Source organism: Pseudomonas sp. NPDC089422 (genome assembly GCF_044749405.1).
In the GTDB taxonomy this organism is placed as follows: domain Bacteria; phylum Pseudomonadota; class Gammaproteobacteria; order Pseudomonadales; family Pseudomonadaceae; genus Aquipseudomonas.
In genome coordinates this window covers 109634-224976 of record NZ_JBIVHW010000007.1, presented here as the reverse complement: position 1 = coordinate 224976, position 115343 = coordinate 109634, and the positions used below count along the sequence as shown (strand labels likewise).

Below are 115343 nucleotides of genomic sequence, written 5' to 3'. Positions count from 1 at the left end.
CATTCTGTGGGAAAGCAGAGCCGCCGATCACGAACACGTTGGGTACGTCCCAGCATTGCAGGTACTTGTTGACCACGCTGTCACGCGGGTTGTCACCCATGATCGCGCCACCGGTGTTGTGGGTACTCTGGAACGGCACAATGTTGTACGGCCCTTTCGCCGGCTTGGCCACGATCTGCCGTGCACCCATCGCGCGCGCCACGTCAGCGGCCTTGTCGGTGACGAAGGCGGACATTTTCAAGTCGTTCTCCGGGAAATCGAAGGTCAGCTGCATCATTGGGCGGCCGTGACGATCCTTGTAGGTAGGATCAATGCCCAGGTAGTTCGAGCGGGTCGGGTAGGAACTGCCCTGGGTGCGGACCACCGTAGTGCTCAGGTAGTGCTGCTTGGTCGCAGCCTTCCAGCCCTTGCCCCAGCGTGGCGTGCCCGGTGGTGTCATGCGGTTGCTGATCGGCCAGCCGCTGGTGACGTTGGACATGATGCAGGCACCGCCGAAGAAGCCCAGCCCCGAATGGTCGAAGTTGTCACCGTTGTACTCATCACAGGCCTGACCCACGCCACCACCGGCGATGAAGGGGTTGAAGTTCTTGTCGTCGAAGAACGCCTGCACGCTGGAGTTGGTCTGGTAGGCGTAGTTCTTGCCGATCAGACCGGTCTCGCTGACGGGGTCGTACGGCTTGCCAATGCCGGATGCGAACAGCAGACGTACGTTCGGTACCGAAAACGCCGTGAGGATCACCAGATCCGCAGGCTGCTCGTATTGCTGACCACTGGCATCGACATAGATCACGCCGACAGCGCGCTTGCCAGACGCATCCAGCTTGACCTGCAGCACTTCCGATTGCACCTGGGCCGTGAAGTTACGCCGACGCATCAGCGCCGGGATGATGTTGGTCTGCGGCGTCGACTTGGAGTAGTTGGCACAACCGCAGCGCGAGCAGTAACCACAATAGGTGCACGGCGCCATCGTGACGCCGTAGGGGTTGGTATAGACCTTGGAGGCATTACCGCTGGGCGTAGGGAAAGGCCGCAGCCCCATCTTCGCAGTGGCCTCGGCGAACAGCGTTGGCGCATAGGTCATGGGCATCGGCGGCAACGGGAATTCGCTGGAGCGATTGCCTTCGAACGGGTTGCCGCCCGGCTGGTACTGGCCGTTGAGCATGCCGGCCTTGCCACCGATACCGGCCATTTTCTCGAACTTGTCATAGAACGGTTCGAGTTCATCGTAAGTCACGCCCCAGTCACGAACCAGCAGGTCCTTGGGGATTGCCTTGGCACCATAACGTTCGGTCAGGTGCGAGCGCAGGACGAAGTCGGTTGGGTTGTAGCGCCAGGTCAGGCCGCTCCAGTGGGCGCCCGAGCCGCCCAGGCCGGTACCCAGCAGAAACGAACCGTACTCGCGCATCGGCAGCGCTGTCTGGCCGTAGGCATTGCGGAAGGTGTAGGTGTCCTCCGCGGCCGTGATCATCAATTCTTGCTGGATCACGTAGCGCAGTTCGTCCTGCACGTAGCCGGGGTTGAAATCGGTGCCGGTATCGCGCCATGGTCCGCGCTCGAACGCGACCACGTCCAGCCCTGCCTCGGCCATTTCGATCGCCATGATCGAACCGCACCAGCCCAGGCCGACAATCGCCACATCTTTCTTGGGTAACTTGATCATCTGACTCTTACACCTTCCAGTCTGGACGACCGGCAATACTCACGGGAGGGTTCGGATAGGTCTGTCCGTGCTTGTCGATCCAGTCCAGGTAGTCGTAGCGCGAGCCTGGGTAGCCGATCATTTTCCAGCTCACCATGTCGCGGTTACCGCCGTAAATCGGATCGGCGAAGAAGCCTTCCATCGTGCGCGACAGCAGCACTTCGAAGAATGCGCTGCCCTGAACGGCGTCGGGCAGCTCCACATGGCCGTTCTCCAACCCTCTCAGCAGCGCTTCGCGGTCGTGCGCGGCCAGTTGAGCGAACGGTTGGCCAAAGGCAGCCTTGCAGTGCTTGTCCAGTGCAGCCAGGCCCGCGCGCATCTGCTCGGCGGGTGTCAGCGGCGACTGCGGGCCTTGGGTAGGCAGCCCTTTGGCGAAAGGGCCTTGCAGGTACATGCGCGCCCCCTGCCCTTGCGGCCCGGACATCTGACGATCGATGTAAATGGCGCAACCGGCGTCTTTACCGCTCAGGCTCAATTCATCAGCAGGAATCAGCGTTTCTACGATGGCTTCCACCGCCAGCCGCTCCTGGTCGTTGAAGAACGTCCAGTTATGCGGGTTGATGTCGGCAGGCGGGTCAGCCGCGCCAGGTGTCCAGGGCAACGCTTGGCCACCGACGATGGTGGCAGCGTTGCTGAAGGACGAGCTCACCGCGATGAGCGTTCCGGCGCCCAGTAACTGGCGACGAGTGATCCCATTGGGTGTTTCTTTCATACAGGCCTCTCAGGACAATCACGAGCGGCCGGCATGTTAATGGATTTTGTAACATCAAAATACAAAATTTAAATTAATATTGCTCAGATCTGACCGGCAGCAGCGGGCTTGCCTCGGTTGATTCGACACCTGCGCAAAGCGTTTACCCTTGTAAAACAAGGGCGCCAGCATCACGGCGCATTTTCCAGCTATCCCATAAAGCTACCGCCGCAAGTACAGACACGCACACAAATGCAAACTGAAAATCCTGCACACTCGGAATCCCCGCGCTGCCGTGAGTGAGCATTGCCGCGCGCAGCAGCAACGCACCAATCGCGATTCCCAGCCCCATACTCAACTGAAACGCCATGCTGAACAGCGTGGATGCGTCCCGCATGTCGGCCGCAGGAATTTCGCAAAAGCCAACGTTGTTGTAGGCAGTGAACTGCAGCGAACGCGAGAGCCCTCCCATGAACAGCAGCAAGAGAACCAGGTGTTGGCTGCTTGATCTGTCAAGCAGCGCGCAGCCACCGATACACAGCACGCCCAACCAACCGTTGATCAGCAATACGCGCCGAAACCCCCAGCGCTTGAGTATCCCGGTGGTAAACACTTTCATCACCAGGTTGCCAGCAAACACAGCGATCATCAGGCTCCCTGCCGCGATAGCGGAGAAGCCGAACGCCAGTTGGAACATCAGCGGCAACAGGAACGGCAGTGTGCTGATACAGACCCTGAACAGCGAACCGCTGACGAATGTAAGGCGAAAGGTGGGAACACCCAGCACTGCAAGCTTCACCAGTGGCTCCGGTACCAGGCGCAGGTGACGCACGCCAATTGCGCCAAGCAACACTGCCGACAACAGCACAAGCGCTGCGACCCAACCCTGGGTACTCGCATGGCCCAGCATTTCGAAGGCTGATAGCAGCAGCACACAACTACCCGATACCCAAACGAAACCCAACCAGTCGAATGCGCCCCGGCTCCCTGCCCGATGATCATCGAGCAAACGGCTTGCGATGATCAGTGCGACAATGCCGACAGGCACATTCAGATAGAAAATCCAGGGCCAGGAAGCGTGCGTTACCAACAAAGCGCCCACCGGCGGCCCAAGCACGGGCGCCACCAGCCCAGGCACGGTAATGTAGCCAAGCGTTCTGACCAGGTCCTTCTTGTCGGTCGCCCTGAGCACCGCCAGCCGCCCCACGGGCACCATCAATGCCCCGCTTACGCCTTGCAGCACCCGTGCGGCTACGAACATCTCGAGACTTTGACTCAGACCACACAGCAGGGAAGACAAAGAAAACGCGGCAATAGCGACGGTGAAGGTGGTACGGGCGCCGAAGCGATCTGCTGCCCATCCGCTGAGGGGTATGAACGCAGCCATCGCCAGTAGATAGCAGCTCATGCCAATGCCGAGGTCGACCGGCTTGACGCCAAAGCTGCGCGCCATTTCCGGCAGCGCTGTGACAATCACAGTGGCATCGAGGTTTTCCATGAAGAACGTCGCCGCTACCAAAAAAGCAATTTGAGTTGATCGGTTCATGTCGCGTTGTCATTCCTGCCTGTGAATCAAGGTCACAGCTTAACCACCACAAATTGGAATAGAAAATTCATTAATGTAGGGTTAGGCATCTATTTCCGTGATGACTTACGCCATGAACCTGAAAGCCCTCAAATATGCAGTTGAAGTTGCCCATACGGGCAGCTTCACCCGCGCCGCTCAATGCCTGCATGTCGCGCAATCCGCGCTGAGCATGGCAATCGCACGCCTCGAACAGGAGCTCGGGGTTACCCTCTTCGAACGCAATGCCAGAGGCGTAACCGTCACGGCCGAGGGGGAGCGCTTTCTGCGGCGGGTGAACTTGACGCTGCAAGAGCTTGCCTGCGCCCGGCAAGAGTTAGGCGCGCTCAATCAATTGGCATCGGGTGAGGTGCGGCTCGGTTTTGCTCCCATGTTCGGGATGGGGCGCCTTCCGTCCTGGCTCGAACAGTTCCACCAGCGTTACCCAGGTGTACGCTTCAAGGCACTGGAAGGGGGCGGCCAGGAAGTGGGCTTGCGGCTGGAATCACGAGAAATCGACATAGCACTGATGAATGCCCGCAGGGTGAAACCCCACTGGCGCTCTGCGCTGGTCGACGCCGATGAACTGATCATCGGCGTATCGCCGACACATCCTCTGGCGCGGCATGACACCCTGTCGCCAGAATGCCTGCACGAACAGTCCATGGTACTACTCGACGGCCGCTTCGCTCAGCGCGTGATGCTGGATGAATACTGCAAGCTCCATGGCATTGCATTCCACACCGTGCTGGAAAGCAACGATGCACCACTGGTACTGCAAGCCGCTCAACGAGGGTTGGGCGCTACAACGATATTCCGCTCCAACATGCAGGCGAGTAGCGGCCTGACAGGCATTCCATTCGAGCCCCCTCAGCACTTGCAGTTCAGCCTTTGCTGGCGGGCCGACGAGCACCTTTCCTTGGCAAATCGGCGCTTCATCGAATTCGTCACGGGCACAATCCTGCCAGCCGATGCTCGCCATTGACCGGCTGAAAAATCATGCAGGCCTGGCGGCCTGAATGAGCTTCTGGGTTCAGGCTGCACTCCAGGGGAACAACCCAAACGCCATGCTCACCAGCATGATCACCATGCACAGGGCAAACGCCCACTTGAGCGTGTATTTCTGGTGGTCGCTGAACTCCACGCCAGCCAGGCCGCAGAGCAGATAAGTCGAAGCCACCAGCGGGCTGAGCAGGTGGATCGGCTGGCCGACCAGCGAAGCCCGGCCGATTTCGGCGTGGGTAATGCCGTACACCTCGGCCGCCTTGGCCAGTACCGGCAGCACACCATAATAGAAGGCATCGTTGGACATGAAGAACGTCCCCGGAATACTGGCCAGTGCAGTGATCGGCGCCATGTATGGGCCCCACTCCGCCGGCAGCATGTTGAGGAAGCTCTTGGACATCGCATCCACCATGCCGGTACCGGACAGAATGCCGGCGAGAATCCCTGCCGCCAGGAAGATCGCGATCTGGTTGAGCGCGGTCGGCGCATGCGCGGAGATACGCCGACGCTGGTCCTGAATGTGCGGGTAATTGATCACCAGCGCGCATGCGAAGGCGACCATGAACAGGATTGCCAGTGGCAACAATTCCATTACCAGGCCAGCCATCAGAGCGACGGTCAGCGCAGCGTTCAGCCAGAACAGCTTTGGTCTGCGCAGTTCGGCATCTTCATCAGACAGTGAAGGCGAACCAACATCATCCTCATCGAATGTAGCGCTAGTCGAGCCAAGCGGTTGCGTCAGCTTGCCGAGCCGCTGGCGCTCGCGGGTACCGATGAACCAGGCCAGCAGCAGTACGCCGAGAAAACTGATGATCAGCGTCGGAATCAGCGGCAGAAACAGATCGGCAGTGTCTACCTGCAGCGAAGCGGCGGCACGCGCCAGCGGCCCGCCCCACGGAAGCAGGTTGGTGACACTGGCCGCAAGGATCACCACGCAGGTCAACGCCAGCGGATCCAGGCGCATGCGCTTGAACAACGGCAACATGGCCGTGACCGTGATCATGTAGGTGGTCGAACCGTCACCGTCGAGCGACACCAGGCCTGCCAGCAATGCGGCGAACACCACGGCCTTCATCGGATCGCCACCGATCAACTGGATGAATTTCTTGATGATGGGATCGAACAGGCCGGTATCGAACATCAGGCCGAAGTAGAGAATGGCGAACATCACCATGATGGCTGTTGGCGCGACCTTGCGCAGGCCTTCGATCATCATGTCGCCCATGTCCGGGCCAAAGCCCCCGATCAGCGCGAAAAGGATCGGCACCGTGGTCATGGCCACCAGAGGTGACAGGCGCTTGGTCATGATCAGGGCCATGAAGGTCACGATCATGCCATATCCGAGGAACGACAGCATTTGTACCACCTTGACTTGAAATACAATTATTATTGTGTGTCTACGCCGTGAATGTCGCGCCTGGGTCGACGGTGAAAAACGCCGGCGGTGCCTGAACCGCCTTCAGCGCGACCAGGCATGCCAGGCAGATTCACCCTGCGCACCCCCGGTCGAACTTGAAAAATACCAACGTGCACCTGAGCATCTACAAGCGCAAATGAGCCTGCCTAAGCATCAAGTAGTCGCTTCATCTTGAGCACCGCGCTGTCTGGCGTCGTCAGAATTGGAGTGTCTGTAAGCTCAGCGCAGCCGCTGGCCGCAGAGGTCATCGAGAACTGGGCGAAACAGATGACATCGGCATCGGCAAGCGGCGAGATCATCTCGCCAATCAGTCGGTCATGCTTGGCATGATCCCCTTGATGGAGGGCTTCGATGGCAGCCGGGCTGACGGCATGCTGCAACTGGACTTGCTTGCCCTGAGCACTGGCAGCCGCCATCAACTCCTCTGTCATCGAATCGATTGCCGGAGGGAAGGTTGCCAGCAACACTACCCGCTCACCATGCTCCAATGCTTCTTCGAGCATCGCTTCGTTGGGTTTCAGAACGGGTATATCCATGCCCTTCTTGCAGGCATCGATCGCCTCGCCGAATGCCGAACATGTAAACAGGATGCCATCAGCCCCTGCTCCGCGCGCATACCGCGCTAGTTCAAGGAACCGATGCTTGAGCGGCTCGGTGACGGAGCCTGCGCTGCGCAGATCACGCGAGAGGGAATCTTCCAGCAAGTTGCACAGTTCGGCTTCTGGCCACAGCCGCGCAAAGGCATCGTTGATCGGCGCGACCGCCACGGGGGTGGCATGTATCAGAAAAACACGTTTCGCCGCCATCATGCTGCCCCCTCGTCGAACGGCGCATCGAGCACCAGTACACCATCCTCGTCGGCAAACAATTGATCGCCTTCAGCAATCACCTGGCCGGCAATGGTCACACTCAGACCTAGCTGGCCTTCATTGCGCTTGGTCGACTTTGCGGGGGTCACGCCCAGCGCCTTGATTGCAATCGGCAAGGTACGCAATACAGCCTTGTCACGTACGTAACCATAGACCAGCACACCCGCCCAGCCGTGGCGCAACAGATCTTCAGCGATATGATCGCCGAACAGGGCGCAACGGTCACTGCCCCCGCCATCGATCACCAGCACCTTGCCCGCGCCGGGGGTGGTACTCAACTCCTTGATACGCGAGTTGTCCTCGAAGCATTTCACGGTAACAGCGCGGCCTTGAAAGCCTGCCTGCCCCCCCAGATCCTGGAAAATCGGCAACAGCACCTTTGCCCTGGCGCCGAATTCGTCGCACAGATCAGTCGTCTTGATACTCACCGCATTCACTCCGTTAGTCGTAGACAAAACAAATGTTGCATAAATTGGTTTTACATGCAATAAAATGCAAAGCGCCCGGATCACCAGCGAGAGCTGCTACCGGAGACAGCATCGGTCGGACGACAGTCGATCGCTCCGATGATTGTACTTCGTCGCTTTAACGTACACCCTGTGGCGCTGACGACGAGCCGCTTCATCTACGAACAAAAATGCTTAGGAGAGTGTGATGCGTATTCTGGTTCTTCCCTGCGATGGTATCGGTCCTGAAATTGTCGAGTCCTCGATGTCGGCACTGCAGGCCGTCAACAAGAAATTCGACCTGGGCCTGAGCTTCGATTATGACGACGTCGGCTTCGTCAGCCTGGAAAAGTACGGCACCACCCTGCGTGACGAGGTGCTGGAAAAGGCCAAGACCTACGACGGCATCATCCTGGGCACGCAATCCCATGCTGATTACCCGGCACCGGAAAAAGGCGGCCGTAACGTCTCGGCTGGTTTCCGCATTGGCCTTGACCTGTATGCCAACGTTCGCCCGGCGCGCACCCGCCCGTTCATTGAATCGAACATGAAACCAGGCAAGAGCATGGACCTGGTGATCATGCGCGAAGCAACCGAAGGTTTCTATCCGGACCGCAACATGTCTCGCGGCTGGGGCGAAGTGATGCCTTCCCCGGACATGGCGCTGTCGACCCGCAAGATTACCCGCCACTGCAGCGAGCGTATCGCCCGCCGCGCCTTCGAACTGGCCATGAAGCGCAACCGCAAGGTCACCGCCATCCACAAGGCCAACAGTTTCCACATGACCGACGGCCTGTTCCTGGAGTGCGTACGCAACGTTGCCAAGGACTTCCCGGAAGTCAAACTCGACGACCTGCTGGTTGACGCCTCCACCGCCCACCTGGTGCGCAGCCCGGAGCGCTTCGACGTACTGGTCGCCACCAACTTCTACGGCGACATCATCAGCGACCTGGCCAGCGAGCTGTCCGGCAGCCTCGGCCTGGCCGGTTCCACCATGCACAGCGATATCCACTGCTGCGCACAAGCCCAACACGGTTCGGCCCCGGACATCGCCGGCCAGGACAAGGCGAACCCGGTTTCGATGATCCTGTCGGTCGCGATGCTGCTGCAGTGGATGGGTGAGCAGCATGCCAAGCCTGCACTGGGCGAAGCTGGCAAGGCCATGGAGCAAGCGGTCGACGCCGTGCTGGAAGATCCGGCCAAGCGCACCGCCGACCTGGGTGGCAAGCTGGGTTGCCGCGCCTTTGGCGAGGCCGTCGCCGCCGTCATCGCTGGCTGATCGACACACCAGCCCTGAAGCAGAAGCTTGCCCGCGCTGTCGTCAGCTTGCCCGCCACCTGCGGGTCGAGATTGACGCCATCGCGGGCAAGCCCGCTCCCAACAGGAGCGCCATCCCCGTCTGACTGGAGTACCCGGCCGTGAACCAACCTCTACTCGGCTGCATCGCCGACGACTTCACCGGTGGCACCGACCTTGCCAGCATGCTGGTCCGTGGCGGCATGCGCACCCTGCAGGTAATCGGCGTGCCTGAAGGCCCGATCGACGCAGATGTCGACGCCGTGGTCATCGCCCTCAAATCCCGTACCCTTCCCGCTACTGAAGCGGTGGAGGAATCGCTGGCTGCGCTCGCCTGGCTCAAACAAGCCGGTTGCCGCCAGTTCTTCTTCAAATACTGCTCCACGTTCGATTCCACCGCCCAAGGCAACATCGGCCCCGTCGCCGACGCCCTGCTCGAGGCCCTGGACACCCCATTCGCCCTGGCCTGCCCTGCCTTCCCCGAGAACCAGCGCACGCTGTTCAACGGCTACCTGTTCGTCGGCGATGTACTGCTCAGCGAATCGGGCATGCGCAACCACCCGTTGACGCCCATGACTGACGCCAACCTGGTGCGCGTGCTGCAGCAGCAGACTTCACGCAAGGTCGGCCTGGTGCCTCACTCCATCGTCAACCAGGGCACCGGCGCTGTGCGCCAGGCATTCTCCAATGTTCAGACAGAAGGCTGCGGCTACGCCATCGTCGATGCCACCAGCAACCTGGACCTCAAAGTGATCGGCGAAGCGGCGGCTGACCATGTGTTGATCACCGGCGGTTCGGGCGTGGCCATTGGCCTGCCGGACAACTTCAAGCGCGCCGGGCTCCTGCCGGATGCCTCATCCGCCGCCGATCTGCCGCCTGTCGACGGTCTCTCGGCTGTACTGTCCGGCAGTTGCTCGGTGGCCACCAATGGCCAGGTTGAACACTGGCAGCAGAGTGGTCGCCCAAGCTTTGCCTTCGACCCGCTGCGCCTGGCTGACGGCCATGACCAGGTCAGCGAAGCACTGGAGTGGGCGCGCCCGCTGCTGCAGCAAGGGCCGGTGCTGATTTACGCCAGCGCCAGGCCCGAAGCAGTCAAAGCCGTGCAGGCACGCCTGGGCGTCGCTGCCGCTGGCGAGATTGTGGAACACGCGCTTGCGCAAACTGCCTTGGGCTTGCAGGATCTGGGCGTCAACACCTTTGTTGTGGCGGGTGGCGAAACATCCGGCGCCGTGGTGAAAGCGCTGGGCGTTGAAGCGCTGCGCATAGGCGCATCGATCGATCCGGGTGTGCCATGGACCCTGGGCCTGGGCCAACGCCCAGTGGCACTGGCGCTGAAATCCGGCAACTTCGGTACCCGTGACTTCTTCAGCAAAGCGTTGGAGATAGCGCCATGAACGAGAACAAGGAACGGGAACAAATCGTTCTGCTGGGCAAGTCCATGTATGACCGTGGCCTGACTCATGGAGGCACCGGCAACATCAGCGTGCGCCTGGACGATGGCTGGTTGCTCACACCTACCGGTTCTTCCTTGGGCCGACTGGATCCGGCACGCCTGACCAAACTTGACTGGGACGGCCGGCACATCAGCGGCGACAAGCCCTCCAAAGAGCTCATGCTGCACTTGGCGATGTATCAGGAGCGCCCCACCAGCGGCGCCGTGGTGCATCTGCACTCCACACACTCGGTGGCCGTTTCGGTACTCGATGGCTTGGACCCCGATGATCTGTTGCCCGCCATCACGGCCTACTACGCCATGCGCGTCGGCAAGTTGCCGCTGGTGCCGTACTACGCCCCGGGCGATCCGGCCCTGGCCGAAGCGGTGCGGTCATTCTCCAGCAAACACCACGCCATGCTCCTTGCACATCATGGCCCGGTGGTGGCCGGCAGCGACCTGAACGCGGCTGTCGATGCCACCGAAGAACTCGAGGCAACGGCGCAACTGTTCCTGCTGATTTTCCAGCACAAGTTCAAGACGCTGACCCCCGAGCAAATCGCCGAACTGCGACGCCTTTATCCACTGAAGTGAAGAGCCCATGCTTGCAAGCCTGAAAACCTGGTGGGCCACCCCCCTGGTAGGCATCGTCGGCGCACTGCTTGCCAGTGCAGCGCACTGGCCACTGCCCTGGATCATCGGCTCGATGCTGGCGGTGATCTTCGTGCGCTGCGGCGGGTGGCTGATCGCCGAAATACCCAATGGACGAAAATCAGGCCAGTGGATGATCGCTACGTCCATCGGCCTGCATTTCACCCAGCCGGTATTGCAGGAGATTGTCAGTCACTTCCCCATGATGCTCGCCGCAGCGTTCCTGACCTTGGTGCTGGCACTAATCGGTATCGCAGTGATGCGCCGGCAGGGTATGGACTTGACCACTGCCTATTTCGCCTTTATGCCGGCCAACTTCGCCGAGATGATCCAGCTGGGTATGCGCTATCGCGCCGACGTCAGCCAGATCGCCGCCGCGCACAGCATTCGCTTGGTGTTGATCGTGCTCAGCGTGCCGCCGGCGATGTTCCTGCTGATGCACATGAGCCCTGGCACCGTGGAGCCGCGGCCGCCAGCCGAGTGGCAGTGGCTCGGGCCAATGCTCGCAGGCGGCGCACTGGTGGCGCTGCTGTGGAAGCGCCTGGGCCTGCCCAACCCCTGGATGTTCGGCCCCATGGCCCTGTGTGCAGCCGTGACGGCAGCGTTCGACCTGCGCACAGCCCTGCCGGTTGAGCTCAGCCAATATGGCCAGCTGATGATCGGTTGCGCCCTGGGCAGCTTCTTCGACCGCGGCTTCTTCCGCCGCTCGCCGCTGTACCTGGTCAAAGTGGTGGTATTCACCCTATCGATGATCGCCAGCACCTTTCTGTTCGCCTGGGGGTTTGGCTGGTTGACCAGCATGCCAGTGTTGTCGCTGGCACTGGGCATGATGCCTGGCAGCAGCACCGAGATGTACCTGACCGCCGAAGCCTTGCACCTTGGGGCGGGCATGGTAACGGCGATGCAGATCATGCGCCTGGTAGTCGTGATGCTGTGCGCCGAGCCTGTCCTCAAGTTCTGGCTGGCGCGCCAGAACGCGAGGATTGCTCCCGAGCAGCCAGAGGATGCTGACTGAGCCGCGCTAGAGCGCAGGCACTTCGCTTTCGAGCTGTTGGGCTGGCGACTGCCCTGCCCGACGCAGCTCGAGGATGGGCGATTTGCGCGCGAACGAACCACTGAGGTGACGCTTCATCAGGTGCGCAGCCTCCAGGTTATTCCCCTCTTCCACCAGTTCGATCATCCGCAAGTGCTCGGCGCACTGGGTATACAAGCGCTTGCGGTCGATCATGGAGCGGTACTCGAGCAGCCGCCGCATATTGTTCAACTGCTTGAGAATCATGTGATACAGCGGATTGCCAGACAGCTTGATCAAGTCCTCATGGAAACGAATGCCAGACTTGAGCAGGACATCGGCTGGCAGCGTGTCGATGCCACCCGAAAGCAGGTCTTTCTGCTCCTTCTTCAACCGTCGCAGCACTTCCAGGTCGTAGTGAAAATCGCTTTCCAGCAGGGCCGCCGGCTCGATCAGCGAACGGACCTTGTAGATCTGCTGCAGCGTCTCGGGGGTTTTCGCCACATCCAGAAACCGCCAGCCGTAGCCGGGCTTGGGCTCCGCCCAGCCGACCTTGGCCGCACGGTTCAGGATGTCGATGACCTGGAACTTGGTCAGATCGTATCGTTCGCGCAGGTACTTTTCGGTGACCTCAGCGGGTATCGCGTCGTTCAGCCAATCTTCGGAAAGCTTGTAGTACTCCGGCGGTTCTTCGTTGGCCGTGATCTCGTCCAGTGCTTCGCCGGCACCTTCCGGAATGCCGATCACGAAGAAACCGCGATTCGGAAACTGCTCCAGCACGCCCTGTTCAGCCAGCACGGTCAGCGCCTCACGGGCTGGAGAGCGCGAGACATGAAAGTCATCGGCGACTTTCTGCGCGCTCAAATGGGAGCCGGTACTGATATCGCCAAGCTGGATCTTGTGCCTGATGTCGAAAACGATACGCTGGACGAGGGTGCTGGATGCCATAGCAATGAACCAAAAGTGAAGAAGCCTGGATAAGCGGCGACCAATTCATTGATTATCGGCGCCAACAAGTGCAAGTATACGCGAAGTTGCCAGCGCTTCGTCAGGTCCGCGTCAGTGGGCAATCATGCGAAATTGTCGCACCAGATCACTGAGTTCAAGGGCAAGACGTGCAAGCGACTGGCTTGCCGCGCAAGTCTGCAAAGCACCTGCAGATGTCTGCACGGACAATTCCTGAATCGCCAACAGGTTGCGGTCGGTACTTCTGGCCACCTCCGTCTGCTCGGCTGCCGCACTGCTGATAACCTGGTTTCGCTCGTTGATTCGCTCGCTGCTCGAGAGCAACGTCTGCAGCGCCATGCTTGCAGCTTCGGCCAAAGCCAAGGTCTCCTGCGTACGGCTTGTGCTCGCGTGCATCGTGTGCACCGCAATGCTGGTTTCCTGTTGCATGGCAGTGATCATGGACTCGATCTCGCGCGTCGATTGCGCCGTGCGATGAGCCAGGCCGCGAACTTCGTCGGCAACCACCGCGAACCCACGCCCTGCCTCGCCTGCCCGTGCGGCCTCGATGGCAGCATTGAGAGCCAGCAAGTTGGTTTGCTCGGCGATGGTGCGAATCACATCCAGCACCCGACCAATACCCTGCGCCGCCTCACTCAAGCCCTGCACCTGATCGGCACTGGCCAGCACTTCGCGTATCAATTCATTGAGCGACAGCAACGCATCGTCCATCTTATGCTTGCCCGCGAGCGCAGTCTCCCGCGCATCGCGGGTAAGCTGCGAGGCCTGCGCCGCATTGTGCGCCACCTCTTCGGTGGCACTGGTCATCTGGGTCACCGCCGTAGCCGCCTGCTCGATTTCAGCGTGCTGCAACTGGTTGTCCCGGCGGCCCTCTTCGGTAACTGCGGTCAACTCTTCGGCGGCCGCAGCCAATTGGGTGGAGGATCCGTCAATTTGCCGCAGCGTCTGCTGCAGGCTCGATTGCATGTGCTGCAGTGCTTGCATCAGCCGGGTCGCCTCGTCATTGCCGGTTGGCACAATGGCCTGCGTCAAATCGGACCTGGCGATCCTCTCGGCGACCTGAAGCGCGTACCTGAGGGGCGTGGTGATGCTCCTGGTGAGCAACCAGGCAATCAATATGGTGCATACGCAAACCAGCAGCAGCACCAGGAGAACCCCTTTCACCGCGCGGGCATAGGCGGCCTCGGACCTCAGACTGGCCTGTCGGGCACCGGCGTCCGCCTGTTCGATCAGGGCATCGAACTCGCGTGTCATTTCGTCATAGGCATCACGCACGGACATCAGATAGGCACGCGCTCCGGCCTTGTCTCCGGTACGGGACACCGCCAGCAGGGCATCATGGTGTTTGGCATACACCTCGAGGCTATGAACGAATGCCCGCATCCCCTGCCGTTCCTGATCGGTCTGCAACAACTGCGCATAACGCTGCATCTGCTCCCGAACCTGCTGTAAACGGCCCGCCGTACGCTCTTCGTAAGTCTGCATCTGCTCAGGGCTGACCGACAAAATGTGTTGCATGGATCCCATTCGGTATCGATTGAGGGCCGCATTGGCAGTGCCCAAGGCCCGCACACGCTGTAGCCAATTGTCCTTGATATCGAGCGCTTCGGCCTGAACTTCATGGATCTGCTGGAGTGCAAAAGCGCCCAGCAAGGCGCTCAGGAGTGCCAGGCAGGCAAATCCGAGGGCAGCCCGTGGCCCTACTGCAATCATTCTGACATTCATCAAACTTTGTAATCCTTGATTCGCGGCGGGATTGAACTGCGGCAGCTTGAGCCGATACCAGGCCTGCGCGCAGCCCTGGTATCGATCGACTCCCCATCAGATGAGTCAGAGCAGCTCGAGCGGGTATTCCACGATTACCCGAACTTCATCCACGTCCCCTTCAGCCTGGGCTTCGTTGGCCCGGTGCGTGGTATGCCGCAGGCGCAGCGAGAGGTCCTTGGCCGCGCCGGACTGCACGACATAGCGCAGGTCGAGGTTACGTTCCCAATGTTTGCCATCCTCACCTTGCAGCCCCGCGTACCCCCCGAGAGGATCGGCTTTGCTGCCATCGATGTGATCACCCCTGAGGTAGCGGGCAGAAAACTTCAAACCTGGTACACCGTAACCTGCGAAATCCAGGTCGTAACGTACCTGCCAGGAGCGCTCGTTGGCGCCGTTGAAGTCAGAGTAGTTGACCGAGTTCGAGAGAAAGATCGAATCACCCCCGACGAAGTCGAACGGGGTGTCGCCGTCGACCTGCTGGTGGGCAAGTGTCAGCTTGTGGGCGCCGAAGGTGTAACCCAGTGCAAGGCTGTAAGTGGTGTTGTCGATCTCCCCCTGCAGAGCTTTGCCCGTGTCACGGGTTCGATACAGGTTCGCATCTAAGTCCAGTGCCTGGGTATCGGTCATTGACAGCACATAATTCAGGTTGCCGTAATACTGATGCCAGGTCTCCTCGAAATCTGACGCGTACAAGCTGGCGCTGAGCTGCTTGCTGAGTGCGTAGGTCCCACCGACGAAATCGATGGATCGTCCTATGCGTCCCTCACCATAGTTGAGATAAAGATCGCCGTCCTGATTGCTCGAGTTACGTAGCTTGTAGGCAGTGAAATGGCCGGCCTGCAAGTCAAGGTCTTCGATCTCCTTGCTCTGCAGCAAAAAGCCTGTCGCCGTCTCGGGCAACAAGCGGGAATCGCCGGTTGCGAAAACGGGGACTTCAGTACGCATGTTGCCATAGCGCAATTCGGTATTGGACACACGCACCTTCACAGCAGCGCCAGCACTGGAATAGTCGTCCTCTGGCCGATCATCGCTGTCTACCGGCAGCAGGCCTGCGCCTGAGCGTCCCCGCCCACTATCCAGCTTGAGCCCCAGCAACCCGAAGGCATCCACGCCGAAGCCCACAGTGCCCTGAGTGAACCCCGACTCGTAGAACGCCATGATGCCGTGCGCCCACTCCTCCCGATAACTCTGGTCCCCGGGAGCTGCGTCACGGAAGTCGCGATTGAAGTAGAAGTTGCGGTTGAGCAAACGAAGGCCGCTGCCCTCGATGAAACCCTCTGATTCTGACTGCTCCGAAGCCTGCGTCATGGCGCAGGCGAGCGAGACGGCAAGCGCGGTGAAACCTTGGGTTACTGGATGCATCTTCAAATTTTCCTGGTTTAGAAATTGGTGCCCATGCCTGCCATTGCCGGGCTTTTTTGTTGTGGATCTAAACAAGCCATGCGCCACGCGGACGCAACCTCGACACGGGGAAGGCGCTGGCAGGCAGTGCCAGAAAGGACCGCTCGCCCGTGCGACGAGCCCCAAAAATAACATTGCATTTATAAGTGTCAATATGCCAATCTTTCTTCGGCAGACAAACCACCTTCCATGGCTGCCCTGGCAGTCACTCAATGCCGCTTTATTTCGTAATAAAGCTGTGAATGCTGAGTTTTTTGCTCGGCTGGAGCGGTCCGCCATGCGATTGTTATGATTGCCTTTTTACACATACAAGTACGCTTTAAAGGAATCTGAGCCATGCAGCGAAGAACAAAAATAGTTGCCACCCTTGGACCTGCCACCGAGTCGCCAGAAGCGATCGAGGGCCTGATCAAAGCCGGAGTGGATGTCGTCCGCCTCAATTTCTCGCATGGTTCGGCTGACGAGCATCTGGCCAGGGCGGAGCGGGTACGCGAGATGGCGCGCAAGCATGGCCGCTTCGTGGCGATCCTGGCTGACCTGCAAGGCCCGAAGATCCGTATCGCCCGCTTCGCCGAAGGCAAGGTGTGGGTGCAAAAGGGCCAGCGCTTCATCCTCGACGCGAAAATGGACAAGCACGCCGGCACCGCCGAAGCGGTCGGTATCGACTACGAAGCCCTGATCAACGACAGCAACGCGGGTGATATCCTGCTGCTCGACGACGGGCGAATCGAATTGCAGGTGCTGGAAGCCCACGCCCATCACCTGGTCTGCGAGGTGCTGATTGGCGGCGCACTGTCCAACAACAAGGGCATCAACCGCAAAGGCGGTGGTCTTTCAGCCTCGGCCCTGACAGACAAGGATCGCGAAGACATTCGCACCGCAGCCATGATGCAAGTGGATTATCTGGCCGTGTCGTTCCCTCGCGATGCTGCGGACATGCACCTTGCCCGCCGGCTCATGCAGGAAGCCGGGGGTGAAGCGGGCCTGATCGCCAAGATTGAACGCGCGGAAACTGTCGCTGATCGTCAGGTACTCGATGCCATCATCGAAGCCTCGGAAGGCGTGATGGTGGCCCGGGGCGACCTCGGTGTGGAAATTGGTGATGCCGAACTGGTGGCGGTGCAAAAGCTGATCATCGACCGCGCGCGCTCGCTCAATCGAGTCGTGATTACCGCGACCCAGATGATGGAAACGATGATCACGCAATCCATGCCCACCCGCGCGGAAGTGTTCGATGTGGCGAACGCCGTGCTCGACGGCACCGACGCCGTGATGCTGTCTGCCGAGACTGCTGCCGGCGCTTACCCGGTGCAGACGGTTGAAGCGATGGTGCGCATCATTGCCGGCGCCGAACGCCACCCTCAGGCCCAGCGCTCCAAGCACCGTATGGACGAAGTGTTCCAGCGCATCGACGAGACCATCGCGCTGTCAGCGATGTACGCCGCCAACCACCTGAACGGCGTCAAGGCCATCATCAGCCTGACTGAAAGCGGCGACACCCCGCGCCTGATGTCGCGTATCCGTTCTCACCTGCCGATCTACGCCTGCTCCGACAATCCGCGCACGCAGACCCGCGTTGCCTTGTTCCGAGGCGTGCAGACCCTGCCATTGCGCACCGAACACCTGTCGTTCGAGCAAGTGCATCAGCGAGCTGTCGAGGCTCTGGTTGAAAAAGGTGTGGTCAACGCCGGTGACCACGTGCTGATTACACAGGGCGATCACGCCCACGCTCAAGGCGGTACCAACACCTTGCGCGTGTTGCGCGTAGGCGACGAAATCTGCTGAGCACGAGGATGTTGCGCACATGACCCAGTCGATACAAGACGCTGAACAGGTTCACCCGGCCGAAGAAACATGGCCGCGTGACTTCGATATCCGCCAGCAATACGCAGAGCAGCAGGAACTGCTCACTACAGCCAGCGCACAAGAGACCGCCACCGTGACAGATAACGACGCCAGCATCGCCCAAATCATCGCCCGCGAAATCCTGGATTCGCGTGGCAACCCCACGGTGGAAGCGCAGGTGACGCTCGCTGGTGGCCAACGAGGCGTAGCAAGCGTGCCGTCAGGTGCGTCGACCGGCAGCCGAGAAGCGCTTGAACTGCGTGATGGTGGCAAGCGTTATCACGGCAAAGGCGTACTGAACGCCGTCGGGCACATCAACCTGACAATCGCTGACCAGCTGCACGGCATGAATGCCAGCAATCAGCGCGCTATCGACCAAGCGCTGATTGATTTGGACGGTACAGAGAACAAAGGCAAGCTTGGGGCCAATGCCATTCTGGCGGTTTCCCTGGCCACTGCCAAAGCTGCGGCTCAGTTCAACGGCCAGGAACTGTACGAGTACTTCGCCGCGTTACATGGCACTCCCGGCCAGTTCAGCATGCCAGTGCCCATGATGAACATCATCAACGGTGGCGAACACGCCGACAATAATGTCGACATTCAGGAGTTCATGATTCAGCCGATTGGTGCTACGAGCTTCCGCGAAGCACTGCGCATGGGCGCCGAAGTGTTCCATACCCTGAAGAAAGTCCTGTCCGAGCGCGGCCTGAATACCGCAGTGGGAGACGAGGGTGGTTTCGCACCATCGCTCGACTCCAACGAGCAAGCCTTGGTGGTGATCCGGGAGGCCATTGAGCGAGCTGGCTATCAAGTGGGCGTCGATATCAGCATGGCGATGGATTGTGCGGCCTCCGAGTTCTTCGAAGACGGTGAGTACGTACTGGCCGGGGAGAACAAACGCTTCTCCAGCGCCGGCTTCACCAAGTACCTGAGCCAGTTGCGCGACCGGTACCCGATTCTGTCGATTGAAGACGGCATGGATGAAAGCGACTGGCAGGGCTGGGCACTGCTGACCCAGGCGCTGGGCGAGCGCACGCAATTGGTCGGTGATGACCTGTTCGTCACCAATCCGTCGATCCTGCGCGAGGGTATCGCCCAGGGCGTCGGCAACGCCATCCTGATCAAGTACAACCAGATCGGCACGCTCAGCGAAACCCTCGATGCCATTCGCCTCGCCCAACAGGCCGGCTACAACGCGGTGATTTCTCACCGTTCTGGTGAAACCGAAGACACCACCATCGCCGACCTTGCGGTGGGCACCCGGGCCGGGCAGATCAAGACTGGCTCACTGTGCCGTTCCGACCGTGTAGGCAAATACAACCGGCTGCTACGCATCGAAGAAGCCCTGACAGGCGAGGCGCCCTACTGCGCCGCAGCACTGCTCGCAGACCGTGGCTGACGCAGGAGATCGCAGATGAACGAAAAACTTGTAATCGCCAACTGGAAAATGCACGGCACTCGCACCGCGAACGCCCAGTTGATCAGTGGACTCTTGCCCGCACTGCAGGGGCTCGAGGGCGTGCAAATTGCCATTTGCCCACCGCTGCCTTACCTGGCCCAGGTTTCCGACCTGCTGGGCGAAACCCCAGTTGCCCTTGGAGCACAGAATCTCAGTGAGCGTACCGAGGGTGCCTTTACTGGAGAGGTCAGCGGAGAAATGCTCGCAGACCTGGGTTGCAACTACGCACTGGTTGGCCACTCCGAGCGCCGCAGCCTGTATGGCGAAACCGATGCGCTGGTCGCCATGAAGTTCGAAGCGGCGCTGCGCGCGAACCTGGTCCCGGTGCTGTGCCTGGGCGAAACCATCCACCAGCGCCGTGCTGGCAACACCAACGCCGTGATCGGCGCACAGCTGCGCACCGTCCTGCACCAGGTCGGTATCGCACAATTGGCGCGGGGCGTTATCGCCTACGAGCCGGTGTGGGCAATCGGCACGGGCGAAACCGCAACGCCAGCCCAGGCGCAAGCGGTCCATCGCTACATCCGTCAACTGCTGGCCGAGCACGATCCCGTGGCTGCTGCTGACATCCCCCTGCTCTATGGCGGCAGCGTAAAGGCCGACAACGCCGCGCAGCTGTTCGAGCAAGCCGATATCGACGGCGGACTGATCGGTGGCGCTTCGTTGGATCCTGCAGCTTTCGGCGCGATTTGCAAAGCTGCCCAAGCCTGACATCCCCCGCGCAAAGTGCGCCTCAGACAAGAAACATAAAAAGGTAGAAGCATGAATACGATTTCCCCTCTCGGTACCCTCTTCCCCATCACCGAGCAAGTACCCGAAGCTTATCGACTTGGCGAGCCGATCGAACAGCGCGAGTACCTGGTGGATGGCCATCTGCGTCATTGGGGCGGCTCCATGGTAACCGTACGCAGCCCGGTCTACTTGGCGGACAGTGGCGAAGATCGCCAGGTGATATTGGGCAGCGCGCCTTTGCTGGACGCCAACACCGCACTGGTCGCGCTGGATGCTGCGGTCAAGGCCTACGACAACGGCCAGGGCACATGGCCGACCATGCGCGTGGCCGAGCGCATCCAGCATGTCGAAACCTTCCTCGCCAGCATGCGCAAACAGCGCGAGGCAGTGGTCAAGCTGCTGATGTGGGAAATCGGCAAGAACCTCAAGGACTCCGAAAAAGAGTTCGACCGTACCTGCGACTACATCGTAGACACCATCAACGCCCTGAAGGATCTCGACCGCCGCTCCAGCCGCTTTGAACTGGAGCAAGGCACCCTGGGCCAGATTCGCCGCGTGCCGCTGGGCGTCACCCTGTGCATGGGCCCGTACAATTACCCACTGAACGAAACGTTCACCACGCTGATCCCAGCATTGATCATGGGCAACACCGTGGTCTTCAAACCGGCCAAGTTCGGTGTGCTGCTGATCCGCCCGCTGCTCGAGGCGTTCCGCGACAGCTTCCCGGCCGGCGTGATTAATGTGATCTACGGCAGCGGCCGGGAAACGGTCAGCGCCCTGATGGCCAGCGGCAAGATCGACGTCTTCGCCTTCATCGGCACCCACAAGGCTGCTAGCGACCTTAAAAAGCTGCACCCCCGCCCGCACCGCTTGCGCGCCGCCCTGGGGCTGGATGCGAAGAACCCTGGCATCGTGCTGCCTCAGGTCGACCTGGACAATGCCGTGGAAGAAGCAGTCACCGGCGCACTGTCGTTCAACGGTCAACGCTGCACGGCGCTGAAGATCCTGTTCGTACACGAGGACGTAGTTGACGCCTTCCTCGAAAAATTCAATCAGAAGGTTGCCGCCCTCAAGCCGGGCATGCCCTGGGAGCCAGGCGTTGCGCTGACACCGCTGCCCGAGCCGGGCAAGACCGACTATCTGGCAACGCTGGTAGCCGATGCCGAAACCAAGGGGGCCAAGGTCGTCAATGCCGGCGGCGGCGACATTCGCGGTTCGTTCTTCTACCCGGCGGTGCTGTACCCGGTCAGCGCCGACATGCGCGTCTACCACGAAGAACAGTTCGGCCCTATCGTCCCGGTAGTCCCGTACCGTGACCTGGATAAAGTCATCGACTACGTGCTCGACTCGGACTACGGCCAGCAGTTGAGCATCTTCGGCAACGACAGCGCTGAAGTCGGGCGCCTGGTGGATGCCTTCGCCAACCAGGTCGGCCGAATCAACATCAACGCCCAATGCCAGCGCGGCCCGGACAGCTACCCCTTCAACGGTCGCAAGAACAGTGCAGAAGGTACCCTGTCGGTGCATGACGCCTTGCGGGTCTTCTCCATCCGCACACTGGTCGCCACCAAGTTCCAGGATGCCAACAAGGAGCTGATCAGCAAGATTATCGGCAACCGCGAGTCGACCTTCCTCACCACCGACTACATCTTCTGAGGGCCTGGCGATGAGCACCCGTGCACTGATCATCCTTGATGGCATCGGCTTGCGCGAAGCGCGCGAGTCCAATGCCCTGGCCGCCGCCTGCACACCTAATCTGGATGCGCTTCTGGCGCACTACCCCAACAGCCAGATCGCCACCAGCGGTCTGGCCGTGGGGCTGCCCGAAGGCCAGATGGGCAATTCCGAAGTCGGGCACATGAACCTGGGTGCGGGCCGCGTGGTGTATCAGAGCCTGACCCGCATCGACCAGGCCATTGCCAGTGGCGAGTTCGCGGGCAATGCGGCCCTGCTGGAACTGGTGAAGCAGGCCCGGCAGCGCGGTGGCGCCGTACACCTGATGGGGCTGCTGTCGCCAGGCGGTGTGCACAGCCACATCGACCAGATTCTGGCCACCTGCAAAATCCTGGTAGGACTTGGGGTCGAGCAGTTCTTCGTGCATGCGCACCTCGACGGACGAGACACACCCCCCAAGTGCGCAGCTGAATCCATCCAGGCGCTGGAAGGGGTGCTGGCCGAACTGGGGCATGGCCGTATTGCCACTGTGGTAGGCCGCTACTTCGCGCTGGATCGGGACAACCGCTGGCCGAGGGTGGAAAAAGCCTACCGTGCCATGGTGCAGGGCCAAGCCGATTTTCATGCGGAGTCGGCGAGCGCCGCATTGGCCCAGGCCTATGCGCGGGACGAGAGCGACGAATTCGTCAGTGCGACCATCATCGGTGAGCCGGCGGCGGTTCAGCCTGAGGATGCCCTGCTGTTCATGAATTTCCGCCCAGACCGTGCTCGCCAGCTGAGCCAGGCACTGATCGCGCCCGATTTCAAAGGCTTCGAGCGCCCCAGGGTAATGCCGGCAACACAGTTGCTGACCCTCACACGATACGCCGAAGACTTGCCCTGCCCTTGCGCATTCGCACCGCAAGAAATCGCCAACAGCCTGGGTGAGTATCTGGCCAGCCTCGGCAAACGCCAACTGCGCATCGCCGAAACCGAGAAATATGCCCACGTGACATTTTTCTTCAACGGCGGGCAGGAACAGCCGTTCCTTGGCGAAGAACGGATCCTGATCCCCTCGCCTGCGGTCGCCTCGTATGACCTGCAGCCGCAGATGAGTGCCCCCGAGCTGACCGAGCGACTGGTCGATGCCATCGAAAGCCAGCGTTTCGACCTGGTGGTCTGCAATTACGCCAACGGCGACATGGTCGGTCATACCGGTTCATTCGACGCCGCCGTCAGAGCCGTTGAAGCGCTGGATGACTGCCTGGCTCAGGTGGTGGAGGCCATTCTCAAGGTCAACGGACAGTGCTTGATCACCGCCGACCACGGCAATGTCGAGCAGATGATGGACCCTTATTCAGGTCAGGCCCACACCTCGCACACGTTGAACCCGGTACCGCTGATCCTGGTGGGCCGGGACACCCGCAACACACGTCTGACGAATGGGCGGCTATGCGACATTGCCCCTACCCTCTTGCAGATGATGGCCCTCCCGAAACCCGAACAGATGGAGGGTCGATCACTGCTCACTGACTGATCGGTCGACAGGGACCATCAGGTCATCGTTGAACGGGCAGTGGTTTGGTCACCCTGCCATGCCATCGATGACGTGCTCCACGGTGACGCTACTGCGCATCTTTGAGGCGGTACCCAAGCGGGTCCGCCTCCTTTTTTATCCTTCCGCCCGCAGCGCCGGGCTTCTACATTGACAGGTACACGATATGGAATGGCTTACCAGCCCAGAGATCTGGGTTGCCTTCTTTACACTGACAGCCCTCGAGATCGTTCTGGGCATCGACAACATCATCATGATTGCAATTCTGGTCGGGCGCATGCCGCCACATATGCGTGCGCGCACCCGCTTCTTCGGCCTGGCGCTGGCGATGGTGACCCGCATCATGCTGCTGCTTTCGATCACCTGGATCATGGGACTGACCCGCGATCTGTTCCAGGTGTTCGGTCAGGGCATCTCCGGGCGCGACCTGATTCTGTTCTTTGGCGGGCTGTTCCTGCTGTACAAGAGCAGCACGGAAATGTTCCAGAGCCTGGAAGGCGAAGAGGAGCAAGCCAGCGAAACCGCCGGGATTGGCCGAGGCTTCATCGCCACGATCATACAGATCGCGATCATCGATATCGTGTTTTCGCTGGACTCGGTCATCACCGCAGTGGGCATGGTGTCGAACGTACCTGTCATGGTGGCAGCGATCATCGTCGCGGTGATGGTGATGATGATGGCCGCAGGTGGCATCAGTGCGTTCATCGAGCGCCATCCAAGCCTCAAGATGCTGGCGCTGGCTTTCCTTGTTGTCGTCGGTACCGTGCTGATCGCCGAAGCGTTCGACGTTCATGTTCCCAAGGGATATGTGTACTTCGCCATGGCCTTCTCGCTGGCCGTGGAGGCGCTGAATATCCGTATGCGCACTCGCCGTGAAAAAAACACGGCCGAAAGCGATTGTGATCAGTTGGCCCAGTCCGACTGAGTTCGTCATCCGGCAAAAAAAAGGGCTGCACTGCAGCCCTTTTTTTGCGCTTGAGATTTGGCGAGGTCTGGCAGGAGCAACTGTCTTGCTCAAAACTTGAAGAGCTGCGCGATCCCTGTGGGAGCGGGCGAGCCCGCGAACACCGGCAAAGCCGGTGCCAGCCACCGAGTCGCCTGCTTCGCGGGCATGCCCGCTCTCATAGAGCTGCACATCTCTTAATGATTTAGCAGGGGCCCTGTGGGAGCGGTGCGCCCGGCATCAGTTCTCTGCGCGACAGCGCAGCCCAATGGGCTGGGCAATCTCCCACAGAGTATGCGGACGGCTTGCGAGCTCGGTGTTCTGCGCGACAGCGCAGCTCAAAAGGCTGGGCGTTTTCGAACGTGCCAGGATTATCGACGGCAAAAAAAATCAGCGCATCGAATGCGCTGATTGATAGAGGCGGGTCTAAACGGGCTTGATGAGGCGCCGTTCCCATCTGTTGGTTCTCAGCCAGCGCTCCATGGGAACAAACCGAAAGCCATGGCCACGAACATGATCACCATGCACAGGGCAAATGCCCATTTGAGCGTGTATTTCTGGTGGTCGCTGAACTCCACGCCAGCCAGACCGCAGAGCAGGTAAGTCGAGGCTACCAGCGGGCTGAGCAGGTGGATCGGCTGACCGACCAGCGAGGCCCGGCCGATTTCGGCGTGGGTAATGCCGTACACCTCGGCCGCCTTGGCCAGTACCGGCAGCACACCGTAATAGAAAGCATCGTTGGACATGAAGAACGTCCCCGGGATACTGGCCAGTGCAGTGATCGGCGCCATGTATGGGCCCCACTCCGCCGGCAGCATATTGAGGAAGCTCTTGGACATCGCATCCACCATGCCGGTACCGGACAGAATGCCGGCGAGAATCCCTGCCGCCAGGAAAATCGCGATCTGGTTGAGCGCGGTCGGTGCATGCGCGGAGATGCGACGACGCTGGTCTTGCATCTGCGGGTAGTTGATCACCAACGCGATAGAGAACGCCACCATGAACAGTATCGCCAATGGCAGGATTTCCATGACCAAGCCGGCCATCAAAGCAATGGTCAGCGCCGCGTTGAGCCAGAACAGCTTGGGGCGGCGCAGTTCGGCGTTTTCCTCGGACAGCGACGGCGTTGCTTCGTTGTCGGCATCGTCGAACACGGTCGCGGCCGCGCCCAGCGATTGCGGCAAACGTCCCAGCCGCTGACGCTCACGGGTACCGATGAACCACGCCAGCAGCAGTACGCCCAGGAAGCTGATGATCAGTGTCGGGATCAGCGGCAGGAACAATTCGGAGGTTTCGACCTGTAGCGAAGCGGCGGCACGCGCCAGCGGCCCGCCCCACGGAAGCAGGTTGGTTACACTGGCCGCAAGAATCACCACGCAGGTCAGCGCCAGCGGATCCAGGCGCATGCGCTTGAACAACGGCAACATGGCCGTAACCGTGATCATGTAGGTGGTCGAACCGTCACCGTCGAGCGACACCAGGCCCGCCAGCAATGCGGCGAACACCACGGCCTTCATTGGATCGCCACCGATCAACTGGATGAATTTCTTGATGATGGGATCGAACAGGCCGGTATCGAACATCAGGCCGAAGTAGAGAATGGCGAACATCACCATGATGGCCGTTGGCGCGACCTTGCGCAGGCCTTCGATCATCATGTCGCCCATGTCCGGGCCGAAGCCCGCGATCAGCGCGAAAAGGATCGGCACCGTGGTCATGGCCACCAGAGGTGACAGGCGCTTGGTCATGATCAGGGCCATGAAGGTCACGATCATGCCGTATCCAAGAAGTGACAGCATTTGTACCACCTTGACTTGAAATACAATTATTGTTGTGGGTCAGCGCCGTAAAGGGCGCATCAAGGTTCTGAGTGACGGGGCGTCAGCTCATGTGCAACCCGCCATTGAGCGAGAAGTCCGCACCGTTGGCATAGCCTGACTCGTCGGATGCCAGCCAGCCGCAGATGGCAGCGATTTCTTCAGGGGTGCCGAGCCGACGGGCAGGAATGTCGTGGATAAGACGATCCATCATCGCGGTGCTGGTGATGGACTTCAGCTTCGGTGTGGAGATGAAGCCTGGAGAAACCGTATTCACCGTCACCCCGCGCGAACCCACTTCACGCGCCAGCGCCCGGGTAAAGCCACGGATCGCGGACTTGGCGGTCGAATAGTTGACCTGGCCAACCTGACCCAGCTGGGCATTGACCGACGAGATATTGATTACCCGCCCCCAGCCGCGCGACACCATGTCATCGATGACCTGTTTGGTCACGTTGAACAGCGAGTTGAGGTTGGTGTCGATCACCGTCGCCCAGTCGCTCGGCTGCATGTCGCGGAACACCACATTGCAAGCCGTACCGGCATTGTTAACCAGCACATCGATCGGGCCGATATCCTGCTTGATACGGTCGAAGGTGGACTTGCAGGACTCCCAGTCTGCGACATTGCCCTCCGAGGCGATGAAGTCGAAAGCTTTACGCTGCTGTTCGAGCAGCCATTGCGTTTTGTGGGGGGAGTCTGGGCCACACCCGACGACGACCTTGAAACCATCCCGGTGCAGCCGCTGGCAGATCGCGGTGCCCAGGCCACCCATACCGGCAGTGACATAAGCGATTCGTTTGGACATAGACGTTTACTCCTTTTGTATTTTTGTAGGGAGCAGCAACAGCCAATGGGCAAATGCGCCCAATATTGTACCAACAACCAACGCAGTACAATCCACGCTGATCGCTCCAATCGCAAGCGCTGCTCGCGATCCTGACGCCGTGTTGAACGATGGCAGCACTCACTTTGGACCTGCATTTTTGTAAATGCAAGTGCAATGCTGTCATTCAAATGTATCTTCGCGCTCCGCTGACGGATGGCACCCATGCTTCGTAGGCACCGATGCGATATAGTGATGCAGGCTTTGATGGACAAAATTTCTGCCGGATACCCTGCATTGACGACCCTGACCTCCCCTATCCGCAAGGATCTTGCCAGCCAATTGGCGCCCAGGATTCTCGACATGGCACGAGCCCGCTCGATGCGCTCGGGAGACCCCCTGCGTGAAGAGGCATTTGCCAAAGAGCTGGGAGTGTCCCGGTCCCCTATTCGCCGTGGCTTCGCACTGCTGGAGGAATTGGGGCTGGCGGTCAAGGAACCTAACCGTGGGTTTTTTCTGACATGTGATGCGCGTAGTGTCGACACGGGCAAACTGCCCCTGGAAGTGGACACCTTCGAAGACTTCTACCTACGGGTGGTGGATGATGTACTGGCTGGAGATATCGGCGCATCCTTCTTCGAAGCCGAACTCATGCGCAAATACGCAGTGCCGCGCGGCCAGGTCATCAAGGTGCTCAACCGCCTGGCTCGTGAAGGCATGATCGAACGCAACCCCGGTCAAGGTTGGAGCACCAATGCTTTCCTGCATGACACGGACGCTCACATTCAAAGCTACCGCTTTCGCATGGCGGTAGAGCCGGCGGCCTTGCTCGAGCCTGGCTATCAAGTGGACCAGGTCGCTTTCGCCAAGGCTCGCAAGATCCAGGAATCGTTGCTCGCCGGCGAGATTTTCACGCTGTCCCGTTCTCAGTTGTTCCAGATCGGCGCGCAGCTGCATGAACTGATCGTGCGCTGCTCGGGTAACCCGTTTTTCCTGGAATCCATCCGCCGACAAAACCAACTGCGCCGCTTCATGGCGTACAAGGCGAACGTCGACAGACCGCGACTTATCCAGCAATGCCGCGAGCACATTGAACTCCTCGACCTAATCGAATCCGGCCAACGTGAAGCGGCGGCCGATTACCTGCGCCGACACCTTGACCATGTAAGCCGCTTGAAGGCTGCGCATGAGGCCAGAATCGCTGAGCAGAGCGCTGAATCGGGTTGAGCCCGTTCAGTGCGCGGTAATTTGCATGCGAAAGCGTTTGCACATATCCACCCCAATATTCAATCATTGACCCCGAATGATTGGGATACGGGAGAATTTTGATGCACAAATGGATTGGCAACAGCCTGACCTGGATCGTACCGCTAGCGCTGTCACTGGGTTCAAGCATGGCACATGCCCAGCGTTTCGAAATCAGTTCAACGTCTTACAAGGACGGTGACATCATCAGTAAGCGGCAGGCCGGCACCAGTGTCGAGTGCGGGTCTGGCAACGCCCTCACGCCTCAGGTGACCTGGCACAATGCGCCGGCCGACACAGCCTCCATCGCAATTTTGATGCACGACCCCGATGGTCAGAAAGGGCTGGGTGTTTCTCACTGGGTCGCCTACAACATCGACGCCCGGCGCGGGTCCATCGGTGAAGGTGATGGCCAGCGCAGCCTGCCCGGCATCACTGTCGGCAAGAACGTCAGCGGGGAGCAGGCTTACCGTGGGCTGTGCCCGCCTGCCAGCGATCACCCGCACCACTACACACTAACCGTGATCGCTACAACCCTTGCGCCCGGCGACCTCCCACCCGGCTTGAGCCGGGCAGAATTGCTGGCAAGGCTCCAGGGCAAGGCTTTGGCGGGGCAATCCATCATCGGCCGTTATGGACAATAACGCCCATTCCAGCGTATTAGCGGCATCATCAATTATTTGGAGAAGCAAGTATGAAAGGTTACTGGATCATCTTCGGCTCAGCCGTCGTCGATGCCGATGCACAACAGGAATATGCCCGTCTTTGGGGACCTATCAGCGAAAAATATAACGCCAAGGTAAAGGTTCTCGGGCCTGATCAAGTGGTAGAAACGACTTTGAGCAGCCGCGTACTCGCCGTAGAGTTTCCTAGCCTGGCACTGGCCAAAGCCTGCTACGATGATCCCGCTTACACTGAAGCCAAGACCTACGCTCTGCGCGCAGCTACCCGTGAAATGATCATCATCGAGGGTGACCTGGCCTAGTCCGCCCCCACGTGCCGGTTGCCAGTGGGCGACCTGCTGTTGCAGTAGTGGGCAGGGACTCTACTACGTCCACCGCCGTGCGAGTTCCGCAGCCCACCATCGCATGAAGTAGGTCGGCGCAGTCCGCTTACTGCACAACGCTCAAGTTTGCAGCAGTGAGAGACGTTTCATCCACTGAATATCCTTTGTCGAATGCCGCCGATGCAGGCGCTTATCTAACAGTAGCCTCGCTTTCTCGGTCTCCCCTTGGTGCACCAGGCTCAGAAACAATGTGTCCTCTACAATTTCTCGCTGAGCACCACTCCCACCGAGACGGACCACTTCACCAGCGAACCTTTCCAGCAGTTCCGCGCAGACGCTGTAGTCCCCAATAGCGAATGCCTGCATTGCACGGCACAACGCCGGCGCCACTGGGCCTGCTGGCAGACTTTCATGCTGGACCAAGCTCTCAAGCTTGTGAATGCGCTGGTCCAACGCAGCACTATTTTCTGTCGCCGCAGCGATCATGGACATATGGAGATCGGCGAATGGAAATCCTGGCTGCTGAAAGTAATTTGAAGCGTAGTCGGCAGCTTCCTGCCAGCGCCCTGAGGGCACTTCATGACCGTATGCCTGGAGTCTCCACAGAAAGGAAGCGCTATCACTGACAATGTTCACAGGGGTGCCCGCGGACACGTTGGGGGCTACATGACGGTCATACCAGCCAATAGCCAACTCCGAATCACCCTCCTCCAGCGCTGAAAGCGCACCGTGCCATGCGATATGACCATGCAGAATGGCGCTTTGATCGTAGCTTGGCAGCCAAGCAGAGATAAACGTCAGAGCCTCGCTACTTGCTCCACTCTCATGCAACACGTGGGCGAAGGCATGCGCAGCGTTGGCGTTTTCACGACGGTGTTCCAAGGCCTGCTCTGTCAACGCCCTGCCGTAATGCACATTGCCATTTTCTGCGTGGGACCAGCCTCGGTAGGTTAGAAACCACCAGTCTGAATCAGCGAAATGCCGGGCATGACGTTCACAGTAATCGACCCGCGCCTGGTCATGATCAGCCATCCCAGAAAAAGCAAACAGCCCAAATGCTCCGAGCGGCAAGCCAAATATCAAGATGTCCCGAGGCCAGGATGAAATGTGCTCAACGACTGCGGCAAGGGCCTTGGGGCCCGCGCTATTGATCGCCAAAAAAAGCGCATTGACATGACTTCGTTCGCGCGCGGTGCCGTGGCGTTCAACCAGTAACTTTGCATGGGCGATTGTAGTTTTAGCTTCGGACATCTGCGCCGCGATTGCATATTGGCGGGCCAGGGCGGCATGGGCCAATGCAAAGTCAGGGTCGAACTCTGTGGCCTGACGGAGGGCATCCGCAGCTCCCGGCCAGAGAGAAAGTAACAGATCCACTCCAGACCGGTAGGCAACAACAGCGGCGACGGACGTTGTTGAAAGCTCAAGACCACGACTATCGCTCGAAAACACAGATGCTCCATAAACAGGCTAGACAGGTTGAGGTAATCGGTGCCGCAGCAATGCGGGATGAGAGAAACCGACAGCGGCCATGCACAACCATCATAAAAAAATTTCACCGTGCGCATGCTGCAATCGGCTCATGCTCACATGAACTTCATGCATGTAACCTGGGGCATGAACGGATTAAGGGAGAATTTCTGCAGAGCCCTAGGCAGATCAGCCGGCGGCATGAGAGGGTTAAGTCATGACTAAGTCGCGGCCTGCCATGCCGGACGGTCCGGTCATCGGTAGCCGTGGACTGATTCCCTACAACGAGCCCAGAGCTCGAGAGGGCGATGGATGTCGAACTCTCACGATTTTCCGCTCATATGTTTAACCGAGCCAATTCCCCCAATAACGACCAATAGGGCGCCAACGATCAGAAAACTATCTAACGTTTCATTGAACCAGACCACCCCGATTAGAGACGCAAAAACTAAAAGGGCGTAGTTGAATGGTTGCAGGACGACCGCAGCTGTATATTTGAGAGCTTGCAGTAGCAGCAACTGCGCCGCCACGCCGGTAAAACTGAGAATGAGCATTAGACCCCATTCATGAGTTGATGGTGAGACCCACTGCGGCAGGCCCGTCACCGTCGACGCGACAGCGCCCCAAAATCCCATGTAAAGCATGTTTGTGCCAAAGGAATCGGCCTGACTGATCTTACGGGTTAGGACATTGAATACAGCAAACATGAAAGCTGCAAGCAATGGGATCAGCGATTCCAAACTGAAAACGCCAATGCCAGGCTGAAGAATGATCAGCGTACCCGTGAAGCCTACCAATGCTGCTAACGCCTGACGCAAGCTCACCTGTTCATGCAGCGTTAGACCCGCCAGCACCATGGTCAACAGTGGGAAAACCGCATAGATTGCGTGAGTTTCTGCCAATCCCAAGTAATGCAGTGCCAGACCGAACACCGCGATTTCGAATACACCTAATAGCGCTCGGGCTATTTGTAGTAGCGGATGGGCACTTTTCGCCGCCCGCGTAACCCCGCCTTGCATCGCTAAGAAGGCGACCGAGAAAGCCAGGAAAAACCAGTATCGGACCATCACGAGCTGGGCGATGGGAAGGTCCTTGACCAATGTTTTGGTTATTCCGTCCTGCGCTGCGAAGATAAACATCGATAATAGACACAGACCAATCCCAATATGGGTAGTCTTGGCTTTGCCGGCCATATTCGATTTCTCCAGCACTTTTGGTGTCAAAATATTCTCTCCGGAATTCAAAACCGTGGAATCAGCGGAGCTACCGTATTGGGCGGCTCAAGACATCTGATAAGTGTTTAGGGACCGCGTGCAGGGAGGCCGTAGGCAATCCTTTACGAGCGCTGGTTGAGGGGAGAATCACGCAGCTGTCATCATAGGGAGACGGGAAGTAAGGGTCGAGATATCCCGATCACCTAGGTGATTGTCTTCGCTACCGACAAGCCACCCATGACACGAGGGCGCTGATCCATGGCAGACGAGCATTCTCTTTGCGCTGACTACCTGCTTCACCATCTGCCAGTGGCCGTCATAATTGCCAAAAACCGGACCATCATCCAATGCAACGCACGCGCCCTTGAAATGTTCAGGGCGAGTGATCATCAGCTCATCGGCAGTTGTTTTTCTCTTCTCTACCCGGAACAGAAAGACTTTGTAGATGCTGCACAACAGTTCGGGCCGCTGCTGTCACGCCATGAAAACTTCCATGCTGACCGCCTTATGCGACGGGTCGATGGAACCCATTTCTGGGTAACCATCAGGGGCTACGGATTCAATCAGCACAGCCCTTACGAACTGGCCGCCTGGGTGTTTACCGATCTGCCACTCGACGAGCCTGACACCCAGAAATCCAGTATCAGTTTAACCGCCCGTGAGCGAGAGGTTGCTGCCTTGCTGGTGGATGGACTGACCAGCAAGGAAGCGGCCAAACGATTAGGTATTAGCCATCGAACCGTAGACATACACCGCTGCAGCCTGCTGAAAAAATACGGCGTGAATTCGACGGCAGAGTTATTGAAACGAGTCGTGTGCTAATCGTTTGAGCCAAACTCGGGATTCCAGCAAATGTAACCATTGCCCATTCGCTGAGGTTTGCAGGCAAGTCATGCGTCAAAAGGCATCCATGCCACGAGTTACTCATTTACTCAGAAAGTATAAGAAACACCGGCCTGCACCGTGCGAGGCGCCCCTGGGTACACGTAGGTGTTGAACGCCCCTTCGTCATACCCCTTGTTGAACACGTTCTTCACGTCCAGATTCAACCGCACGTGCTCGTTGAGCTTGTAGAAGCTCAGCAGGTCGACCACGCTGTAGCGCTCCATGGTGTAGGTACTGGCCGCCGTCTGCCCGGCGCGGTCATCCACATACTTCACGCCAACCCCCAGTCCCAGGCCCTTGGCCAGCCCATCTTGGAACTCATAGGTGTTGAGCAGGCTGAAGCTGTTGCGCGGGATGTTCGCCAGGCGGGTGCCGGTGGGGATGCTGTTGTCCTTGGTCACCTCGGCGTCGACGTAGGCGTAGCCGCCGATCATCCGCCATTCCGGGGTCAGGTTGCCGGCGACGTTGATATCCAGGCCGCGGCTGCGCACTTCCCCGGCCGCGACGCTGTAGGTACCGCTCGGGTCGTTCGGGTCGCGGGTCAGCACGTTTTCCTTGACGATGTGGTAGATCGCCGCGTCCACGCTCAGCTGACGGTCCAGCGCTTCCCATTTCACCCCCAGCTCGTACGACTTGCCCTTTTCCGGGTCGAAGCCAGTGCCTTGCAGGCTCGCGCCGCTGTTGGGCTTGAACGAGCGCGCAGTGTTGGCGTAGACGGCAACGGTGTCGGTCAGGTCGTAGATCAGGCCGAAGCGTGGGGTGACGCCGTTTTCGCCTTTGTTGAAGTCACCGGCATTGTTCAGCTTGTTGTCGTAGTCATGCTCGTAGCGCTCGAAACGCACCCCGGCGAGGGCTTTCAGGCGCTCGGTCAGGGCCACCTGGTCCTGGATGAATGCCGCCCAGGTCTTGAGGTTTTCTTTGTCGTGGGTGGTAGTGCGGGTCAGGGCAGGACGCGGCTGGCCTAGCACCGGGTCGAAGATGTCGATCGGGTAGGCGCCGGCACCTGCGGCCGAACGCTGGATGATCGAGTTGTAGTCGTAGTCTTCGTACTCGATGCCGGTCAGCAAGGTGTGGGCGAAACCGCCGGTGTCGAAGTGGCCGGTGAGGTTGAGCTGGTAGTCGCGGTCGGTCCACTCCAGCTTGCGGTAGTTGAAGTTGCGGCCCAGGGTGCGACCGTCGGCCTGCAGGCCGTTGGCTTCCACGGCGTTCCCCTTGAGCGAGCCGTCCAGCCATTGCATGCCGCCGCCCAGGGTCCAGTTGTCGTTGAGCAGGTGCTCGAAGCGCAGCTGGGCCATGTTGTTATCGTTGTGCAGCAGGTTATCGCTGCCCTTTTCCCAGATGTTGGTGTCGCGCGAGGCCGTACCGATCTGGCCGGGCAGGCGGGTCAGGCCGCGATCCAGCGGGTGGTTGTTGCGCATGAAGTCACCTTCGAAGATGACCTTGGTGGCATCGTTGACCTGCCAGCTGATCACCGGCGCAACGTCATAGCGCTCGCTTTCGACATCGTCGCGAAAGCTCTCACCACCTTCGCCCAGCACATTCAGGCGATAAGCCAGCGAGCCATCGGCGTTCAGCGGCCCGGTGGCGTCCAGCGTCGCGCGGTGCATGCCCTGGTCGTCGAACTGGCTGCCGAGGGTCACCTTGGGCTCGGCCAGCGGCTGCTTGCTGACCACGTTGAAGGTGCCACCCGGGTCGCCACGGCCATACAGGCTGGTGGCCGGGCCGCGGATCACTTCCAGGCGCTCGACGGTGTTGGCATCGGGGGCATTGGGGTAGCCGCGGTTGATCGGGAAGCCGTTGCGGTAGAACTCGCCGGTGGTGAAGCCGCGCACGGTGAAGGTGGTCAGGCCCTGGCCGCCGAAGTTGTTGGCGCGGCCGACGCCACCGGCATAGTCCAGGCCGTCCTGCAGGCGGGTGGCGCCGGTATCGGTAAGCACATCCTTGGGTACCACGCTGACCGACTGCGGGGTTTCATGCAGGGCGGTGTCAGTGCGCGTGGCGGTGGCCGAGCGACTGGCCTTATAGCCCTGAACCGGACCATCGGCGCGCTCGTCATCAGGGGTATCGGCATTGATGTTCACCGCATCGAGCTCGATGCCGGAAGGCGCGGCAGCAGGAGCCTGCGCCGCCATCGCAGGTATTGACGTAGCGTGAAGCAGGCACAGCGAAACGATCGTGCGACGCATCGATGAGAAATCCCGAAATTAAACGAAAGTAGTAGAGGAATGGGCAAGCGCGCGCATGCTATATGCAACTAATTCGCATTGACAATTACTTTTCGTCGCACTTCAGCCGTGCCGGAGAGGCGTTAGATTTTCCGTCCTGCACGTTATATTTATGGCTTGCCACGAATGACATAGTCGCGCCAAAACAACCCCAAGAAGACGCGCATGTACAGAAACACTTCTACTCCCGCAGACGACAATGGTTGCGGCTGGTTTCACCTGAGCCCGGCCCGCAGCGTACGTCCCTCTCATCATGGCCGCACCGAGGCGCGCTGGGTGGTGTTGGGCGCGGGATTCACCGGTCTTGCCGCTGCCAGGCAATTGGCACTGCGTTACCCTGACGATCACGTTGTCCTGGTGGAAGGCCAACAAGTCGGGTTCGGCGCCTCTGGGCGCAATTCGGGCTTCGCCATTGACCTTCCCCACGATATCGGTGCTGCCGACTACATCGGCCATCTACCCACCGCGCGGATGAACCTGAAGCTCAACCTGCACGCTCAAGCCATTATCAAACAGTTGGTCGCCGAGCACGGCATCGACTGCCAGCTGCGCCCGGATGGCAAATACCAGGCAGCGGTGGAACCCAAGGGATTGGCTGTACTGGAAGCCTACCGAAGCGGCCTGGACAAGCTTGGGCAACCCTACGAGATGTTCGAAGGACATGATGTTCAAGATCATCTGGGCACCGCTTTCTACCGCAAGGCGCTCTATACCCCCGGGACTCTGCTGCTGCAACCCGCCGCCTTGGCCAAGGGGCTGGCCGAAAGCCTGCCGAAGAACGTCACGCTGTTTGAAAACACGGTCGTCACCCACCTTGAGCAAGGACAGCGCACCGTCCTCAAGCACGCAGGTGGCGAGATTGTTGCCGAGCAGCTGTTACTGACCAACAACGCGTTTGCCAGTCATTTCGGCTTCCTCACCGGCCGACTGCTGCCGATCTTCACCTACGCCAGCATGACCCGCCCGTTGACCGAGCAAGAGCAGGCTCGCCTTGGGGGCAAAGAAACCTGGGGGATCATTCCGGCCGACCCATTCGGGAGTACCTTGCGCCGCACGCCTGATCAGCGTCTTCTGGTGCGTAACAGCTTCAGCTTCAACGCCGATGGCCGCGCCCATCAGCGCTACCTGGACCGGGCACAGCGCCAGCACCGCGCCTCGTTCGAACGCCGATTCCCAATGCTATCCGGAATGCCTTTCGAGTACACCTGGGGAGGCTCCATGTGCTTGTCGCGCAACCACCTGTCCCACTTCGGTAGCCTGGCACCGAACATTCATGCCGCACTGTGCTGCAACGGCCTGGGGATCACCCGGGGTACCGCAACGGGGACTTTGCTTGCCGATTGGCTGGCGGGTGACCGGAACGAACTGATCGACTTCCTGCTGGGTTCCGAAGGACCCAACCGCAATCCGCCCGAGCCGTTTTTGAGCCTGGGCATAAACATGAACCTTTGGTGGGGGCAAATGCGCGCTGGCCAAGAAAGCTAGTCTCCCTGACACTCAGCAAGGCAGGTCCAGTCGGCACTGCCTTGCCGCTGTCACCAGAAAATCAGCTTACGACACCACTAGCCGCTTGCAGGCAGCATGCGCAGCCTCGTACTCCGCCTTGAGCAATCGTTTCATCAGCTTGCCAGTAGGTTCTCTAGGCAACTCGCTGCGAAAATCGAACTGCTGGGGACATTTGATACCGCCCAGCGCTTCGCGCACGAACAAGCGAAGCTCGTCCCGGAACTGCTCGTCGGCCACCGTCCCTGATTTGGGCTGCACCACGGCGACCACACGCTCGCCCATTTCATCATCGGGCGCCCCAAAGACCGCCACATCATCGACCTGCGGGTGCGTGACCAGGTGATTTTCGATCTCCTGAGGGTAGATGTTCACACCACCGGAGATGATCATGAAGCTCTTGCGATCGGTCAGGTAGAGGTAGCCATCCTCATCCAGCCATCCGATGTCATTGAGAGTGGCCCACCCCTTGCTGTTGTAGGCCTGGCGTGTCTTCTCCGGGTCATTGTGATACTCGAACTTCGGACCGTGGGCGAAATACACATCCCCTTGCTGACCCGCGGGCACTTCCTCCCCATCGTCCCCTACGATTTTCACTACTCCCAATACCGCCCGCCCAACTGAACCAGGTTTGGCCAGCCATTCGGCCGAGTCCAAGGCAGTGATGCCGCACGTCTCGGTGCCCGAATAGTATTCGTAGATGACTGGCCCCCACCAATCGATCATGGCGTGCTTGACCGGGACCGGGCACGGGGCTGCCGCGTGAATCACTGCTTGCAACGAGCGGTGGTCGTACTTGTGCCGAGCCTGCTCATCAAGCTTGAGCATACGGACGAAATGAGTCGGCACGAACGTGGCGTGGGTGATCCTGAACCTTTCAATCAATGCCAACGACTGCTCTGCGTCGAAGCGATCCATCACTACCACCGTTCCGCCGAAGCGGTGGATGACCATTGCCCATCTGAGTGGTGCCGCGTGATACAGGGGCGATGTAGACAAGTAAGTGCTCGCAGGCCCCATGCCGTAGAGGCTCTCGCCCAGTTGCATCAACGGCGTCACCGCCTCGATAGGCCCTTCGGGAAGCTGCGGCTTGACGCCTTTGGGGCGCCCCGTCATACCCGACGAATACAGCATGTCCGAACCCGCATTCGGTTCGGCCACCAGGTTGGCAGGGAACCCTTCACACGCTTGTACAAAGCTCACCTGGCCAGGGGCGTAACCAAAGATATGCGGCGCATCCGAGCCGATTTTCTCCGCCGCTTGCGCGGCGACGTGCGAATAGGGCTTGCCAGCAATAAGCACCTTGGCTTGCGAATTGCCCAGGACGTAGGCAAGGTCATCAACCGATGTCTTGGTGGAAATCGCTGTCAGGTATAAGCCTGTACGTTGAGTCGCCCAAGCCGCAATGAAAATCTCGAAGTCATTTCCCAGCACCACAGCAACGGTGTCGCCGCGCTTCAAACCAAGGCTTCTGAGCAAGTGAGCGCCCTGATTGGCAAGGCCCTCAAGCTCACCATATGTCATGACTTCATTGGTCGACGCCAGGATGCAGGCAGCTTTTTCAGGATGCTCACTGGCGTGAATAAACGGGTGCATGGCTTGTCCTCTTTTTGTCTTTGTTGGCTAGCACATCACGGGGTAATCAGTGCCCAACCCATTGGGGCGAGCGTTTTTCGGCGAACGCTTTGGGACCTTCGATTGCGTCCTCAGACCTGAGCATCGCCTGCACTTCTGGGTAGTCCCATTGTTCATGTAGCGCCTGCGACAGTGGGACTTCCAGCCCACGCATGACGGCCGCTTTGGTGGCACGGACCGACAGCGGGCTGCACGCCAGGATATCGGCTGCCCATCGACGAGCGGCTATCATGACGTCGCCATCAACCACCTCGTTCACGAACCCCAGTGCGGCCCCTTCCACCGCCGAAACCCGGCGCCCCGTCAGCAGCATGCCCATGCTGCGCTTCAAACCGATCAAGCCGGGCAGCCGCTGCATTCCTCCGGCCAGCGCCGCCAGACCAACCTTGGCTTCGGGCAGCGCAAAGGCAGCGTTGTGCGAGGCGATAATGATGTCGCATGCCAGTGCCAGTTCGAACCCTCCCCCCATAGCTACACCATTAACGGCGGCAATGACGGGTTTGTGCAGGTCAAAACGGGAAGTCAGGCCACCGAATCCGCAGGGCGGCGTTCCAAGATTTGCATCCGAGGCCTGTTGCTTCAAATCATGCCCGGCACAGAATGCTTTGCTGCCGCTACCGGTGACGATTGCCACCCACTGCTCCGCGTCACCTGCAAAATCGTCGAATGCCTGTTGCAGTTCTTCGTGAGCTGCATAATTCAAGGCATTGTGCGCTTCAGGACGCTGGAGCGTGATAATCGTCAAACGTCCCTCGTGTTTTACTTCAATGAACCGATAGTCCATTACACGTGCTCCTGAAAGGGGTTGAGCATGCCAGCCAGCCGCTCGTGGATGATTGCCTGGGCGTCGTGGACCATGCGCTCCAACAATTCCTGACAACTTGGGATGTCGCGGATAAGACCCTGAATCTGCCCAGCCCAGATCAGGCCAGCATCCAGGTTTCCCGTTTCCAGCGCCTCCCGGCCGCGCGCGCCCGAGACATAACTGCGAATATCTTCGAAGGTGGCGCCTGGCTCGTTTGAAAGGGTCACCACAGTGTTCGACACACTGTTTCTGGCAACGCGGCCAGTATTATGGAAACTACGGAAAATGAGGTTGGTGGCACGCTCATCGTTATCTACCAGGAATGCCTTGATCGTATCGTGGATGGGCGCTTCCTTGGTGGCACAAAATCGTGTGCCCATGTTCACCCCTTCCGCGCCTAACGCCATGGCCGCAGCCAGCCCCCGACCATCACCGATGCCGCCGCTGGCGATGATGGGAATATTGACTTGATCAGCCGTGGCGGGAATCAGCACAAGTCCAGGAATGTCGTCTTCACCTGGATGACCTGCACATTCGAAACCGTCGATGGAAATGATATCCACGCCCATCCGCTGTGCAGAGACAGCGTGTCGCACAGCGGTGCACTTATGGATGACGGTGAGGCCATGGGCCTTGAACGCCTCAACATGCTCCTGGGGCTTGTTCCCTGCCGTCTCAACGATCTGTACACCCGAATCGATGATTGCCGCCCGGTACTCTGCGTAAGGCGGAGGATTGACTGACGGCAAAATCGTCAAGTTGACGGCAAATGGCTTGTCAGTCATCGAACGGCAACGGTCGATCTCACGGCGAAGATCGTCTGGAGTCGGCTGAGTGAGTGCCGTAATTGTCCCGAGCCCTCCGGCATTTGAGACTGCACTGGCCAGCTCAGCTCGGCCAACCCACATCATCCCGCCTTGAACAATCGGATGTCGGATGCCCAGCAATTTAGTGACTCGGTTACTGAAAGCCATCACAGCACCTCCAGAATCGTCACATTACTTACACCACCACCTTCGCACATTGTCTGTAAGCCGTAGCGCAGGCCGCGGGCTTTCAGTGCATAGATGAGGGTCGTCATCAGCTTGGTGCCCGATGCGCCCAAAGGATGCCCCAAGGCAATCGCTCCGCCATTGACGTTGAGTCGTTCAGGATCAGCCTCGATGGCATCCAGCCACGCAAGCGGAACAGGGGCGAATGCTTCATTGACTTCGTAAAGGTCAATATCGGCAATGTTCATCCCTGCTTTTTTCAAAGCCTTGCGCGTTGTGAAAATCGGCTCCTCAAGCATGATCACGGGGTCACCTGCGGTCACCGTCATATCAACGATACGGGCAAGTGGCGTAAGTCCGTACTGTTTGAGAGCCCGCTCACTGACTACCAAAACCCCTGAAGCCCCATCACACACCTGGCTGGCATTCGCCGCAGTGACAATGCCACCTTCCTGCAATGGGTTCACCGAGGCTATCGCCTCTAGCGAGGCATCGAATCGAATACCTTCATCCACAACATGAAGACCTCCAGGAGTGGCCAGACCAAGAATTTCATCGGAGAAGGCGCCGGAATTCGTAGCTTGGGCAGCGCGGTCATGGCTCTTTAGAGCAAAACGATCCAGCGTCAGGCGGTCGTAGCCATACTTGGCTGCAAGCATTTCAGCGCCTGCAAACTGACTGAAGGTCTCAACCTTGAATCGGTCTTTGATGCGCTGGCTGAAGGGGCCGATGCCAATGCCTTCTTTCTCGTGGAAAGACATGTTCGAGAACATCGGTACGCGACTCATGCTCTCCACGCCGGCAGCAATCACCACATCCTGAACTCCGGACATAACCGCTTGGGCCGCAAACTGCACTGCCTGTTGGGAGCTACCGCATTGACGATCAATCGTGACTGCCGGCACGGTCTGAGGAAGCTTCGAGGCCAGCACTACGTTCCTGGCAAAAGCGAAAGCCTGCTCACCCGCCTGGGTAACACACCCAACGATCACGTCGTCAATCACAGCTGGGTCAATCCCGCAGCGATCCACGAGAGCATTCAGAACCTCACCACCCAGGTCAGCGGGATGCCAACCCGACAGCTTTCCTTTGCGACGGCCACCTGCTGTACGGACTGCTGCAACGATATATGCATCACCCATGACGCTGCTCCTTATTGTTCTTTGTGTTGCGCTGCCCTACGAAGGCAGCGACTTTGTCCCGAACATATGGCTGCACGGAAATCGCCGAAATGCTTCGTGCCTCGCTTTCCAGTTGGCTCTCAAGCTGGGAGCCGTAACTATGGAGGAGGAGCTGCTTCACATGCCCTAAGGCGGGCACGTTCATCTCGGCGAGTGTCCGAGCAACTGAATGCCCTTCCACTTCAAGTTGGCCATCCTCTACCACCCTGGTAATCAGACCGAGCTCTACGGCCTGACCTGCGCTCATCCGCTTGTTGAGCAAGATGATTTCCTGAGCTCGCCGCATGCCCAGAAGGCGAGGAAGAATCCACGTAAGGCCGCCATCAGGGCTGAGGCCTATCGCGCCGTAGGCTGGAGTGAAAGAGCTCGACTGCTGGGCTATGACAATGTCACCCATCAGCGACAGACTCATGCCTGCCCCGGCGGCGGCCCCATTTACCAAGGCAACGATGGGTTTGTTCATTCTCATGAACCGAGAGATAGCCAAATGGAGCGTGCCGGCCAACTCACTCAGAAACCCCGAAATCTCGTCTCCAGCTGTCACGAAAGACGCCAGGTCGCCCCCGGCACAAAAAAGCTTGCCGCTGCCCGTCATGACCACGACACGAATGGCCTCATCCTGATCACAGGCGATAGCAGCTTTGAGGAGAGCTTTGGCCATCGGCAAATCAATGGCATTGCCTTGCTCAGGACGATTCAATACGACCGTCGCGATGCCGTCCCGAACGCTCAACAACACGGACTCACTCATCGGCAATCCTCCATCGCCCTGCGTGCAAGCTCAGCGAGTACGGGAAAACTGCGAGCCCGTTCCTGAGCATGAATGGAGGCTGCAGTGCCTCGAATCACTCGACCTTTGATTCCATGAAAGATCGCGGCCATCCGGAAGAAGTTGAACGCAATATAAAACTCCCACGAGGGAATAGATGCCCGCCCAGTCCGCTCGCAGTAGTCGGCAACGTATCGCTCTTGAGAGGGAATGTTCAGGCGATCCAGGTCGACGCCCGCCAAACCGGCAACGATGTCAGGAGGCATCTGATACATCATTGCGTGATTGGCGAAATCGGCGAGGGGGTGGCCCAGCGTTGAAAGCTCCCAATCCAGCACGGCCACTACCTTCGGCTCGACTGGATGGAAAATCATGTTGTCACAACGAAAGTCGCCGTGAACGATGGTCGTTTCGTCGCCAGCGGGAATATGGTCAGGTAACCAACGCACCAACACATCCATGTTGGGGTCGCGACCTGCTGCCTCATCCTCGAGGTATTGTCGACTCCACCGGCTGATCTGACGGGCAAAGTAGTTCCCTGAACGACCGTAACTTTCCAGGCCGACCGACTTCGGATCGATTCGATGAAGAGAGGCAATTGTGCTGTTCATGGCATCGAAGTACGCAGGCCTGTCGTGCTCAGCCACGTCGGGAAATCTCGCATCCCAGAAAATCCGTCCCTCTACCCGCTCCATTACGTAAAAAGGAGTGCCCAGCACAGCCTCATCAAGGCAGAGACCGTGAATATGAGGCACGCTGAACCCAACCTTCCCAAGCGCCTGCTGAACGTGTGCTTCCCGCTCAACCGAGTGCGCCCCTTTCAGAATTTGCCCAGAGGGCTTTCTGCGCAGGACGTAGCTCGCGCCAGGCGTGGTGATCTGGTAGGTGGGAATGGACTGTCCGCCCCTGAACTGCAGGACGGTCATGGGCCCTTTAAAACCCTGGACGTTCGCCTCCATCCATTGACGCATGGCGCGTTCGTCGACCTCCATATCTGCACGGACTTCAGATGTACCCGCATTAGCTTTCTGTTCGAGCGCATTCATGCTTTAGCCCTCGTCCAGTTGCGCTTGATCGTTTTGGCAATTGACCATTTGTGAACCTCGGTCGGGCCGTCGTAAACACGGAACGCCCTGATCTCCCGGAACACCTGCTCAACGATGGAGTCTTCCGTCAGGCCACTGCCACCCATGACCTGAACACACCGGTCGGCCACCTTCATAAGCGTTTCACTGACCGAGACCTTGGCCATCGAGCTTTCAGTGCCACCCGGCGCGCCGGTGTCCAGGACACCCGCGCACCAGTCGATCATCAGTTCAACCTGCTGCAGGTCGATCAGGTTTTCGGCCAGGCTGAAGCCAACGCCTTCGTGATCAATCAGCAACTTGCCGAATGCCATCCTCCGATTTGCATAATCGGTGGCGATTTCGTTAGCCCTGATGCATGCACCAAACCACCGCATGCAGTGGGACAAGCGTGCCGGAGCAAGACGCACCTGCGCGTAACTGAAGCCCTCACCAGCATTACCCAGCATTTGGTTGTTGGGTACTCGCAAATTGTCCAAGGTGACAACAGCGTGACCACCTGGCATCGAGCTATCGATAGTACGAGGGATACGCTCGATTTTGATGGAGGGGTCAGGCAAGTCCACGAGGAACATACACGCCCCCTCCTGCGCCTTGGCCATCACGATGCCAATCTGCGCACCCTCAGCACCCGTGATGAAGGCCTTACGGCCATTGATCACCCAACTATCACCGTCTCGGTGGCAGGAAGTCTGCATCATGGATGGATCAGACCCCGCACCACCCTCCTCAGCTGGCTCAGTCATAAAGAAGGCAGATCGAGCTTCGCCTGACACCAGCGGCGCCAGAAAACGATCCTTGATGTAGTCGCTTCCGACCTTGCCCAGCAGATACATGTTTCCCTCATCCGGGGCACACGTATTACATGCAAGCGGACCGAGCGGTGAGAGCCCAGTTTGCGTGAGCACAATGGCCGTACCGCGCTGACTCAGATGGCTACCATCTGCGAGGATGTGAGGCGTGAGCACCCCAGCTTGGCGTGCTTTTTCCCGCAGTTCTTTGACCAGGGTATCTGTTGGGCAGCCATGAGAATCGCGGCGACTGTCTTTTTCGTATGGGGCCACGATATCGCGAACGAATCGCTCAACCTTCTGAGCAATGGACTTGGCTAAATCGAGATCATCATTTGTCATCGCGCTGCCATCCGGATTGCGCCATCCAGCCGAATCACCTCGCCATTGAGCATTGGGTTTTCAACGATGGATTGGACGAGCTGAGCGAACTCATCAGGTTGACCGAGCCGGCTAGGGAATGGCACTTGTTGACCGAGGGATTGCTGAGCCTCTTCCGGAAGGGATGCCAGCAATGGCGTGAGGAAGATGCCTGGTGCAATGGTCATGACCCGAATGCCGTACCGCGCAAATTCTCTGGCGAGAGGCAAAGTCATTCCCACGATTCCGGCCTTGGATGCTGCATACGCCGGCTGGCCAATTTGGCCATCAAATGCGGCCACGCTTGCGGTGTTGATGATGACGCCCCGCTCTTCACCGCTCTGCTCCGCGGCATGCAAGCGAGCCGCGAACTTGGAAAGCACGTTGAAGCTGCCGTTGAGATTGATGTTGATGATCCTGGCAAAGTCTGCCAGTGGTAAAGCCTTACCGTCACGGCTGATGGCCTTGGCAGGTGGGCCAATGCCAGCGCAGTTCACCAGGATTCGCGCTTTGCCATGAACGCCTTCTGCCGTCTCGAGTGCATGCTCGATGGCCTGCTCGTCAGTGACGTCAGCCTTGAGAAATAGCCCGCCGATTTTCTTTGCCAGGGCTTCGCCAAGCTCCTGGTTCAAATCAATGACGGCGACCTTGGCTCCAGCCGCTGCCAAACGGCTGGCCACTGCGCCCCCCAGACCAGAAGCACCACCGGTTACGACTGCTGCTACGTCGTGGATCTTCATCGAGCAAATCCTCTGTTTATTTTTGTAGCGGATTAGGCATTCAGGTGACCCTCGGCACGCCATTTCAAACCAGCCGGTAGACCACCTACTCACGAGTAGGCTAGAATCGAATTCATGAACGTGTCAAGCGTTACCAGGGGCCTGTTTCTGCTTTGGACGCTTGGTACATGACGTAAGATGCCTATTGATGGCAGCGCTACGCTGATTCGAAAGGACAACATAAGTGACTGAAACCTCACCCTTCCAAACCCCGGCCCAGAAGCAGACCGAGCGGGAAGCAAAACGCCAAGCGGTTCTGCGCGCTGCCGTTCGAATCTTCAACGAGCGAGGCTTCCACGCCACGTTGCTCGAGGATGTCGCGATTAGCCTGGGGATCTCCAAGCCAACGATTTATCACTATCTGGGTAACAAGGAGCAGGTACTGCTCCAATGTGTGATCCACGGACTGGAGCAATTGATTCAAGCTGCGGATGCCGCCAGGCAGGAGCCAGGGCGAGGTATTGATCGACTGCGCAGTTACCTGCGGCGGTATGCAGAGATCAACATGGATGATTTTGGCCGGTGCGTGATCCGCACAGGTGACGAGGCGCTTTCTGAAGAGGGTCGAAAACAGTTCCGCGGCCTCAAGGGTGAAATCGACCATGCAATGCGCACGCTCATCGATGATGCAATCAAGGATGGCTCCATCGCCCCCTGCGACTCAAAACTTTTGGCATTTACGCTGGCAGGTGCCCTTAACTGGCCGGCCAGGTGGTTTTCGCCAGAAGGCAAACAAACACGCGAAGAAGTCGCTCAGCAGATGGTTGATCTGTTGACCGTAGGTTTTGCTCCGCGCTGAAGCGCTGGAGCTTGAGTTGTCAAAGCAGTTCGGGAGGTCGTGAGACATGCGTGTATTCAGCAATCCGAATCCTCGAAATCAACGGCCTCTGCCTGCCAATGCCATGGTGATCCGTGATGATCTCATCTCGAAAATCAAAGACACGGATGGGGCACTCACGCTTCTGAGTGCTCCCCCAGGCTTCGGAAAAACCACGGTCATGGCCCAGGCCTTCCATGCGCTGGAAGAAGACGGGGTCAGCTGTGCTTGGCTCTGCGCCAACGCCACTGACAACGACCTGCCGAAATTTTTTAATTGCCTCGAAAAAATCGCTGTGGTTTTAGGAATCGCCAAACCTGGAAGCGATGCCATCACCTCGTTGACAGATGTGTCGCGTCCGTATGCCCTGTTCATCGACGAGCTGGAAAACATCCATGAGCGCTCTGTCCTTTCGCTAATACACGAGATCATCAGTCACCTCCCATCTTGCGGACGGGTCGTTATCTCGACGAGGAGCAATCCCGCCTTGGGTTTATCTAGCCTGAGAGTCGCCGGGAAGGTGACGGAGATTGATGCTTCGGCTCTACGCTTCAACCTTCATGAAGCCAGTGAGCTCTTCTCTGCTCCGTTGGCGTCTGGGCAATTACAAAGCGAGGATGTATACCACCTCCACAAGAGGACTGAAGGATGGGCCGCTGCCCTCTGGCTCGCTTCGATAGCACTGAAACAGGCCAAATCGCCCGCGGAATTCATCTCTCAGTTTTCCGGGTCGACAGGCACTTTCGCTGAATATTTGGCTGAGGTGGTGCTAGGCGACCAGCCGATTCATATGCGGCGTTTTCTTCAACGCATCAGCATCCTCAAGCAGTTCAATACGTCTCTGTGCCAAGAACTCAACCCCGATACAGAAGCGGAGCAGTTGCTGAGCGATCTACTCAGTCAGAGTCTGATCATCCCAATTGAATCCAGGCATGGAACGTGGCGTTTACACGGCCTTTTTGCGGACTACCTCAGCAATCTTTTGATCGGCGAGTCCCCCGACCTCTACGCAGAGCTCCACCTCGCAGCATCTCGATGGTTTGATAACAACGACCAACCTGCCCAGGCCATCGACCACGCCGTTAAAAGCAAGAAGTACAGCTACGCCATTGAATTGCTAAGTAAGCATATTGAATCGCTGCTCCAGCAAGGTCGCATGCGACTTTTGAGCCGGTGGTTTACGTCAATACCGAGCGATCTGATTGCAGCTCAGCCACCCCTTTTCATCATGTCCCTCTGGGCCGTTGCTCTGACGGAGGGTGCTCACCAGGCCTTGAAGAAGCTCGACCAGATTGACTGGCGAAACAACGCCGATACCCATGTCAGGAATCACGGCGCAGCGCTTTACCCCACTCTGTTGGGAATGATGGATCGATGCGAGGAAGCGGTTCAGGTGGGAATGGATTCGCTGGAAAACATGGATGCTGGCCATGAATTCGCAAGCGCTACCCTGCTCAATGCCATTGCTCACCAGATCTTGATCATAGGGCAACCGCGTGACGCTCAGAGAATGATCGACGCTGCCAGGCGCCTGCACGGCGGCGAGAGCCTGTTCAACCGTATGTACTCTGAGACCACAGAAGGGCTGATCGATATGTTGCACGGGCGTCTTCGCCACGCCGCTGCTCGCTTCCGTCTTGCAGTAGATGTCACCCATGCGGTCGACAAGAAACACAGTCATGGCAATGCCTGGGCAGGTGTCCTATATGCCGCGACGACTTACGAATCGAATGACTTGCAGCAGACAAGTCAGCTGATCAATGTCTATCTGCCATTGGCCCGCGAGGTGGGCATTCCTGATCATCTGATCCTGATCTACCTCCTGAAGTGTCGACTCGCGTTCATAGAGAGCGATATCGACACCGCACTTGAAGCGGTGACGGAGCTGGAATACCTGGGTCACAGTCGACGCCTCCCCAGGGCAGTGGCCGCGGCTCAACTCGAACGTGGCAAGATTTTACTCATGCAAGGCAGCGCTGAGGCTTCCTACGACGAACTGAGCCGCGCGGAGGACCCCGAGATATGGGGACGCGAGTGTAAACAGCTCCTGCTAGCACATGACATCCATTACCTGCGCCTGGCCAAGCTGAGGTGGGAAATTCACTTCGGTAATCCAATGACAGCCCTTCACCAAATCGATGGTGATTTGCGAGAAGCACGCTCATCGGGCCGACTTCACCGGGCACTGGTGCTGCAGCTGTTGCGAGCAATGGCGCTGCAACGTTGCGACAACGTCCCGGGCTGTCTTAAAGAGTTGGAGGAAGCGCTGACCTTTGCGGCCGGAGAGGGCTACGTTCGTACTGTTCTTGATGAAGGGCCAGCGCTTGGTTACATAGTGGCAAGGTTCCAGCAGTCCTACGACGCCAGGGAGCTGAAGTCTCCGCTTTTCGCAGATTACTTGAAGAAAATCACTTCCGGTTTTGGCTCGCTCGTACACACCTACTGCTGGAAGAGTGCCTCCTCATCCCAAGGAGCCGATGGCCTGACAAGGAAAGAGATCGAAGTGCTTATGCTGCTTACTGAAGGCTGCTCAAATGTCGATCTCGCGGACAGGCTTCATGTGTCCAATAGCACTGTGCGCACCCATCTTCGAAACATCAATTCCAAGCTGGGTACCAAAAGTCGCACGCAGGCCCTGGCCGCAGCCCGTCGCCTCAGCCTGCTTGATTGACGATTGGGTAGAAAATCGTCTTTTGAGACGATTTGCCCAGCCGACCCTCTCCGTAAACTGAATTCAGACGCTTTCGATTTCCTGGCCAAGTGGCCAGGGGATGCGTCTATGCCGACACCGTTCCATGGCGATGCTCGCCCCTCGATGGGCAGGCCGTATGTAATTTCTCACAAAAATAATTAAAGGGATTACGCAATGAACGAACAAAGCACCACCCTTCCCTATGCAGCGAGCCGAGCATATCCGGGCCGCTGGTACGCAGTGGTTTGCCTCATGGCGTTCTACGCCATTTCGATGGTTGACCGATTTATCCTTTCTGCCGTTGCCCAACCGGTCACTCAAAGCCTTCAGCTCAGCAATACGCAGATGGGCCTGCTTCTGGGTGCCGGCTTTGCAATTCTCTATTCCATCGCAGGGGTTCCCGTCGCCTACCTCATCGACCGAGGTAATCGCAGCCGGATTATTCTTGTCGGCGTGTTCATCTGGTCACTCATGACTGCTGCCTCAGCCTTCACCGTCGACTTCACCACGCTGATCATCTGCAGAGCCGGCGTGGCCATCGGCGAAGCGGTTCTGACCCCTGCCGCAATGTCGCTCATAGGTGACATGTTCCAACGCAAGGAGCGAGCGCTGCCTACGAGCTTCTATATGGCCACCGGCAACATCATGGCCACTGGAGCCTTCCTGATTGGTGGGGCGGTTTACCAATTTGCCGGAGGGCAGCAGTTGATGCCAGAGATGGAGCCATGGCGCTTCACACTTTTCGCCGTTAGCCTACCTGGTTTCCTGATGGTGCTGCTTTTCGCTCTGACTGTTCGTGAACCTGCACGGGTTCAAGGTGAATCCAGCAATCAGGCTACCCACAGCGACTTGATGCCGTTCCTGAGCATCAACCGGGGAATGTTCATCCCGTTCCTCATCGCCACAGGTTTCATTTCGTCGCTGACGCTGGGGATTATTTCCTGGGGCCCAACACTTCTGGTACGGCTTCACGAGCTTACCGCGTCACATGCCAGCTACGTTTTCGGATCTGTTGGACTTCCTGCGTCCGTTTTTGGAACCATGACGCTGCCATGGATCGCCAGCAAATTGCAGAAAGGGGGCCGCCCAGACGGCATCATCTTGATCCTCTTCGTTGCCGTCACGCTTCCCGTACTTGCCGTCATTGCCGGACTTTTGAGCGGCATTTATTGGCTGCTGGTGGCTTCGTTCGCGGTTTGCATGATGTTCCTGCCCAGCATCTCGGTGCTGACCTGCCTGGCCATGCAAATGATCAGCCCTTCCCGCCTGAGGGCCAGAACGGTGGCTGTGAATCTCCTGGTTATCAACTTGTTCGGATATACCGTGGGCCCATTCCTAAGTGGCCTTCTCGCAGACAAGGTCTTCAGCGGTCCTACAGCAATTGCATACGCATTGGCAACGATGGCAGCTTTCATTGGCCCCTTCGCATTGATTGGCTTCGCTCTGTCACGAATGAAATTCGGACAGATGATGACCAATCAAAAGGACTAAGGCACTAGCAGAACCTAGCCAGCACTCCAAACAAAAATAATAGTGGAGTTACACATGCTTACCCGCTCTTGCACACTGCTTCTGCTATCCATTCCATTTTCCCTGACTGCTGAAGCTAATAGCACATTCTTTACCGATAGCTCTGCAAGCGTTCTTCTGCACAACTACTACTTTGATCGTGATTATAAAGACAGCGAGAACCCCGCCCTCAAGCGCGAATTGCGCGAATGGGCACAGGGTGTGACGCTTGACTTCAAGTCGGGCTATACCGAGGGGCCGATTGGTTTCGGCCTCGACCTGCACAGTATGACTGGGATCAAGCTCGACTCGTCGCCGCACCGAGCTGGCACCCAGCTTCTTCCGCTTGATTCGAAGGGCCGGGCTGAGGACAGCTATAGCTCGTTTGGAGGCATTGCAAAGCTGCGCTACGAGCAAACCAAGTTGAACGCTGGACGAATGGTAATTTATAACCCAGTGGCCTACTCAAGCCCTGGCCGTCTTCTGCCTCAAACCTTCCAGGGCGTGACGCTCCAGTCAGAGGACCTGCAAGACTGGACGTTCATGGGGGGGTACCTGGATCGGATCAAATTCCGTGACTCAAGCAACTACGAAAACATCCGGGTGACCGCACAGAACGGACGTTTCATTGATGCCGATTCCAGTGCTTTTACCTACGCTGGTGTGAAGTACAAGGTCTCACCGACCTTCACCGCGAGCTATTACCACGCGACGCTGAACGACATTTATCGCCAGGACTATCTGTGGCTTGTACACGACCTTCCACTGGGCCCGGGCAGCCTGAAAACCGATTTCCGCTGGGTAAAATCGGGTGAGGATGGGGCAGCCAACGGCGGGAAAGTCGACAACGACAACTACGGCGTTGTGTTCCGCTACTCGCTTGGCGGAAATACCTTCAGTACCGGTTACATGGCGCTCTTTGGGGACACTGCTCAGCCCTACATGGGACGGAGCGAGCCATCGCCTACGGTGGAAGGTGCAATCGCTACCGACTTCCTCAATGCCAAGGAAAAAACCTGGCAGGTTCGCTGGGACTACAACTTCGCCGCCTCCGGCATACCCGGTCTAACCGCGATGGTCTGGCACATGCGGGGCGACAACATTGAGCTCCCTGAGCGCATGGGGGGCAGCAATCGTTACGAACGAGAAAGCCAGGCCCAAGTGGCTTATGTTATCCAGTCCGGCCCCCTGCAAGGCCTGGGCTTCAAACTTCGCCATGCCTGGTACAGAAACAACTTCACGCAAGCGGCAACATTCCGGGACAACAACGACCTCAGGTTCAACGTCCTCTATACCTGGAAACTTTGGTAAACCCATTCGACTCAAGGAGTTCTCATGAAGCGCGCAAGCTTTGAAACCGAGCATGAAATGTTCCGGGATAACTACCGGGCATTCCTTCAAAAAGAGGTGATGCCGCAGAAGGCCCAGTGGAGAAAAGACGGCATCGTCCCCCGTGAAATGTTTCAGAAAATGGGCGATCTCGGGTTTCTCCTGCCCTGGGCAGATGAGGAATATGGCGGACTAGGCATTTGGGATTTCCGCTACCAGCAAATCATGATTGAAGAAGACAACCGCTTCGGGGAGGTGGGCTTTTATCACACCCTCCACAGCCGCCTCGTTGCCCCTTACATCAAGCATTTCGGGAGTGAAGATCAGCAGGCACGTTATCTGCCTAAATGCATCAGCGGTGTGATGATCCTCGCCATCGCCATGACAGAACCCGACGCAGGCAGCGATCTGGCTGGAATGAAAACCCGCGCTGTTGAGTATCAAGATCATTGGGTTCTCAACGGAGCCAAGACGTATATCTCCAACGGAGTCAATGCAGACGTCGTCCTGGTGGCGGCCAAAACCAACCCAGAAAACCCGCGGCAGATTGGCCTGTTCCTGGTTGAGCGGGGTATGCAGGGGTTTGAGCGAGGCCGTCAGCTCGAGAAAATGGGGCTGCACGCTCAAGATACCGCCGAGCTCTTTTTCAACGACGTCAGGGTACCCAAAGCAAACCTGCTGGGTGATGCCACACAAGGCCTGACCTACCTGAAGACCTCACTCGTCGAGGAGCGATTGATATCGGCTGTGGGATCACTGGCAAATGCTTTTGCCGGATTCGATCTCACGCGTGACTACGTGCTCGAGCGTAAAGCGTTCGGGAAGAAAGTCGCGGACTTCCAAAATACCCGCTTCGTCCTGGCCGACCTGGCCGCTGATCTCGAGGTCGCCCAAGTCTATGTCGATCATTGCGTAACCCTTCACAACGCAGGTGAGCTGAGCGTGCCCTCGGCAGCCAAGGCGAAACTCTTCACCAGCGAACTGGAGTCCCGGGTAATGGATGCGGGTGTCCAACTGCATGGCGGTGCCGGCTACATGCAAGAGTACGAGATCTGTCAGCGATTCCAGGATGCAAGGGTCTCCCGGATATTCGCCGGCAGCTCCGAGATCATGAAAGAAATCATTGCTCGCTCAGTGCTGAGCTAACCGATATCGAGAAACGGAGGATTTATGGGCCCACTCCAGGGAATCAAAGTGGTTGAGATGTCGGGTATTGGGCCGGCTCCATTCTGCGCAATGGTGCTTGCAGATCTTGGAGCGGAGGTCATCCGTATTGTGAGACCGCGCACGCCAGTTGATCCTCGCGATGTCCTCAGCCGGAACCGCCCCACGGTGGAGCTGGACATCTCTGATTCAGAGGGCAAAACCGCAGTGCTTGACCTGGTCAAACATGCAGACATTCTGATCGAAGGGTTTCGTCCAGGGGTGATGGAGAAGAACGGCCTTGGGCCTGAGGATTGCCACGCCGTGAATCCTCGCCTCATCTATGGCCGGATGACCGGCTGGGGGCAATTTGGGCCATTGGCTCACACTGCTGGCCATGACATCAATTACATTGCGATAACAGGTGCACTCAACAGCATCGGGCGCCCAAATGAAACCCCTCCTCCTCCAATCAATTTCGTTGGCGACTTCGGCGGTGGTGGAATGCTGCTGCTGGTGGGGCTTCTTGCAGCAATCCATGAGGTGAAAGTCTCTGGCCAGGGCCAAGTGATCGATGCCGCAATGAGCGACGGAACCACCCTGCTTGCCGCCTTCATTCACGGCCTACGGGCCCAGGGCCATTGGAATTCTCAGCGGGGAACCAACCTGCTGGATGGCGCTGCCCCGTTTTATGATACCTATCGGTGTTCCGATGGACGCTTCATTGCCATCGGCGCCATTGAACCCAAGTTTTACCAAGAGTTACGTGTTCGTTGCGGACTTGATGGCTCTCTTTTTGACGACCAGATGAACGTCGACTGCTGGCAGTCTCAGAAACAAGCACTTGCAGGTCTGATCGCCACCCATACACGCGAACACTGGATAGGCCTGCTTGAAGGAACGGATGCCTGCTTCGCTCCAGTTCTGGATTGGGATGAAGCGCCTGAGCATCCGCACAACAAGGCCCGGGAAACCTTCCTGACCCTGGATGGCACGCTCCACCCAGCTCCTGCACCGCGGTTTTCCAGAACCGCAGCAGCAATCCCACGCTCTGCGTATAAGGGCACACTCGACGAAATCATGCAGCGCTGGAACCGGCAGTAACCCCAAAAAAGAATCCCCGCGTTAGCGGGGATTTTCTTCATGCGACAGCAGCTTCAACTAACATCCGCCACCTTGATGACAGTCTTGCCAACCCCTTTCCCAGTCAAAGCGTACTCCAGGGCCTGCGTGTATTCGGTGAATGCAAAGGCCTTCCCAACAGGTGGCGCAAGGCGGCCTTCACCTACCCAGCGCAATAGCTCCTGGAGATGTTCTTTTCCTTTGTCAGCTTCGAAAATCTCGAACTGGCGAACGTCAACACCGACCAGAGATGCGCCCTTGAGCAATGGAAGATTTGCTTTCAGAGCGGGAATGGGGCCGCCCGCAAATCCGACGACCAAGTGCCTCCCTCCCCAGGTCAGCGACCGGAATGCTGGCTCGAACAAAGGCCCGCACACGGGATCGAAGACAACATTCGGGCCCTTCTGGCTACACAGTTCTTTTACTTGGTCGCGGAAGTTTTCAGCAGCGGAATCGATTACGTGATCAGCCCCAACACGCTGCGCGTATGCGCGTTTTTCAGGAGTAGAGGCTACGGCAATCACTTTGGCGCCGAGGCATTTACCGACCTGGATGGCAGCCGAGCCGACACCGCCCGCGGCGCCAATCACAAGCAGCGTTTCCCCTGGCTGGAGATTCCCCCGATCCCGCAGGGCGTGCATCACGGTCACAAAGTTGATTTTGAATCCTGCAGCTTGGTCGTACCCCATGACATCTGGAATGGCCGTAACCTTTTCTGCGGACGCGACCACCAACTCAGCGAATCCACCATGAACCTGGGTGATTACACGAGTCCCGACCTCGATGTCTGTCACCCCTGCCCCTACGGCTTCTACCTTGCCGCTGATTTCCTGGCCTGGCACGTGCGGCAGTGGAGGCTTCACCTGGTAGCGCCCCAGAGATTCCAGTGCATCCACATAACCGATGCCGCAGTTCGCGACGCGAATGAGCACCTCACCGGCGCCTGGCTGGGGGTTCGGCACGTCGACCATCTTGTAATTCGAAATCGCATCCAAATCATGAGTTTCAACGCGTTTCATAACGACTCCAATCGAATGGCAAGAGGGATAGGGCTTTAGATGTTGAAGCCTCTGAACTCGGCAATTTCATCGAGTGAGGCGCGCTCAGTGCGCAGTGTGTTGATCGGGTGTGCTGTATCGGGGTACCCAAGTGCTATACCGCAGAACACCATGAGTTCTTCGGGTAGTTCGAGATGACGCTCGACGGTTTGATGAACGAGTGTCCAGCACGCTTGGGCGCAGGTAGCAAGCCCCCGTTCGCGCGCGAGCAGCATTAACGTTTGCAGGAACATCCCTAGGTCCGCCCACTGGCCGGACCCCATACTTTTGTCGACGGCCAGAATGATGCCGACAGGGGCGTCAAAAAATCTGAAGTTACGGGCGAATTGCCTGCCTCGACCTTCCCGGTCGCCACGAGTCACCCCCAGCGTGGCATAGAGGTCCTCCGCACACTGTGCGCGACGGGCTTGGTATTCAGCGGTGAGATTTTCTGGATAAATCGGGTAACCCATGCCCTCCCCACGTGGGCTTCGACGAAGGGTGTCCGCGACTTCGTCTTTGAGGAGCTGGAGTGCATGCCCAGTAAGCGCTACGACTTTCCAAGGTTGCAGATTCCCGCTTGAAGGAGAGTAGCGGGCGACGTCAATCAGTTCGCGAAGCAGATCGAAATCCACGGGCCGCGGTTCGAAGGCTCGTGTGGAGTGTCTATGTAGTACAGCTTCCGTCACAGCATGCATAGCTTCACCGTTGTCCTGGAGGGTTACAGTGATGCTATCTTTGCAATTTACGGATTAGAATAACCATCTATAGATATCACTTATGCGGAAACTCGATGAAAATATCGTCATTTTCAGAGGTAGAAGCCTTCCTAACCGTTGCTGAGCTGATGAGTTTCGGCCAAGCAGCTCGAGAGCTGGGAATAGCCCAGTCAACTGTCAGCCGCAGGATCACCAATTTAGAAGCTCGGCTTGGGCATCAGCTGGTCTTGAGAACCACCCGTAAAGTGGCACTGACCGATGCGGGACAATCCTACGCAGCGGATCTGCGCGAGGTTGTAACTAGGCTTGAAGCCGCCGACTCGAAATTGCAGAGCGGACTACTCAGCGCCGAGGGGCTGCTGCGGGTTACCATGCCAACTGCATTTGGACGCGCATACGTTCTTCCTAGGCTTGCCCGGCTCTCCAAGTACTATCCACGCCTGCGGTTTGAAGTGGACCTCTCCGATCGCTACGTTGATCTGCTTGATGGGGAATTCGACGTGGCGATTCGCCTCGCCTCACCAGCTCAATCAGGGGTGAGATATGTAAAGTTAATGAGCTTCAAGCCTGTTCTGTGTGCATCACCGTCCTACCTGGCGCAACATGATTGTGTGAGCGAACTGGCCGGACTGACCAAACACGTGTGGCTGGCTCAGCGTGTCTACGCGCCTGCCCTGAACTTCCAAGTCTCATGGCAAGGTACCCGGACAAATCTGGAAATCAAACCTCGCATAAGCGTCAGCGATGCCACATCGTTGCGCACTCTGACGCTGAATGGAGCAGGCTTGGCAGTATTGCCATGCTATCTAGTCGAGAAACAACTACAGCGTGGAGACCTCGTCGAGGTACTTCCTGGGTTAGAGTTCGATGAGTTCGAAGTATTCGTGGCGTTCCTGAGACATCGAGAGCAGTCGACTAAGGTGAAGGTGTTGCTGGACGCGTTGCGCGCTTGACCTGCATAGCGCTCGGCCGCCCTGAAGGATTAGGAACGCATGGCACAGAAAGCTCTTGCGCGGCTTTCTGGGACCTTGTTCTTTCACTACGATACCGTGGCCGCTGAACCCTCCTCTTAGCCGGAATTGCTCATGAAGTTCACCATAAGCGACATCATCAACAACAGTTCATTGAGAACTCGCTTACTCACTGGCACAGAGGGCCTCGCTCTAACGGTACGCTGGGCACATGTATGCGAACTGGCGGACCCAACGGAGTGGCTAGGTGAAGGCGATCTTCTTATGACGACAGGCATAGGAATTCCAGCTGAACCAGGCGCCCAGAGTGAGTACCTGGAACGGCTGATCCACGCAAAAGTTTCAGGCTTGATGATCGGCGAAAACATGCAAGCGCCGGCGGACCTGAGCGCATTGTGCGAAGCCGCGAGCGATCGCGGTTTTCCTGTTTTGATGACGCATTACTCCATCCCCTTTTCGGCGGTAACTCGAGCTATCGTCGATGCGGACAGGCAGCAAGAATTCGAACGCCAGAATGCAGTCAGCAGGGTCTATGAAAGCGCCCGCATGGGATTGAGAGGCATTGGTGTCGCGTCACTCCTGGAGCGGTTGGGTAAAGACGTGCGCTCCAGCTTGTATCTATTCGACACGCAGCAATTGGCCCCTTGGCAGGGAAATCTGCAAACCCTTCCGGAAACCTGGAGACAGGCAACCCTCAGCCGCAGACAAGAGCTCCGTGGCGCTCAACCGGCCGTTCTGCGTTGCATACGCGCAGACACCAATGATGAAGCCATGGTCATGGCTTTGCCCACGCAACCCTCTTGCTCGATTTTGGCTACGAGTGGCGATTTGCTCGACTATGGCCTCCTTCATCATGTCGCAGCAGTCATTGGGATTGAACTCGAACGCCTTCAAGCGGAGCAGGAGCGCCAGTTACGGCTTGGTTCTGAACTTCTCGACGACCTGCTTCAACAGCGCATTGCCGAGCGTGCCGGGAAGGAGCGCTTGCAAGAAATCCTTGGAACAGTGGAGCATGCGGTGCTGGCTCTGGCCCGGCCAGCCAATGAGCTTCCTACAGGCTGGCAACATCAGCTCCTTAGGCAACGACAAGACTTCTTGCTACGTAGCCAAGGGGATGAATTGATTTTCCTCCTGGTTTCGAGCGATGCGGCAGAGGTGATCCAGAAGTCACTGGGCTGTCCACTGGGTTTGAGCAATGCTCTTGGGCATCCCGGGAGGATCATCGAAACTTTACGTGAAGCACGCCTAGCACTCGCGCATGCAAGTGTTCAGCGCCCCTTGGTCCACTACGGCAGTTCCCACACGACAGCACCTTGGCTTCCAGATAGCCTGGATGAGGCTCAACGCTTGCACCGTGACGTTCTCGGTTCGCTGCTCGATTACGATCTGCAGCAGAGCACGCAATTCAACCAAACCCTAAGGACGTTCCTTGAGCACAACCGCTCTTGGCAAAAAACTGCACAGCAGCTGAACGTACACAAGCAGACTCTTGTTTACAGAATACGTCGAATCGAAGAGATCACTGGCCGCTCTTTGGACAGCACCGAGGATGTCGCGGTACTGTGGATTGCACTCAGGTCTGGTGATATCGCTGGTGCGGGTGAATGATTGACAATTAACGCTTAGCGGGTGAAAACCTGGACTTCCCTCTCAACGGCAGGACGCTCAGCGAGGGAGAGGGAATGCCCAATAAAGGAAAACTTAGTCGATAATCAGATAGCTGATGCCTATGATTGACACTATCTGCTCAACCCTTGTCTTCGAGACCAGCAGGGGCGAAACGTGACAGGAAGCGGTCAACGCCAGATACTACCTTTCCTCCGAGTTCAGCCCTTTCCTTGCGAAGGACAGCATTGCGCACCATCGACCCGCCCAAGTAACGAATCGGCTCAGGCGGGAATCGACGACAATTTCGCCCCACGAGTGGGCATTGGCTCCAATCGTCATTCCTGCCCAGTGCAAGGCTGGCAAGAATGCGCCCACCAAGCCGGCTCGGCCCTACACCGTTTCCGCTCCAGCCAATGCCGTAGTGAATGTTTGGGCTGCCATTGAGGCAACCAAATACCGGCAGACTGTCATAGGTACGGTCGATGGGTCCCGACCACCCATGAGTCAGACCAACATCATCAAACTCAGGATACGTTCGCCGCAGGTCCGCTTTGGTAAGTTCCAGGCTTGCCCGATCATCGCTGAACACTGGGCCAATCCGGGACCCAAAAGCGATCGCACCTGTTCCTTTGCCAAAAGCAATGCGCCCATCCCGCGTGGTTCGGTAATAATCGACCATCAACTGCGAGTCGGTGATCGCCTCCCCCCCTGCCCAGCCAGCACTTGCCAACCGCGCTGGCATTGCTTCGGTAATCACGATTGAACTGTTCACCGGGACCATCATCTGAGCCAACTCCGGCAGTTGGGCTGCCCAAGCGTTAGTAGCCAACACCACATTCCGTGCGATCACCGCGCCCTGTTGGGTCAAAACCTGGGCAGGCTGGCCCGGCATAATTTTCGTGACTGCCGAGCGCTCATAAACTTCCACGCCTTGAGCAATTGCCACTCGACGCATGCCTCGCGCAAGCAATGCAGGTTGGACGGTGGCATTACTCCGCTCGAATACACCTGCCAAATGAACAGCAGAACCCGTGCGACGAGCGACCTGTTCGGCATCCAACCGCTCGAACGGATGCACTCCGAGCCTCTCGCAAGCTGTCAACGTGCCGTTCCAGGTATCGATATGCTGCGGTGTAGTAGCAGTCCAGAGCCAACCTTTCTGCTGAAAGTGGGCATCAATCCCATGCTCCGCACAGAATTCGCCTAACTCGTAGATCGCCCTTTCCGCCTTCTCGCCAAGGAAACGTGCTTGGTTCTCATCACAGAAGGCTCGTAGGGTGGCAATTTTCGGCCACCAAGACATGACGAATCCTCCGTTGCGGCCAGAAGCCCCTCCTCCACAGACATCTTGCTCAAGAATCATCACTCGAGCATCAGGCTCCAGTTGCTTCAGCGTCATTGCGGTCCATAGCCCAACAAAGCCGCCGCCAATGATCAGCACATCAACTTCATGATTGCCTCTCAAGGTTGGAGAGATCGCTGCTTCGAAATCAGAGGATTCCATCCAGAAGCTGCGCTTCAAAGGCGGGGTGGGTATTAGTTTCATTGTGATAGCCCCAGGTGGTCGAAACGGTCACGACCAGTTTGTTAAGGCCTGTGGCCCTGGACAATCAAACGCAATTAGGAAAATGACACCCCCACTCATGCGATCGTATGAAAGAAGGACAGGTCATTCATCGTCCAATGCCGCGGATGCTGGCTTCAAATTGCACACTGTTATTGGCAAGCGAACAGATTCTGTCTGAGCGACACAGGTGCAAGCGGCATAGCTAGTACGAATGTATGAGCGACCTGCATCATTTGTTGGTTCCGTCTGATTGAGGCAGCGGGCATTCCGTATGAATTTAGGGGGGCAGGTTTCAAACAAAACAAAAAATCGAAAGCTGGAGGAACATCGTATGTGGCGAGTTGGCGTTGACGTAGGTGGTACATTTACTGACTTGTTCGCCTGGGAAGACAAATCAGGCAAGCAGGTGACAGCCAAAGTGCTCACCACCAAACAGGATCGCTCCATTGCGGTTCTGGAGGCGATCGAAAAGGCTGGCATCGAGATTGCTGATATCTCGCACCTCATGCACGGCACGACCACGGCAACCAACGCCCTGATCGAGCGCAGCTATCCTGATGCGGCCTTCATCACGACTGAAGGATTCCGCGACACTCTGGAAATCGGCCGCCAGCACCGCGAGCATCTGTACGATCCGTACCAGACCAAGCCAAAACCGATCATCAAGCGGCGCTTCCGCTATACCGTCCCGGAGCGCACCAACGTCCGTGGCGAGAGCGAACGCGCGCTGGACATCAGCGTCGCCCACGAGGTGGCGCAGAAGATCAAGGCGTCAGGCATCAAGTCTGTCGGCATCGGCTTCATCAACTCCTATGCCAGCACCCGCCACGAAGAACAGATGCGCGACATCCTGCTCGAGCATTGCCCCGACGTGCATGTGGTGCTGTCCGGGGAGACCCGCCCGGTGTTCCGCGAACACGGGCGCTTCACTACCACTGCGGTGCGCGCAGCGTGCATGCCAGTGATGGTGAAGTACATGGACGACTTGGAGTCGCGCCTGCGCCAGCACCAGTTCACCGGCAAGCTGCTGATCCTCAAGAGCAGCGGCGGCGTGATGTCGGCAGAGCTTGCACGGCTGCACCCAGAAGACATGCTCGAATCCGGTCCGGCGGGCGGCGTGGCCTATGCGGCCTACCTCTGCGAGCTGAGTGGCTTCGACAAGATCCTGCACACCGACGTGGGCGGCACCAGCTTCGACGTGTCGATCGTCGAGCATGGCAAGGGCCTGATCACCCGTGACCACGAACTGGAATGGGAAGTGCCGATTGTGGTGCCGATGCTCGACATCCACAGTGTGGGCTCCGGTGGCGGCTCGATCGGTTGGGTGGACCCGGGCGGCTCGCTGCGCGTCGGCCCGAAAAGTGCAGGTTCCGAGCCGGGCCCGGTGTGCTACGGGCGGGGCGGCGTGCAACCGACCATCACCGACGCCAACCTGCTGCTGGGGCGTCTGGAGCCTACCCTTGGCGGCAAGTTCGACCTCGACATCGAGGCCGCCGACAAGGCCATGACCCAGCTTGCCAAGGAAATCGGTCTGTCGCCGCTAGAAACCGCCGAAGGCATGATCCGCATCGGCTGCGAATACATGGCCCAGGCCGTGAAGAAGATCCTTGTCGCCCGGGGACGCGACCCACGCGATTTCGTGTTCGCCAGCTTTGGCGGTGCAGGTGCGTTGCACGCCTGCATCGTCGCCAAGTCGATGAACATACCCAAGGTCATCGTGCCGCCCTATGCCGGGGTCGCCTCGGCCTTCGGCGCCACCGCGATGAACCTGCGCCAGGACCTCGAACGCTTCTACTACTCGCCGGTCAAGGAAGCCGACCTCGGCAAGATCAACGAAATGCTCGCCGAGCTGGAAACCAAGGCCAAGGCGGTCCTGCGCGAACAAGGCATCGACGACGACAACGACATCGAGCTGATCCGCACCGCGCAGATGCGCTATGTCGGCCAGTCCTATGAAGTGGACACGCCGATCCCCGCTGGCGCACTGACCGCCGAGTGCCTGCCGAGTATCGAACATGCATTCCACGCCGCGCACAAGCAGGAGTTCGGTGTCAGCTCCGACGACTTCGCTCCGGCATTCGTCTCCTTCGGCGTCACCGCCATCGGCCGGATGGATTCGCCACCACCGGTCGACCTGATTAACGCCACCGAAGGCGATGCTGTGAAGACAGTTCGCGATGTGTATTTCGATGGCCAGTGGACGCAGTGCAAGGTCTACGACGGTGAAGCCCTGGGCACCAAGCACAAGATTCAGGGGCCCGCGATCATCGAGTACGAACATGCCTGCACCGTGATGCCACCAAACACCCATGCGCATGTAAATGCGATGGGCGCCCTGGTCATTGACATCGAAAAATAAAAATAAGGAGCCCACTATGAGCAAGCAACCAGTTGGTCATGACGTCGACAACGACATCGACCCAATCACCTTCGAGGTGATGCGCAGCATCTTCGAATACGCCAGCGACCGTATGGCCACCGTGCTACAACGTTCTTCGTTCTCACCGATTCTGGCAGACATGCTGGACTTCTCGAACGCCATTTACGATGCCGACCTCCAGCTACTGAGCCAGGCGGCGAACTGCCCTGTGCACTTGGCTGCGATGAAATTCAGCGCTGAGGAAGCGGTAAAAACCATTGGTCGCGAGAACGTGCTTGAGGGTGACGTTATGGTGGTCAACGACCCCTATCGCGGTGGCACCCACATCAACGACATCTCCTTCATCAAACCGATTTTCTACAAGCAAGAACTGATCGGCTACGGCGTCAGCCGTGGGCACTGGATGGACCTCGGTGGCGGCGGAGCTGGTGGCCAGGCGTTCAGTACTCACATTGCCGCAGAGGGTCTACGGCTGCCGCCTTTGAAGATCTACTCCGGCGGTAAGCTCAACGAAGATTTGCTCGCGATCATCCTCAATAACTCGCGCACTCCGCACTTCATCAAGGGTGACCTTCAGGCCCACTTGGGTGCGCTCCTAGGCGCAGAACAGGAGTTGCAACGCGCCTGTGATCGCTACGGCGCCGAGATTGTGAAGAAGGCCATGAAGAAGATTCAGGCCTACACCGAGCGCATGATCCGCGAATCAATTCGCAAGATTCCCAACGGCATCTATGAGGCCGAGGACTACGCGGACACCGATGGTATTACCGATCAACGCGTCAAGCTCAAAGTAACGCTGGAGATAAAGGACACCTCGATCAAAGTCGACTTTGCTGGTACCGACCCTATCTGTCAGGGTGCAATCAACTCGCCGCGTGCCAACACCATCTCAGCAGCACTCTATTCATTGCAGTTCTTCCTGGCGCCCGATGCACCGCAGAACCAGGGTATGTTCAACCCTATTGAGGTCGTGCTTCCCGAAGGCTGCTGGTTGAACGCGCAGTGGCCGGCGCCGACAATCGGTTGCACCACCCTCACATCATCGAAAATCACCAGCGCCATCTGGCAGGCCTTGGCCAAAGCGATCCCAGAGCAGATTACCGGCTCAACCTGCTCGGAATGCAACTGGTTTGTCGCGAGCTGCACATCACCTGACGGCAAAACCGATGTCTTCTCTGACCTGCCAGCCGGCGGCTGGGGAGGCACGCCCTATGCCGATGGCATGAGCGTGACCATGGACCCCTTGGGCAACTGCATGAACATGCCGGCCGAAACCGCCGAGCTGTTCTTCCCTATCGCCTACGAGGCCTTCGAACTGCGTGGCGATTCGGCAGGTGCAGGCCGGCACCGTGGTGGCCTGGGCGCCACCTTCAAAGTGCGCTTCCTTGGCGGCGGTGAGCTGGGCATGGAAACCTCACGTACGCTAGAGGGCAGCCCAGGTGCTGCGGGCGGCCTGCCTAGCGCAGTGCAACGCGCCACTCATCTCCATGCCAATGGCTCAGCTCAGGTTATTGGAGGCATCGCCAGCGACGGTTCGTGGACAAGCCCTTTGCTGGCCTCGCACAAGTTCAAGGCGGGCGACGTATTCATGTTCGAAAGCACCGGCGGTGGCGGCTGGGGTAACCCTCGCAAGCGTACGGTTGCAGAAGTACTGGAAGACGTGCTCGACGAGTACATCAGCATCGAAACGGCCAAACGTGATTACGGCGTGGTCATCGACCCACTCACGCTTCAAGTCGACGAGGCCGCCACCTCTGCCTTGAGAGGCTGAACAGAGCTTGCTCTCTCCTGCCCCCGACCGGGGGCAGGTTTCTAAGCCACCCCTTCCACACAGTGGCCCTGGTGTCGCCTGATGCGATGCCACGGCGCCGCTGTGCCTCGTCATACCTACCCCAAGCCACACATCATCGCCCTAAAAACAATAATTCCGGAGCGATTCATGAATACTCAACGCGTTGTCCTGGCGCTACCATTTCTCGCCATGCTCGTTCAACCGAAACCGGTCTGGGCCGTCCCCATTACCGAGAACCTGGATGTCGGCGGCGCAATACGCGGCAGGCTCGACATCGATCCGGACCGGGATATTTCCAAGTTCGATTTCGACACCCTCATCCTGCGCGCCGACTACAACTCGGAGCAGTGGATCGGCTCTGCGCAATATCGTTTGTATGGCAATGCCTACCCCTATCGATATACCGATGATATCGGCGACATCGCCTTCTTCGAGCATGCCTGGATAGGCTACAAGTTTTCTCCCGCGCACCAGCTCCAGGTCGGCCAAACAGACATCCCTTTCGGTTTGGGCGGCTACTTCGGCAACACCTTCTTCGAGACCCTCGGCAACGTAATCGGCCTGGAGGACACCCAGGACCTCGGTATCAAGTATGTCGGTAAATTCGACCTCTGGGACTTCAGCGCGGCCTATTATCCAGTTAGCGCGCAACAGGGCCGCGGCACCAGCCGGGGCGGTCGTACCTATGGCACCAGCGTGGCGTCGGCCGACGACTATGTAGCGCAAGGCAGCGACAACGAAGAACGCGACATCCTCGTCGGACGTCTCGCCCGCCATTACAGCGCCGGCGAATGGCAAGGCGAAGTTGGCTTGTCGCTACTCTCTTCGACTTTGCACAACAACGACACCAACCGCGATGGCCAGCGCTTGGCCGCTGCGCTGCATCTAAAATCACAACATGGCCCGCTCGGTTTTCAGACAATGGCGGCTCGCCAGCAAATGACGCCGAAAAATCCCGAGGCCGATACTTTAGTGAGTTTTGGCGGGTTTGACGCAACGTTCAATGTCGCCGCTAAAGGTAACCTCTATGTAGCGGACGTCAGCTATGAACTGGCCCCGCATTTCGGGTGGCTTTCGAAGGTCAAGATTTACGGCAACTACAGCCTGTTTGACAAAGATCAGAAACACTTCAAGGACTCGCAGCGAGCGATTCTTGGGACCTCCTTCAATCTAGGGCCGGTCTGGGTTGCTATGGAATGGCTGCACGGGCGCAATGACCCTTACATTGGAGGGAGCGATTTCACCCAGAGTTTGGCCGCAGGCGGTAGCAACCGTTGGGAAAATCAAATTTACGGAAATATTGGATATTATTTCTAGTATCCATTTCCCTCGAAGCCTCTTCCCGAAGGGGCTCATTGACAGGGAGAGGGCCGTAATCATGAGCCCCCCGATTGTCCCTCTTCAATCGCCCAAGCATTTTGCAGTGCGAACCATAACGTCGCTACATCTGCAGTACAATCAAGTGAGCGCCCACTGATCTCCTCTACACGCCGGATTCGATACACCAAAGTCTGTTTGTGCACATGAAGCCGCTTGGCGGCTTTCAACCACGAGCGGTTTTCCTCCAGCAGCATTCGCAAGCTTTGGATCAGAGCCGTATTGTTTGCCTTGTCATACTGGTGAACTGCGCCAAGGACATGCATGAATGCTCTTGCAGCCTCATCAGGTGTACGAGGCACCCAGGGTGTGTCAGTCTCCAAATCGGCGTAGCTACAAACAGGTCTGTGGCGATGGGTGTGGGAATGTGCGACCCACGCCTCCCTTAACGCTTCAGGCACTCTGTAAGGCGTTTCCAGCCTTCCGCTAGCGCCCAAGGCAACACCGAGCTGCTGAGCGTATTCATCCAACAGTGAGTGGTCATGTAGAAGCAAAATCTGGTCGGCTTGACGTCGGACCAAGGCACCAATATCCATTTTTCGGAGGGTAGCATCTATACGACGAGCCGTATCATGATCCAGGCGAGCTACTGAAATAACCGCGTTTTGAAGTGACGTTCCAGGAAGAAAATCTCGCAATCGTGCATCTGCTACCTCAACCAACAACCTTCGTTGAAGAAGATCATCCAGCAACTCTGAACCGAGACGCAGATGCCTTTCCAGATCCGCCTGTACTCGCTGGGTTTCAAGCGCAAGGACCACGGTGAGGTGGTGGAGCAACGCATAATCTGGCAAGTGCTCACCAACGATTACGAGTAGACATCCCTGTTGATTGGACAGCTCAATGCTGTGTAACTCACCGTTAGGTGATTGATGTCGTCGAACGATGGACTGCTGGGCTTTGCTGCGGTTACGACCTAGAGCGAGAGCATCACGAAGCGATTCTGGCAGGACTGGGAGAGCATCGGACCATGGCTCATGGTCATCGCAGGTCACTAAGTAAAGGCTGCAATGAATGTCTTTCGCCAACCGTTCAAGTACTGCGGGTAACCCTAAACCTTGCATCCCCAGACGAGCGCTCTCGTAAACATTCGCCAAGATGGTGCGTCGCTCGTACTCTTCTTGCTGGTTAGCATCAATGATGGCTCGAGTGACAGCGGCAAACGGCACTTCGTAATCCGTCATGATTACGGGAAAGCCCAAAGCATTACCGCTCTCGGTCAACCCGCTCATGTCGGCAGGTGCTTGCATGTTCTCGCCGATCATGATGCCCGCCAGACCACATTCGACCAGCCGCGCAAGGTATTCCCGCTGCTGCGCAGGCTGACGGGGTATGCCGAGGCCGGTGGTCATCAGCACATCGCCACTGCCGAACCACTCACCCGGGTCCTGGAGCTCGAAGGCATGCGCCCAACGGACCGTACGATCAAGTCCCCGATGGCCGGCGATAATCCGCGAGCGCAGTTCGGGTATGGCGATAAGATCACGGATACGCTGGGCCATGAGCAGCACTCCACTACGGTTGATTCAGCTCAGGATGATATAGGTCTTACGCACCGTACTGCGAATGTCCCATAGGCCGAGGGTGTTGGCGCTGAAATAAAGCACATCCCCCGCAGCGAAGTTGATCGGTTCCCCCCCCAGCGGAGTAAAACTGCCCTCTCCGGACACGATGTAGCTGTATTCCGCCTGCATCACCTTTCGCTTGAATTGCCCGGGACTGCATTGCCAGATGCCTGCTTCGCCGCGTCCATCGTCTAGTGTGACACTCGACGCAAGGCGCGCCTGTGCGGCCGGTTCCGCTCCGGCGGGACTCAGCCCCACAGCTTCACCAAAAACAAGCGGTTCCTGAGTGGAGATCTTGGTCAACGTCATGTTCGTATATCCTCAGTTTTTGTCTTCAAGGCCTGCCGGGGCAAAACGCGCAAGGTAGCGGTCCAGTGCTGCAGGCGATTGCCCGGCCAACTCATTGCGCTCTTTACGTAAAACTGCGTTACGTACTAAATTCCCGCCCACGTACCTCAACGGCTCCGGCGGGAAGCTGCGGCAGGTACGTCCCACCAGGGCACAGCGGCTCCAGGCATCTTCGCGCTCTAGCGCAAGGCTTGCCAGGATGCGGCCGCCGAGCCGACTGGGCCCTACGCCGTTGCCACTCCAACCAATGCCATAGTGCACATTGGCATATCCGTTCAATTGGCCGAATACCGGCAGGCTGTCGTAGGTACGGTCGATGGGCCCCGACCATCCGGCCTGGATCTGCGTATCGCCGATCATTGGATAGGTCCGTCGCAAATCGGCTTCTGTGAGGGCAATGCTTTGCTGATGCTCGCTGAACACCTCATCGATTCGTGAGCCGTAACTGATGGCCCCGGTGCCTTTGCCAAAGCAGATGCGCCCATCCTGAGTGGTGCGGTAGTAATCCACCAGCAACTGCGAGTCGGTGATCGCTTCACCGCCGGTCCAGCCGATTTCCGCCAGGCGCTCAGGCATTCGCTCGGTAGCCACGATCGAGCTGTTTACCGGCACGATCAATTTGGCCAGAGCCGGCAAGGCCGCGGCCCAGGCGTTGATTGCCAGTACGACGGACTTGGCCTTTACCTGACCGTGCCGAGTGGTAATGGTGGCCGGCCGGCCCGGCTCAATCCCCTGCACCGGCGTATGCTCGTGAATCAACACGCCCATCTTCAGCGCCACCTCCCGCATGCCCTTGACCAGCAGCGCCGGTTGCACGGTGGCGATGCTGCGCTCGAACACACCGCCCAAGTGCACGGACGAACCGGTGCGGCGAGCGACTTCACGTGCATCCAGGCGTTCGAACGGCTCGACGCCTAGCTTGGCACAGGCCGCCAGCGTGCCGTTCCAGCTGTCCAAGTGCTGGCGTGTCGTCGCTGTCCATAACCAGCCACTCTGCTGGAAGTGGGCATCGATCCCATGTCGCTCGCAAAAGGTGCCAAGCTCGTTGATGGCCTCCTCCGCTGCGTAGGCCAGGAAGAGGGCCTGCTCAGCCGAGCAAAATGCCTTGAGCGAACCGATTTTCGGCCACCAGGACATCACGAAACCGCCATTGCGGCCGGAAGCGCCGCCTCCGCAGATATGCTGCTCGAGCACAAGGACGCGAGCGTCCGGCTCCAACTCCTTGATCGTCATGGCCGTCCACAGGCCCACGAAACCACCACCGACGATCACCACATCGGCCTCTTGTACTCCTTGTAAGGGGGTTGTCGCACTTTCCAGCAGATTGGCGGAGGTCATCCAATGGCTGGGCTTGAGCGGAACAGTCGTTGTCAATTTCATTGTAAGTTCCTGCAAAAGTTTAGGCTTGAAGAGGCGCTCGCCACACCGGCAAAACACCCTTTAGTTGCACCTGATACATTCTTCAGAGTGCACGTCGCCGGCCCTCCTTGACGGCAGACAAAACGGCGTTAGCAATCTTGGGGCGTTCTAGTGTCAGGCCCGCGATGCACCGCTCACGAGCGAGCGGTGCCCATGCCCTGCGTCAGGCTTCCAATTCGAGGAATTTCCTGACGCGCTCGCTCTCTGGTGCGTTGAAGAATTTCTGTGGCGCTGCGCGCTCAATGATCACGCCCTGCTCCAGAAACACCACTTCATTGGAGACCTGGCGTGCGAATTCCATTTCGTGAGTGACCACGATCATGGTGTAGCCCTCGTTCGATAGCCCCTTCATCACCTGCAGCACTTCCCCGACCCTTTCCGGGTCCAGTGCCGACGTGGGTTCATCGAACAGAATCACCTCAGGGTTCATGGCCAGCGCCCGGGCGATTGCCACCCGCTGCTTCTGTCCGCCCGACAGCGTGTAGGGATATTGGTCGCGCTTGTCGAGCATGCCCACCTTGCGCAGTAGTTCTTCGGCCTGCTGCCGTGCGGCCTCCTTGGGCACTTTGCTGACCCTGATCGGCGCTTCGGTGACATTTTGCAGAACCGTCAGGTGCGGCCACAGGTTAAAACTCTGAAATACCATGGCTGTACGTGCCCGTACTGCGGCCAGGGTCTTGTTGTCCATCGGCTTGCCGGTCTCGGTTACGCCAATGGGTTGCCCCCCGATGGTGATGCTGCCGCGATCCGGCACCTCCAGCCAGTTGATGCAGCGCAACAAGGTCGATTTGCCCGAGCCAGACGAACCCAGAATGCTGACCACGCTGCCCTTCTTCACATCCAGGCTGACACCGCGCAGCACCTCGATCCCGCCAAAGCTTTTGCTCAGGTCCTTGATACTGACTACCACTTCGTCATGCATGTTCGATTCCTCGGGCAACACCGTAACGGGCCAATCGCTGCACATACAGATCAATCAGCAGGGTCAACAACACGTAGAAGGCAATGGACACCAGGAACGCATTGGTCGGTATGAAGTAACTGGCCTGCACTGCGCTCGCCGCCGCGGTGAGTTCCTGCAACGTGATGATCGAAAGAAAGGCCGTGTCCTTCAGTGCATACACCATCTGATTGCCGATCAACGGCCGCGAACGCATCAGCAATTGCGGTAGGATAATTCGCAGATACAGCGGCACACGCCGAAACCCTTGAGCCAGCGCCGCCTCGGCCTGGCCCACAGGCAGCGTGAGCTTGCTGCCGCGCAGGATCTCCGCCAGATAGGCGCCATGATAAAGGCTCAAGGCCGCAGCACCGGCTACCCATGCGTTAGGCCTGAACCCCAGCTGAGGCGCACCGTAATAGAACAGGTAGGCCAGGATCAGGAACGGCAACATGCGCATGATACTGATGTAGCCCCTGACCCCGCTGCGCACCAGCGCGTTGCTGCTCAACCCAAAGTGGGCCAGGCATCCCAGCAAGAAAGCGCCGGTGAACGATGCTGCGAACAGCAGCACGGTGGTCCACACCCCATGAAGAAAGACGTCCCTGACTTCCCAGATAATCTGCCAATCCGTCATGACGCCTCCTTACACCGCCAGTCGGCGGGCTTTGAACTCGAGCAACTGTTGCAGCTTGAGCAGTCCACCGATCATGAGCATGTACAGCACTGCAGCTGCCAAGATCGGCGGCAGTGGTTCATAGGTAACCGAAGTGATCCGATTGGTGACCCGGGTGAGGTCGACGATGCCGATCACCGCAACGGCTGGGCTGGCCTTGATCAAAAATGACATTTCGCTGACCAGTGCCGGCAGGCTGTTGACGATGACCTGGGGCAACATGATGCGGCGGAAGAACACCCACCGGGTCATGCCGCAGGCATAGGCCGCCTCACGTTGTTCACGGGCGAAGCCAATGAACGCAGAGCGCCAGATTTCCGCGTTGAAGGCAGCGGTGTTGGCAGTCAATGCCATGATCGCTGCCGCCACACGATTGATCTGGATGCCGAACGACGGCGCGGCCAAAAAGATGAACAGGGTCAACGTGACCAGCGGCGTGGCCCTGGCCAGGGTCACGTACATCGCCAGCACCTGGCTCAGCACCGGCAGTTTGCTGACCCTGCCTGCTGCAATCAGCAGACCGATGGGCACGCCCAGAGCGATGGCCGCAGCCGAGACGTATAAGGTCACCCAGGCGCCGTCCAGCAACAGTTTCCAGGTATCGAGATTCATGGTGAGCTCCTCGACGTAGAACAGGCTTCAGAGACCCGCCAGGGTATGGAACTCGCTGACACTGGTGATCGGCTGTGCTGGCATGTCGGGGAAGGCTTCACCGAACCATTTCACTTGAAGAGCGGCCAAGCGCCCACTCGAGCGTACCTCGGTCATGAAATCGGTGAAGAACTGACGCAGCTGCGGATTGTTTTTCGGGATGGCCCAGGCATTGAAACCTCCACCGGACACCGCGAACCCCTTGGCAAAGACTTCAGGGCGAGTCCTCACAACATCGTTGACCGCGATCAGAGAGGTGATCGCATAGTCGATACGGCCACTGGCAAGGTCCGCAAAAGCTTCGGTGTAGGACTGATACTTCACCAACTCACCGCGCTCGCAGCCCGCCACATCGAGCATTTTGTCGAGCTCCGGCAAACGGGCTTCGAAGGAACTACCGCCCTGTAAACCCACAGTTTTCCCGCACAGGCTCTTCACGTCGCCGGTGATCGAGGTGTCAGTCTTGCGTTTGACGAAGAAGTGCTGGGCCGGCGCAAATGGCGGAGCGAAGTCGAAGACCCGCAGCCGCTCATCGGTGACCACCGAACCGGTGAAAGCCGCATCGAATTTGCCAGTGGTGACGCCGCCCAGCAGCCCAGTCCAAGGCATGATTTCCTGGCGCACCTCGATACCGCGTGCCTTGCCGAAAGCCTTGAGATCTTCCAGAAGGTCAGCGTGGAAGCCTGCTGGTTTGCCATCGACGATGTAGTTGAAAGGGGAGTAATCGTCTTCTGTGGCGACAGTCATGTACCCCCGGGCCTTTATATCTGCAAGGTCGGCATGGGCGACCATGGCACTGCCAAAGGTGGCGAGTGCGCCCACTGCGAAGACCAGTTTTTTGAAAGCGCTCATTTTTTTTGTCATTTTTCAGAGACTCCAGTATTGGATCATAGAAAGCGTTGTTGTGTAGGCCAACGGCTCCATGACTGCCGTTCTGCAACATCCATGCGCAGGGTTTACGCGTTCACGAATGAACACACCGAAAACATTCAGCAGGATGAAGGACTGAAACGGGATCGCTATTCTTATGGCACCGACTTTGATAGTGGTGTCGTACCGACACACCGCAAGCCGATGACTATGTATTAACGTACGAACCTACGCTTCGCAAGAACAAATCACCAACAAACAAGATAAATCTGCATTTTTCCACATCATTCATACCGCAGTATGAAAGGCAGTGAAATTTTCTTCCTCTGATACTATTTAACTATTCAACCTAGGCCCTTATAACTGGGCATGCTCGCACTCCTATCGCCTGACCCGCGCAATCTCAGATAAACTCCTAACGCAAAAAAACCGTCTCGCAACGACGAGACGGTTTTTCAAAAGACAGTATTTCATTATAAAAAAAGCGCGATTTCTATTCGAAATCGCGCCAAACGACACAACAAGAGCAGCTAATTCTTAGGCCGAGGCAGCACTCGCCTTGGCGAGGTCCAGAGAGCGGGTCTCAGGGGCCATCTGCCAGGTGAAGAATAGGCCTACCATCGAGATGCCGAAGGCAACGATCATGGTGTTGGCGATACCGATGGACGACAGCGACATGGGGACAAGGTAAGTGCCGATGGCTGCGCCGATCCGCGAAAGCGATGTGGCCAGACCGACCGCCGAACCCCGAACTTCTGTTGGGAACAATTCGTTCGGATAAACGTATTGCAACACCTGGGCACCGCCGATGAACAACGCGTAGCTACCGAACAGCGCCAAGGTCAACAGACCAGCACCGTCAGGGAACAGGCCAAGCAGCAGCAGTGCCAGGCCGGACCACAGGAAGCTGTGGATGAGCATTTTGCGTCGACCCAGCGGATTGATCAGCTTCACTCCCAGCAAGCAACCGAACACGAAGATGATAGTGATCGCAACCGCGCCCCAGGCAGCCAGGTCTCCGGTCAGTCCCATCGCAGCGAGGATCTTGGGAGCAAACGCATAGATCGCGAATTGAGGGATAATCGAGCAGGTCCAGAAGATGCTGACGAAGAAAATGCGTTTCCCGTAATGTGAGTGGAACAGCGAGGAAACGGAAACCTTGCGCTCTGCCACAGGCTCGGACAGGTCGGCGATGGAGAATTTGTCGCCATAGACTTTTTTGATGACCTGGTCTGCTTCAGCAGTGCGACCCTTGCTGAGCAACCAACGGGCAGACTCAGGGGTACCAGCACGCATGATCAGGAACAATACTGCCGGCACCACGGCACTGGCCAACGCCCAACGCCAGGCTTCAGGACCCATTGCACGGAGGATGAATTCACCGGCAACGTAAGCTACGGCTGCACCGACAAACCACATCATCACCAGGCTGGCCAGAATCGAACCTCGCTGTTTCTTTGGCAGGAACTCGGCCAGCAGCGAGGTGGCGAGCGGGTGGTCGGCGCCGATGGCAACACCCAGCAGCAAGCGCAAGACGATAAGCGCTGCAGCGGAATTGACCCAGAACTGGCCCAGGGAGAACACGGCCAAGGCCACCAGCACCAACACATAAAGTGTCTTGCGCCCAAGCTTATCGGTGAACAGACCTCCCACAAACCCGCCGAAGAACATACCGATCAAAGAAGCAGCGGCTACCATACCTTCTTGAAGAACGGTCAATTGCAGCGACTGACTAAGTTGAACAAGGACGACACCGATGATACTCAGGATATAACCATCCAGAAACGGGGCGCCAGAGGAGTATACGGCCAGCTTTTTGTGAAAGCTGTTCAGAGGGGCATCTTCGAGGGAAATCTTTTGTTTGTTTGACATTGTTTTGTCTCTTTGCTCGATGCTAAGTAACTCATGCAAGCCCGCGATCATGCACGACGGGGCACGCGGCAAAAACGTATGAGTTACCGTATTATTTTTGTATATAATCTTAGCTAGCCGAACGACTATCGCGGGGTTCGAAATCCTCACTGCAAAGTGAACGACTCAAGTTGGCAGTCCCTGCACATCGGCATGGCGTTACGATCTGAGTTATACGATTTTTTCGTACAACCGCGTGTTCGTGATGCTGGCCGAGCAAATTCCTACGACACGCCCAGAGTAAGCTGACGTGAGCTCAGGAAATAGTATGATTACCACAAAGAATGCGAGATCTCGGTCAACCGTCCTAATTGTCACAGAGCGCAAAATCCGGTGGACGCACTGATCCACCGGAATGTCATGCCATCGAGTTTTAGAATGCTGGCGCAAATCAGCCCTTACGGGCGACCCAGGCATTGAAGCGCTCCTGCAGCTCCTCACCATGATCGATCCAGAACTCGCTGCTGACGGCCATCGAGCGCGCCATGTTGTCAGGTGCGGTATTGAGTTGCCGGGCCAGAGCCGGATCGAGCAAGGCGGCGGTATGCAGGTTGACCGATCCATAGCCCAACTGGGTGGTGTGCTTCTGCTGGTTCTCGGGACGCAAGGTGAACGCGATGAAGTCTTCGGCAAGTGCCTTGTTCTTGCTGCCACGGGGGATCGCCCAGTAGTCGATGGAGTAGATGCTGCCATTCCAGATCGGTTTGATCGGCGCGCCCGACTGCTCGGCAGCGAAGATCCGACCGTTGAATGCAGTGGTCATCACTACGTCGTTGCTTGCGAGGAACTGCATGGGCTGTGCGCCTGCCTCCCACCATTGGACGTAGGGTTTGATTTCGTCGAGCTTGTGAAACGCCCGATTCACCCCTTCCGGCGTGCCCAGCACCTGATAGATCTGATCACGCGGTACGCCATCGGCCATCAGTGCCGCTTCTAGGTTGAACTTGGGACCCCTGCGCAGGGCACGCTTGCCTGGGAATTTCTTGATATCCCAGAAATCCTGCCACCCGCTAGGCGCCGTTCTCAACGCATCGGTGTTGTAGGCAAGTGCCATCGACCAGACCAACAGCCCCGCGCCACAATCGGACAGCGTGCCCGGCACGAAGTCTTCCTGCTTGCCGAGACGGGCCTGGTCCAATGGCTCGAACAGCCCCTCCTCGCAGCCACGTACAAGGTCGTCCCCCTCAACCTGGACCACGTCCCAGTTGACGCTGTTGGTATCGACCATGACCTTGATACGCCCCATCTCGCCGTTGTATTCACCGGCGATCAGTTTTACCTGATGGGCAGTTTCGAACGGCTGATAGAAAACCTCGGTCTGTACGGTCTTGCTGACCCCCCCGTACGAGATGACCGTCATCTCGGTAGCAACAGCTGGGGTGGCCAGGACGGAAATCATTGCACCAGCGATCAATCCTTTGTTCATGCGAGCCTCTCTATTTATTGGTTTTGTAAAGAAGTTTTACGCGTGCAACGTACTGCGAAAAAAAAAGCGAGCACCGACCGGTGAGGCAAATGCTCGCTGGATCCACCAGGATCAAAAAGCGGTATCAGCGTGAAGCCGGGGTAGGCGCATCCTCGCGGATGAGCGAGCGCCGCTTCAGTTCGTGCCAGAATTCGTGAGGAATGTCGTGCTCGAAGGTCACGATGTTTTCGGTGAGCTGCCGAACACTGCGGACACCGGGAATGATGTTCGCTACCGCTGGGTGCGCGGCGATGAACTGCAACGCTGCCGACTTGAGGGGAACATTGAACTCCCGGCAGACGTCTTCGATCGACTTCACAAGCTGCAGTACGGGCGCTTGCGCCGGCGCGTAGTTGTAGCGCGCCCCCGGCACCGCACCGGTAGCCAGAATGCCGCTGTTGTACCCACCCCCGACGATTACCGAGACACCCTGTGCCTCACAGCGTGGCAGAAATGCGTCCAAGGCATTCTGCTCGATCAACGTGTAGCGACCTGCCAGCAGCAAGCAGTCGAAATCGACACGGCGGATGGCTTCGTGGGCCACGTCGCTTTCGTTGACACCAATGCCGATCGACTTCACCACGCCTTGATCGCGCAGCTCGAGCAGCGCCCTGCCCGCCCCGTTCATGGCGTGATCGAACACCTCCGGCTGCTGACTGCCATGGGTGTAGACATCCACTTCGTGAATGAGCGCGACATCGATGTACTCAAGCCCCGTGCGCTGAAGGCTGTCTTCAATGGACCGCATAGTGCCGTCATAGGAGTAGTCGAACCGCCATTCGAATGGCAGTCCTTTGATCCAGCAACCGAAATCGATCTCTTCACGACGGCGGGGCTTCAGCAACCGACCTACCTTGGTAGCCAGTACGAACTGGTCGCGAGGCTGCCAGCGCAACCCCTGGCCTAACCGGGCTTCGCTCAGGCCGTGGCCATAGCTCGGTGCAGTGTCAAAAAACCGGATGCCGGCATTCCAGGTGGCCTGGATGAGTTCTGCCGCTGTCTCTTCACTGATAGGGGCCATGAAATTGCCCAATTGGGCAGCGCCAAAGCCCATGACGCTGGTCTCGATGCCAGAGCGAGCCCATTTGCGTTGCTGTGAAGCTTGCATGGATGACGTTCCTTTCAAGAGGCCCGGCCGAAGCCGGGCATTGGTGAAACCGCGTCTTCAGATGCTCAAGCACAGGTACTTGATTTCGAGGTAGTCCTCGATCCCATACTTGGAGCCTTCGCGGCCCAGGCCCGACGCCTTGATGCCACCGAACGGTGCCACTTCGTTGGAGATCAAGCCGGTGTTGATACCCACCATGCCGTATTCCAGGGCTTCGGCAACACGGAACACACGGCTCATGTCGCGGGCGTAGAAGTACGAAGCCAGGCCGAATTCGGTGTCGTTGGACATGGCGATGACTTCGGCTTCGTCCTTGAAGCGGAACAGCGGTGCCAGCGGGCCGAAGGTCTCATCCTTGGCGACGGCAGCTTCATTAGGCACGTCAATCAGGATGGTAGGCTCGAAGAAATGCCCCTCGATGATTTGCCCACCCGCAAGCACCTTGGCCCCCTTCGAGACCGCGTCGTCAATGTGCTCCTGGACCTTGGCGACAGCCTTGCCGTCGATCAGCGGGCCAGTGGTGGTGCCTTCTTCCAGGCCGTTACCGATCTTCAGCTTGGCGACAGCAGCGGCCAGTTTCTCGGCGAACGCGTCGTAGACGCCGTCCTGCACGTAGATACGGTTGGCACAGACACAGGTCTGACCGTTATTGCGGAATTTGGAAATCATCGCGCCCTCGACGGCCTTGTCGAGGTCAGCGTCGTCGAACACGATGAACGGAGCGTTGCCGCCCAGCTCCAGGGAAACCTTCTTGATGTCCTTGGCGCACTCTTCCATAAGCTGGCGGCCAATGTCAGTGGAGCCTGTGAAGGACAGCTTGCGGACTAGGGCGTTGCCGGTCAGTTCGCCGCCGACTTCGCCGGCGCTACCGGTAACGACGCTCAGCACCCCAGCAGGGATGCCGGCACGGGTGGCCAGCTCGACCAGCGCCAGGGCGGAGTACGGGGTCTGCGAAGCAGGCTTGAGCACCATGGTGCAGCCAGCAGCCAGGGCCGGGCCGGCTTTACGGGTGATCATCGCGGCCGGGAAGTTCCACGGGGTAATGGCTGCGGTAACGCCGATCGGCTGCTTGATGACGATCAGGCGCTTGTCGGGCTGGTGACCCGGGATGGTATCGCCGTAGACGCGCTTGGCTTCTTCGGCGAACCACTCGATGAACGAGGCGGCATAGGCGATTTCGCCCTTGGCTTCGGCCAGTGGCTTGCCTTGTTCGGTGGTCATCAGGCGAGCCAGGTCGTCCTGGTTCTCGATCATCAATTCGAACCAGCGACGCAGCTTGTTCGAGCGCTCTTTGGCGGTCAGTGCACGCCAAGCCGGCAGGGCCTTGTCGGCAGCTTCGATGGCGCGGCGGGTTTCCGCAGTGCCCATCTTCGGCACGGTACCGATGATTTCACCGGTAGCCGGGTTGGTCACACGGATAACCAGACCGCTATCAGCATCCAGCCACTCCCCATTGATGAACGCTTGCTGGCGGAACAGTTGTGGATCTTTCAATTGCATGTCCAGCTCCTCAGATAGCAGCGCTGCGCTCGCGCAGGTCCATATTCAGGATGCGATCGTTTTCGCTGTAGTCGACCGGGCAGTCGATCACATGCACACCTGGCGTATTGATGCAGTGCTCCAGCAGCGGCAGCAGGCCTTCGGCGCTTTCCACGCGGTGGCCATTGGCACCGTAGGCTTCGGCGTATTTGACGAAGTCCGGGTTGCCGTAGTCCAGGCCGAAATCGGTGAAGCCCATGTTGGCCTGCTTCCAGCGGATCATGCCGTAGCCGTCGTCACGCAGGATCACCACAGTGATGTGCATGCCTAGACGGACTGCGGTTTCCAGCTCCTGGCTGTTCATCATGAAGCCGCCGTCACCGCACACCGAAATTACTGGACGTTCCGGGTGCACCAGGTGCGCGGCCATGGCCGATGGCAGGCCGGCGCCCATGGTCGCCAAGGCGTTGTCCAGGAGCACGGTGTTCGGCTTGTGCGCCTTGTAGTTGCGGGCGAACCAGATCTTGTAGATGCCGTTGTCCAGGGCGACGATGCCTTCGGACGGCAGCACACGACGTATGTCGGCAACCAGGCGCTGCGGGTACACCGGGAAGCGGTTGTCGTCGCCGCCTTCAGCGATCTGCGCTTCGTTGGCTTCGCGAATCGTCATCAGGCGGGTAAAGTCCCAATGCGCGGTGTCGTTCAGCGCTTCGCTGATCTGCCACACGGCGTTGGCGATGTCGCCGATCACCTCCACCTGCGGGAAGTACACGGCATCAACTTCGGCGGAGCGGAAGCTGATGTGGATGACTTCGGTACCGCCACGGACCATGAAGAACGGCGGCTTCTCGATCACATCGTGGCCGATGTTGATGATCAGGTCGGCGGCTTCTACAGCGCGGTGAACGAAGTCACCGGACGACAGCGCAGCGTTGCCGAGGAAGCGCGGGTGGCGCTCGTCGACCACACCTTTACCCATCTGGGTGGTGATGAACGGGATGCCGGTCTTGTCGATCAGTTGCTGGAGGACCTTGGCGGTCATCTTGCGGTTGGCGCCGGCGCCGATCACCAGGATCGGGCTGCGTGCGCTCTGCAGCTTTTCAACGGCGGCTTCAATCGACTTGTGCTCGGCCAGCGGGCGGCGGTGCAGGCTGCGTGGAACCGGTAGGGCATCGGTCTGTTCGGCAGCGATGTCTTCAGGCAGTTCCAGGTGCACGGCGCCCGGTTTCTCTTCTTCCGCCAGGCGGAACGCTTCACGCATCCGGGCCGGGATGTTATCAGCCGAAGCGAACTGATGGGTGTACTTGGTGATGGGGTCCATCATGCCGCACACGTCGATGATCTGGAAGCGGCCCTGCTTGGACTTCTTGATCGGCTTCTGGCCAGTGATCATCATCATCGGCATGCCACCAAGGTAAGCGTATGCACTGGCGGTCACGAGGTTGGTGGCGCCAGGGCCGAGGGTCGACAGGCTAACGCCGGTCTTGCCGGTCAGGCGGCCATAGGTGGCGGCCATGAAGCCCGCGGATTGCTCGTGGCGGGTCAGAACCAGCTTGATCTTCGACTTGCGCAGGGATTCCAGCAGGTCGAGGTTTTCCTCACCAGGAATGCCGAACACATACTCGACACCCTCGTTTTCCAGGCATTGCACAACAACATCGGCGGCCTTGGCCATTTTTCTTGTAACCTCAAATTCAGAGTATTAGGCGCAGCAGAACCCGCGGGGCCGCAAGCGGCCCCGTGGGTGGACTTCGGGTACAGGTAGGCTCTTAGGCCAGCTGGTACGTGGTCTTGACGCGGGTGAAGAACTGGCGAGCATGCGTGCCTTGCTCGCGCGAGCCGAGGCTTGAAGCGCCGTTACCACCGAACGGGACGTGGTAGTCCACACCAGCAGTCGGCAAATTGACCATCACCATGCCTGCCGAGCTGTTGCGCTTGAAATGCTCGGCGTAACGAAGCGAGGTGGTCACGATACCGGCGGAAAGCCCGAACTGGGTATCTTCGGCAGCAGCAAAGGCGGCTTCGTAATCGCGAACCTTGAGCACGCTCAGCACCGGCCCGAAGATTTCTTCGCGGTAGATACGCATCTCTGGTGTCACTTCAGTGAACAACGCCGGGGTGAACAGGTAACCGCCCGCCTCGTTTTCGATGCGCTCGCCACCACATACCAGCTTCGCCCCCTGCTCGCGGCCGCTGGCTACGTAGGACAGATTCTGCTCCAGCTGGCGGCCATCGACCACTGGGCCAATATCGGTGGAAGCCTGCAGTGCATCGCCGACTTTCAGGGCGCGGGTGCGCTCGGCCAGGCGCGCTACGAACGCGTCATGGATACCCTCGGTGACGATGACGCGCGAGCTTGCTGTGCAGCGCTGGCCAGTGCTGAAGAACGAACCGTTGAGCGCAACGTCCACCGCCTGCTCCAAGTCGGCGTCGTCCAGCACGATCAGCGGGTTCTTGCCACCCATTTCCAGCTGGACCTTCTTCATGCCTTCAGCCGCCAGCCTGGCGATCTGACGACCCGTGTTTTCCGAGCCGGTGAAGCTGATGCCATCGATGTGCGGCGAACGGATGATGGTGTCGCCAACGCTGCGGCCAGGGCCGATCAGCATGTTGAACACGCCCGCTGGCAGACCGGAACGGCTGATGATTTCGGCCAGAGCCCAGGCCGAGGACGGCACCAGTTCGGCAGGTTTGAACACGACGCAGTTGCCGAAGCACAGCGCGGGGGCGATCTTCCAGGCCGGAATGGCGATCGGGAAGTTCCACGGTGCGATGATGCCGATGACACCCAGTGGCTGGGTGAACACATCGATGCCTACGTCCTGGCGCACTGACTGATACTTCTCGCCTTCGGCGCGCAACGCTTCCTGGGCGTAGAACTTGAACGAACGGCCTGCACGGTCGACTTCGCCCAGCGCTTCGCGAACGATCTTGCCTTCTTCGCGAGCCAGCAGCAGTGCAAGCTCCTCGCGGCGCGCAAGGATCTCGGTACCGATGAAATCCAGCGCATCAGCGCGCTGCTGTGGATTGCTGCGCGCCCACGCTGGCTGGGCACGGCGGGCGGCGGCGATGGCCTGCTCGGTCAGTTCCTGATCGGCGCGCACGAAACGCTCGACGACCTCGCCAGGGTTGGACGGGTTACGGTTCTCGAGGATATCGGCGCCGCTGTCCAGAGCGACGAAAGCGCCGTCAACGAAGCTGCTTTTTGTGGCGATGGTCATGCGGTACGGATCCTTTTATCGGTGGCGTGGCGGGCAACGTAATCAGTGATGTTGTCGACGGCGCGATCCATCAACTGCTGCATGGCATCCTCACTGCTCCAGGCAATGTGCGGATTGAGGATGAAGTCGTCCCGGTCGATCAGCTGGAACAGCGGGTTGCTCGGATGCAGCGGTTCTACTTCAACCACGTCCAACGCCACACCGCCCAAGCGCCCGTTTTGCAGGGCGTCGATCAGGGCAGCTTCGTTGACAATGCCACCGCGACCGGTATTGATCACCAGCGCATCGGACTTCATGGTCGCCAGTTTTGCAGCATCGATCAGGTCATAGGTTTCTGGCGTCAGCGGCGCATTGATCGACAGCACGTCGCAGCTCTTGAGCAGGCTTTCCAGGGAACGACTATCGGGGCCCGGGCGCTTGCCACCGCGGTCCTCGAACAGCACTTCCATGCCAAACGCACGGGCAAGCTCAGCCAGCCGCACAGCAATCGGGCCACTGCCGATGATCGCCATCTGTTTGCCACGCACATCACGGATGCGGTGGTCGAAATAGATATTCTTGTACTCGGCCTGACCTGCATGCACCTTGCGCATCAGGCGGTTGAAAGCCGCGGGGCGACGGAACAGCTCCAGCATCATCGCCATACTGTGCTCAGCGACGGTATTGGCAGCGTAACCGGGCACGCTGGACACTTCGATGCCGTGGGCCTCGCAGTACTCGACATCAACGATGTCGCGACCAGTCAATGCCAGCGAAATCATCTTCAGCTTCGGCAGTTGGCGCAGATGCTCCTCGCGCAGCGGCACGCTGCAGGTCAGAGCCACGGTGGCATCCTTCAGGTGCTCGAGCACCTGATCAGGGTGGGTGTAGGCAAACTGCTGCCAGGTGTGCTCGCAGTCTGGGCGCTTCAAACGGGTCGAAGCCGCAAGGCCCTCGTCATCGAGGAAAACGATATGTTCGCTCATGATTCTGATACTTATTTTTTCTGGGCTGGGACGTAGCCGGCCGGTGCCATGGCAACCAGCTGGCGAGTGATGAAACCGGCGTCCTGGTCGTGGTCTTCCAACGATTCCTTGCGCACCAGTGCATCACGCACCATGTGCGCGCCGAAGAAGCGGAACGGCTCAGGCGGCAGCAGCTTCATCTTCTGGTTAACCAGACCGCAGTTGGCCCACTCGTCATTGGCATGTGTGGCAAGCGACTTGATGATGCGGCTGGCGAAGACCGTGGTGGCGACACCGTTACCCGAGAAGCCGATGCCATAACTGACGGTCTGGTGATGATCGAGGTAGCCGAAGTTCGGCAAACCTTTCATCGCCCGGTCGATCGGGCCAGTCCAGCTGCTCACCACCGGCACGTCAGCCAGCTGTGGGTACAGGCGACGCAGCTCAGCAGCGACTTTGTCTGCGGCCGGCGAAGGTTTCTCATAGAGGTTGCCAATGCGCCCAGCGTAGGCGAACTGACCCAGCGGCTTGCCGAACACCACGCGGCCATCCGGCGTGTTGCGCCAGTAGTTGAGCACGGTGCGCGAATCGGTCATGCACTCACCGCCGCTGAAGCCGATAGCATCAAGCTTGGCCTTCACTGGCGCGGTAGCGACCATGTCGCTGGACATGATGGCAATCATGCGGCGCAGCTCGGGGAATTGCGCGCCCCAAGCGTTCAATGCCAGCACCACGTGATTGGCTTTCACACGGCCCATGGCAGTGTGCACCACCGGGTTCTTGCCACGCTCCAGGTGCGTGAACGGCGATTTTTCGAAGATCTTGACCCCGAGCTTCAGGGCCACCCGGCGCAGACCGCGCGCCAGCATTGCTGGCTGCACGGTGGCAGCGTTCGGGTCATAAATGCCACCGAGCACCAGCGGCGAGCCCACGCGACCGCGGATGGTCTCACGGTCCAGCTCCTGGAACGGGTTGACATCAAGTTTCTGCAGGCCGTCGGTGAGCACTTTCCAGGAGCCCATTTGGCGCTGGTTGGTAGCCGTCCACAGCCAGCCGTCTTTACGGTACTGGGCGTCGATGCCGTGCTCCTGGCAGAAGCTGCCGATCTCATCGATGGCCGATTCTGCCGCTTCACAGATGCGACGCGCCTCGACGTCGCCGCAGATAGTGCGCACAGACAGGTATTTACCCCACCAGTTGGTGGCGACACCGCCGTTGCGCCCGCTGGCGCCAGAGCCACAGCGGTCGCGTTCGACGATGACGATGGTCTTCTCCGGATGCGCCTGTTTCAGGCGGATGGCCGACCACAAACCGAGAAACCCGCCGCCGACGATACAGACGTCTGCTTGAATCGAGTCCTGCAAGGCAGGGGCGAGATCGCTATCCAGGTCGAGTGCCTGGGCATACCAGAATCCACGGTACATAGTGTTGGTGCCTTTGAGCGTGAGAGCATGTTGGTTTTTGCAACATAATGCTCACCCTTGGGGCACTCTCGCTGTAACAAGTATGACAATTGATAGTAGAAGCACGCGCAAAAGCTACCATTTGTCCCGATTTTTCTACTTGCTGAGATTGATATGATATTCCGGACCCACTACAGCATCTAAAATGTGTGCAGACATGATGAGTTGAGGTAGTCGTCCATGGTTCACCAAGCGCTCTATGACACTCCGCTTGAAGCAGACATCAAACTGCCCGTAAAGCCCGAGCTGCGCGTGGGTTTTGTACTGCTGAATCAGTTCACCCTGGTCCCGGTAGCTGGCCTGGTCGATTCGCTACGCTTTGCCGCAGACAAGTCCTTCCGCAGCCAACAACTTTTCTGCCAGTGGGACTGGATGACCCTCAACGATCAACCCATCACCGCCAGCTGCGGCATGCCCATCCACCCGACCAAGCCGTTGAACATGTTCGCCCAGTACGATTACATCGTGCTTGCTGGCGGGCTTCTGGGGGAAACCCGCAACCCGCCCGACTGGCTGCTGGATGGACTGCGCGCGGTCAATACTGCAAACATCCCCATCATTGCACTTTGTTCCGGCTCCTTTGTACTGGGCAAAGCCGGCTTGCTGGATGGGCGACGCTGCGCCGTGCACTTCACCCTGCGCGATGAGTTCAAGGAGCGCTTCCCCGCCTCCACGATGGTCATCGACAAGAGCTATGTCGATGATCGAGGCATCATCACATGCCCGGGCGGCACAGCAATCGACTTGGCAGCCAACCTCATCAGGCGTCACTGCGGCGCTGTGCGCGCGCAAAAGGGCCTGGAATATCTGCTGGTTGAAGAGCGACGGGAAGAGCAGCAGGCAGCAGCGGCCAGCGAAAGCGTGTATCAGAACGACCGTGTTCAACGCGCCATTGAATTCATGCGCGCGCATCTGGATGCATCGATGACGTTGCAGACCGTTGCAGAAGCCGTAGGCACGCACCCCCGCCAACTGCACCGCGAGTTCGTGGCCAATACGCAGGAGCCGCCAGCTAACTATTGGCGTAAATTGCGTCTGGAGCATGCCCGTCGCCTGCTGGTCAACACCAGCCAGAACATCACCACCATCGCCCTCGCCTGCGGCTTCTCCGACGCCTCGCATTTCATCCTGTGGTTCCGTAAGCAATACGGCGAGACGCCCTATACCTTCCGCAAGCGCCGGCATGAGGTGGAGCGCTTCGACTGGCATGGCGACAGCGCGGGCCTGGACCCAGACCTCTAGGCAAAAAAAAACGCCGCAATCCACATGCGGCGTTTCTTTGCTCAAGCGCAGGTCAGAGCTGCCCAAACGCCTGAATTTCAATGCGATAGCCCGGCGCAGCCAGCGGCGCCCCCACACAGGCGCGCACAGGCGGCTGGTCGCCGACCCATGCATCGTAAACCTCGTTCATACGATCGAACTCGGCCATATCAGCCAGCCAGATCTGCACGCGCGAAACGTTGGCTTTGCTGGCACCTACCTGGGCCAACCAAGCTTCGAGCTGACGCAACACGCAGCGCGTCTGCTCGGCGATGTCACCATCGAGGTTTTCAGCCACGATACCCGAGGTTTCGATACGCCCGTCGATGATTACCAACTGGCTGGCACGCTTGCCGGGATTGATTCGCTCGATCATGCGACGCTCCTTAGAACAGCACGTAGGTCTTGCGCAGGGTTTCACGGATATCCCACACACCCTCGCAGTTTGCCGGGAACAGTACGGCATCGCCTGCTCGCAGCTCCACCGGCTCACCACCATCAGGCGTGAAGGTGCACGAACCGCTGATGATGTGACTGAATTCACGGTTGGTCAGGTGACGACGGAAAACGCCCGGCGAGCTTTCCCACACGCCAATGCTGGCATTCACAGCATCATCAGCCTGATGCTGACCAGTAGCTGCGTGAGCGATCAGCTCACCAACCGGCAGTTTGGCAGGGGCTTTTTCACCCAGCGGCGACTCAGCAGCTTGGCGCACAACGGTAAGAACTTGGGTCATGATAAATCCTCAAACGGATGGTTATGGCTGGATCAGCGCGCAGTTGCGCACCCATCCAGGGCAGATGCCTGTTGTAGGTCGAGCTTCGCAGTCTCCGGCGCCAGCCACCACGAAGCCAGGGCGCCCAACAAAGAAATGGCCGCAGCCGCCAGCATGGTCGGACCGATGCCCAACGAAGCCAGGGAAATTGGAACCAAGTAGGTCCCGGCCGCAGCGCCGATGCGCGACAACGAGGTTGCCAGGCCCACACCTGAAGCGCGGATCTCGGTCGGGAACAACTCATTGGGATAGACGTATTGCAGCACTTGCGCCCCGCCGATCAGGAACGCATACGCACCAAACAGGAACAGGACGACTATCGGCGCCGCATCCGGGAACATGCCCAGCACAGCAAGTGCAACGCCTGACCAGAGCAGGCTGTGGATCACCATCGGCCGCCGACCCATCGTGTTGATGACACGGGTCGCCGCCAGACAACCGATCACGAACATCACGGTAATGGCGATCGACCCTACGCTCGCCATGTCATCCGAAAGCTTCAACGCCTGAAGCACCTTCGGGGCAAATGCGTAGATGGCGAACAAGGGAACGATCGAGCACGTCCAGAACAGGGTGACGAAGACCATGCGCTTGCCGTAGCCGGAATGGAACAACGATGCAACGGAGACCTTCTTCTTGGCAGCAGGCTCCGGCAGGTCACGTGAGCAGTAATCAGGCCCGTAGATACGCTTGATAATCGCATCCGCCTCGGCAATACGCCCCTTGCTGATCAGCCAGCGCGGCGACTCAGGGGTCAGCATTCGCGGAATGAACAGCAACAACCCTGGCACCGCCGCGCTTGCCAGCACCCAACGCCACGCGTCAGCACCGCCAAGGCGCATGAGCATTTCACCCACGCCATAAGCCAGCGCAGCACCCACAAACCAGCTCACGACCATGCTCGCCAACAACGGGCCACGCGCGGTACGGGGCAGGAATTCGGCTAGAAGCGACGTGGCGATTGGCAGGTCAGCCCCTACCACTACCCCGATTACCAGCCGGAAGACAAACAACAACCAGGCAGAATCCACCCAGAACTGGGCGATTGAAATGACGATGATGACACCGATGTCGATCACGTAGAGCATTTTGCGGCCATAGCGATCAGTGAACCAACCGCCCAGGAAGCCACCGAAGAAGAGACCGATCAGCGCTGCAGAGGCGATCAAGCCCTCCCAGAACAGATCGACCTGCAAGGCAGAAGTCAGGTGCGACATGATCACACCGATGATGCTCAGGACATAGCCGTCGAGGAACGGGCTGCCTGATGTAGAAAACGCCAATTTCTTATGGAAACCATTAAGGGAAGCGTCTTCAATGGATCGTTTGAAACTCGACATTGAAGTTTCCTTTTGTATTTGTTATTGCAGTAACGCCCAGCCAATCACTGTGACGCAAAGTATGAATATATAACTTGACGGGCACGCCAAGTTTGCGCGCTGACGAATGTCGCGTGCTTGCTCGGTACCACTCCCTCAAACAAATCATAAACTTAGAGCTGCGACCAACTGCCGCGCCCCACCTGCCAATCACTATCGCATCGCATGCCGGGCGGCCCTATAACGTTTGAGACAACTATTCGTATGAATCGCCCAAGCGAGAAAAAATCGCACGGGTGACGATAATGACTTTATCTCAGCGCCCGAACATTCTATGAGCTGTCTCAAACGTTATAGGGTCTCAAGGCTCAAGGGTGAGAGAGTGCTCGCACACGCAGAGGTGCTCCGCCCGCACGTTCTGCTGTCTGTTAGATTTTGCCCCAGCGCGCTGCGGGTTCCGGCCCGCCCGGAATTCGCAGTGCCAGGGTGCGTGCTTGATCATATGAACAATAAGCTGGAGCTCCCCCATGGCCTTCAAAAGAACCATCCACGCGGTAGACACCCACGCCGGCACCCCGATGCGTGTGATCACCGGCGGCGTGCCGCACATTCCTGGCGATACCGTTTACGCCAAGATGAAATGGCTGGAAGAGAATGACGACCAACTGCGCAAGCTGATGCTGCGCGAGCCTCGCGGCTACCCGGCGCATTGCTGCAACATCATTGTTCCGCCCTGCCACCCGGAAGCGGATGCCGGCTACGTCATCATGGAGCAGATCGAGTATCCGGTGATGTCCGGCGGCAACACCATCTCGGTCGTTACCGTGCTGCTGGAAATGGGCATGCTGCCTATGAAGGAGCCGCTGACCGAACTGGTGCTGGAAGCGCCTGCCGGCCTGATCCGCATCAAGGCCCAGTGCGAAAACGGTAAAGTCAAAGGTGTCACCTTCCAGAACGTGCCAGCCTTCGCTGCACACCTGGATGCAGTCATTGATGTTCCTCACCTCGGTAAAGTGCGGGTCGACGTCGGCTGGGGTGGCATGTTCTACGTCATCGCCGACGTACGCCAGTTCAAGGGACTAGAGCTCAAGCCGGAGCATGGCGGCGAGATCGCCCGAGTTTCGTCGATGATTCGCGAAGCGGCCATCGAACAACTGCCTGTCGCCCACCCGGACTACCCGGGTGTCGGTATCACAATCTCTCAACTGTCCGGCCCATCCGACGACCCTAAAGCTGACTGGAAAAATACCGTCACCATGTCTTCGGGCACCTTCTCCTGGGATGACCCGGCCACCTGGACCGGCGCTCTGGACCGCTGCCCGTGCGGTACCGGCACCAGCGCCAAGATGGCCACCCTGCACGCCAAGGGCGAGCTGCCACTGAACCAGGATTTCCGTCATCAGGGCATTCTGGGCAACATCTACACCGGCCGCTTGATCGAAGAAACCACCATTGGCCAACACAAGGCCGTGGTCCCGACCGTAACCGGCACCAGCTGGATCTACGGCTTGAACACCTTCGTTTTGGATCACGACGATCCGTTCACCGAAGGCTTCACCATCGGTGACATCTGGGCTTGACCTGATCGAGTGCGCTCCTGCGCACACTCGCTGACAAGGCTTCCGATTGAAGTGATCGATCGGAAGCTTTTTTTTGGCCAATAATAAATTCAATGGGTCAATCATGAACATCAGAAACAAACTGACACTGGCCTTCGCAACCATCGCCTGCGCACCCGTGTTACTGGTTGCAGCCATCGTCTTGATGAACGCGCGTAGCCAGGCCGAGGCTGGGTTTGTCGACAGCACCGGCCGCGAAATGCGCCAGATCGAGAACGCTATGATGCTGTTTTTCGACGGTATCTCGCAGAACGTAAACGACTTTTCAACGCGGGCTGAAGTCATCAGCACTCAACCGCTGAAGGACTATACGTCGGACTCAGCAGCCAGCATTGCGCTGTCACCCGAGCATCAGCACTTGGCGCAGATTTTCGACCACTTCGCCCAGTCCCACCCAGGAACCGCATACCTGTCGCTTGGCCGGGAGGACGGCACCTTCGCCACCTGGCCTGAAGACCCTCAGCGGCACAGCTACGACCCCAAGCAGCGGCCTTGGTACCAACTCGCCATGTCACAACCAGGAAAAGTCATGCGCTCTGGCGCCTACTTCTGGCCTGCGGACAACGCCATATTGCTCAGTACCGTGCGCACCTTCAGCGATGCTTCTGGCAAACCCGCCGGAGTCTTCGCCCTTGACGTCTCCATTAATCAGCTCACCGATATCGTGCGCAAGATCAAGCTCGGCAATACCGGTTACCTGATGCTGATCGAAGGCAATGGCAATGTGCTTACAGACCCGAGTGACGACACCCACAACTTCAAATCACTCGCCAGCCTGGGCGACGGCTATGCAGCACTCGCCGGGTTCACAGGTTCCAAGCAGGTGACCCTGGGCGGGCGCCACTTCATGGCCAACAGCTGGCAATCACCCGGACTAGGCTGGCAATTCATCGGCCTGATCGAGCAGGACGAAGTCATGGCGACCGCCAACCGGCTCACGTGGTTGGTGGCCGCCATTGTGGTAGTGCTCGTGCTGGTGTTTGCTTGCCTCGGTTTCTGGTTCGCCAGCCTCATCGTGCGCCCAATCCTGACCGTCTCAGGAGGGCTCGAGGATATCGCCCAGGGCGAAGGCGACCTGACGCGCGACCTCGCCGTGCAAGGCCGCGACGAAACAGCAGTGCTGGCACGCTGGTTCAATCAGTTCCTGGGGGCGATCCGGCAACTGGTCAAACGGATCGGCCAGGCTTCGTCCCAACTGGATGAGGCCTCATCAAGCGCTATCGAGACAGCTGCACAAATGAACCATGCGGCAGGCCGGCAACGAGAATCCGTGGAGCTCGTGTCCACGGCTTTTCATGAAATGGTCGCAACCGCCAACGAAGTGGCGCGCTCCTGCAGCGACGCCGCCGACTCTGCCGACGCCGGCCAACGCCAGGTGCACGACGGCCAGGACCGTATCGTAGAGGCCACCACCAGCGTCTCGCGCCTGGGCGATACACTGCGTGATTCGACAGCCGCGATGCAGCAGCTCGAACGCGATAGCCAGAACATCAACACCATTCTCGGCACTATCGGCTCGATCGCTGAGCAGACCAACCTGCTGGCGCTCAATGCCGCGATCGAGGCAGCACGCGCGGGCGATCAAGGGCGTGGCTTCGCGGTGGTTGCAGACGAGGTCCGCGCGCTTGCAAGGCGCACGGGAGAATGCACGGAGGAAATCGACACGCTGCTCACCGGGCTGGGCCGGCGGACGCAGGAGGTAACTCGGCAGATGCAAACCTGCCTGACTATCTCAGACACCAGTGTCGCGAACATCCGCCAGGCCCGCGACAGCTTCGAGTCGATACGCCTCAGCGTGGACCGAATCCGCGATCAGAATACCCAGATAGCCACTGCCGCAGAGGAGCAGCATCAGGTGGCTGAAGGTATAAATCGTCACATCACCCAGATACATGAAGATGCTCGACTGGTCGAGCAATTGGCGGAAGGCGCCAATGGCGATTCGCAGCGCCTGTCACGCATCTCCGGCGAGCTGCAAAATCTGGTGGGAAGGTTCCAGCATTAACGCCGCACCTGACGGATTGCGTGCGGCCTTGCATCACGTGAGGCCGCTTTTACTGACTGGATACCTTAGCGCCCTTGAGACTCCAGTTTGGACCGGGTCAACAACGCATCCAGCACAACCTCGCACGCGGCCCCCCAGGTGGCACTCGCAGGCTGATGCATGAGCACCTCGAGCCCAGCATAGGTAAAGGTCCCAGGCGTCGCGATGCTCTGCCCCAGCGCGCTGAGCGACTGCTCAGGGTGATACTGTGCCCGCGCGATACAGTCCTGAAGATTACCCAGCACCAGGGTTCGCGCGTCTTCAGCAGACAGCCCCTTTTCACTGAGCCACTGCTGGAGATCGTGTAGCAGGAAGTAGAACCAGCCGTTCATGCAAGCTGCCACGGTTGCAAGTTCGAATGATGCCTCATCATCAAGTACCACGCGCTGCCCCAGCGGCTGCAACAACTGCTCTGTGGCCGGATGCGGCGGACAGATGACCACTGTGGACTGGTTGAACAGCGCCGCGTAGGAGAGCATGACACGAACACACTCCGCACCCGGGAACGCGGCGCTCAATTGCTCGAGGGAGATGCCGGCCATCAGCGACACGAGGTGCTGCCCTTGCCGAAATCTGACTTGGGCGGCTAGATCGTCCATCGCACGGGGACGGACGCCAATGACGACCGTGTCGGCGCCATCGACCAACGCTTGGTTGCTGTCCAGTATGCGGCAATCGCACTCTGCCGCCAAAAGTGCAGCACGTTCAGCATTGCGGGGAGAGAGCAGAATGGTACCGTCGTATCCACTTCGGCGCAGGCCTCGTACCAGCTTGTCCGTGAGGTCGCCGACACCCAGAATTCCTAAAACGCTCATGATTTCCCCTTTGCCTTTTTGATCAGCGTGCACTGACCGCGGTGCATCAAGGGGCCTGGGCCAAACAATGCGCTGCGGCGTCATGCTTGTACTATGTCACCGTGAAACTGTTGCTCATATAACGAGTGGGACGAGTCATCGTAATTTTAATAACGGGTGAGGCCCGCTTTACGTTGGCCCCACCCATTAGCGGCACTCTGAGCGCCTACTTCGCCACAACCAATCCAGGGTTGCGAGAGCCTGGAGAATCCTTGGCATTGACCATTGCCTCGGCCAAACGGCGGAATGTCACTGTACCCAATGGCTTGCCCGTAGCTGAAACAACCGTAACATCACCTTCCGGCGCACCGACGAGCAGGCGCACCGCTTCTTCCACTGTGGTCCCGGCCACGATAGTAGTGCTGGTTCCTACACTGCCCGCACGCAAAGGCTGCATCACGGCTTCGACGTGCAGCACCCTGCCCCGGTTCACCTCTTTCACGAAATTGGCAACGTAGTCATCGGCTGGACGTAGCACAATGTCCTGACTGGTTCCCTGCTGGATTACCTGGCCATCGCGAAGGATTGCAATCTGGTCGCCCAGACGCAGGGCCTCATCGAGATCATGAGTGATGAACACGATGGTTTTCCTGATTTCCTTCTGCAGGTCAAGCAACACCGTTTGCATGTCCATGCGGATCAATGGATCAAGTGCTGAGTAGGCTTCATCCATGAGCAGCACCGGCGCATCATTGGCCAGCGCGCGTGCCAGCCCCACCCGCTGCTGCATACCGCCGGAAAGCTGATTCGGATACTTCTTCTCGAAGCCCTTCAGGCCCACGCGCTCGATCCAGCGCATGGCGATTTCGGTGCTCTTGCCCCGCGGCAGCTTCTGGATATCCAGCCCATAGACCGTGTTCTCCAGCACGTTACGATGTGGAAGCAAGGCGAACTTCTGAAATACCATCGCAGTCTGTTGCCTGCGAAAATCCCGCAGCTGATCAGGGCTCATTTTCACGACATCGACACCATTGACCAATACCTCGCCTGAGGTGGGGTCGATGAGCCGGTTGATGTGACGGATCAGCGTCGACTTGCCAGAGCCGGAAAGCCCCATGATCACCTGGATGCAGCCGCCAGGCATCTCCAGATTGATGTCACGAAGTCCCAGGACGTGACCATGGCGCTCCATCAATTCGGTCTTGGTCATGCCCTGCTTGACCGCATCGATATGCATCGCCGCATGAGGGCCGAAGATCTTGTACAGATTACGGATCTTGATGCCGTCGAATGTCTGCTCAGCCATGGACCACCTCCAGGTGCTTCTGAAGCCGTTGCCCGTAAGCCTGGCTGACTCGGTCGAAAATGATGGCGATGCCGACGATGGCTAGCCCGTTGAAAATGCCCAAGGTGAAATACTGGTTGGCGATAGCCTTGAGCACCGGTTGGCCCAGGCCCTGCACACCGATCATCGAGGCAATGACGACCATCGCCAGAGCCATCATGATGGTCTGGTTAATGCCGGCCATGATGGTCGGCAAGGCGAGCGGTAATTGCACGTTGCGTAGTTTTTGCCAGTTGGAGGACCCAAACGCGTCAGCTGCCTCGAGCACATCCTTATCCACCAGACGGATACCAAGGTTTGTCATGCGGATCATGGGCGGAATCGCATAGATAACCACCGCGATCAACCCAGGGACCCTGCCAATGCCAAGCAGCATGACCACCGGAATCAGATACACGAAACTCGGCATCGTCTGCATAACGTCCAGCACCGGGTTAATCACCCGCTGAACCCGCTCGGACCGCGCCATCATGATACCGATAGGCAAGCCGATGACGATGGAGAGCACGGTGCAGACGAAGATCATGGAGATCGTGCGCATCGAGTCGTCCCACATGCCGAAATACCCGATGGCCATCAGTGCCACCAGCGCGCCGATTACCACTTTGATGCTTCGGCTGGCGCCCCAGGCAATGGCCAGGATGATCAGTACGATGATCGGCCAAGGTGTCTGAGTCATGAAGCGTTCAGAAATCAGCAGAAACTTCTGAAGTGGAGCAAAAAAGCCTTCGATGGCCTCGCCATGGCTACGCGTAAACGTGCGGAAACCTTCGTCGATCACCTGCTTGAGGCTGCGCAGGGCGTCTTCATCCATCTGAGGAAAATCTTGAAACCAGCTCATATGCGTACCTATACCCGTTTACCAGGCGCTTTCTTGTTGTTCCCGGCGGTATGGCCCGGCGCCGAGTGGCGCCGGGCCAGCCGGTGGTTACAATGCTGATTTGATCTTTTCGGCTACGTCCGGGCTCACCCACTTGCTCCAGACATCGGGATTCTTCTTGAGGAACTGCTTGGCCCCGTCTTCACCAGTGGCCTGGTTGTCTGCCATCCAGGCCAGCATCTTGCTCACCACCGCATTCGGCCAAGAGCGGCTAGTCAGATACTTGTAGGCATCCCCTGCCCGATCGGAAAACGACTTGGTAACAATGGTGTTGACTTCATCTGCCGGCCATTCGTTAGGTTTGGGGTCCGGACATTTCTCAACCTTGTTGCAACGATTCCACTCGGCATCGTCATAGGGCACGCCACTGGGCAGACGAACCATCTGGTACTTGCCCAAAAGTGAGGTTGGGTCCCAGTAATATCCGATCCAGCCCTTCTTGCGCTCGTAGGCGTGGATGAGCGAGCCGTCATGGCCCGCAGCGGACCCCGTGTCGACCAAGTTGAAGCCCGCCTCCTTGCCTTTATATGCCTTGTAGTACTGGCTGGCGATGATGGTACCGCCCCATCCCTGCTGGCCGGCCGACCATGCACCTTTGGAAGGATCTTCCGGATCGGGGAACAACTCCGGATGCTTGAGGGCATCAGCAATGGTCTTGATATCAGGATGTTCGTCAACAATGAACTTGGGCACATAGATGCCTTGAACGCCACCGTCAGTGAATGCCTTGCTGGCGATCAGAAGTTTGCCTTCCTGAATGTTCTTCTGGGTTATAGGAGGCCTTAGGCTAGTCCACGACTCGGGCGCGATGTCAGGCTTACCCTTTTCCGCCATAGAGGTCAGGGTTGGCACAGTGTCTCCAAGCACAATGCTGGCGTCACAGTCATAACCCTTTTGCAGGATGAACTTGTCGACCTCAGCAAGTAACTCCGCCGAAGCCCAGTTCATGCTGGCGATTGTTACCGATCCGCAGTCTGCAGCCTGGGCCACCGGCATCAGCATGGTCAGCCCCATGGCCAGCGACACCGCTGACAGTGCACGTTTCATCCCAATACCCACCACCACGCCCACGGCTGCCTCGCGCCTCAGGTTATTCATGTGCAGTACCCTCTTTTATTGATTTTGTATCGAGCCAACAACAAACAAACCGAACACCGCGCAGCGTGCACGATACCCCATGCAACAAACCACGATCCTGCTTAACAGTGCGCGAACTTCTTATACAACTGCGGAAGTTTAATTTCGCAACCGCCCTTTCCTTCGCAGATAGACGTATAGCCTCAGTTTAACCACCAGCACACCTGCCTGGCCCTGGCCACATGACATTAAAGAAAATCTAGTAAAGAATGCGCTCACCTCATCAATAAACAGGCGCGCAGCAATAAGAAGAGCGCTGCTCAAAAATAAGCTGAGCATGCTATAGCAAGCATTGAATCGGACAGGCTGACCTTGGCTTCCAAGGCAACACACAGAACAATCGTCAGCCCAATTTTTTTGTTGTTTCATGGCGATCGACTCTTCGAGACGTAGGAAGATTCTGTAGTGGCATACAACCCCCGTCTATAAAGAAAAGGACGATTCACAGCACAATTTTACATTTCAGCGCCGCCCACGGACGACCCGAAGGCACATTTGCCTTCAGCATAGCCCATGCCTCATGCAGCGCAGCTGGGAGTCATCAGATCAGGCTTCCGACAGCCATAATCAGCAGCAGTACCATGATCACCTTGCGCGCCGTGATTTCATTCATCCCGGAAACCAGACGCGAGCCACACCACACTCCAGTTGCAAGCACGGGTAAGCTCAGCAACCCCAAGTGCAGCGCTTGCGAGGTGAACAGATCAAGCGCCCAAAAAGCTGGCAGTGCTGCCAAATCCATGACCAGAAATGCAGCGATAATGGACGCCCTGCCTGCCTCCAGCGCCAAAGGCGACCCTAGGAAAAACACGATGACAGGTGGCCCGCCCAGCCCCAAGGAACCATTGAGAACGCCTGCTCCCGCTCCGATGGCGGCAGTTTGAATCATCGACGGCATTTTTTGCAGTTTGTAGCCGCTGATCATCACCAAGCAGCAAGCCGTGATAAGCACTGCCAGCACGATCTTCACGGCTTCACCGGATATTCTGGCGAGCAGGTAGACCCCCAAGGGCGTTGCAATGATCGAGGAAACCGTCAATACCCTTATCGACCGCCAATGTACATGTCGCCAGATGGCGGGAAGTAGTTTCACACCGGCGACTATCTCTAGGATTACCATCGCCGGCACGATAGTCGTCAAAGGCACCACAAACGACAGCGACATGATCGCAAGCATCGTGAAACCGAATCCTGAGAACCCGCGCGCCAATGCGGCAATAAATACCGCCGCCAGGCAGTACAGGGTTACCATTGGAGATATCAGAACTATCGCATCCAGCATGATCAACCTTAAATTTTGCAAGTCTAAAAAACATCACCCATGATGCATTCTGCCTCACCGAGGCTAGCGGAGATATGACGTCGTTGACTGAAAGTATCACATGGCTGCGCACCTGTTCGTCTTGATGAAATCTTCATTCACTGTTGATCGTTTCTTCACTTTACTCTTCGATGATAAGGAGACCACTGTCAAGATCAACATTTGCAACAGCAACGATCGAAAAATCAATTCAAGGTTTAAAAATGCGGCATTCATCCGTTCCATTTAAAATCGGCTCCTCCATGCTGATCTGCCTCATAGGTTCTGGCTGCAGCGCCCTCTGGAACAGCGAGCCCGAACTGGCCCGCTTGAAAATATATCCATCAATCAACGCTCAGATGCTGGCCATACAAAGCATCGATGGCAAGCCGGCTGATGGCAGCACAGCGTACTCATTAGTGCCCGGCCCCCACGTGATCGAAGCCCAAGCGCAGCTCACCACCGCCGCAGATCGGTTGACTGAATGCTCAAAGAGCCTCAGCTGGACAACATTCGAAAGCGGCCAGGTCTACGCGCTTACCGAAGGCAACTGGAATGGCCAGCCCAGCCTGATCTTGAGGTCTGCCCGCGGCGAGATCCTGGACTACGCAGATTGCAGCTCCTGACGGAATTGACAGAATCTTGATAATCCTGCGGCACTCTCATGCTCCCTTCTTTAGTTTACTCGGGGCACCATGAGAAAGTTCTTCATCCAATTGCCAGCAGCCTTGGTCATGTTCATTTCAGCATCCGGTGCCAGCGCACATAACATCAGCGGCGCGCTCGGCTCTACCATTCAAGGTGGTCTCACCGCCCGATTGGGCATGGGCTTCAACTGGAACAAGAGCTGGTGGGAAAGCAACAGCGGGCGCCTGACCGGCTATTGGGATACGGGATTGACTCATTGGGAGTCAGGCAAAAAAGCGTCAGACCAGACCTCGCTCTCGTTTGCACCCGTTTTTGTCTATGAGTTCAAGACCGACTCCGGCATTACCCCATTCATCGAAGCCGGGATCGGCGTTTCACTCTTTTCGGCTACCCGGGTCGGCGACAAGCAGCTGGGCTCAGCTTTCAATTTCGAAGACCGTCTTGGTTTCGGCCTTAAATTCGCCAACCAGGACAAGCTAGGCGCGCGAATCATTCATTACTCCAACGCAGGAATAAAAGAGCCGAATCAAGGAATTGAATCTATCGCTGTCTTTTACAGCCATGAACTCTAGATCAGAGCAGCATAACCATGACTGCGCCCTTCAAGCTTCGTCTATTAAGTCTAGTGCTGATACTGATGACTATCACGGGCTGCGCTACAGTCATGGCTGATCGGACTTGGCACGGCAAGCACTTCCTCTACATAAGCTGCTCTGGCCTCACCTCTTCTTGGGCCCACTGCCTCAAGCAGGCTGAGGAGAGCTGTGGCTCAACAAACTATGAGGTGGTCGCCCAGTCCAACATGGCCCAAGAAGACAACAACGATTACCTATTCGGGATCAATCCGGCTGGGTTTAGTAGCCGCGACGCGGTGGTGCTATGTGACCCGCCGGGGAATGAGCATCAAAAATTCAGTCGGAAATTCCTCCGCCGTTTGGGCGCCCATTAGTCATGTAGGCGCAGATTTCACTATCTAGGTAGCATCTTGACCAATTCTTGATGAAACCTTCAATACTCCTTGAGATACGCACCGCAAGCTTGGTTGGTCAGGTTGCCACAATGAATAGATCCAATACCTCTCATTCGATTCACAATGCGCCAGTTATTTTAGTATCCGCTGCAATTACCTTTGCCACCACGACCATAAGTAGCTGCTCGGTCAACACCAGTCAACAACGAATGGGATTGCTGTCCCATTTATCAACAACTCCAACTGGGCAGTTTCGCGACTCTATTGACCGTGCCTCCACGGAGCCGATGTATTGGCTATCCCATCTTGAAAACAAAAGGAAAAATTTGTGCCCGTTATCCATGCAGTTCGCAAAGTTCTAATTACGTCTCTGGCGCTCAATGCAGCGCTCTCCTCCTACGCCCAGGCAGATGAACCATCGGCAGACGATACAAGTATCTGGGGCGACGAAACGCTCGTTACACTTGGTCTGATGGCGGCCTATACGCCTCGCTATCAAGGCTCTAAAAACTACACCTCCGATGCTGCACCCGTGCTTCACATAGAACGAGGGATTTTTTTCCTTGATTCCGACGATGGCCTGGGCCTGCAATGGCGAACTGACGCAGGTTTCAGTGCCCGCGCTTCGATCGGCTACGACCTGGGACGCGCCGATGGGGACAGCGACTCCCGCTACGGCTCTGACAAGCTCAAGGGCATGGGAGAAGTCGGCGGCGCCACGGTGCTTAATCTGCATGCTGCACAGCAACTGACTTCCTGGCTGGCACTTGATACCCATGCCCAATTTCGCCTGGGCGGTGCAAAACGAGGAGACCAATATGCCCTGGGTCTCGAAGCGACACTGCTGCACGACGACCATGACAACGTGGCCTGGCGCGTTGACGCGCATGCGGGTAATGGCCGCTTCAATCAAACCTACTACGGCGTGACTGATCAGCAGAGCGTTAACTCCCGGTTCGACAGCTTCAAGGCCGACAACGGTATCTACGCTTACTCGACCGAATTGAGCTGGCTGCACAGATTCGATGAACACTGGACAACGATTGCGGGCATTGAGCTCACCCACTACACGGATCAAGTACGCAAAAGCCCCGTGGTGACTGCCGACACAACCGCGTCAAGCTTTATCGGCGTCAACTACAGCTTTTGAGCGGTCTTCCTGCATGACCTGATCGACGCTTGGCTCGTCATCAGCGGTAACGGCTGATCGATACAGCCGTTGCTTCCGTTCTTCAGCTCTGCCGCGTATCGTCGTGCGCTCGAGTTCTGTTCGCACGCTTTGCCTGCCGGCACTTCACAGATGAACGCAGGCAATCATTTCGAGGCCAAAGTGACAAGTAAACTGATTTTAATCGTCGAGGATGATGCTGACAGTGCAAGCATTCTCGAAGCTTACCTCAAGCGCGACTTCTTTGAGGTGGCCATCGCAGAGGACGGTCTTAAAGGCACTGAGTTGCACCACCGGCTCAAACCCGATCTGGTGTTACTCGACATGATGCTGCCGCTGATGAATGGTGCCGAAGTACTCAATGTCATTCGAAAGCGAGGCAGTACGCCAGTGATCATGGTGACAGCGATTGGCGACGAGCCGGAAAAGCTCGGTGCACTGCGATATGGTGCCGATGACTACGTGGTCAAGCCCTATAATCCCAAAGAAGTAGTGGCCAGAGTACATGCCGTCCTTCGCCGGATACAGCCGGTGCAAACGAAGGACAGCCGCTTGCAATTTGAAGCGCTGTGGCTTGACCTGGACAGCAGGACCGTAGGTGTAAAAACCGAAGCAGGGCCAGATGTTCTGGTTGAACTCACCCCGACCGAGTTCAACTTGCTAGCGGTACTGCTTGGCGCACCACAGAAAGCCTTTTCCCGCGAAGATCTGCTAAGCCGTTGCCTACCCGAAAGCGATGCATTAGCGCGTGTTGTTGATACTCACATCCACAATGCCCGACGCAAACTCGAAGCACACGGTATCACTGGAGTACTGGTGACGGTCCGCTCAATCGGCTATCGCTTTCACTAAGGGACCACCATGAAAAAGCCTGTAAATTTGTGGCAATGGGTGGGCTGGCGCATGGGTTTTATCGCCGGCGGCGCCGTGGTACTGGTATGCCTGATCATGTGGCTGCAATTTCTCTGGTGGGATATCAAGGTCACTTCCAGAATCCCACCGCAAGCACAGGCAAAAATACAGAGGTTGGTGGAAAATCCTACCGGACACGAAGCTGAAATCTGGGACTACCTCACTCGCTACTACGCACTTGACGACGTCTTCCCAGGTATCTCGGGAACGGAATGGTGGACAGTCGCGTTGCTGGTGATCGCGGCATTGCCCATAATTTACGCCGCTGGTTTCCTCCTGCTTCGCCCCCTTTCAAGTCGCGTTAAGGAAATTGCCCAGGCGGCTCGAAAAGTCGCGCAGGGTGATCTGAACGTTCAATTGCCTATTTCCGAAGAAATGCCCCTTGAAGTTCAGCGCCTGACCAGCGATTTCAATAGCATGACACAGCGTCTGCGCCTCTACGAACGGGAGGTCCAGGAGTCGAGCGCCGTGCTTGCCCACGAGTTACGCACCCCCCTCAATGCTGCAATGGGACGAGTTCAAGGCATGCTTGACGAGGTTTTTCCGGCAAACCGAGAACAGCTCGGATTAGTCCTCCATCAGCTATCGCACTTGAATGTGATGGTCGACGACCTCCTTCTCCTGTCCCTGGCACAGGCCGGCCAGCTACCTTTGAACAATACGTCCTTTACCATCGAAGCACTCCTGCTCGAAAGACTCAAATGGTTCGGCCCGCAACTGACGACAGCGGGAACGCACGTGAGCACCAGCGGGCTTCCTGCACTAGTCATCAATGCGGACCGGAACCGAATCGGACAAGTTTTTAACATTCTGATAGAAAACTACCTGCGGTACGCCGCCTCAGGCAGAGAGTTGGATATTAAAGGACAAGCGCACGACAACAGCATTACTGTGGCATTCTCCGACCGCGGCCCCGGCCTGAATGAAGATGAAGCGCAGCGAGTTTTTGAACGCTTTTGGCGCCAGGAAACGTCGCGCAATCGCCGTGCTGGAGGTTGTGGTTTGGGACTTTCGATCGCACATGCCATATGCACCGCCCATGGGGGGGCAATCAGCGCTCATCGACGCCTGGGAGGCGGGATGACTTTCGAGGTCCGCCTACCGTTGGAGCCTGCATCGCAGCCTTTGTCCCCTGACCTGCTCCACAACGAGGGTAATCTCGAGACCAAGTCGCACCATTGACCGCAGGTAGAGTGTGCGTCGCAAGGCGACGCCTCAAGCGGAAAAACTTACATCTTTCACAACTCTTTACATTGTGTCTCTGGGTCCAGCGAGCCGGTCAATATGCCGAGCAAGCTTCAAGTGAGCTACGCTCAGTTTTGCCATGCTCCGGGATTGAGCGCGTAGCCTTTTCCCCACACAGTTTTGATTTTCTTGGCACCGTAGGCTGGGTCGAAGAACTTGCTGCGCAGCTTGGACACAGCGACATCAATAGAGCGATCGTCTGGGTCCAATGTGCGCCCTCTGACGCGCTGGCTCAACTCCTCCCGACTCAGCGTCTCACCAGCGAAGCGCATCAAGACTTCCAGCACACGCATTTCGGTAGTCGGCAACTCGACCGCAGACCCACGCCAGGTAACAGAGCGCTCTTGAGGATGCAGTCTCAACGTGCCGATGACCAATGCGCCTTCACATCGCGCTACGCTTTGCGCGCCAAGCTGCAGCAATGTGCAGATACGCGCGTGTATAAGTTCAGGCTCGCTGCGTCGAGGCATGTAGTGATCAGCGTCCCGTGCGTTCGACAATGGCGCGTTGGTCAACAGCAGGGTGGGATAGCGATCGCACTCGGGCGGCAACTGCAGCGTGTTACCTCCATGTACAGGCTGGTCTAAAACGATCACATCGGGGTCAATCGAGCTCAGGCGCTCCACCAAGTCCTCGTCACCACGCACCCACTCCACGCTACACCCCCATGCCTCCATTCGGTCGGCAAAGCAGTGAGCAAAGCTTGCGTCGCTACTGACCAGCAATGCAGAGAAACTCCGGTGTTCTAGCTGGGTCGACAATGCGCTCTCGATGGTCCGCTTCTCGCTTGCAGCAAGGCTGACACCGTGCAAGAAAAACGACTCAATAACCATGGCGCTGGAGGCTCTTGCCACCCTGCCACGCCGTTCGGCGTCCACCAACGCCCAGATGCTCGATGTGAACAGCTCGGTCATCGCCGCAGCAGGAAGATCGATCCGGAATACCCCCTCCTGCTGGCCACGCAGGAATAGGCGGTCGAGTTCGCCGAAGTAACCGTTCCACCGGTTCCCTTCCGGTAATTCCAGTGTATCGGGCTGAATCTGACTCATCAGAAAGTAATGAATCTCTGGGTGTTCGAGATGGCATCGAATCAAGCGGCGCAGGCTTTCTTCTGCCGTAGAGGCGTCGAGCTGTGCATCGGCGATCATCGCATCAAGCTCCTGCGATGCATGGTTCATCAGCAATTCAACCAAGTGTTCGCGCGTACTGCAGAACCGGTGCAATGTCGCCCTGCTGATGCCTGCGAGTTCGGCCAGCTCTTTCAATGTACTCCGCGGATGAGTGCCTATCGCAGCAGCCAGGGAGCGCAGCAGCCGGTGATCTTGTGCAGTTTTGGTCATGATGAATTCCGCGAGTCGACAGGGTGAGTAAGCACCCGCAAATGAAACACAAAAATTCATATTGAATCAATATTGACCCACTAAAACCTTGGTGACATCATCCCGGCTCCTCGTCACCTCCCCATCCTCTGGAGAAAGTAATGGATCACAAGAATCGCTACCGCGCTGCGACTCTCGTCGCCGCGCTGGCGGCGGCTGGCCTCGCCGGATGCCAGCAAGAAGAGGCCCCCCCCGAAGAGGTGCAGGCAAAAACAGTGAGCGTGGAAACAGTTACGCCCACTCGCCTGCAACTGACCGCGACCCTGCCAGGCAGGGTTGAGCCCGTGCGCGTAGCGGAGATTCGCGCTCGTGTTGCAGGTATCGTGATCAAACGCCATTTTGAAGAAGGCGCTGAAGTCAAAGCAGGCGATGTATTGTTCGAGATAGACCCGGCACCTTTGCGGGCTGCCCTGGCTAAAGCTCAGGGAGACTTGGGCAAAGCAGCAGCAGACGTCATCGAGGCTCAGTCGAAGCTCAAGCGTTACGGGCCATTGGTAAAGATCAATGCCGTCAGCCAGGAAGACTACGACACCGCCAAGGCAAACTTGCAGCGAACCCAAGCAGCCCGACAGAGCGCACAGGCCGAAGTCGACACAGCACGTCTGAACCTGAGTTATGCCTCGGTCACCGCACCAATCGCAGGGAAGATTGGCCGCTCCGTCGTAACCGAGGGGGCTTTGGTCGGCCAAGGCGAAGCGACACTCATGGCCAAGATTCAACAACTGGACCCGATCTACGTTGACTTCACACAGACCGCCTCCGCAGCTATCAACCTCAGAGAATCGCTGAAGGACGGGAGGTTAAGCTCCGACGGCGACGACCGCTTGCAAGTGCGCGTCGAAGACACGGGCCTGAACCGTGAAGGCCGATTACTGTTTTCCGATGTGGCCGTCGATCAAGGCACAGGTCAGGTTACGCTACGGGGCAGGTTCGATAATCCAGATCGCACACTGCTGCCGGGTATGTACGTGCGCGTAGAAGCACCCCAGGGCATCGATGCCAACGCCATGCTGGTACCCCAGCGTTCGATCAAGCGCGACCGCAACGGTCAGGCACAGGTATGGCTGGTGGACGCACAAGGCACGCTTGCCTTGCGTTCAGTGCAGACGGGAACCATGCAAGGCGGCCGCTGGCAGATCACCCAAGGCCTGCACGTCGGCGATAAGGTAGTGGTAAGCAACCTCGATGGATTGACTGCCGGAGACAAAGTCACCCTCACCACTTCCGAGAGCCGTTCCGCGCACCTCGCATCCGAGTGACTCCGCGCGTAGCACAGGAGCGTAACATGCCTTCGTTTTTCATCAATCGGCCCAACTTCGCCTGGGTTGTAGCCCTGTTCATCTCGATGTTCGGGCTGCTGCTGATCCCGTTTCTGCCTGTCGCGCAGTACCCAGACGTCGCGCCACCGCAAATCAACATCTATGCAACTTACCCTGGCGCTTCCGCGCAAACCCTTACCAACTCGGTCACTAGCGTCATCGAGGAAGAACTCAACGGCGCCAAGGGACTGCTGTACTTTGAATCAACCAACAACTCGAACGGCGTTGCAGAGATCAATGTTACCTTCCAACCGGGTACCGACCCTGAACTGGCCCAGGTCGACGTACAAAACCGCCTGAAGAAAGCTGAGTCACGCCTGCCTCAGCCAGTGCTTACGCAAGGGCTGGCAGTAGAGCAGACCACAGCCGGCTTTCTGATCATCTATGCACTGAAATACAAGACGCCGCAGGCCAATGGTGATACCACCCAGCTTGCAGACTTCATGGCAAGAAGCATCAACCCTGAAATCCGTCGTATCGACGGTGTGGGCAAATTGCAGTTCTTTGCTTCGGAGGCGGCAATGCGCGTCTGGGTCGATACCCAGAAACTGCTAGGCTACGGGCTGTCGATCGACGACGTCAGCAATGCGATCAAGGCGCAAAATATCGAAGTACCGGCGGGCAGTTTTGGCGCAGCTCCAAGCCCGGCTGAACAGCAGGTGACTGCCACCCTCACAGTAAAGGGCACGCTCACCACCCCAGAAGAATTCGGTCAGATACTGCTCCGCGCCAACAGCGATGGCTCACAGGTCAAATTGCGAGATGTGGCACGCATCGAAGTCGGTAGCCAGGACTACAGCTTCGCTACCCGTATGAACCGCCAGCCGGCAGTTGGCGCCGCAGTTCAGCTGGCACCGGGCGCCAATGCCTTGGCCACTGCCGAGGCAGTGAAAGCACGCCTGGCTGAACTCTCACCCTACTTCCCCGAGAATGTGGAGTTCGCAATCCCCTACGACACTTCCAGGTTCGTAGACGTCGCGATCGAGAAAGTCATACACACGCTGATCGAAGCGATGGTTCTAGTGTTCGTGGTGATGTTTCTGTTCCTGCAGAACGTCCGCTATACCTTGATCCCGGCAATCGTCGTGCCGGTGTGCCTGCTCGGCACACTAGGAGTGATGTACATGCTGGGCTTCTCGGTCAACATGATGACGATGTTCGGCATGGTATTGGCCATTGGCATTCTGGTCGACGACGCCATTGTGGTGGTTGAAAACGTCGAACGAATCATGGCGGAGGAAGGGCTTACGCCCGTTCGCGCCACTGCCAAAGCCATGAATCAGGTGTCGGGGGCCATCGTCGGTATCACACTGGTACTGGCGGCGGTGTTCATGCCACTCGCCTTCATGGGCGGGTCGGTTGGCGTGATCTACAAGCAGTTCTCCATCTCGCTGGCGATCTCGATCCTGTTCTCGGGTTTCCTCGCACTGACATTCACCCCCGCCTTGTGCGCCACACTGCTCAAATCGGTGCCACATGGACATGGAGAAAAACGCGGCTTCTTCGGCGCTTTCAACCGCTTGTTCAATCGTTTGACCGAGCGCTACACGCTGCTGAACAAGCATCTGGTCAAACGTACCGGGCGTTACATGTTCATTTACCTGGGCATCGTGGGCTTGCTGGGCTTTTTGTACCTGCGTTTGCCAGAGTCGTTCGTCCCGGTCGAGGATCAAGGCTACACCATCATCGATATCCAACTGCCGCCGGGTGCTACTCGCGAGCGGACTTCTGCAGTCAGCGATGAACTTGACCAGTTCTTGCTCAGCCGACCGGCTACAGCTTCTTCGTTCCTGATCATGGGCTACAGCTTTTCCGGCATGGGAGAAAACGCTGCACTGGTATTTCCTTCTCTCAAAGACTGGTCGCTGCGTAGCGCCGATCAGTCGGCCGACGCAGAGTCGGCCAGTGTAAACGAACGCTTCGGGCAGGCGACAGATGGGGCCGTCCTCGCCGTAACTCCGCCTCCGATCGACGGTCTGGGGAATTCCGGCGGCTTCTCACTGCGCCTGCAGGATCGCGGTAACGTGGGCCGAGAACAACTGCTCAATGCACGCGATCAATTGCTCGCACGCGCCAATGCCAACCCAAAGATCCTCTACGCAATGATGGAGGGCCTGAATGAAGCACCTCAGTTACAAGTTGCTATTGACCGTGAAAAAGCCGAGGCGATGGGCGTTGGTTTCGACAGCATCAGCAGTGCGCTATCGACGGCGTTCGGGTCAGCCACCATCAACGACTTCTCCAACTCCGGCCGCCAACAGCGTGTGGTCGTTCAAGCCAGCGCCAAGGATCGTGTACGGCCAGAAACTGTGCTGGACCTGCGCGTGCGCAATAGTGCTGGCAAGCTGGTGCCGCTCAGTGCGTTTGTCACGCTCAAGTGGGAGGAAGGCCCTGTGCAGATCGTGCGTTACAACGGCTATCCGAGCATCAAGATCGCCGGTGATGCGGCACCTGGCACCAGTACCGGCGAAGCCATGGCGGAAATGGAAAAGCTGGTGGGAGAGCTGCCTCCGGGTATCGGATATGAATGGACGGGCCTGTCGTACCAGGAAAAAGTCGCCAGCGGTCAAGCTACCCAATTGTTGCTCCTGGCTGTAGTAGTGGTGTTCCTGCTACTGGTAGCACTATACGAAAGCTGGGCCATCCCGCTCAGCGTAATGCTCATCGTGCCGGTCGGCGCGCTCGGCGCGGTCCTCACAGTGACTTCCGTTGGCATGCCGAATGACGTGTATTTCAAGGTCGGACTGATCACCATCATCGGCCTGGCGTCGAAAAACGCGATTCTGATCGTCGAGTTCGCCAAGGACCTACTCGCTCAAGGCATGCCGCTCAGAGAGGCGGCAGTCAAGGCCGCACGCTTGCGCTTCCGGCCCATCATCATGACCTCGATGGCTTTCATCCTCGGTGTGGTTCCCCTTGCGCTTGCTACCGGCGCTGGCGCGGCCAGTCAGAAAGCAATCGGTACCGGCGTGATTGGCGGCATGATTTCGGCAACCTTCCTGGGGGTGATCATGGTCCCGATCTTCTTCGTCGCTGTGTTGGGCCGGATGCGCAGAACGCCGCGCGAATCTCACGGGCATCCGAGCCCTCATGCTGTTCTCAAGGAGTGAACCCGGTGGATCGTAAACTACTAACCCTGCCTGCCTTGCTGGGCGTTCTGATCGCCCTCGCAGGCTGCTCACTGGCACCGGACTACCAGAGAACGGCCTCTCCCATAGCCGATCACTGGCCGCAAAAGATAGCGGCACCGGCACCTGGGCTCATTCTGCACAAGGGATATCAGGCATTCGTCAGAGATCCGCAGTTGCTCAAGGTCGTGGACGCGGCACTGTCGAACAATCGCTCATTGCGCCAGACACTTCTGGATATAGAGGCTGCACGGGCGCAATACCGCATTCAGCGTAGTGACAGGTTGCCGGGCTTGAATGGCGGAATCTCGGCCAACCGCGCTCATGTGCCCGCAGATTTGTCGAGTACAGGACAGGAAGGCGTCTCGTCGACCTATCAGGCAAGCCTGAGCCTGCCGGAGTACGAAATTGACCTGTTCGGCCGCGTAAAAAGCCTGAGTGACGCTGCACTCGAGCAGTACCTGGCTACGGAGGAAACGGCGCAAAGTGCGCGGATCGCGTTGATCGCCGACACCATTCAGGGCTACCTCAACTACGAAAGCGCGCAACGGCAGTCCATTCTCACCCGGCAAACCCTGGTGAGTCGTCAAGCATCAGTTGACCTGGTCCACCAGCAATTGGCCAATGGCACCGCCACTGCCCTTGATTATCAAGAGGCACGCGGACTGGTGGAGCAGGCTCGTGCAGATCTGGAAAGCAACGAGCGTAGCCGGCGCCAGGCACGCAATGCGCTGGTCCTGCTTATTGGCACGCCTGACGCAGCGTCCTTGTTACCCGAGCACCCGAGCGAGCAGTCACACATCGTTCAGGATCTGGCACCGGGCGTTCCTTCGGAGTTGATGATCCAGCGTCCGGACATTCTGGCCAGCGAGCATCAGCTGAAGGCGCGGCATGCCGACATTGGCGCTGCCCGGGCGGCGTTCTTCCCTCGCATCGCGCTGACCGGATCGTTCGGAACATCCAGTTCGCAAATGTCCAACTTGTTCGATGGCGGCTCGCGTTCCTGGTCTTTCCTGCCAACGCTGAGCCTGCCCATTTTCGATGGCGGACGTAATCGGGCGAACCTGGATCTGGCCAAGGTCCGCAGGGATGTTGCAGTGGCAAACTACGAGCAGACTGTACAAACGGCGTTCCGTGAGGTGGCCGACGCATTGGATAGTTCCGATACGCTGCGCCGCGAGGTGCTCGCTCGCAGTACACTGGCCGATACCAGCAGTGAGGCGCTGCAACTGGCTCGCGCCCGCTACCAACAGGGTATCGACACTCATCTGCGCTATCTGGATGCACAGCGCAGCGACTTCACTGCCCAAATCAACCTGATCCAGGCACGCAATGATCAGCAACTGGCGCTGGTGGCCCTGTACCGATCGCTTGGCGGCGCTTGGTATTGAGAGGCACTGGGTCGTGTCGGAGACCTACTGTCACGGCCCACCGCGTTGCATCCTTTGCCCTTCAGCGGGTTAAACTGTGGTGCTGCCGTCACCACAGGAACCAAAATCGATGCGAACAGCGGTAATCGATGAACAGATCATCAGCGCGCTGGTCATGGCACTGGCTCGTAATCCCCGCGCGTCCCTTCAAGAGCTGTCAAATACCGTGGGTATCGGCAAGACCACGCTGTATAGGTTTGCCAAGACTCGCGACGAACTGATCGACAAGCTGCGTGCCCGCTGTGTCGGCGCATTGGCCGAGGCAAGTAATAAGGCCAAGCTTGAAAGTGCACCTGTCGAGCAGGCCTTTCGCAGCTTGGTGGATAACCACTTGGCCGAGAAAGAGGCCTGTGCGTTTCTGCTCAACTATTGGCGCTCCCCGCTTACTCAGCAGGCCCGCCAGACCGACGAGCAATGGATTGCCTACGAACAGGGAATGGAAGCGTTCTTCATGCGAGGTCAACGTGAAGGCCTCTTCAGGGTAGGTCCTTCTGCCATCTGCCTGTCCGACATGTTCGGGTATGTCATTGCCGGGTTGGCCGATTCCGCCCTGTCAGGGCGCATTGCGCTGCTCGGCCTGGAGACACAGGCATACGAATTGCTGCTCAATGGCATGCACGCACAATAGCTCAGCCGATTGTCTGCTTAGATCATGGCGAGCTCTCAAGGCTTTGAAAGAGAATCAGGGGCGTCAAACGCCCCTGATTCCTGAAGTGATGACGGTGAGAGCACTTCAGAACCGCATCATTACCGACTTCAATTCGGTGTAGTCGTCAATGAATGCGCTGCCGAACTCTCGACCAATGCCTGAACCCTTGACCCCACCGAACGGTACCGCTGGATCCAGGAACGTATGCATGTTCACCCATACCGTACCGGCCTCGATCCGCGGTATCAGCCGCATAGCCTTGGCTAGGTCGTTGGTCCACACGCTGGCGCCAAGACCGAACGGCGAGTCGTTCATCATGCGCACCAGCTCGTCTTCGTCGTCGAAAGGCAGCACGGTGACGATCGGCCCGAAGGTCTCCTCCTTCAGGAACGGGTCGTGCTCGTCCATGGCCTTGAGCAAGGTCGGCTGCACGAAGTAGCCCGGCCCCGGCAGCGGCTTACCGCCGCAGATGACCTGGCCGCGGGCGTTGGCCTGCGCAAAGAAGCCGAGAATCTTGTCGTGATGCGCCTTGTTCGCCAATGGCCCGAATTGCGCCGACTCATCCAGTGCACCACCTACCTTCATCGTCCCCAGGCGTTCGGACAGCTTGGCGCAGATGGCCTCTACCTTGCTGCGGTGGATGTACAGACGCTCGGGTGCCGCGCACACCTGGCCTTGGTGCACGTAGGCGGTCTGCAGGATGCCCTCGACGGCGGCATCGACGTCGACATCGGCAAGGAACGCCGCCGGGTTCTTACCGCCCAATTCCAGGGTCACACGGGTCAGGTTGGCACTGAGTGCGGCCTTACCCACAGCAACGCCGGTCGGAATGGAGCCCGTGAATGAGACCTTGGCAATGCGGTTGTGGCCAATCAGTTGCTGGCCGATGCGCCCGCTGCCGTTGACGATGTTCAGTGCGCCCGCCGGGATACCGGCTTCGAGAGCCAATTCGGCGATACGCAGCAGCGACAAGGGCGTGAACTCGCTGGGTTTGAGCACGATTGTACAGCCACAGGTCAATGCCGAGGCGATCTTCCAGATGCCGATCATCAGCGAAAAGTTCCACGGGGTAATGCCCGCCACCACGCCGATCGCTTCCCGGCGGGTGAACGCCGCGTACTGCTCGCCTTGTAGCGAAGGCAGCGAAGGGGTCATGGTCTGGCCATGGATCTTGGTCGCCCAGCCGGCGAAGTAACGCAAGAACACTACGCTCTGTGGGACTTCCAGCTGGCGGGTCAGATGGATCGATTTACCCGAGCTCAGCGACTCTAGTTGCGCCAGTTCTTCGGCATTCGCCTCGATCAGGTCCGCCAGACGGTTCAGGGCGACACCGCGCAGGTAAGGCGACGTGCTACCCCAACTACCATGAAAAGCGCTGTGGGCCGCCTCAACCGCACGCTCGACCAGTGCTTCGCTGGCATGGGACACCAGCGTCAGTACCGAGGCATTGGAAGGGTTGTGCACTTCAAAGCGTTCGGCGCCCGACTCGCTGACCCGCTGGCCGTCGACGAGGCTGCCGGGATTGCTGTCGAGAAAGCGCTGAACGCTGGAAAGCAGTGGAATGTCACTCATGACATCAATCCTCGAACTGACCCATGCCGTAGAAGTCGGCGGCGATCTGCCAGGCTTCGCCCTCGCGACGCCAGGTGGTCAGCGAGCGAAACGCGATCACCTCGCCTTGCGGCGTCGGTGAAGACCAGTGCAGCCAGGTGACCTCGCAGTCGGCGTTGATCTTTTGCTGCAAATGAATCTCGATGCTCAGCGAGGGGGTGAGTTCGAGCATGTGCTCGACTGCGGCACGCAGGCTCTCAGCGCCTTGCACGATGCCTTGGGCGCCTTCGCCGGAGATAGTGGCATCGGCGCCGAAGTATTTCAGCACACCCTCGACATCCCGGGCCTGGCAGCGTGCTTGCAGTTGCTGGACGGCTTGTGCGACAGACATGTTCAACTCTCCTGTGACAGTGTCGGTAGAGGGCGCTGTTGCCCCAAGCCCCGAGTCTGCAACAACACCGCTCACCGTTCTGGTTCACCCCTGCCACATTTTGGGTCGTGCCTGCCAGCGCTAGATACTCAGATCCGGTCCTGCACCGGAAGCGGCGTCGAGCGCATCCACATGGGGCAATGTGCATGGTCGGTACATCACTGATATATCGAGCAAAACGACAATGCATGGCAACATGCCTCTGCCATGCACAGGAAAGTGGACCTACAGCCCGGGATTCAGAACTGCGTGCTGATCAGCAGCGCTGTGTAGGTATTGAGCTCATTGTCACCTAACTGCACGCCGCCTTGCTCGGCGCTTTTCTTCGGGTCATACAGCCCGACCATAGGTGAAATCACCACGTTCGGCGTTATCGCCCAGTCCAGCACCAAGTCAAGCTCGCGGCCGGAACTGTCAGCCACGCCGTTTGGATGGCGGGTGCGGAAATCGTAGGCCAACACATTTACCGCGAGTTTCTCATGGGGCTGAGCGCGCCAGTACACCTGGTGGATCGAGGTGTTACTGCCGAACGGACCAGCATAGTTGGCCGCCACTTCGCCCTGAAACCAAGTGCCATAGCCGCGACTGAAGCCGTACAGCAACGAATCCCAGTGCGCCCCATACTGGCTGTAGCGATAGCCAAGGGTGGGTTGCCACGGGGCCCCGGCAAAAGTCCAGGCGGCTTCGACATAGCCTGCCTGCGCGTCCCCGCGGCGGGTGTTCTGCCAAGCCAGCTCCGACGACAGAAACAGATGTTCGACCCCGGCATTGCCGACGGCACGGAGGCTGTACACATCCATGCCATCGCGATCGGCCTGGGCTTCCACGGCAAACTTCTTGTCCACACCGAGCCCGCGCAGATAGGTCAATCCCAACGTACCGGCGTCGACGGTGTACTCCAGGGTTGAAAAAGCCATCTCTACCTTGGCTTGGATCGGGTTGTCGGACTTGAACCAGCCCAGCGAGCCATGCAGGCCATGCTCGCCACCCAGCTTGACCCACAGGGTCTGGTCGAACGCCCTACGCGGCGTGATGTAGTAGCCTCCACCGCGGTTGTAGACGTTGTCGGCGACGCCTCGACCGGCGCTGATGCCATCACCGGCGACAATGAAGCCGTCACCCAGCAGGATGGCCTGGCGCCCGGCAGAAATATCGATACCGTCCTGCCCCAGTGCTGTAAACAGTTCACCAGAGCGCCAGCCAGCGTAGACCTCTTCCCACTTGTCGGTACGCTCGCTGCCATTGGTGAAGCCGGCGGCATCACCGTCGCCCCAAGTGGCCGAGGCCACCCGATTCAGCTTACCGTATACAGTACCTAGGTCGTCGCGGCTGACACTGCCACCGAGGCCATACTTGATGTAGCCCTCCTGCCAAGACGAATGCCCCGCCTCTCGGTTGCCCCAGATCTGATAGTTCTTCTTGCTATGGAAAGCGCCGACGGTCGACTGCACGTCGAACGACAGTTTGATGTCCGATTCGTCGACCAGTTGTAGCGCCGGCACTCCGCAGCACCAAAGCCCTCCCAGCATGCAGACCGAACGCCCCAGCGTGATTCCCAAGTACTTTTTCATGGCAAAACGTCTCCTTTGCGCGCCGTCAGCGCGGCGCGCCTCTTGTTGTTATTGGCGGATGAGAGGCGTGTGGCGCAGGGCGTTAGTCGGGAATGGCACCAGCGGCGAACATGTCGGCGACGATGAACCAATCACCGTGCTCTTTCTTCCAGACGAACAGGCTCTTCATCTTGAACGGTGCTTCGTCATCGGCAGGTGTCACATCCCAGGTCACCCAGGTGTAGGCGGCGTCATCGCCGATCTGCTGCAACCGGTCGAGATGGATGAGCGTGCTGCGCGAGCTCTCCATCAGGTGGCTAACCAGGCCGGTCAGCTGGGCCTTGCCCTTGTACAGTTCATTGACACCCTCACCGGTTATCTCGGTCTGCTCGGTGTAGACCTTGTCGACCACGGCCTTGGCATCCTTCATCGGCCACATGCTGGCGATGCCCTGCAGCTTGCTGTCGATGGATTGCCGGACGTCAGTGGCGAGCGCCTGGGTGCAGTTGCCGCCGACTCCGAGGGTGGTCAATAGCAGCAGCAGGGGAAGTATCTTCATGGATTTGGCCTTCCTTAAAATTATCGTTGCGCAGACAGCACCCCGGGGGCCGTACGGGCCCCTTGGATGTGGAAGGATTCTGGCCCAGGGAGCGGGCGCTGGATTGGCCGTGGCTGACAGTGTTTTGCATCTGTTTGCCAATGTGGAATAGACGCTGTACCCGGCTGCTACCCAGACTCCACGTCCAGTCGCTTTTGTAGGTCTCGGAGGAATGCGCAGCGTCGGCGAAGAATTACAGGGTATCGAGCAGGTCGATCGTGCTGCGCACCGCAGAGCCGTATTCAGGGCCGCGCTGCCTTCCGACGCGCTTCTCACCGCCGAGCTGAACTCGGCGCAATAACCTGTCGATGGCAGCCATGACTGGCGCGCGCACACCATGCTGCCTCGCTATGGCCAGCAGCGCTCCGGACAATGCGTCGACCTCCAGGCGCCGGCCGTACTCAAGATCCTGGAGCATGGAGGGCTTGTGTCCGGCATGGACGACGAACGCTTGCTGCACGGCCTGAATGACCCGCCGCGCGTCCAGCGCAATTCCCAAGGGCGCGGCGATGAGTGCCGTCTCCGCGACCAAGGTACCAGCCAGCTCTCGGCCTCGTGAGCTTCGGCCAACCACGCCAACGCTTTCACCGCTCAGCGCACACAACGAATTGAGCGCGGTGTTGAAGGCCACCTTCTCCCAGATGCTCACCTCGATATCCGGGTCCTCGACACACTGCATGCCACCGCGGCGTAATCCATTCACAAATGACGCTAACCGACCGTCCGCAGCCAGCTCACCTTCAGGTAACAGCCCACGCAAGCGCACCTCGCCTCCCCCGCAACTGCGTACGCTACCCGGCGCCAGCACATCGGCCGGGTAGAGGGTCATGCCGATCGCCAGGCATTGGTCAGATACGTACTCGCGTAGCACCGGCACGCTATCCAGGCCGTTCTGCAACGTCAGCACCAATGTCTGCGGACCGAGCAAATGCCGACACGCCTGCACTGCCTGGCGCGTGTGGTAACTCTTGGTCAACATCAGCAAGGCATCGGCCTGTCCTCGCAACTGCTCTGCGCGCGCCACTCGGGGCCAGTACACGCGGCTGCCCTGATCGTCCTCCAGATGCAAGCCTTGGATACGCAGGGTTTCGAGCAACTGTTCATCGACATCCACCAGGGTTACGTCAGCTCCGCCATCGATGAGCCTGGCGGCGAACAGGCTGCCCATTGCCCCTGCCCCGATCACTGCAATATTCATGTTGTGTCTCGTAGTCGGTGTTTTGGCAGATCAGTTTCGGACGATGCCGATCGGCATTTTTGTCCAAGCATGTCGAACGCTTGTGCGAATCGGCGTTCACACGCAGGCTAACGCCTGCCTGATAGCAGTTGTCGCCCTGCTGGCCAGCTGACTAAAGCAACGGTGCGACGACACGCCCCCTCGTTGACCGCCAGCGATGAGCTGAGCGCAGTTTCCCTAACGCCCGGTACCAACCACGGCGATGTACCGCAATGGCCCGCTCATGGTGCAACACCGTCACGCAGCAAGGCTGCCATCTGCTCGTGGTCGAGCTCAGCCAGGCCGAGATTTTCCAGGGTGCGGCCTTCGCCATACAGGTCACGCCCGGTCACCGCCGAGGCCAAGGCCAGCAAGCCCTGCGCCACCGGCGTCGGCACGCCGGCCCAGCGCCCGACCGAGACCAGCAGCGACAGGCCCAGGCGAGTGTCTTCGAGCATGTAGCGGTGCTGCTGCAAGTCAATCTTCTCGCGCCAGTCGCCGCTGTCGGTGAGCTTGCCATGGGCACCACGGCCGTACATCCACTCCTCGCCCTGATCGGTGTTGTAATGGTCGGCCAAGGGGAAGTGCGGCGCCGGGTAGCCCAGCGCTTCACGCACGCGCATACGTTCGGCATCCAGCGCATTGGTCACCCGGCGAATCGAAGGCTGGGTGCCTTCGTTGTGGATGTCCCACGACTCGAAATGCTCCAGCGGCCCTGCATTCATCAGGATCAGCGGTGGGTGGATGATCGGCCCTGCGTTCATCAAGGCGCCGCTCAGGGCATCTTCGATCGGCTCAACGCTGGGGTAGGCCTCGCGCAGCACGCTGAAGGCATGCGCCGAAAGACGACTGGGCAGCACGCCGGTCGGCAGCCGCGTGGCGTAGGCGCTGATCACCAGCTGGTCGGCGCCATGCTTGCGCACCAGGTACGGCAAGGTACCGGTTTCGGCAAAGGCCACTTCCGCGTTATTGCCGCAGTCGGCCATGGCCTTGGCGAACAGATAGCTGCCAAAAGTGCCGGGCGGTAGGAACACCACCTGACCGCTGCTGAGCAACGGCGCAACTTCGGCGGCCAGCGCCGCGTGGCTGGTCGACGGCAAGGGGATGATCACCAGATCCGCGCCCTGCAGCGCTTCGCCCAGGTCGCTGACCAGGTGCAGGTGGTCGCCAAGGGCCACTTGGCGGGTGCCGCGATAATCGCGCACGGTGACGCTGCCAATCGCCTGCAGGGTTTTCAGGGCCGTAGCGTCACGGCGCCACAGGCGGGTAGCATGGCCGCGTTCGGCCATCTCGACAGCCGCTGCATAGCAGCCGTGGCCGCCACCAAGAACAGTGATTTGCATGGGTGGAACTCCGCGTGTGTAAGGTAGGCCGATGCTAGCCATCACGCGTTTAGCCGGCGCTGCGGATCGCGCAGGCAGGCTACCGATTGCGCAGCTTTCAGCCCCTGAGCGTGTCGGAGGGCCGGCAACCGAAGCGCTGCCGGTACTGCTGGGTGAAATGCGCTGGGCTGTTGATACCGAAGCGCAGCAGCATCTCGGCCACGCTGCCCTCGCCTCCCTGCA

General features: G+C 58.3%; 95 protein-coding genes and 2 pseudogenes (2 of these 97 running past the window's edge). 40 read left to right on the top strand and 57 right to left on the bottom strand.

Annotated features, from left to right (window positions below; translation table 11 throughout):
- The 3 genes from ACIPZ8_RS15445 to ACIPZ8_RS15435 all read right to left on the bottom strand — a co-directional run.
- Positions 1 to 1660: the 5' portion of a GMC family oxidoreductase gene (locus tag ACIPZ8_RS15445; RefSeq protein ID WP_400724631.1), read on the bottom strand. 104 nt of this gene lie to the left of the window's left edge; the window shows 1660 of its 1764 coding nt (coding positions 1-1660); the start codon lies at positions 1658 to 1660; its stop codon lies beyond the left edge, outside the window.
- A gap of 7 nt (positions 1661 to 1667) precedes the next feature.
- Entirely contained in the window at positions 1668 to 2411 is a 744-nt protein-coding gene (locus ACIPZ8_RS15440) for a gluconate 2-dehydrogenase subunit 3 family protein (protein ID WP_400724628.1), read from the bottom strand.
- A gap of 142 nt (positions 2412 to 2553) precedes the next feature.
- Complete coding sequence (locus ACIPZ8_RS15435; protein ID WP_400724625.1) at positions 2554 to 3936, bottom strand: MFS transporter; 1383 nt, start codon at positions 3934 to 3936, stop codon at positions 2554 to 2556.
- A gap of 112 nt (positions 3937 to 4048) precedes the next feature.
- Here ACIPZ8_RS15435 and ACIPZ8_RS15430 point away from each other — a divergent pair, with 112 nt between their 5' ends.
- On the top strand, positions 4049 to 4939 hold the full coding sequence (locus ACIPZ8_RS15430; RefSeq protein WP_400724622.1) for a LysR family transcriptional regulator: 891 nt from the start codon (positions 4049 to 4051) through the stop codon (positions 4937 to 4939).
- 48 nt (positions 4940 to 4987) lie between these two features.
- On the opposite strand, the gene ACIPZ8_RS15425 is transcribed toward ACIPZ8_RS15430, so the two are convergent.
- The 3 genes from ACIPZ8_RS15425 to rraA form a co-directional block, all read right to left on the bottom strand.
- Positions 4988 to 6316: a CitMHS family transporter gene (locus ACIPZ8_RS15425; protein ID WP_400724619.1), complete on the bottom strand. Its 1329-nt coding sequence runs from the start codon at positions 6314 to 6316 to the stop codon at positions 4988 to 4990.
- A gap of 206 nt (positions 6317 to 6522) precedes the next feature.
- Positions 6523 to 7185, bottom strand: a complete 663-nt coding sequence (locus tag ACIPZ8_RS15420) for an aspartate/glutamate racemase family protein (RefSeq protein WP_400724616.1) — start codon at positions 7183 to 7185, stop codon at positions 6523 to 6525.
- Positions 7182 to 7673 carry a ribonuclease E activity regulator RraA gene (gene rraA / locus ACIPZ8_RS15415; RefSeq protein WP_400724613.1) on the bottom strand — a complete coding sequence of 164 codons (492 nt, stop codon included), beginning with the start codon at positions 7671 to 7673 and terminating at the stop codon, positions 7182 to 7184. The genes ACIPZ8_RS15420 and rraA overlap by 4 nt, the downstream gene beginning before the upstream one ends.
- A gap of 226 nt (positions 7674 to 7899) precedes the next feature.
- Here rraA and ACIPZ8_RS15410 point away from each other — a divergent pair, with 226 nt between their 5' ends.
- The 4 genes from ACIPZ8_RS15410 (at position 7900) to ACIPZ8_RS15395 (ending at position 12085) form a co-directional block, all read left to right on the top strand.
- Complete coding sequence (locus tag ACIPZ8_RS15410; RefSeq protein ID WP_391137861.1) at positions 7900 to 8970, top strand: isocitrate/isopropylmalate family dehydrogenase; 1071 nt, start codon at positions 7900 to 7902, stop codon at positions 8968 to 8970.
- A 139-nt stretch (positions 8971 to 9109) separates the two neighbouring features.
- Positions 9110 to 10381, top strand: coding sequence for a 3-oxo-tetronate kinase (otnK, locus tag ACIPZ8_RS15405; RefSeq protein ID WP_400724610.1), 1272 nt, complete (start codon positions 9110 to 9112; stop codon positions 10379 to 10381).
- Positions 10378 to 11013 carry a 3-oxo-tetronate 4-phosphate decarboxylase gene (otnC, locus tag ACIPZ8_RS15400; protein ID WP_110639287.1) on the top strand — a complete coding sequence of 212 codons (636 nt, stop codon included), beginning with the start codon at positions 10378 to 10380 and terminating at the stop codon, positions 11011 to 11013. Before otnK ends, otnC begins: the two co-directional genes overlap by 4 nt.
- A gap of 7 nt (positions 11014 to 11020) precedes the next feature.
- Positions 11021 to 12085 carry an AbrB family transcriptional regulator gene (locus ACIPZ8_RS15395; protein WP_400724606.1) on the top strand — a complete coding sequence of 355 codons (1065 nt, stop codon included), beginning with the start codon at positions 11021 to 11023 and terminating at the stop codon, positions 12083 to 12085.
- 6 nt (positions 12086 to 12091) lie between these two features.
- Here ACIPZ8_RS15395 and ACIPZ8_RS15390 read toward each other — a convergent pair whose 3' ends face one another.
- The 4 genes and pseudogenes from ACIPZ8_RS15390 to ACIPZ8_RS15375 all read right to left on the bottom strand — a co-directional run bounded on the left by ACIPZ8_RS15390 (position 12092) and on the right by ACIPZ8_RS15375 (position 16177).
- A complete protein-coding gene (locus ACIPZ8_RS15390; RefSeq protein ID WP_391137870.1) occupies positions 12092 to 13030 on the bottom strand; it encodes a GntR family transcriptional regulator in 939 nt (312 codons plus the stop codon).
- Positions 13031 to 13141: 111 nt separating this feature from the next.
- Entirely contained in the window at positions 13142 to 14014 is an 873-nt protein-coding gene (locus ACIPZ8_RS15385) for a methyl-accepting chemotaxis protein (protein WP_400725027.1), read from the bottom strand.
- Positions 14006 to 14761 (bottom strand): annotated as a pseudogene (locus tag ACIPZ8_RS15380) (MCP four helix bundle domain-containing protein); the annotation flags it as partial. The gene ACIPZ8_RS15385 and the pseudogene ACIPZ8_RS15380, both read right to left, overlap by 9 nt.
- Before the next feature lie 117 nt (positions 14762 to 14878).
- A complete protein-coding gene (locus ACIPZ8_RS15375; RefSeq protein WP_400724603.1) occupies positions 14879 to 16177 on the bottom strand; it encodes an OprD family porin in 1299 nt (432 codons plus the stop codon).
- A gap of 375 nt (positions 16178 to 16552) precedes the next feature.
- Between ACIPZ8_RS15375 and pyk the strand changes: the two genes are divergently transcribed.
- From pyk to ACIPZ8_RS15345, 6 genes are all read left to right on the top strand, one after another.
- The gene (gene pyk / locus ACIPZ8_RS15370; RefSeq protein WP_400724600.1) at positions 16553 to 18001 is read left to right on the top strand and encodes a pyruvate kinase; all 1449 of its coding nucleotides are present in this window, start codon (positions 16553 to 16555) and stop codon (positions 17999 to 18001) included.
- A gap of 19 nt (positions 18002 to 18020) precedes the next feature.
- Positions 18021 to 19460: a phosphopyruvate hydratase gene (gene eno / locus ACIPZ8_RS15365; protein WP_400724597.1), complete on the top strand. Its 1440-nt coding sequence runs from the start codon at positions 18021 to 18023 to the stop codon at positions 19458 to 19460.
- Between the two features lie 15 nt (positions 19461 to 19475).
- Entirely contained in the window at positions 19476 to 20231 is a 756-nt protein-coding gene (tpiA, locus tag ACIPZ8_RS15360) for a triose-phosphate isomerase (protein ID WP_400724594.1), read from the top strand.
- 51 nt (positions 20232 to 20282) lie between these two features.
- Complete coding sequence (locus ACIPZ8_RS15355; RefSeq protein WP_400724591.1) at positions 20283 to 21908, top strand: NADP-dependent glyceraldehyde-3-phosphate dehydrogenase; 1626 nt, start codon at positions 20283 to 20285, stop codon at positions 21906 to 21908.
- A 10-nt stretch (positions 21909 to 21918) separates the two neighbouring features.
- Positions 21919 to 23442, top strand: coding sequence for a 2,3-bisphosphoglycerate-independent phosphoglycerate mutase (gene gpmI, locus ACIPZ8_RS15350; protein ID WP_400724588.1), 1524 nt, complete (start codon positions 21919 to 21921; stop codon positions 23440 to 23442).
- A gap of 184 nt (positions 23443 to 23626) precedes the next feature.
- Positions 23627 to 24385, top strand: coding sequence for a TerC family protein (locus ACIPZ8_RS15345; RefSeq protein WP_400724586.1), 759 nt, complete (start codon positions 23627 to 23629; stop codon positions 24383 to 24385).
- 485 nt (positions 24386 to 24870) lie between these two features.
- Here the strand turns inward: ACIPZ8_RS15345 and ACIPZ8_RS15340 are convergent, their stop codons facing one another.
- Both ACIPZ8_RS15340 and phbB read right to left on the bottom strand, forming a co-directional pair.
- Positions 24871 to 26202 carry a CitMHS family transporter gene (locus ACIPZ8_RS15340; protein WP_400724583.1) on the bottom strand — a complete coding sequence of 444 codons (1332 nt, stop codon included), beginning with the start codon at positions 26200 to 26202 and terminating at the stop codon, positions 24871 to 24873.
- 82 nt (positions 26203 to 26284) lie between these two features.
- Positions 26285 to 27028, bottom strand: a complete 744-nt coding sequence (phbB, locus tag ACIPZ8_RS15335; RefSeq protein WP_400724580.1) for an acetoacetyl-CoA reductase — start codon at positions 27026 to 27028, stop codon at positions 26285 to 26287.
- Positions 27029 to 27313: 285 nt separating this feature from the next.
- Between phbB and ACIPZ8_RS15330 the strand changes: the two genes are divergently transcribed.
- The 3 genes from ACIPZ8_RS15330 to ACIPZ8_RS15320 all read left to right on the top strand — a co-directional run bounded on the left by ACIPZ8_RS15330 (position 27314) and on the right by ACIPZ8_RS15320 (position 29276).
- Positions 27314 to 28273 carry a GntR family transcriptional regulator gene (locus tag ACIPZ8_RS15330; protein ID WP_400724578.1) on the top strand — a complete coding sequence of 320 codons (960 nt, stop codon included), beginning with the start codon at positions 27314 to 27316 and terminating at the stop codon, positions 28271 to 28273.
- Positions 28274 to 28374: 101 nt separating this feature from the next.
- Positions 28375 to 28935, top strand: coding sequence for a YbhB/YbcL family Raf kinase inhibitor-like protein (locus ACIPZ8_RS15325; protein WP_400724575.1), 561 nt, complete (start codon positions 28375 to 28377; stop codon positions 28933 to 28935).
- 50 nt (positions 28936 to 28985) lie between these two features.
- Positions 28986 to 29276 carry a DUF1330 domain-containing protein gene (locus ACIPZ8_RS15320; RefSeq protein ID WP_400724572.1) on the top strand — a complete coding sequence of 97 codons (291 nt, stop codon included), beginning with the start codon at positions 28986 to 28988 and terminating at the stop codon, positions 29274 to 29276.
- 141 nt (positions 29277 to 29417) lie between these two features.
- Here ACIPZ8_RS15320 and ACIPZ8_RS15315 read toward each other — a convergent pair whose 3' ends face one another.
- Together ACIPZ8_RS15315 and ACIPZ8_RS15310 are read right to left on the bottom strand one after the other, a co-directional pair.
- Positions 29418 to 30746: a tetratricopeptide repeat protein gene (locus tag ACIPZ8_RS15315; RefSeq protein WP_400724570.1), complete on the bottom strand. Its 1329-nt coding sequence runs from the start codon at positions 30744 to 30746 to the stop codon at positions 29418 to 29420.
- Between the two features lie 341 nt (positions 30747 to 31087).
- A complete protein-coding gene (locus ACIPZ8_RS15310; protein ID WP_400724567.1) occupies positions 31088 to 31957 on the bottom strand; it encodes a DMT family transporter in 870 nt (289 codons plus the stop codon).
- Positions 31958 to 32236: 279 nt separating this feature from the next.
- On the opposite strand from ACIPZ8_RS15310, the gene ACIPZ8_RS15305 reads away from it, so the two are divergent.
- Complete coding sequence (locus ACIPZ8_RS15305; protein ID WP_400724564.1) at positions 32237 to 32800, top strand: LuxR C-terminal-related transcriptional regulator; 564 nt, start codon at positions 32237 to 32239, stop codon at positions 32798 to 32800.
- 110 nt (positions 32801 to 32910) lie between these two features.
- On the opposite strand, the gene ACIPZ8_RS15300 is transcribed toward ACIPZ8_RS15305, so the two are convergent.
- Entirely contained in the window at positions 32911 to 35049 is a 2139-nt protein-coding gene (locus tag ACIPZ8_RS15300) for a TonB-dependent siderophore receptor (protein WP_400724561.1), read from the bottom strand.
- Between the two features lie 204 nt (positions 35050 to 35253).
- Between ACIPZ8_RS15300 and ACIPZ8_RS15295 the strand changes: the two genes are divergently transcribed.
- Positions 35254 to 36573, top strand: a complete 1320-nt coding sequence (locus ACIPZ8_RS15295; protein WP_400724559.1) for an NAD(P)/FAD-dependent oxidoreductase — start codon at positions 35254 to 35256, stop codon at positions 36571 to 36573.
- Positions 36574 to 36639: 66 nt separating this feature from the next.
- On the opposite strand, the gene ACIPZ8_RS15290 is transcribed toward ACIPZ8_RS15295, so the two are convergent.
- The 8 genes from ACIPZ8_RS15290 to ACIPZ8_RS15255 are packed head-to-tail and all read right to left on the bottom strand — an operon-like array spanning position 36640 to position 44949.
- Positions 36640 to 38187: an acyl-CoA synthetase gene (locus ACIPZ8_RS15290; protein WP_400724556.1), complete on the bottom strand. Its 1548-nt coding sequence runs from the start codon at positions 38185 to 38187 to the stop codon at positions 36640 to 36642.
- 46 nt (positions 38188 to 38233) lie between these two features.
- Positions 38234 to 39010, bottom strand: a complete 777-nt coding sequence (locus ACIPZ8_RS15285) for an enoyl-CoA hydratase-related protein (RefSeq protein ID WP_400724554.1) — start codon at positions 39008 to 39010, stop codon at positions 38234 to 38236.
- Positions 39010 to 40008, bottom strand: coding sequence for an NAD(P)H-dependent flavin oxidoreductase (locus tag ACIPZ8_RS15280; RefSeq protein WP_400724551.1), 999 nt, complete (start codon positions 40006 to 40008; stop codon positions 39010 to 39012). Before ACIPZ8_RS15280 ends, ACIPZ8_RS15285 begins: the two co-directional genes overlap by 1 nt.
- On the bottom strand, positions 40005 to 41165 hold the full coding sequence (locus tag ACIPZ8_RS15275) for an acetyl-CoA C-acetyltransferase (protein ID WP_400724548.1): 1161 nt from the start codon (positions 41163 to 41165) through the stop codon (positions 40005 to 40007). Before ACIPZ8_RS15275 ends, ACIPZ8_RS15280 begins: the two co-directional genes overlap by 4 nt.
- Positions 41158 to 41955 (bottom strand): enoyl-CoA hydratase/isomerase family protein, encoded by a 798-nt coding sequence (locus ACIPZ8_RS15270; RefSeq protein ID WP_400724545.1) that lies wholly within the window; start codon positions 41953 to 41955, stop codon positions 41158 to 41160. Before ACIPZ8_RS15270 ends, ACIPZ8_RS15275 begins: the two co-directional genes overlap by 8 nt.
- Entirely contained in the window at positions 41952 to 43019 is a 1068-nt protein-coding gene (locus ACIPZ8_RS15265; RefSeq protein WP_400724542.1) for a phosphotransferase, read from the bottom strand. The genes ACIPZ8_RS15270 and ACIPZ8_RS15265 overlap by 4 nt, the downstream gene beginning before the upstream one ends.
- Positions 43016 to 44191, bottom strand: a complete 1176-nt coding sequence (locus tag ACIPZ8_RS15260) for an acyl-CoA dehydrogenase family protein (protein WP_400724539.1) — start codon at positions 44189 to 44191, stop codon at positions 43016 to 43018. Before ACIPZ8_RS15260 ends, ACIPZ8_RS15265 begins: the two co-directional genes overlap by 4 nt.
- Entirely contained in the window at positions 44188 to 44949 is a 762-nt protein-coding gene (locus ACIPZ8_RS15255; RefSeq protein ID WP_400724537.1) for an SDR family NAD(P)-dependent oxidoreductase, read from the bottom strand. Before ACIPZ8_RS15255 ends, ACIPZ8_RS15260 begins: the two co-directional genes overlap by 4 nt.
- Before the next feature lie 223 nt (positions 44950 to 45172).
- On the opposite strand from ACIPZ8_RS15255, the gene ACIPZ8_RS15250 reads away from it, so the two are divergent.
- From ACIPZ8_RS15250 to ACIPZ8_RS15225, 6 genes are all read left to right on the top strand, one after another.
- Positions 45173 to 45787 carry a TetR/AcrR family transcriptional regulator gene (locus tag ACIPZ8_RS15250; protein ID WP_400724535.1) on the top strand — a complete coding sequence of 205 codons (615 nt, stop codon included), beginning with the start codon at positions 45173 to 45175 and terminating at the stop codon, positions 45785 to 45787.
- 46 nt (positions 45788 to 45833) lie between these two features.
- A complete protein-coding gene (locus ACIPZ8_RS15245) occupies positions 45834 to 48476 on the top strand; it encodes a LuxR C-terminal-related transcriptional regulator (protein ID WP_400724532.1) in 2643 nt (880 codons plus the stop codon).
- Between the two features lie 195 nt (positions 48477 to 48671).
- Positions 48672 to 49988: an MFS transporter gene (locus ACIPZ8_RS15240; protein ID WP_400724529.1), complete on the top strand. Its 1317-nt coding sequence runs from the start codon at positions 48672 to 48674 to the stop codon at positions 49986 to 49988.
- Positions 49989 to 50042: 54 nt separating this feature from the next.
- The gene (locus ACIPZ8_RS15235) at positions 50043 to 51317 is read left to right on the top strand and encodes an OprD family porin (RefSeq protein ID WP_400724526.1); all 1275 of its coding nucleotides are present in this window, start codon (positions 50043 to 50045) and stop codon (positions 51315 to 51317) included.
- A gap of 24 nt (positions 51318 to 51341) precedes the next feature.
- Positions 51342 to 52481: an acyl-CoA dehydrogenase family protein gene (locus ACIPZ8_RS15230; protein WP_400724524.1), complete on the top strand. Its 1140-nt coding sequence runs from the start codon at positions 51342 to 51344 to the stop codon at positions 52479 to 52481.
- Positions 52482 to 52505: 24 nt separating this feature from the next.
- Positions 52506 to 53582 (top strand): CaiB/BaiF CoA transferase family protein, encoded by a 1077-nt coding sequence (locus ACIPZ8_RS15225; RefSeq protein ID WP_400724521.1) that lies wholly within the window; start codon positions 52506 to 52508, stop codon positions 53580 to 53582.
- 53 nt (positions 53583 to 53635) lie between these two features.
- Here ACIPZ8_RS15225 and ACIPZ8_RS15220 read toward each other — a convergent pair whose 3' ends face one another.
- Both ACIPZ8_RS15220 and ACIPZ8_RS15215 read right to left on the bottom strand, forming a co-directional pair.
- Positions 53636 to 54619 (bottom strand): NADPH:quinone oxidoreductase family protein, encoded by a 984-nt coding sequence (locus ACIPZ8_RS15220; RefSeq protein WP_400724518.1) that lies wholly within the window; start codon positions 54617 to 54619, stop codon positions 53636 to 53638.
- A gap of 35 nt (positions 54620 to 54654) precedes the next feature.
- Positions 54655 to 55335 (bottom strand): nitroreductase, encoded by a 681-nt coding sequence (locus ACIPZ8_RS15215; protein ID WP_400724515.1) that lies wholly within the window; start codon positions 55333 to 55335, stop codon positions 54655 to 54657.
- Positions 55336 to 55430: 95 nt separating this feature from the next.
- On the opposite strand from ACIPZ8_RS15215, the gene ACIPZ8_RS15210 reads away from it, so the two are divergent.
- Together ACIPZ8_RS15210 and ACIPZ8_RS15205 are read left to right on the top strand one after the other, a co-directional pair.
- Positions 55431 to 56309 (top strand): LysR family transcriptional regulator, encoded by an 879-nt coding sequence (locus tag ACIPZ8_RS15210; protein ID WP_400724512.1) that lies wholly within the window; start codon positions 55431 to 55433, stop codon positions 56307 to 56309.
- A 132-nt stretch (positions 56310 to 56441) separates the two neighbouring features.
- Positions 56442 to 57935 (top strand): PucR family transcriptional regulator, encoded by a 1494-nt coding sequence (locus ACIPZ8_RS15205; RefSeq protein WP_400724509.1) that lies wholly within the window; start codon positions 56442 to 56444, stop codon positions 57933 to 57935.
- Between the two features lie 139 nt (positions 57936 to 58074).
- On the opposite strand, the gene ACIPZ8_RS15200 is transcribed toward ACIPZ8_RS15205, so the two are convergent.
- Positions 58075 to 59481, bottom strand: coding sequence for an NAD(P)/FAD-dependent oxidoreductase (locus tag ACIPZ8_RS15200; protein ID WP_400724506.1), 1407 nt, complete (start codon positions 59479 to 59481; stop codon positions 58075 to 58077).
- A 292-nt stretch (positions 59482 to 59773) separates the two neighbouring features.
- Here ACIPZ8_RS15200 and ACIPZ8_RS15195 point away from each other — a divergent pair, with 292 nt between their 5' ends.
- The 3 genes from ACIPZ8_RS15195 (at position 59774) to ACIPZ8_RS15185 (ending at position 64991) form a co-directional block, all read left to right on the top strand.
- On the top strand, positions 59774 to 61861 hold the full coding sequence (locus ACIPZ8_RS15195; RefSeq protein WP_400724503.1) for a hydantoinase/oxoprolinase family protein: 2088 nt from the start codon (positions 59774 to 59776) through the stop codon (positions 61859 to 61861).
- Positions 61862 to 61877: 16 nt separating this feature from the next.
- A complete protein-coding gene (locus ACIPZ8_RS15190; protein WP_400724500.1) occupies positions 61878 to 63653 on the top strand; it encodes a hydantoinase B/oxoprolinase family protein in 1776 nt (591 codons plus the stop codon).
- 168 nt (positions 63654 to 63821) lie between these two features.
- On the top strand, positions 63822 to 64991 hold the full coding sequence (locus ACIPZ8_RS15185; protein WP_400724497.1) for a hypothetical protein: 1170 nt from the start codon (positions 63822 to 63824) through the stop codon (positions 64989 to 64991).
- 59 nt (positions 64992 to 65050) lie between these two features.
- On the opposite strand, the gene ACIPZ8_RS15180 is transcribed toward ACIPZ8_RS15185, so the two are convergent.
- The 15 genes from ACIPZ8_RS15180 to ACIPZ8_RS15110 all read right to left on the bottom strand — a co-directional run bounded on the left by ACIPZ8_RS15180 (position 65051) and on the right by ACIPZ8_RS15110 (position 83072).
- On the bottom strand, positions 65051 to 66553 hold the full coding sequence (locus tag ACIPZ8_RS15180; RefSeq protein ID WP_400724494.1) for a PucR family transcriptional regulator: 1503 nt from the start codon (positions 66551 to 66553) through the stop codon (positions 65051 to 65053).
- A 24-nt stretch (positions 66554 to 66577) separates the two neighbouring features.
- Positions 66578 to 66925 (bottom strand): cupin domain-containing protein, encoded by a 348-nt coding sequence (locus tag ACIPZ8_RS15175; RefSeq protein WP_400724491.1) that lies wholly within the window; start codon positions 66923 to 66925, stop codon positions 66578 to 66580.
- A 12-nt stretch (positions 66926 to 66937) separates the two neighbouring features.
- Positions 66938 to 68344, bottom strand: coding sequence for an NAD(P)/FAD-dependent oxidoreductase (locus ACIPZ8_RS15170; protein WP_400724488.1), 1407 nt, complete (start codon positions 68342 to 68344; stop codon positions 66938 to 66940).
- 202 nt (positions 68345 to 68546) lie between these two features.
- Complete coding sequence (locus ACIPZ8_RS15165; protein WP_400724485.1) at positions 68547 to 69305, bottom strand: amino acid ABC transporter ATP-binding protein; 759 nt, start codon at positions 69303 to 69305, stop codon at positions 68547 to 68549.
- On the bottom strand, positions 69298 to 69960 hold the full coding sequence (locus ACIPZ8_RS15160) for an amino acid ABC transporter permease (protein ID WP_400724482.1): 663 nt from the start codon (positions 69958 to 69960) through the stop codon (positions 69298 to 69300). Before ACIPZ8_RS15160 ends, ACIPZ8_RS15165 begins: the two co-directional genes overlap by 8 nt.
- Before the next feature lie 9 nt (positions 69961 to 69969).
- The gene (locus tag ACIPZ8_RS15155; protein ID WP_400724479.1) at positions 69970 to 70611 is read right to left on the bottom strand and encodes an amino acid ABC transporter permease; all 642 of its coding nucleotides are present in this window, start codon (positions 70609 to 70611) and stop codon (positions 69970 to 69972) included.
- A 27-nt stretch (positions 70612 to 70638) separates the two neighbouring features.
- Positions 70639 to 71502, bottom strand: coding sequence for a transporter substrate-binding domain-containing protein (locus tag ACIPZ8_RS15150; RefSeq protein WP_400724476.1), 864 nt, complete (start codon positions 71500 to 71502; stop codon positions 70639 to 70641).
- A 555-nt stretch (positions 71503 to 72057) separates the two neighbouring features.
- Positions 72058 to 73392 (bottom strand): MFS transporter, encoded by a 1335-nt coding sequence (locus tag ACIPZ8_RS15145; protein ID WP_400724474.1) that lies wholly within the window; start codon positions 73390 to 73392, stop codon positions 72058 to 72060.
- A 430-nt stretch (positions 73393 to 73822) separates the two neighbouring features.
- A complete protein-coding gene (locus tag ACIPZ8_RS15140) occupies positions 73823 to 74857 on the bottom strand; it encodes an ABC transporter substrate-binding protein (protein WP_400724471.1) in 1035 nt (344 codons plus the stop codon).
- A 124-nt stretch (positions 74858 to 74981) separates the two neighbouring features.
- Entirely contained in the window at positions 74982 to 76004 is a 1023-nt protein-coding gene (locus ACIPZ8_RS15135) for an aldo/keto reductase (RefSeq protein WP_400724468.1), read from the bottom strand.
- Between the two features lie 57 nt (positions 76005 to 76061).
- On the bottom strand, positions 76062 to 77504 hold the full coding sequence (gabD, locus tag ACIPZ8_RS15130) for an NADP-dependent succinate-semialdehyde dehydrogenase (RefSeq protein WP_400724465.1): 1443 nt from the start codon (positions 77502 to 77504) through the stop codon (positions 76062 to 76064).
- A 10-nt stretch (positions 77505 to 77514) separates the two neighbouring features.
- Complete coding sequence (locus ACIPZ8_RS15125) at positions 77515 to 79158, bottom strand: acetolactate synthase large subunit (protein ID WP_400724462.1); 1644 nt, start codon at positions 79156 to 79158, stop codon at positions 77515 to 77517.
- 94 nt (positions 79159 to 79252) lie between these two features.
- Positions 79253 to 80704 (bottom strand): aldehyde dehydrogenase family protein, encoded by a 1452-nt coding sequence (locus tag ACIPZ8_RS15120; protein WP_400724459.1) that lies wholly within the window; start codon positions 80702 to 80704, stop codon positions 79253 to 79255.
- Positions 80701 to 81669: an NAD(P)-dependent oxidoreductase gene (locus ACIPZ8_RS15115; protein WP_391135970.1), complete on the bottom strand. Its 969-nt coding sequence runs from the start codon at positions 81667 to 81669 to the stop codon at positions 80701 to 80703. The genes ACIPZ8_RS15120 and ACIPZ8_RS15115 overlap by 4 nt, the downstream gene beginning before the upstream one ends.
- An 11-nt stretch (positions 81670 to 81680) precedes the next feature.
- A complete protein-coding gene (locus ACIPZ8_RS15110) occupies positions 81681 to 83072 on the bottom strand; it encodes an NAD(P)/FAD-dependent oxidoreductase (RefSeq protein WP_400724456.1) in 1392 nt (463 codons plus the stop codon).
- Positions 83073 to 83291: 219 nt separating this feature from the next.
- Here ACIPZ8_RS15110 and ACIPZ8_RS15105 point away from each other — a divergent pair, with 219 nt between their 5' ends.
- Positions 83292 to 84353, top strand: a complete 1062-nt coding sequence (locus tag ACIPZ8_RS15105; protein ID WP_400724454.1) for a GlxA family transcriptional regulator — start codon at positions 83292 to 83294, stop codon at positions 84351 to 84353.
- A gap of 52 nt (positions 84354 to 84405) precedes the next feature.
- Here ACIPZ8_RS15105 and ACIPZ8_RS15100 read toward each other — a convergent pair whose 3' ends face one another.
- Genes ACIPZ8_RS15100 through ACIPZ8_RS15090 form a run of 3 tightly spaced genes read right to left on the bottom strand, consistent with a single transcriptional unit; the run spans position 84406 to position 86487 of the window.
- Complete coding sequence (locus ACIPZ8_RS15100) at positions 84406 to 84747, bottom strand: Rid family hydrolase (protein ID WP_391135979.1); 342 nt, start codon at positions 84745 to 84747, stop codon at positions 84406 to 84408.
- A gap of 10 nt (positions 84748 to 84757) precedes the next feature.
- Positions 84758 to 85108, bottom strand: coding sequence for a cupin domain-containing protein (locus ACIPZ8_RS15095; RefSeq protein ID WP_391135982.1), 351 nt, complete (start codon positions 85106 to 85108; stop codon positions 84758 to 84760).
- A gap of 32 nt (positions 85109 to 85140) precedes the next feature.
- Complete coding sequence (locus ACIPZ8_RS15090; protein ID WP_400724450.1) at positions 85141 to 86487, bottom strand: MFS transporter; 1347 nt, start codon at positions 86485 to 86487, stop codon at positions 85141 to 85143.
- A gap of 506 nt (positions 86488 to 86993) precedes the next feature.
- Between ACIPZ8_RS15090 and ACIPZ8_RS15085 the strand changes: the two genes are divergently transcribed.
- Together ACIPZ8_RS15085 and ACIPZ8_RS15080 are read left to right on the top strand one after the other, a co-directional pair.
- The gene (locus ACIPZ8_RS15085) at positions 86994 to 88046 is read left to right on the top strand and encodes a proline racemase family protein (protein ID WP_391135987.1); all 1053 of its coding nucleotides are present in this window, start codon (positions 86994 to 86996) and stop codon (positions 88044 to 88046) included.
- Between the two features lie 103 nt (positions 88047 to 88149).
- Entirely contained in the window at positions 88150 to 90090 is a 1941-nt protein-coding gene (locus ACIPZ8_RS15080) for a methyl-accepting chemotaxis protein (protein ID WP_400724448.1), read from the top strand.
- 65 nt (positions 90091 to 90155) lie between these two features.
- Here ACIPZ8_RS15080 and ACIPZ8_RS15075 read toward each other — a convergent pair whose 3' ends face one another.
- From ACIPZ8_RS15075 to ACIPZ8_RS15055, 5 genes are all read right to left on the bottom strand, one after another.
- Positions 90156 to 90944, bottom strand: coding sequence for an NAD(P)-binding domain-containing protein (locus ACIPZ8_RS15075; RefSeq protein ID WP_400724445.1), 789 nt, complete (start codon positions 90942 to 90944; stop codon positions 90156 to 90158).
- Between the two features lie 205 nt (positions 90945 to 91149).
- Complete coding sequence (locus ACIPZ8_RS15070) at positions 91150 to 92229, bottom strand: glycine betaine/L-proline ABC transporter ATP-binding protein (RefSeq protein WP_400724442.1); 1080 nt, start codon at positions 92227 to 92229, stop codon at positions 91150 to 91152.
- Positions 92222 to 93082 (bottom strand): ABC transporter permease, encoded by an 861-nt coding sequence (locus ACIPZ8_RS15065; protein ID WP_400724439.1) that lies wholly within the window; start codon positions 93080 to 93082, stop codon positions 92222 to 92224. Before ACIPZ8_RS15065 ends, ACIPZ8_RS15070 begins: the two co-directional genes overlap by 8 nt.
- Before the next feature lie 114 nt (positions 93083 to 93196).
- Positions 93197 to 94246: an ABC transporter substrate-binding protein gene (locus ACIPZ8_RS15060; RefSeq protein ID WP_400724436.1), complete on the bottom strand. Its 1050-nt coding sequence runs from the start codon at positions 94244 to 94246 to the stop codon at positions 93197 to 93199.
- 580 nt (positions 94247 to 94826) lie between these two features.
- The gene (locus ACIPZ8_RS15055) at positions 94827 to 95567 is read right to left on the bottom strand and encodes a sulfite exporter TauE/SafE family protein (RefSeq protein ID WP_400724433.1); all 741 of its coding nucleotides are present in this window, start codon (positions 95565 to 95567) and stop codon (positions 94827 to 94829) included.
- A gap of 242 nt (positions 95568 to 95809) precedes the next feature.
- Here ACIPZ8_RS15055 and ACIPZ8_RS15050 point away from each other — a divergent pair, with 242 nt between their 5' ends.
- The 5 genes from ACIPZ8_RS15050 (at position 95810) to ACIPZ8_RS15030 (ending at position 100465) form a co-directional block, all read left to right on the top strand.
- Positions 95810 to 96211 (top strand): hypothetical protein, encoded by a 402-nt coding sequence (locus ACIPZ8_RS15050; RefSeq protein ID WP_400724430.1) that lies wholly within the window; start codon positions 95810 to 95812, stop codon positions 96209 to 96211.
- A gap of 69 nt (positions 96212 to 96280) precedes the next feature.
- Positions 96281 to 96805 (top strand): acyloxyacyl hydrolase, encoded by a 525-nt coding sequence (locus ACIPZ8_RS15045; RefSeq protein WP_400724427.1) that lies wholly within the window; start codon positions 96281 to 96283, stop codon positions 96803 to 96805.
- Between the two features lie 726 nt (positions 96806 to 97531).
- On the top strand, positions 97532 to 98353 hold the full coding sequence (locus ACIPZ8_RS15040) for a MipA/OmpV family protein (RefSeq protein ID WP_400724424.1): 822 nt from the start codon (positions 97532 to 97534) through the stop codon (positions 98351 to 98353).
- Positions 98354 to 98533: 180 nt separating this feature from the next.
- Positions 98534 to 99223 carry a response regulator gene (locus ACIPZ8_RS15035; protein ID WP_400725025.1) on the top strand — a complete coding sequence of 230 codons (690 nt, stop codon included), beginning with the start codon at positions 98534 to 98536 and terminating at the stop codon, positions 99221 to 99223.
- A 9-nt stretch (positions 99224 to 99232) separates the two neighbouring features.
- Positions 99233 to 100465 (top strand): sensor histidine kinase, encoded by a 1233-nt coding sequence (locus ACIPZ8_RS15030; protein WP_400724421.1) that lies wholly within the window; start codon positions 99233 to 99235, stop codon positions 100463 to 100465.
- A 131-nt stretch (positions 100466 to 100596) separates the two neighbouring features.
- Here the strand turns inward: ACIPZ8_RS15030 and ACIPZ8_RS15025 are convergent, their stop codons facing one another.
- Positions 100597 to 100998, bottom strand: a complete 402-nt coding sequence (locus ACIPZ8_RS15025) for a winged helix-turn-helix domain-containing protein (RefSeq protein WP_400725022.1) — start codon at positions 100996 to 100998, stop codon at positions 100597 to 100599.
- 327 nt (positions 100999 to 101325) lie between these two features.
- Positions 101326 to 101868: pseudogene (locus ACIPZ8_RS15020) on the bottom strand (TetR/AcrR family transcriptional regulator); the annotation flags it as partial.
- A gap of 140 nt (positions 101869 to 102008) precedes the next feature.
- On the opposite strand from ACIPZ8_RS15020, the gene ACIPZ8_RS15015 reads away from it, so the two are divergent.
- From ACIPZ8_RS15015 to ACIPZ8_RS15000, 4 genes are all read left to right on the top strand, one after another.
- Positions 102009 to 103166: an efflux RND transporter periplasmic adaptor subunit gene (locus tag ACIPZ8_RS15015; protein WP_400724419.1), complete on the top strand. Its 1158-nt coding sequence runs from the start codon at positions 102009 to 102011 to the stop codon at positions 103164 to 103166.
- Between the two features lie 26 nt (positions 103167 to 103192).
- Positions 103193 to 106336 carry a multidrug efflux RND transporter permease subunit gene (locus ACIPZ8_RS15010; protein WP_400724416.1) on the top strand — a complete coding sequence of 1048 codons (3144 nt, stop codon included), beginning with the start codon at positions 103193 to 103195 and terminating at the stop codon, positions 106334 to 106336.
- A 5-nt stretch (positions 106337 to 106341) separates the two neighbouring features.
- Entirely contained in the window at positions 106342 to 107745 is a 1404-nt protein-coding gene (locus tag ACIPZ8_RS15005) for an efflux transporter outer membrane subunit (RefSeq protein WP_400724413.1), read from the top strand.
- A 109-nt stretch (positions 107746 to 107854) separates the two neighbouring features.
- Positions 107855 to 108412 (top strand): hypothetical protein, encoded by a 558-nt coding sequence (locus tag ACIPZ8_RS15000; protein ID WP_400724410.1) that lies wholly within the window; start codon positions 107855 to 107857, stop codon positions 108410 to 108412.
- A gap of 105 nt (positions 108413 to 108517) precedes the next feature.
- On the opposite strand, the gene ACIPZ8_RS14995 is transcribed toward ACIPZ8_RS15000, so the two are convergent.
- The 6 genes from ACIPZ8_RS14995 to ACIPZ8_RS14970 form a co-directional block, all read right to left on the bottom strand.
- Positions 108518 to 110005: an aldehyde dehydrogenase family protein gene (locus ACIPZ8_RS14995; RefSeq protein WP_400724407.1), complete on the bottom strand. Its 1488-nt coding sequence runs from the start codon at positions 110003 to 110005 to the stop codon at positions 108518 to 108520.
- A 4-nt stretch (positions 110006 to 110009) separates the two neighbouring features.
- Positions 110010 to 110375 (bottom strand): YybH family protein, encoded by a 366-nt coding sequence (locus ACIPZ8_RS14990; RefSeq protein ID WP_400724405.1) that lies wholly within the window; start codon positions 110373 to 110375, stop codon positions 110010 to 110012.
- Between the two features lie 278 nt (positions 110376 to 110653).
- Entirely contained in the window at positions 110654 to 111985 is a 1332-nt protein-coding gene (locus tag ACIPZ8_RS14985; RefSeq protein ID WP_400724402.1) for a hypothetical protein, read from the bottom strand.
- A gap of 82 nt (positions 111986 to 112067) precedes the next feature.
- On the bottom strand, positions 112068 to 112523 hold the full coding sequence (locus ACIPZ8_RS14980; protein ID WP_400724400.1) for a DUF4440 domain-containing protein: 456 nt from the start codon (positions 112521 to 112523) through the stop codon (positions 112068 to 112070).
- Positions 112524 to 112755: 232 nt separating this feature from the next.
- Positions 112756 to 113760: a ketopantoate reductase family protein gene (locus ACIPZ8_RS14975; protein ID WP_400724397.1), complete on the bottom strand. Its 1005-nt coding sequence runs from the start codon at positions 113758 to 113760 to the stop codon at positions 112756 to 112758.
- Positions 113761 to 114020: 260 nt separating this feature from the next.
- Positions 114021 to 115121: an NAD/NADP octopine/nopaline dehydrogenase family protein gene (locus ACIPZ8_RS14970; protein ID WP_400724394.1), complete on the bottom strand. Its 1101-nt coding sequence runs from the start codon at positions 115119 to 115121 to the stop codon at positions 114021 to 114023.
- Between the two features lie 31 nt (positions 115122 to 115152).
- Here ACIPZ8_RS14970 and ACIPZ8_RS14965 point away from each other — a divergent pair, with 31 nt between their 5' ends.
- Positions 115153 to 115343: the 5' portion of a hypothetical protein gene (locus ACIPZ8_RS14965; protein ID WP_400724391.1), read on the top strand. The gene runs 697 nt beyond the window's last position; 191 of the gene's 888 nt are visible here — the first part of the coding sequence; its start codon is at positions 115153 to 115155; the stop codon falls past the right edge of the window.

Coding starts and splice junctions, on each gene's coding strand:
- ACIPZ8_RS15440 (WP_400724628.1), bottom strand. CDS start 2,411: ATGAAAGAAACACCCAATGGGATCACTCGTCGCCAGTTACTGGGCGCC.
- ACIPZ8_RS15435 (WP_400724625.1), bottom strand. CDS start 3,936: ATGAACCGATCAACTCAAATTGCTTTTTTGGTAGCGGCGACGTTCTTC.
- ACIPZ8_RS15430 (WP_400724622.1), top strand. CDS start 4,049: ATGAACCTGAAAGCCCTCAAATATGCAGTTGAAGTTGCCCATACGGGC.
- ACIPZ8_RS15425 (WP_400724619.1), bottom strand. CDS start 6,316: ATGCTGTCGTTCCTCGGATATGGCATGATCGTGACCTTCATGGCCCTG.
- ACIPZ8_RS15420 (WP_400724616.1), bottom strand. CDS start 7,185: ATGATGGCGGCGAAACGTGTTTTTCTGATACATGCCACCCCCGTGGCG.
- ACIPZ8_RS15410 (WP_391137861.1), top strand. CDS start 7,900: ATGCGTATTCTGGTTCTTCCCTGCGATGGTATCGGTCCTGAAATTGTC.
- otnC (WP_110639287.1), top strand. CDS start 10,378: ATGAACGAGAACAAGGAACGGGAACAAATCGTTCTGCTGGGCAAGTCC.
- ACIPZ8_RS15395 (WP_400724606.1), top strand. CDS start 11,021: ATGCTTGCAAGCCTGAAAACCTGGTGGGCCACCCCCCTGGTAGGCATC.
- ACIPZ8_RS15390 (WP_391137870.1), bottom strand. CDS start 13,030: ATGGCATCCAGCACCCTCGTCCAGCGTATCGTTTTCGACATCAGGCAC.
- ACIPZ8_RS15385 (WP_400725027.1), bottom strand. CDS start 14,014: ATGCAATCGAGCCTGCAGCAGACGCTGCGGCAAATTGACGGATCCTCC.
- ACIPZ8_RS15375 (WP_400724603.1), bottom strand. CDS start 16,177: ATGCATCCAGTAACCCAAGGTTTCACCGCGCTTGCCGTCTCGCTCGCC.
- pyk (WP_400724600.1), top strand. CDS start 16,553: ATGCAGCGAAGAACAAAAATAGTTGCCACCCTTGGACCTGCCACCGAG.
- eno (WP_400724597.1), top strand. CDS start 18,021: ATGACCCAGTCGATACAAGACGCTGAACAGGTTCACCCGGCCGAAGAA.
- tpiA (WP_400724594.1), top strand. CDS start 19,476: ATGAACGAAAAACTTGTAATCGCCAACTGGAAAATGCACGGCACTCGC.
- ACIPZ8_RS15355 (WP_400724591.1), top strand. CDS start 20,283: ATGAATACGATTTCCCCTCTCGGTACCCTCTTCCCCATCACCGAGCAA.
- gpmI (WP_400724588.1), top strand. CDS start 21,919: ATGAGCACCCGTGCACTGATCATCCTTGATGGCATCGGCTTGCGCGAA.
- ACIPZ8_RS15345 (WP_400724586.1), top strand. CDS start 23,627: ATGGAATGGCTTACCAGCCCAGAGATCTGGGTTGCCTTCTTTACACTG.
- ACIPZ8_RS15340 (WP_400724583.1), bottom strand. CDS start 26,202: ATGCTGTCACTTCTTGGATACGGCATGATCGTGACCTTCATGGCCCTG.
- phbB (WP_400724580.1), bottom strand. CDS start 27,028: ATGTCCAAACGAATCGCTTATGTCACTGCCGGTATGGGTGGCCTGGGC.
- ACIPZ8_RS15330 (WP_400724578.1), top strand. CDS start 27,314: ATGGACAAAATTTCTGCCGGATACCCTGCATTGACGACCCTGACCTCC.
- ACIPZ8_RS15325 (WP_400724575.1), top strand. CDS start 28,375: ATGCACAAATGGATTGGCAACAGCCTGACCTGGATCGTACCGCTAGCG.
- ACIPZ8_RS15320 (WP_400724572.1), top strand. CDS start 28,986: ATGAAAGGTTACTGGATCATCTTCGGCTCAGCCGTCGTCGATGCCGAT.
- ACIPZ8_RS15310 (WP_400724567.1), bottom strand. CDS start 31,957: ATGGCCGGCAAAGCCAAGACTACCCATATTGGGATTGGTCTGTGTCTA.
- ACIPZ8_RS15305 (WP_400724564.1), top strand. CDS start 32,237: ATGGCAGACGAGCATTCTCTTTGCGCTGACTACCTGCTTCACCATCTG.
- ACIPZ8_RS15300 (WP_400724561.1), bottom strand. CDS start 35,049: ATGCGTCGCACGATCGTTTCGCTGTGCCTGCTTCACGCTACGTCAATA.
- ACIPZ8_RS15295 (WP_400724559.1), top strand. CDS start 35,254: ATGTACAGAAACACTTCTACTCCCGCAGACGACAATGGTTGCGGCTGG.
- ACIPZ8_RS15290 (WP_400724556.1), bottom strand. CDS start 38,187: ATGCACCCGTTTATTCACGCCAGTGAGCATCCTGAAAAAGCTGCCTGC.
- ACIPZ8_RS15285 (WP_400724554.1), bottom strand. CDS start 39,010: ATGGACTATCGGTTCATTGAAGTAAAACACGAGGGACGTTTGACGATT.
- ACIPZ8_RS15275 (WP_400724548.1), bottom strand. CDS start 41,165: ATGGGTGATGCATATATCGTTGCAGCAGTCCGTACAGCAGGTGGCCGT.
- ACIPZ8_RS15270 (WP_400724545.1), bottom strand. CDS start 41,955: ATGAGTGAGTCCGTGTTGTTGAGCGTTCGGGACGGCATCGCGACGGTC.
- ACIPZ8_RS15265 (WP_400724542.1), bottom strand. CDS start 43,019: ATGAATGCGCTCGAACAGAAAGCTAATGCGGGTACATCTGAAGTCCGT.
- ACIPZ8_RS15260 (WP_400724539.1), bottom strand. CDS start 44,191: ATGACAAATGATGATCTCGATTTAGCCAAGTCCATTGCTCAGAAGGTT.
- ACIPZ8_RS15255 (WP_400724537.1), bottom strand. CDS start 44,949: ATGAAGATCCACGACGTAGCAGCAGTCGTAACCGGTGGTGCTTCTGGT.
- ACIPZ8_RS15245 (WP_400724532.1), top strand. CDS start 45,834: ATGCGTGTATTCAGCAATCCGAATCCTCGAAATCAACGGCCTCTGCCT.
- ACIPZ8_RS15240 (WP_400724529.1), top strand. CDS start 48,672: ATGAACGAACAAAGCACCACCCTTCCCTATGCAGCGAGCCGAGCATAT.
- ACIPZ8_RS15235 (WP_400724526.1), top strand. CDS start 50,043: ATGCTTACCCGCTCTTGCACACTGCTTCTGCTATCCATTCCATTTTCC.
- ACIPZ8_RS15230 (WP_400724524.1), top strand. CDS start 51,342: ATGAAGCGCGCAAGCTTTGAAACCGAGCATGAAATGTTCCGGGATAAC.
- ACIPZ8_RS15225 (WP_400724521.1), top strand. CDS start 52,506: ATGGGCCCACTCCAGGGAATCAAAGTGGTTGAGATGTCGGGTATTGGG.
- ACIPZ8_RS15220 (WP_400724518.1), bottom strand. CDS start 54,619: ATGAAACGCGTTGAAACTCATGATTTGGATGCGATTTCGAATTACAAG.
- ACIPZ8_RS15215 (WP_400724515.1), bottom strand. CDS start 55,335: ATGCATGCTGTGACGGAAGCTGTACTACATAGACACTCCACACGAGCC.
- ACIPZ8_RS15210 (WP_400724512.1), top strand. CDS start 55,431: ATGAAAATATCGTCATTTTCAGAGGTAGAAGCCTTCCTAACCGTTGCT.
- ACIPZ8_RS15205 (WP_400724509.1), top strand. CDS start 56,442: ATGAAGTTCACCATAAGCGACATCATCAACAACAGTTCATTGAGAACT.
- ACIPZ8_RS15200 (WP_400724506.1), bottom strand. CDS start 59,481: ATGAAACTAATACCCACCCCGCCTTTGAAGCGCAGCTTCTGGATGGAA.
- ACIPZ8_RS15195 (WP_400724503.1), top strand. CDS start 59,774: ATGAATTTAGGGGGGCAGGTTTCAAACAAAACAAAAAATCGAAAGCTG.
- ACIPZ8_RS15190 (WP_400724500.1), top strand. CDS start 61,878: ATGAGCAAGCAACCAGTTGGTCATGACGTCGACAACGACATCGACCCA.
- ACIPZ8_RS15185 (WP_400724497.1), top strand. CDS start 63,822: ATGAATACTCAACGCGTTGTCCTGGCGCTACCATTTCTCGCCATGCTC.
- ACIPZ8_RS15180 (WP_400724494.1), bottom strand. CDS start 66,553: ATGGCCCAGCGTATCCGTGATCTTATCGCCATACCCGAACTGCGCTCG.
- ACIPZ8_RS15175 (WP_400724491.1), bottom strand. CDS start 66,925: ATGACGTTGACCAAGATCTCCACTCAGGAACCGCTTGTTTTTGGTGAA.
- ACIPZ8_RS15170 (WP_400724488.1), bottom strand. CDS start 68,344: ATGAAATTGACAACGACTGTTCCGCTCAAGCCCAGCCATTGGATGACC.
- ACIPZ8_RS15165 (WP_400724485.1), bottom strand. CDS start 69,305: ATGCATGACGAAGTGGTAGTCAGTATCAAGGACCTGAGCAAAAGCTTT.
- ACIPZ8_RS15160 (WP_400724482.1), bottom strand. CDS start 69,960: ATGACGGATTGGCAGATTATCTGGGAAGTCAGGGACGTCTTTCTTCAT.
- ACIPZ8_RS15155 (WP_400724479.1), bottom strand. CDS start 70,611: ATGAATCTCGATACCTGGAAACTGTTGCTGGACGGCGCCTGGGTGACC.
- ACIPZ8_RS15150 (WP_400724476.1), bottom strand. CDS start 71,502: ATGAGCGCTTTCAAAAAACTGGTCTTCGCAGTGGGCGCACTCGCCACC.
- ACIPZ8_RS15145 (WP_400724474.1), bottom strand. CDS start 73,392: ATGTCAAACAAACAAAAGATTTCCCTCGAAGATGCCCCTCTGAACAGC.
- ACIPZ8_RS15140 (WP_400724471.1), bottom strand. CDS start 74,857: ATGAACAAAGGATTGATCGCTGGTGCAATGATTTCCGTCCTGGCCACC.
- ACIPZ8_RS15135 (WP_400724468.1), bottom strand. CDS start 76,004: ATGCAAGCTTCACAGCAACGCAAATGGGCTCGCTCTGGCATCGAGACC.
- gabD (WP_400724465.1), bottom strand. CDS start 77,504: ATGCAATTGAAAGATCCACAACTGTTCCGCCAGCAAGCGTTCATCAAT.
- ACIPZ8_RS15125 (WP_400724462.1), bottom strand. CDS start 79,158: ATGGCCAAGGCCGCCGATGTTGTTGTGCAATGCCTGGAAAACGAGGGT.
- ACIPZ8_RS15120 (WP_400724459.1), bottom strand. CDS start 80,704: ATGACCATCGCCACAAAAAGCAGCTTCGTTGACGGCGCTTTCGTCGCT.
- ACIPZ8_RS15115 (WP_391135970.1), bottom strand. CDS start 81,669: ATGAGCGAACATATCGTTTTCCTCGATGACGAGGGCCTTGCGGCTTCG.
- ACIPZ8_RS15110 (WP_400724456.1), bottom strand. CDS start 83,072: ATGTACCGTGGATTCTGGTATGCCCAGGCACTCGACCTGGATAGCGAT.
- ACIPZ8_RS15105 (WP_400724454.1), top strand. CDS start 83,292: ATGGTTCACCAAGCGCTCTATGACACTCCGCTTGAAGCAGACATCAAA.
- ACIPZ8_RS15100 (WP_391135979.1), bottom strand. CDS start 84,747: ATGATCGAGCGAATCAATCCCGGCAAGCGTGCCAGCCAGTTGGTAATC.
- ACIPZ8_RS15095 (WP_391135982.1), bottom strand. CDS start 85,108: ATGACCCAAGTTCTTACCGTTGTGCGCCAAGCTGCTGAGTCGCCGCTG.
- ACIPZ8_RS15090 (WP_400724450.1), bottom strand. CDS start 86,487: ATGTCGAGTTTCAAACGATCCATTGAAGACGCTTCCCTTAATGGTTTC.
- ACIPZ8_RS15085 (WP_391135987.1), top strand. CDS start 86,994: ATGGCCTTCAAAAGAACCATCCACGCGGTAGACACCCACGCCGGCACC.
- ACIPZ8_RS15080 (WP_400724448.1), top strand. CDS start 88,150: ATGAACATCAGAAACAAACTGACACTGGCCTTCGCAACCATCGCCTGC.
- ACIPZ8_RS15075 (WP_400724445.1), bottom strand. CDS start 90,944: ATGAGCGTTTTAGGAATTCTGGGTGTCGGCGACCTCACGGACAAGCTG.
- ACIPZ8_RS15070 (WP_400724442.1), bottom strand. CDS start 92,229: ATGGCTGAGCAGACATTCGACGGCATCAAGATCCGTAATCTGTACAAG.
- ACIPZ8_RS15065 (WP_400724439.1), bottom strand. CDS start 93,082: ATGGATGAAGACGCCCTGCGCAGCCTCAAGCAGGTGATCGACGAAGGT.
- ACIPZ8_RS15060 (WP_400724436.1), bottom strand. CDS start 94,246: ATGAATAACCTGAGGCGCGAGGCAGCCGTGGGCGTGGTGGTGGGTATT.
- ACIPZ8_RS15055 (WP_400724433.1), bottom strand. CDS start 95,567: ATGCTGGATGCGATAGTTCTGATATCTCCAATGGTAACCCTGTACTGC.
- ACIPZ8_RS15050 (WP_400724430.1), top strand. CDS start 95,810: ATGCGGCATTCATCCGTTCCATTTAAAATCGGCTCCTCCATGCTGATC.
- ACIPZ8_RS15045 (WP_400724427.1), top strand. CDS start 96,281: ATGAGAAAGTTCTTCATCCAATTGCCAGCAGCCTTGGTCATGTTCATT.
- ACIPZ8_RS15030 (WP_400724421.1), top strand. CDS start 99,233: ATGAAAAAGCCTGTAAATTTGTGGCAATGGGTGGGCTGGCGCATGGGT.
- ACIPZ8_RS15025 (WP_400725022.1), bottom strand. CDS start 100,998: ATGCCTCGACGCAGCGAGCCTGAACTTATACACGCGCGTATCTGCACA.
- ACIPZ8_RS15015 (WP_400724419.1), top strand. CDS start 102,009: ATGGATCACAAGAATCGCTACCGCGCTGCGACTCTCGTCGCCGCGCTG.
- ACIPZ8_RS15010 (WP_400724416.1), top strand. CDS start 103,193: ATGCCTTCGTTTTTCATCAATCGGCCCAACTTCGCCTGGGTTGTAGCC.
- ACIPZ8_RS15000 (WP_400724410.1), top strand. CDS start 107,855: ATGCGAACAGCGGTAATCGATGAACAGATCATCAGCGCGCTGGTCATG.
- ACIPZ8_RS14995 (WP_400724407.1), bottom strand. CDS start 110,005: ATGAGTGACATTCCACTGCTTTCCAGCGTTCAGCGCTTTCTCGACAGC.
- ACIPZ8_RS14990 (WP_400724405.1), bottom strand. CDS start 110,375: ATGTCTGTCGCACAAGCCGTCCAGCAACTGCAAGCACGCTGCCAGGCC.
- ACIPZ8_RS14985 (WP_400724402.1), bottom strand. CDS start 111,985: ATGAAAAAGTACTTGGGAATCACGCTGGGGCGTTCGGTCTGCATGCTG.
- ACIPZ8_RS14980 (WP_400724400.1), bottom strand. CDS start 112,523: ATGAAGATACTTCCCCTGCTGCTGCTATTGACCACCCTCGGAGTCGGC.
- ACIPZ8_RS14975 (WP_400724397.1), bottom strand. CDS start 113,760: ATGAATATTGCAGTGATCGGGGCAGGGGCAATGGGCAGCCTGTTCGCC.
- ACIPZ8_RS14970 (WP_400724394.1), bottom strand. CDS start 115,121: ATGCAAATCACTGTTCTTGGTGGCGGCCACGGCTGCTATGCAGCGGCT.